Genomic DNA, 113,743 nt, shown 5'->3' with positions numbered 1-113,743 from the left:
CGCCCGCACCAAACGACAAGGAACCCAGTTCGATGAGCCGTAAGAGACCGACGATCGCAGATCTGCGCGCCATGAAGGGCAAGCGGCAGCTGACCATGCTGCGCGTGCTTACGATGGACGAGGCCGAAGCCGCCGAGCGGGCCGGCGTCGACATCGTCTCGGTGCCGCCGGAACTGGTGCTCAACCCTCAGTATCGCGATGCGGCGCCGAGCCTGTTCACCATGCCGGGCGAGAACTTCTTCGAGATCGGCACCGCAGACGATTTCGTGCGCTGGGCGTTCCGCCTCTACAAGGCCGGCGCCGACGCGGTCTATTGCAGCGCCGGCTACGCCACAATCAAGCGGATGGCGGACGACGCGATCCCCGTCATCGGCCATGTCGGCCTGATCCCGTCGCGCGCCACCTGGACTGGCGGCTTCAAGGCCGTTGGCAAGACCGCCGATACCGCCATGCAGGTATTCGAGGCGGTCAAGCAGTTGGAGGCTGCAGGCGCGATCGGCGCCGAGATCGAGGTGGTGCCGGTCGAGGTGGCCAAGGCGATCTCGGAACGCACCTCGCTGATCATGCTGTCGATGGGGGCAGGCACCGGCTGCGACGCGCAGTATCTGTTCGCCGAAGACATACTCGGCCAGAACCGCGGCCACATGCCCCGCCATTCCAAGCTCTACCGCAATTTCGCCGCCGAATACGACAGGCTGCAGGCGGAGCGCATCGCTGCCTTCTCGGAGTATGTCGCCGACGTCAACAGCGGAGCGTACCCGGAAGACAGGCACATCGTGCACATGGACCCGAGCGAACTCAGCCTGTTCATGAAGAGGGTCGATGGCGCGGCCTGAGCGCGCGGGCCTGCCTTGGTTCGGCTCACTGGCCGCAGTTACGCCTGCCAACCGCCCTTGGCGAGCGCGGCGTAGAGCGCCTCGGCCTCGACGCCGAGCGGCCTGTCTTCGGTGAGTTTCGGCACGTGCGCGCGCACCGCCGCATGGATCACGCCGGTGGCCGGCGTCAAAGTCAGCCCATCGCGCAGGTCTATCGCCTGTGCGGCGGCTATCAGTTCGAAGGCAATCAACCGCCGCCACAGCGCGATCATGTCGGCGCATTTCGAAACGGCCAGCAGAGTTTGCGTGGCATGGTCCTCGACGCCTTCCGACACAGGCAGAAAGTCCAGCATCACCGGATTGGCCTTGTGACGGATGGCGGCCAGGATCGCCGCCACCGTCTTTTGCAACGGCACGAAGCCGGCCGAGGCGCCGCCGAGCGGCGAGAGATATTTGGGCAGGCCGTTGCGGCCCGAGCCGGTAAGCTGGATGAAGCGGGCGGCGCAGGCCGCCGCACTTTGAGCGATCGCCAGGCCCAGCGTCTCGAAGGCCAATGCCAGCGACGCGGTGTGGAAATTGCCGGTCGACAGCACAAGTTCGTCTTCGCCCAGCACCAGCGGATTGTCGGCAGCCGAATTGAGCTCGATCTCGGTCGCCAGCCGCGCGTGATCGATCGCCTGGATCAACGCGCCGTGGATCGACGGCATGCAGCGGATCGACAGTGGATCCTGCAAGGTCGTCGGCGCGGGGGGCTCGTGGCGGGCAAGCAGTTCGCGCAGGCCTTTTGCCGCCAGCTGCTGGCAGGCGGCAGGCCGTGCCAGATGCAGGCGCGGATCGAGGATGGTGTGGTTGGCGCCGATGCCTTCCATGGTCAGCGCGCCGGCCTGCTGCTGTTGCGCGAAGGCGGAGAGCGCGTCGGTGAGCGCCAGCGCGCTGCTGCCGGTGGAGACGGCCGAGGCATTGATCAGCGACAGCCCGTCCTTGGGCGCCAGGCTGACGGGGGCGAGGCGCGCCATCATCAGCGCCTTGGCCGAGGGCATGCGTCGGCCCTGATAGTCGGCTTCGCCTTCGCCGATCAGCATGCGGCCGAGTGCTGCCATGAGCACCAGATCGCCAGTGCCGATCGAAGCCAGCGACGGCATGACCGGATGGACACCGGCATTGAGCGCGTCGAGCAAGGCCACGAAAACATGCGGCGACAGGCCGGAGCCGCCCGCCGCAAGCATCGCCACCCGGGCAAACATGACGGCGCGCACGGTTTCGAAGGGCAAAGGCTCGCCGACCGCACCGCTGCGGCCATCGAGGAGCTGGCGCTGGAAGGCGCTGGCGTCGCCGCTGACCGACGTGCCGAGATTGGCGCCGAGCCCGGTGTTGAGACCGTAGATCTGCTGGCCGGCGGCCGCTGCGTCATCGAGCACCTTGCGCGCCTTGACCAGCCGCTCCAGGACGGTGGGCGTGACCTCCACCTTGCATCCCTCGCGGGCGACGGATGCGACGTCCTCGATGCTGACGCCGGCGCCGGTGAGAACGAGCGGGCTCATGCGAAACGCAACCTTTGGCCGATGCCTTGCGCCTGGGCCTTGGCCAACATCGCCTTGCCGAGCGCGATGTCGGAGAGCGACAGGCCGCGATGCCAGAACAGGATCGTCTCGCCGTCGCTCTGGCGTCCGGCTTTCAGCCCGGCGGCGATCTGGCCGAGCTCGGCATGCAGCGTCTGCTCGCTCAGCCTTCCCGTCTCGACATGGGCGCGGAGCGAACCGAACTTGCCGCCCTTGCACTGACCCCAGTCGTCGACGACGATCTTCTGCATGATGTCGGTCAGCGACAGCTCCACTGCGCTCATCGTGCCGTAGGGTACGACCAGCGCGCCACGCTTGATCCATTCGGTCTTGAGCAGCGGTTGCGGTTCCGGCAGCCGCGAGGCTTCGACGACGATGTCGGCACCTTCCACGCAGGTCTTCCAGTCGGCCACCGCCGTGACCGGCTTGCCAAGGTCGGCCGCCAGTTTGGCGGCAAAGCCGTCGCGGCTTTCGGGCCTGCGCGAATGGACGCGGATCTCGTTGAAGTCGAAGAGATGATCGAGCAGGCGCACGTTCCAGTAAGCGGTGCCGCGCGCGCCGATATGGGCGAGCACCTTCGATGTCTTCTTCGCCAGATGTTTCGCGCCGATGGCGGTGATCGCGCCGGTGCGCATGTCGGTGATGACGGTGGCGTCCAGGATCGCGCGCGGCGTGCCGGTGCGCGGATCGAACAGGTTCAGGATACCGAACTCCGAGGGCAGGCCGTGCTTGTAGTTGTCGACATAGTCGCCGACGATCTTGACGCCGGCCGCGTCGAGCGGCGCGACGTAGCCGCGCAGAACATTGAAATGGCCATGGAAGGACGGGTCGGGCTCGAGATGGACACGCGGCTCGATCACCGTCTGGCCGTTGCCCTGGGCGACAAGCCCGGCCTCGACCGCGCCGATGATTTCGGCATCGGTCATGGCAAGCGCCTCGATGTCGAGGGCGTTGAGGTAGTCGATATAGATGGGCTTCATGCGTGCGTAGTCCCCGGGGAGCCCCCTTCATGCATAGCAGGCGGCGAGGCGACACGAAAGTTTGTTAGTCGATATCTGGACGCAGTCGGCCAAATGCTGTTCAAACCGGTTCGTCATGACTGCCATCCCCGAAAGTGAAGTTTCGCCAAAAGCGGCCACGAATTCGCGGCGTGTGGCGCTGATCGTCGCCATCGCCTTCTTCATGCAGCTGCTGGATTCGACGATCATCTCGACCTCGCTGCCGCAGATGGGAGCCAGCTTCGGCGTGCCGGCGGTGGCGATGAGCATCGGCATCACCGTCTACATGCTGACCATGGCGGTGTTCGTGCCGTTGTCCGGCTGGCTGGCAGACGGTTTCGGGGCGCGCAACATCTTCCTTGTGGCGATAGCGCTGTTCACGCTGGCCTCGATCGCCTGCGGCTTCTCGGAGAATTTGACCGAATTCGTCGCTGCGCGCGCGGTGCAGGGCCTCGGCAGTGCATTGATGACGCCGGTCGGCCGCATCCTGGTGCTGCGCAACGCCTCCAAATCGGAATTGCTCAACGCCACCGCGCTGATCACCTGGCCGGCGCTGTTTGCACCGGTGGTCGGGCCGGTGCTTGGCGGCTTCATCACCACTGCGCTCTCCTGGCACTGGAACTTCTTCATCAACATTCCGCTTGGGCTGGCCGGCCTGGTGCTGGTCGCCCGCTTCGTTCCGGGCGACCGCGAAGCCGACCCCAAGCCGCTCGACTGGCCGGGCTTTTTCCTGACGTCGGCGGGGCTCGCATGCCTGCTCTACGGTCTCGAACGCATCGCGCATGCGGAAGATGGCGTCTTGCCGACCGTGATGCTGCTCGCCCTTGGCATGCTGGTCGGCTGGCTGGCTGTGCGCCACCTGTTGCGTACGCCGCATCCGCTGCTCGACCTTTCGTCGTTCAAGGTGCTGACCTTCGCCCTCTCGACACTATCGGCCGGCACCATCTTCCGGGTGGCGATCAACGCCACGCCGTTCCTGCTGCCGCTGCTGTTCCAGGTCGGCTTCGGCCTCAGCCCGATCGATGCCGGCATGATGATCCTCGCCTATTTCCTCGGCAATCTCGGCATGAAGGCGGTGACGACACCGACGCTGAGACGCTTCGGTTTTCGCTCGGTGATGGTCGTCAACGGCGTGGTCGCCTCTCTGTCGATCATCGCCTGCGCGGCGATCTCGCCGCAGACGCCGCAGGCGCTGGTGGTGGCGCTGATGCTGATCGCCGGCCTGTCGCGCTCCATGCAGTTCACCGCGCTCAACACGCTGGCCTTCGCCGACATCGCGGCCGCGCAGCGCAGTTCCGCGGCGACACTGTCCAGCATGCTGCAGCAGGTGGCGATGCTGTTTGGCGTCGCGGTCGCGGCGGCGATCCTCAATTTGTCACAGATCGCCAGAGGCCGACCGGAACTCGATCTCGTCGACTTCCGGATAGCCTTCCTCGCGATCGGCATGATCGGGCTGGTGGCCGCGTTCCGTTTCCTGGCATTGCCGCGCAGTGCTGGCGCCGAAGTTTCGGGCCATGCGCTGGAGAATTGACGTCGAATTTTCGCACCGGCGCAGACATAAATCTCGGTTCCCGATTGAAGTGACTCGCCCGCCCTTCGGGCCCCACAAGGGGAGAAGGTAAGGCGTCGCGCTCACACCGGCCGATACACCCGCTCAGCCGTGTTCCAGAAGATATCCGCCTCTGCCCCCGCGCCATGTTTCGCTACTGCTGCGCGGTGCGCCTTGATCAGTTCGGCGTGGCTGGTCCAGAGTTTCTCGACCGGAAAGTTCGAGCCGAACATCAGGTGGTCCGAGCCAAGGATATCGATCGCATTGTCGACGATGTAGCCGATCAGCGCCGGGTCGTTGCGGTGGACGAAGGTGCCGAGGCCGGAGAGCTTGGCGTAGAAATTCGGCGCGGCGGACAGAGTGCGCAGGCCGGCCTTCCAGGCCTCCGTGGTTTCCGGTTCCATGCCGGTCAGCATGCCGGCATGGGTGAGAATGAAATTCGTCTCCGGGTTCTCGCCGACCAGTGTCAGCCCGTCCTTCATCTGTGCCGGGAAAAGCTGCAGGTCGAAGGACAGGCCATAGTCTTTCAGCCGCGCCACATTTGCCCGCACCTTGGGGTCGATGACCTGGTCGGCCGAAGCGGCGAAGCGGAAGGCCGGCGTTTCGTGCCAGTGCAACTGCATGCGCACGCCGCGCAGCAGCAGATATTTTTTCAACCGGTCGATCTGATGGCGGACATCGTCCACCGTCATGTCGGCGTAACCGACGATGGCATGCGGCCAGCCGGTATCGTCCGCAGTCTTCTGCAGGAAGGCGACCTCGTTTTCGAAGTCTTCCTTCGCCCAGTTGGTCTGGACATAGATGGCCTTCTCGACGCCGGCGCCTTGCTGGTCGGCCAAGAATTCCTCGATCGGGTAGTCGCGGCGGATCGGTTCATAGGGGCCGAAGATGCGCGGCACCATCGGTCCGACCAGCCAGGGCAGGTCCTTTTGGCGCCAGATGTGGAAATGCGCGTCGATCGCTTTCTGCATCACGAGACCCTCTTCCAGATTGCCGCGGCCGTCGGGGCAGGGCGGGCGAGCGACAGGATGAAATTGGTGAGGTTTTTCACCGATGAGCCATCGACCAGGTCATCGAGCACCGGCAGGATAGCGCGCAGTGCCGCCGTCGCCGGGCGGAAGCGCGCATCGCCGGCGAGTGGCGTTGCCAGCGAAAGTCGGAAGGCCCGGGCGCTCAACCGACGCATGGCGGTTTCGAGATCGGCGTGATCGCCACGCTCCAGTGCGTCCGACAGGATGACTACCGCCGCCCCGCGCGCAAAAGCGGAAAAGCGCGGCACCGAGAGGAAGGCGAGCAGCGTCGGTCCCATGCGGGTGCCTCCGTCCCAGTCGTCGACCTGCGCTGCCGCCCGGGCCAGCGCCTGGTCGCGGTCGCGGATGCGTAGCGCCCCGGTGATGCGGGTCAGCCGCGTGCCGAAGGTGAAGATCTCAGCGCGGCCCGCGCCCTGGACTGCCGCGTGCGCCAGTTTGAGATAGTCCGCCGTGTGGAGTTTCATCGAGCCGGAGACATCGATCAAAAGCAGCAGCTTGCGCGGCACGGTCTGGCGGCGGCGCAGCAGCGGCGAAGGGATGTCGCCATCGGCACTGACGATTTCACTCAGCGACCGGCGCAGGTCGAGCGTGCCGCGCGAACGGGTGCGTACGGTGCGGAAGGAACGGCGGGCGGGCAAGGCGGAGGCGAGCTTGCGGCGGAAGAGGGCGAGGCTGTCGCTGTCACGCTGGAAGTCGCGGCTGCTCAACTGTTCGATCTCCGAGGAAAGTTCGCCGCCTTTCTCCTGGAGGGCGGTCTGGTTCTCCTTCTCGCGCATGCCGCGATCATCCTTGATGCGGGTTTCTTCGTCGTTTTCGCCGTCGATCGAAGGGCGGACGTCGCCATAGAAATAGCTGCGAAAATGCGCCTCGAATTCGGCGCGGCGGTCGGGCGAGGGGGCAAGCGTGGCCAATGCTGCCTCGCGAATATCGGCCATCGAGCGCGGCCCGAGCAGCGTCACCGCCTGCATGAAGCTGGAGATCTGCTCCGGCGCGATGGCAAAGCCGCAGTGGCGCAGCAACCGGCCGAAGCCGAGCATGGGTTCCGCGGCGCGGGATAAGTTCGCGGCGGGTCTCACGCCAGCGCCTCCTCGACGATCCGGCCAAGCTCCGGTGCTATCGCAGACAGGTCCTCCTCGTCCTTGATCAGCACGCCGATGGCGCGGCGGAAGGCTTCGGGCCACGGGCTGCCGCCCTTTTCGAGGATGGTGGCGGCATTGGCCCATTCGACCGCTTCGGCGATGCCAGGGGGCTTCGCCAAGGGGCGGGCGCGGATCGACTGCACGGCGTTGGCCACGGCCTGCGCAGTCGCCTCTGCCACGTCGCCGGCGCGCAGCATGATGATCTCGGCCTCGCGCGCGGCGTCGGGATAGCCGATCCAGTGGTAGACACAGCGCCGGCGCAGCGCTTCGGCAAGCTCGCGAGTGCGGTTGGAGGTCAGGATGACGATCGGCTGCGTGGCGGCGCGGATGGTGCCGCGCTCGGGGATGCTGATCTGGAAATCGGAGAGGAATTCGAGCAGCAGGGCCTCGAATTCATGGTCGGAGCGATCGATCTCGTCGACCAGCAGCACGCGCTTGTTGGGCGCCCGCAGCACCTGCAGCAGCGGCCGGGCGATCAAAAAACGGTCGTCATAGATGTCGATCTCGTGCTCGCCGGCATGGCGGATGGCGAGCAACTGGCGCTGGTAGTTCCACTCGTAGAGCGCATGCGCGGCGTCGATGCCCTCATAGCATTGCAGCCGCACCAGTTCGCGGCCAAGCAGTTCGGCGATCGCCTTTGCCGCCTCCGTCTTGCCGACGCCGGGTGCGCCTTCGAGCAGCAGCGGCTTGCCCAGCCGGATCGCCAGGAAGATGGCGGTCGCCAGGCTGTCATCGGCCAGGTAGCGCGAGGCGGCGAGCCGCGATGCCACCGCCTCGGGCGAGGGCGCGACAGTCTCGGCGCTTGGATCAGGCATTTCGACCCTCAGCCCGCGGCCTGCGCCTTGAGCGCCCGCAGGATGCGCTCCGGCGTGATCGGCAGCGTGTCAATGCGCACGCCAACGGCGTCGAAGACGGCATTGGCCACGGCCGGGATTTGCGGATTGGCGCACATCTCGCCCGGCCCCTTGGCGCCAAACGGTCCGTCGGCCGACGGCCGTTCCAGCACGATGATCTCGGTTTCGGCAAGATCGCCCGGCCCCGGCATCAGATACTGGTTGAAGTCGGTGCCGCCATGGTCGCGGTTCGGATAATAGGGCTCGGTGGTCTCATAGAGCGCGTGGCTGATGCCCATCCACGAACCGCCGACCAATTGCTGCTCGACCATTTTCGGGTTCAGTGCGCGGCCGATCTCGAAGATGTTCTTGACTGTCAGCACGGTGACTTCGCCGGTCTCGTCGTCGACCTCGACCTCGGCCACCGTGCAGGCATGCGCGTAGCAGGTCGACGGCTTCATCGCGCCGGTCTCTTTCTCCGGATAGGAGCGCGGGATCAAAAACATGCCGCGGCCGGAGATCGAGCGGCCGCGCTTGAAATGCGCCGACAGCGCGACGTCGAAGATCGAGATCGACTTCTGCGGCGCGCCCTTGACCAGGATGTTGCCCTGGCCGTCTGTCTCGAGGTCGGTGGCGTTGACCTCAAGCTCTTCGGCCGCCACCTCCAGCATCACCTGGCGGGCTTCCTTGGCGGCCTGGATAACGGCATTGCCGGCGCGGTGGGTGCCGCGCGAGGCGAAGGTGCCCATGCAGTGCGGGCCGGTGTCGGTGTCGGCGGTGTCGACGATGACGCGGTCGGTCGGCACGCCGATGGTCTCGGCGCAGATCTGCGCCATGATCTGCTTCATGCCCTGGCCGAGATCGACTGAGGACAGCGTCACCATGAAATTGCCGGTCGGCGTCGAATGCACCAGCGCCTGGGTCGGGTCGCCGCCGAGGTTCATGCCGGTCGGATAGTTGATCGCGGCGACGCCGCGTCCGCGCCTGATCGCCATCTCAAGCTCCCTTCGTGTAGGAGGACATGGCCATGTACTTCTCCGCCACTGGCCAGTTGGCGGCGCGCGAGGCTTCCTGCATGCATTCGATCAGCGCAGCGCCCTCGGTCGGCTGGCGATGCGCCTTCATGTCGCCGTCGCGATAGGCGTTGATGAAGCGGAATTCGAGCGGATCCATGCCGATCAGCCGCGCCAGCTTGTCCATCTGCACCTCCAGCGCGAAGTCACCGATGGTGACGCCGAAGCCGCGCATGGCGGAGGAGGGGGTGCGGTTGGTGTAGACGCAATAGGTGTCGATCCAGACGTTGGGGATCGTATAAGGGCCGGGATAGTGGGCGGCGCCCTTCTGCGCGCCATAGGGTGAATGGCGCGAATAGGCGCCGGCATCGGTATAGCCGGTCACCTTGCGGGCGACGATGCGGCCATCCTTCATGACGCCGTCCTTGATGACGACCTTCTCGGCGGCGCGCGGCGAGGAGATCTGCATCTCTTCCTCGCGACTGTAGATGAAACAGACCGGGCGTCCGGTTAGTTTAGCACCGAGGATGGCGATCGGCTCGACGATGACGTCGACCTTGCCGCCGAAACCACCGCCGACCGTGCCGCCGACGAAATGCAATTTGCTGCCCGGCATCTGCAGGATGATCGAAGCGTTGTCGAGGGTGAAGAACATCGCCTGCGTGTTGGTGTAGCAGGTGAAGCGGTCGTTGCTCTCGGGCACCACCACGCAGCCCGTCGTCTCGGTCGGCGCGTGCTCGATCGGCGAAGACTGGTAGCTCTGTTCGAGGATGTGATCGGCTCCGGCGAAGCCAGCCTCGACATCGCCGAAGCGCACCTTGCGGCATTCACCGCTGTCGTAGAGGTAGTGGTTCTGGCCATGATACTCGTTGACGATCGGCGCGCCAGGTTTCAGCGCCTCCTCCATGTCGAACACGGCCGGCAGCACCTCGTAGTCGACCTTGACCTTGGCGGCTGCCTCCTGCGCGGCGCGCTCGGTCTCGGCCAGCACCGCCACCACGGCCTCGCCCTTCCAGCGCACCTTGCCGTCGGCGAGCACGGTTTCGTCCTCGGGGCCGATCTGGATCAGGATCAGGATGGTGTAGACATTGTGCGGCACATCCTTGGCGGTGAGGATCTTCACCACGCCCGGATGCTTTTCGGCTTCCGAGGTGTCGATGGAGCGGATGCGGGCGTGATGGTGCGGGCTGCGCACCATCTTTAGGTGCAGCATGCCGGGAAAGTTGCGATCGGCGAAATAGGCGGTCTTGCCGGTGACATGACCAGGGGAATCGAGCCGCGGCCGGGGCTGGCCGATCTCGTTGAGGCCGTCCTTGCGGACATCGGCGAAATAGCTCTTGCGCAGTTCCATTTTGCTTCCCTCAGGCCGCGTTCTGCGAATTGGCGCGCGCGGCGGTCAGCACCGCCTGGATAATCGGCTCGTAGCCGGTGCAGCGGCAGATGTTGCCCGACAATGCCTCGACCACTTCCTCGCGGCTGGGGTTGGGCGTGTGGTCGAGCAGCACCTTGGCGGCCATGATCATGCCCGGCGTGCAGAAGCCGCATTGCGTGGCGAAGGCATCGAGGAAGGCGCGCTGCAGCGGATGCAACACACCGCCTTCGGCGAGGCCGGACGTCGTCCGGATGTCGGCGCCATTGCAGGTTTCTGCCAGCGTCAGGCAAGAGAGCCGGAGTTCGCCGTCAATGATGACCGAGCAGGCGCCGCAGGTGCCCTGATGGCAACCGCCTTTCGGTGAGGTGTCGCCGATCTTATCTCTCAGCGCGTGGAGCAGCGTCGTGCCGCTGTCGACGAATTCGGCCTTTTCCGAGCCGTTGAGCGTGAACTGAACCGGGACCTTTGCCATTTTTTCCTCCCAGCGCGCCTGCCCGAACCATCGGGCAAGCGCGCGCCCCCCGACAGTGATTAGCCAAGCAGCAGCCGGCCGAGATGGACTGGCAGGACTTGCGTGCGATACCAGGCGCTGGCGATCGGATCGGTGATCGGCGACGTGCCTTCGGCGGCGACGGCGAGTGTCGGCGCGATCTCCTCGGCAGTCAATTTGCAGCCGAGCAGCGCCTTCTCGGCCGCCCTGGCGCGCATCGGCCGGTCGGCCATGCAGCCAAGGGCGATCCGTACGGACGTCACCGTGCCGTCGGCCGTCCGTTGCAGATGCGTGGCGATGCTCAGCACCGAAACCCCTTTCGGCTTGACCCGCGACACTTTGAGAAAGCGGAAGCTCTCCGCGCGGGGCAAAACGAAGGTGACCCCGGTGACGATGGCGCGGCTGGTGTCGCGCCCGGCCAAGAAGGTCTGGATCGGCACCTCGCTGTCTTCGGTGACAATAATGGCATCCAGCGCAAGCAGCGCGACGGTGAAGTCGCCATAAGGCGCCGGCGCGAACAGATTGCCGCCGACGGTCGCCATGTTGCGGATCGCAGGACCGCCGACGGCGCGGGCGGCAGGTGCAAGCTGTGCGAGGTCCGGATCGCGGGCAATCGCCGCCATGGTAACCGAGGCGCCGAGCCGCACCTCGCCACCGGAAGCGGTAATCGCCGACAGGGAGGGTTCCGTGACGCGGACAAGGCTGGACACGGAAACATCGCCTTCATTCGCCGCGCGCACGACCAGCGTGCCACCGCCGAGATAGCGCGTGCCGGCGGCCATCAGCGCTGCATTGGCATCCTTCACCGCCGAGAACGTCTGGAGGGTAAGCGCCATGGCACGCTCCTTGTTTCAGCCCAGTTCAATTCAGCCTTGCCCGGCGAAGTGGGTCTTCAGGGCATTGAAGCCGCCCTGGAAAACGTTGGCGCCCATGCCTTCGGCGAGCTTGTCGGCCTCTTCCAGAGCCGCGTCGAAGCTCGCCGTCCATTCGGCATAGGTGCGATCGCCGTCGGTGACGCGCCGCAACTGCAGCGTCGCCTTGTGGTTGGTGATCGGCTGCGGCGTTTCGAGGATAGAATAGCTGACGAGGAAATTCTGGTCGGAAAAATCGAGCAGCTTTTCACGGATGCGAGCGCCGCTGACGAGCTGGAAATTGCGCACGCAGCCGATCGCGCTTGCGTCCTTGCCGTCCTCAATATGGCTTTCGACCATGCGCGGGTGCCAGCTAGGCAGGCCGTTGAAGTCGCGTATCCGCGCCCAGACCTTTTCGACCGGCGCGTCGATGACGCTGGATATGGTGACCTTGGCCATAAGCTCGTTCCCTTGCGAACACATCTGCATCAAGGGTAGGGCGGTGCGCCCGGCAGTGCTTATCAATGCGTCTTGAGCGCGTATCAAATAGTCTGAAAAAGGGCCCGCCCGGTTCAGGCCGCTGCCCGCGCGGCCTCGCGGTAGAGCGTCGGCGGGACGCCGACATGGTCGCGGAAGAAGCGCGAGAAATTGCCCTGGGTGGTGAAGCCGAGATTGCAGGCGACCGAGATCAGCGGCGCCTCCGACCACTGCAATTGCCGCACCGCTTCCTCCATGCGCAGCGTGTTCCAGTAGACGTTGGGCGTCAGATTGGTCTGTTCCTTGAACAGGGCGAAGAAATGCGGCCGCGACAGGCCGACGCTGCGCGCGACGTCGTCGAAGCAGATGCGCTCGCAGACATTGGCCTTCATCAGCTGGATCGCTTTGCGGACACGGAAATCCTGCATGGTGTTGACGCGGCCGCGCGACACTAGCGGAGCTGAGGCATCGGCGGCGTCGAGCACGCTGTCGATGAAGCGCTCGATCTCGTAGTTGGCGACGTCGTCGATGCTCTCATTGTCGCTGAGGTGATCGAGCAGGCTGGCCGCCGCCTGATGCAGCCACGGCTCCAGCGTGATCGCCGCCTTTGCGAACAGCGGTGCCGACGAGTGCAGGTCGCGGCGCAGGCGGGCCCAGTCGGGATCGATGTAGAAGGCAAGGAACAGGCCTGGCCTGCCGTCGTGGGACAGAGCATGGCTGTGCGGCTGGAAGGAGTTGATGCCGGCGGCGGTGGTCGGGCCGAGCCGCACCGTCTCGCGGCCGATGGTCATCTCGCCGGCCGTGCCTTCCAGCCAGATGATGAGATGGGCCTCGACATGGGCATGGGTGACGAAGTCATTGGCGACATTCAGGACAGAAACATGTCCGAACCGGCCCCAGTAGAGCCTGATCGCTTCCGTCATGGGTATATCCTCCCGCAGGCGACTGGCCTCCCTTCGCCTGCAGGGGGATAGTGCGGCGGACGCCGTGCCTGCGTCAAGGCGCGGGCACGGCGGGTCCAGCCTGCCTTGGTTCGTGGCGGCGGATTTTCAGACTGAGCGATAGGGCCGGATGGGAATGACGGCCAGGAGCAAGAGCATGATCCCGAAAAGTGGGAACCGGTTTTCGGAAAAGATCATGCTCAAACAAAAAGATAGAGCCCCATCGGGATGGAACAGGCTCTAATCGTTGCGCCTGAAGTTGCGGATGCGGTCGAACAGCACGGCCAGCAGGATGGCGCCGCCGATGAACACGCCTTGCCAAAAGGCATTGATGCCGAGCAGGCCAAGGCTGTTGCGGATCACCTCGATCAGCGCCGCGCCGACGATGGCCCCAAAAGCGGTGCCGACACCGCCGGCAAGATTGGCGCCGCCGATGACGGTGGCGGCGATCACCTGAAGCTCCATGCCTGTGCCGAGATTGGTGGTGACGGCGCCCAGCCAGCCGGTCTGGATGATGCCGGCGATGCCCGCCGCCAGCGCCGAGATCATATAGACCGCGACCTTGATCTGGCGCACGGGAACGCCGGTCAGCGTCGCCGCGTGCTCATTGCCACCGATGGCGAAGATGTGGCGGCCAAACTTGGTCCAGCGCAAGGTGAAGCCGGTGATCAGCGCCAGCAGGATCATGTAGAGCACCGGGTTGGCGATGCCGAACACCCAGGCGCCACCGCCGAGTGCCAGAAGCTTGTCGTGGTCCGGTCCGAACTGGAAGACGACCGTGTTGTTGGAGGCGACCATGGCCAGACTGCGCGCGATCGACAGCATGCCGAGCGTCACCACAAAGGGCGGAAAGCCGAGATAGGCGATCAATATGCCGTTGAAGGCGCCGATGATCAGTGCCGTCGCGATCGAGACGGCGATGCCGACCTCGATGCCGTAGCCGGCATGCATGGTGACCGCCAGCACCATCGAGCACAGGCAAAGCACCGAGCCGACCGACAGGTCGATGCCGCCGGTGATGATGACGAAGGTCATGCCGAGCGCGATGATGGCGACGAAGGTGATGTTGCGGGTGATGTTGTAAAGGTTCTTCTGCGTGGCGAAGGCATCGGTGGCAAACGACAGGAACAGACAAGCGAGGATGACGGCGATCACCACCCAAAAGGTCTGGCTGGCAAATATCCGTGACAGCAAGGTGTGCTGTTTCTGCGCGATCGTCTGATCAAGGGTGACTGCCATTATCGACCTTTCCTGGCGGCGGCGGACCGCACCAACCCGGCGCATTCGCAACTGCGAAATTCCCAATGCACCAATTTCACAATACCTGTTCGATGGCGCCGGTGATCAGCCCGGTGACTTCCTCGGGCGAACTCGACGCGATCGTCTTGTCGGCGACCTTCCTGCCGCGCCGCATGACGATGACGCGGTCGGCAACGTCAAAGACGTCGGGCATACGGTGGCTGATCAGCACGACCGCGATGCCCTGGTCGCGCAGATGGCGGATCAGGTTCAGCACTTCGGCTACCTGGCGCACCGAAATCGCCGCCGTCGGCTCGTCCATCAGCACGATCTTGGCCTGGGACAACATGGTGCGGGCGATCGCCACCGCCTGCCGCTGGCCACCCGACATCTGCTTGACGAGGTCGCGCGGTCGGGTCTCCGACTTCAGCTCGGCGAAGATCTGACCGGCGCGCTTGTACATCGCGGCATAGTCGAGGATGCGGAACGGTCCGACACCTCGGCGCAACTCGCGACCGAGATAGACGTTGGCGGCGGCGGTCAAATTGTTGCACAGCGCCAGGTCCTGGTGGACGATCTCGATGCCGTGCTGGCGCGCCTCCACCGGCTTGTGCAGGATCAGTTCCTTGCCGTCCATCTGCATGGTGCCGTGGCTCGGTCGGAAATTGCCGGCGATCATTTTGACCAGCGTCGACTTGCCGGCGCCGTTGTCGCCCATCAGGCCGACGACCTGTCCGGGCTCGATCGACAGCGACACGTCGTTGACCGCCTGGATGGCGCCGAAATGCTTCGAGATGTTGGTGAGTTCGAGAACCGCCACCAGCCTTCATGCCTCCCATGTTTCCAGCCTGCGGCTCCGCCGCGGCCTCGCTCTCCCCAGCTCCTCCCGGGGACGGCGATTTCACGCATTTACGCGAATGCTCATGCAAGCGTCAATCATTTGTCGGACGAATTGAACGCATGTTTTTCCAAAAATCCGTTTTGTAGGACAAATAGCAATTGACGTTGGCAGCGCGCCGATATTAGCTAAGCGTCGGAGGAGATTATGCCGATCCATCGGCCGGTTCGCCCGATGGGATCAGCGGAGGTTATGGGTCCCGGGACTCGGCAATGCCCTTTTGGGGGGCGCCGTCCAGGACCGCATCTGGAAATGCTTATCGACCTGGCCTTGCGGCAAGAGTGCTCGTGAAACGACCCTTCTGTCATCGCTCGGTCCGGGTTGATCTGTGTGGCGGGCACGCCGTGCCCGTCTGTTTCAAGGGAGGACTGACATGAGGAAATCACTTTTGCTCGCCGCTGCCGCCGTCATGGCGTTGGGCGCCGGGCCGGCTTTGGCCAAGAAACAGCTCGTTATCGTCGTGAAGGGGCTCGACAATCCGTTCTTCGAAGCGATCCACCAGGGCTGCGAGAAATGGAACAAGGAAAACGCCAGCTCGGAGTATGAATGCTTCTACACCGGTCCGGCTTCGACCTCCGACGAGGCCGGCGAAGCCCAGATCGTGCAGGACCTGCTGAGCAAGCCCGATACGGTGGCGATGGCGATTTCGCCGTCCAACGCGCCGCTGATTGCGCAGACGATCAAGACCGCCAATCCGTCGGTTCCGATCATGACCATCGACGCCGACCTTGCCAAGGAAGATGCGGCGCTGCGCAAGACCTATCTCGGCACCGACAACTACCAGATGGGCTTCAAGATCGGTGAGTACATCAAGAAGGGCAAGCCGAATGGTGGCAAGATCTGCACCATCGAAGGCAATCCGGCGGCCGACAACATCCTGCGCCGTGCGCAAGGCATGCGCGACGCACTGTCGGGCAAGGAAGGCCTCGCCGCACTGGCCGGCGAAGGTGGCTGGACCGAAGTCGCCGGCTGCCCGGTGTTCACCAATGACAACGGCGCCGCGGGCGTGCAGGCGATGACCGACATCCTCGCCGCGAACCCGGATCTCGACGCTTTCGGCATCATGGGCGGCTGGCCGCTGTTCGGCGCTCCGCAGCCCTACCGCGACCTGTTCAAGCCGATGGCCGACAAGATCGCCAGCAATGCCTTCGTCATCGGCGCCGCCGACACGCTCGGCGACGAAGTGGCGATTGCCAAGGAGGGACTGGTGACTGCGCTGGTCGGCCAGCGGCCGTTCGAAATGGGCTACAAGGCGCCATCGGTGATGATCGACCTGATCGAAGGCAAGGCCGTCGCCGATCCGGTGTTCACCGGTCTCGACGAATGCACCAAGGACACGGTCGAGACCTGCATCCAGAAGTAGGCCTCGATCTTGGGGCGCCCTTCGAAGGGCGCCCCGTCACTCCTCAGGAATAAGGACAAGGCAGCATTGTCGGGGCGGCATGCTCCGGCTTTGACGCGCCCACAGGTTTTGCTTTTCGGCAACGATATAAGCGAGCGCGGACAATTCCGGACAGTTTCCCAGCGACAGACTGCCGATGCCGGAACGCCGATGCCGGACGACAAGTCAAGAAAGCGATCCGCCAGGGCAGGGGCGCCAGCCAGCCCCCCTCCAGCCAGCCCTCCCGCTGTCGCCGTTCGACGGCCAGATGTTGCATGGAACCCGGGCTCCAGCGTGCATGCCTCGCTGGCCAGCGAGATCGGTCTTCGGATCGTGCGTGGCGACTATCCGCCGGGCACCATCCTGCCCAACGAGGCCAAATGGTCGGAAACTTTCAATGTCAGCCGCTCGGCGGTGCGCGAGGCGATCAAGATGCTGATGGCGAAAAGCCTTCTGGCCTCGCGCCCCAAGATCGGCAGCTGGGTAGAGCCGAAGGAGCGCTGGAACCTGCTCGACCGCGACGTGCTCGCCTGGTACGCGACCGCTCCGGATCGCGAATTGTTCCTGCGCACCGTGCAGGAATTCCGCCACATCATCGAACCGGAAGCCAGCGCCTACGCCGCCATGCGGCGCAGCGAAGAACAGATGGCGGAGATCAGCCAGGCCTGCCGGGAGATGGGGCAGGCGACGAATTTGCAGGAGCGCACGCGCGCCGACACGCGCTTCCACCTTGCCATCCTGCGTGCTTCCGGCAACGACCTGCTGGTGCCGCTCGGCGTGCTGATCGAATCGGCGCTCGACCACCTGTTCGTGTTCGTCACCCGCGAGACCAGCGACCAGCGTCTGGCGCAGAAACTGCACGAGGCGATCGAGAAGAACATCCGGCTGCAGCGGCCTGATGCGGCGCGCAACGCCGTGCGCAGGCTGCTCGCCAACACCGACGAAGTGATCGGGCGATCGCGGCGGTGACACGCTCGCGATCTCAAGGAGAGCGCCTCAGATCGCCTGCTTCTTGCCGTCCTTGCTCGGCATCAGGTCGACGCCGTTGACCTTGGCGACATGCGTCGCCAGCATCGGCACGAACTGTTCTGCTGGCCCGGCGGCGAAGGCGCCGGCGAATGAATTCTTGGTGGCGTTGCCGAGCGGATTGGCGATGCCGGCAGCGCCCGCCATCGATTCCAGATAGGTGAGGTCCTTGAAGGCGTTGGCGATGGTGAATTTATGGGCGTCTCGATCGCCTTCCAGCGTCCAGCGCATGAAGGTCTGGTAGAAGCCGCAATCCATGCGGCCGTTGCGGATGACACTGTCGAAACGCGGCGGCGAGATGCCGACCTTTTCGGCCAATGCAAGCGCTTCGGAATAGATCGCCGCATAGCCCAGCGAAATGAAATTGTTGAGCAATTTCATGCGGTGGCCGTCGCCGGTGCCGCCGATATGGACGATGCGCCCGGCCCAAGTCTCCAACACAGGCTTGATGCGGGCGAAGAGCGCGTCGGAGGCTCCGACCATGGTGTCGAGCGTGCCTTCCCAGGCCTCCTTCGGCGTGCGGCTGAGCGGCGCGTCGACATAGTCGACGCCAAGCGCCTCGAGCTCGGCGGCAAGGGCTATCGTGGAGACCGGATCCGATGTCGAGCAATCTACGACGACAGAGCCTTTCTTCAGGCCTTCCTTCAGCCCGCCGGGGCCGCGTATGATGGCCTCGACCTCGCGCGATCCGGTGACGCAGATGAAGACGATGTCGGATGCGGCGGCGACCTCGTTCGATGTCGCCGCTTCCTTGGCACCACGGCCGAGCAGGTCCTCCGCCGGCTTGCGGTTCTTGCGGCCGAGGAATGTCAGCGCATAGCCCTTGTCGACGATGTTCTTGGCGATGCCGTGCCCCATCAGGCCAAGGCCGATGAAACCGATCTTCTCGCGGGCGGCAGTCGTGCTCATGTCGTTTCGTCCTGTCTGGAAATTATCGATAATGGCGCCGGCGTTCTTGCCGCATGCGGTTGCAGAATGCAATATTGTCTGACAATACACATAATCCCCAAGCAATGTGGAGAGCAAAATGACGAAGCGGATCATGTTCACCGGCGGCAGCGGCAAGGCTGGACGCCATGTCGTGCAATATCTTGTCGAGCATGGCTGCCAGGTGCTCAACATCGACACCAAGCCGCTCGACAATCCCAAGGTGCGCACTTTGATCACCGACATCACCGACAGCGGCCAGGTGTTCAACGCGCTGTCCAGCTATATGGGCCTGCACGAATTCGACCCGTCCCTGCGTCCGCAGCCGGTCGATGCCGTGGTGCATTTCGCCGCCATTCCGCGCATCATGATCACGACCGACAACGAGGTGTTCCGCATCAACGCGCTCGGCACCTACAATGTCATCGAAGCAGCGGTGAAGCTCGGCATCCGCAAGGTGGTGATCGCCTCCAGCGAGACGACCTATGGCGTGGTGTTCGCCAACGAGCCGCGCGACCCCAAATATTTTCCGCTCGACGAGGAGTACGACGTCGATCCGATGGACAGCTACGCGCTGTCCAAGGTCGTCAACGAGCAGACGGCGCGCGCGTTCGCGCAGCGCAACAGCACCGACATCTATGCCTTGCGCATCGGCAACGTCATCGAGCCGCATGAATATTCGCTGTTCCCGAAATGGTTTGCCGATCCGGGCCTCCGCAAGCGGATCGCCTGGAGCTATGTCGACGCGCGCGACCTTGGCCAGATCACCTTGCGCGCCGTCGAGAAGGACGGGCTCGGCTACCAGGTGTTCAACGCCGCCAATGACGACACCTCGTCCGATCTGCCGACCGCGGAGCTTTTGCAGCGCTTCTACCCCAACGTGGCGGTCAAGGCCGAACTCGGCGAATACGAGACGCTGCTCTCCAACCGCAAGGCGCGCGACATGCTCGGCTTCCGCCCCGAACATAGCTGGCGCAAATACGTCAAATAGGCCCGGCAGGGGCATGATACCGGACTGATCTGTGCACAGCCGCCCGCATTGCGCTCCGGCGCATGTCGGCGGCTTGACAGCTTTCGAAATCCAGACTTTGTGAAACACATGCGGGACGGCAAGCCGAACAGCGAAAAGACACCGGCGAAGACGGCATCCGCCGAGCGTCCGGCTGCCGTTCGCCGGGCCGATGCGGCGCGCATTCCGGGCTCCAGCGTGCATGCCTCTTTGGCCAGCGAGATCGGTCTTCGGATCGTGCGCGGCGACTATCCGCCAGGCACCATCCTGCCCAATGAAGCCAAATGGTCGGAGACCTTCGACGTCAGCCGCTCGGCGGTGCGCGAGGCGATCAAGATGCTGATGGCCAAGAGCCTTCTGGCGTCCCGCCCCAAGATCGGCAGCTGGGTCGAGCCGAAGGAGCGCTGGAACCTGCTCGACCGCGACGTGCTCGCCTGGTACGCGACCTCGCCCGACCGCGAAGTGTTCCTGAAGACGGTGCAGGAATTCCGCCACATCATCGAGCCGGAGGCGACCGCCTATGCCGCCATGCGGCGCACCGACGAGCAGATGGCCGAGATCAGCCAGGCCTGCCGGGAGATGGGCGAGGCCCCGAGCCTGCAGGAGCGCACGCGCGCCGACACCCGCTTCCACCTTGCCATATTGAGGGCTTCCGGCAACGACCTGCTGGTGCCGCTCGGCGTGCTGATCGAATCGGCGTTCGATCATCTGTTCGCCTATACGACGCGCGAGCTGGACGACCTGCAGCATGCGCAGAAGCTGCACGAGGCGATCGAGAAGAACATCCGCCTGCAGCGGCCGGATGCGGCGCGCGCCGCGGTGCGCAAGCTGCTCGCCAACACCGACGACGTCATCAAGTCGAGATAGGCGCGAGCCCGGACCGGCATCGCCCGTCGCCGCCAGCGCCAGACTAAGGTCCGAGTGGTCGCTGCGTCACTCTATTCGCCTGATCCCACAGCATCTTTCTGCACAATTCGCCTGAACTCCCGAGGAGTCATCGAATAGTGCTTCTTGAATGCGCTGCAGAAATGCGCGGTGTCGCTGAAACCTGTTTCGTAGGCGATTTCGGTCACGCTGCGCCGCCGACTGTTCAGGAGTTCGCGCGCCGCCATCAAGCGAATCTGTCGCCAGAACGCTGCAGGGGCCATCTGCAGGTCGGCATGGAAGGCGCGGTTCAATCGTGTTTTTGTGGCGTTCAGCGATAGCGCCAGATCCTCGATCGAACATGGCGAATCGATGCGGGTCTCCATCGTCTTCACGGCCTCCACCGTCAGCCGCGCGGCGCTGCCAAGGGCTTCCTCGTAGGGCTTCGCCTTGAGGACGATGCGAGATTCTTCCGGTTTGAAGAGAAGATAGTTCAGTGCTTTTCGAGCCCGGCCCGCATCACTGTATCGCGCGATCAGGAACGCCGCGATGTCGATGGCGACGATGCTGCCCGGGCATGTGATGATGTTGCCATCGATGACATAATTCTGGCTCGTCGCTGGATTGCTGTTTGGGAACCTGCTCAAGAACTCGCCCAAAGTATCGAAATGCAATGCGCATTCGCGATGCTCCAGGAGCCCTGCCTGTGCCAGGACGAAGCTGCCTGTGCATAGACCGATAAGAGGGATTCCGCGGGCGTTCACGGCACGAAGATACTCAAACGTCGCCGGATGAATGCCTGCAAGATCAGGTATCAAACCGCCACACACCGCGATGCAATCGTAGACCTCGGGATCGTCCAGGTTCCCTGCCGGCGTCATTTCCAGTCCGCAGCTGGCGCGCACGGGTGACGGCCCCGCCGCGATGAAGTCCCAGGCGAAATAGATCTGGCGGCTATGGTCCTGCTTGTCCGCGGCAAGTCGAAGAGCGTCGACAAAGCTGGCCATCGGCGTCAGCGTGAAGCTCGGACAAAGGATCAAGCCGACGCGAAGGTAAGGAAGGGCCGTTCGGTTTGGCACCCTTAGCGTAGATGTCAACGCGCGCTCCCAATCCGCCTCCCGATTCAAATGTTATGAAAAATGAGACGGAATCACAATCCTCCCGTGTCACGCGCCGCTATCATATTAGTCATACCTAACCTGTGTCCACGAGTCCGGACAGACTGAGCATGACTGCGAAGCCGGCCTTTCATAGGGTTCTCGAACCGCTCCAATTGCGCCACAAGACGCTGCGCAATCGCATAAATTTCGGTGCGCACACCGCGAACATGGCAGAGGATGGGCTGCCCGGCTCGCGCCACCTGGGTTACTACCGGGAACGCGCCCGAGGGGGCGCGGCCATGATCGTGGTCGAGCCGATGCCGGTTCATCAGACCGCCCGTCTGACACGAGGCAATTTCCGCCATGACGATGACGCCGTAATCCCCGGATTCAAGGCCATTACCGAGGCATGCAAAGCCGAGGGAGCGGTCATGGTCCATCAGCTCTATCATGTCGGACAGCATGGGGATTTCGACAATTCGTACAGCGCGAACTGGTCCCCCTCCGGGCTCCCGTCCTATCACGACGGAGACGGCAGTCACCGCATGCGAGAAGCTGAGATCGAGGAGATAATCGAGGGCTTCGTTCGCGCGGCGGTGCGGGCGAAGGCGTGTGGCTTCGATGGGGTGGAACTGTTCGGGCCCTACAACTCGCTCATCGAGCAGTTCTGGCTACCCTGGTCAAACCGCCGCGACGATCGATGGGGCGGCTCGTTCGAGAACAGGATGCGGTTCTCGACTGAGATCACCTCGCGCATCCGTGCGGCTGCTGGAGACGAATTCATTATCGGGCTCGCCTCAAGCATCGATACCTCGGTCGACGTCGGGATGGGTACTGCACTTCTCCAGGAAATCGCCGCGTACCACGATACGCGCGCTCTGATCGACTACATCACTTGCGGTACCGGCAGCTATTTCGACCACGCCTCAGTCATGCCCACGTTTCTCTTCGCCGACAAACTCGGCGCGCCTCATGCGCAGGCGCTGAAGGAGGTCTGCAAGCACATACGCGTCCAGGCAGAGAGCCACATTCGAACGCCCGAAAACGCAAATGAGGTCATATCATCGCGACAGGCGGACATGGTCAGTATCGTGCGAGGCCAGATCGCGGATCCGTACTGGGTCAAGAAAGTGGCGAGCGGCCGTGACACCGAGGTCCGGGGCTGCATCTCCTGCAATCAAATGTGCTGGGGAAGACGCTCGAGAGACTACTGGATCTCGTGCCTCGTCAATCCGTCGGCCGGCCGCGAATTCGAATGGGGAGGCGACACCTTCATCCCGGCCATAACACCGAAGCGCGTGCTGGTGGTGGGAGGCGGACCGGCAGGACTCGAAGCGGCTCGAGTCGCGGCCGAGCGCGGCCATAGCGTGACGCTCGCAGAAGCCGCCCCGCAGCTCGGCGGACAATTCAGGCTGGCCGGCATGCAGCCGCGCCGGTCGCAGATAGTGGAGTTGGTCGATTGGTACGAAAGACAGTTGACCAGGCTGGGCGTACGGGTGCTGCTCAATGCGCCGCTCGACGCTGCGGAGATCGCCGGGCACGACGTCGATGAAATCGTCATCGCGACCGGTTCGCAACCTGCCGGTACAGGCTTCCAACGCGGCTTGCCGGGGCAAGATCGTCTGTCAGGGGTGGATTTGCCGAATGTCTGGTCCGTCGAGGACGTGATGACGAGGACGGCGCGGCTGGGCGACCATGTCCTTCTCATCGACGACACGGGCGACTGGCGCGGGCTTGGCACGGCCCTCGAAATCGTAGCGCGCGGACACCGTGTGACGGTTGTCACGGCGTGGCCCTTCCTCGGCCGTTACCTGCAGCGAACGGAAAGCGACGGCGTTGCGCGAGCTCGGCTGAAGATTGCGGGCGGCGATTGGATAACAGACGCGGTGGTCAAGGAATGGCACGGCGACGGCGCGACAGTCAGGTGCCATCTCGATGGGGCCGAAACCGTGATCAAGGCCGACACCCTCGTTCTTGCGACCACCAACGTCTCGGACACATGGGTGCTGGACGAACTCGCGGAGCAGATACCCGCACTGATGCCGAAGGTAATCGGCGACGCCTTGGCGCCGCGGCTAGCTGTGGCGGCCATCTACGAGGGGAGGGTGCTCGGCCAATCCATCTAGACTGCTGCCAACTGCCAGATGGCAGACCAGATCCTCGGCCACCAGGCGCGGCTTTCGTGCAGTGACGGTCCTGAGATCCGAGACCCGGGCGGAATATCCCGGGGTTCAACGATTGGTTGGGCAATGCGTTAGACACAAACAATGGGAGATCCAAAATGAAGTTTTTCAGAAGCGGCGGAACCCGCTTACCGGAAGCAGTCACGAGCATGGCCAAGGACGTTCGCGAGGGCCTTATGGACCGGCGCGAGTTCCTCGCCATGGCCAGCACGTTCGGCGCATCGACTGCGCTGGCCTACAGCATGGTTGGCCTGGCAGTGCCGGTCCCCGCCTTTGCCGAGGAAGGCAAGAAGGGCGGAACGCTTCGCGTTGCCATGGTCGTGAAGCAACAGAAGGACCCGCGTACCTATGATTGGGTCGAGATGGCCAATATCAGTCGCACCTGGCTGGAGCCGCTGGTCAAGTACACCCGCGAATTCACTTTCGAGCCGGTCCTTCTCGAGAGCTGGGAAGTCAACGGCGACGCCACCGAATACGTGCTCCATGTCCGCAAGGGCGTAACCTGGAACAATGGCGACGCGTTCAATGCCGACGATGTCGTCTACAATTTCAACCGGTGGTGCGACAAGAAGGCGTCAGGCAATTCCATGGCGGCACGCGTCAACAGCCTGATCGACCAGAACACCGGCAAGGCGCGCGAGGGCGGCATTACCAAGGTCGATGACCACACGGTCAAGCTCTCGCTCGGCGCTTCGGATATTGCGCTCATCGCCAACCTTACCGATTATCCTGCCTTGGTCGTGCACCGCAATTTTGACGCCGATGGCGCCGACCCGGCCGTAAAACCGATTGGTACGGGTGCATTCGAGCTCGTCTCCTACGACGTTGGCCAAAAGGCAGTCGTCAAGCGGCGCGAGAACGGCAAGTGGTGGGGTGGAGAGGCGCTGCTCGATGGGGTCGAGTTCATCGACTACGGCACCGATCCAAACGCAATGGTGAACGCCTTCGAGTCGGGTGAGGTCGATCTCAACAATGAAACCGGGGCGGACTATGTCGAGATCCTGGACGGGCTTGGACTCAAGAAAACCGAAATCCAGACGGCGACTACGCTCGTTGCGCGCACCAACGTCACGCAAAAGCCCTACGACGACAAGCGCGTGCGCAACGCGCTCCAGATGGCAGTCGACAACAACGTCGTGCTTCAACTCGGCTACGCCGGGCGCGGCACAGTGGGCGAAAATCATCATGTCAGCCCAATTCATCCCGAATACTTCCCCCTGCCTCAGAAAGCTCGCGATGTGGAAGGGGCCAAGAAACTCATGGCCGAGGCCGGCCAGGCCGATTTCGAGCATGAGCTGATCACCGTGGACGATGATTGGAACAAGAGCACCGGTGATGCGATCGCCGCCCAGCTTCGCGACGCGGGCATCAAGGTCAAGCGCACGGTCCTGCCTGGCTCGACCTTCTGGAACGACTGGACGAAGTATCCTTACTCCCTGACGGTTTGGTACATGCGCCCGCTTGGAGTCCAGGTTCTGGCGTTGGCCTATCGTTCCGGCGAGGCCTGGAACGAGACAAGCTACTCCAATCCGGAGTTCGACAAGAAGCTCCAGGAGGCGCTGTCGGTGAGCGCCCCCGAAAAACGCCGTGAGGTGATGAAGGAGGTCGAGGCCATCATTCAGGACTCGGGAATCATCATCCAGCCCTATTGGCAAAAGCTCTACAATCACATGAGTGAGAAGGTGAAGAACTACTCCATCCACCCAACATTCCAGATAGATCTGCAGAAGGTCTGGCTGGAACAGGCCTGACGCTTTGCCATCCTTGACTTAGAGCAATTCCAGGAAAAGTGCATAGCGGTTTTCCGTCCGGAATTGCGGAAAAACAAAGAGCTAGAGGCCAAGTGGCGGCTGCGAAATGACCTTTCTTCGGAAGGAAGAATTCGCGGCCGCTACTTTAGTCCTGTTTTGGGCGCCCAAACGCGGCGCGCAGTTCGTCCTTTGCCTCCTCCAGCACCTTCCGGCGCTCCTGCGGCAGGTTCTTGCCGGCGCGATTGATGTAGAAATTCAGCATCGACATGGCGGACTGGAACGGCTCGGCTTTGCGGCGGTCGCTGTGCTCGGCCGATCGCTTGAGCGAGGCCGCGATCTTCTTGGCGTCATCGGATTCGAAGATGTGCTCCTCAAGGTCCATCGCATCGCTGTGCTCGGTCACTTCGGCCGACCATTTTCTTTTCGCTGTCATGACAGGAACTCCTTGCTTGTCGGGAAACGTCAGGCGGTGTGGCGGGTTCCCGCAATCGCTGAAGCCGCATTCCTGGCGTCACGGAATTGCTGGTCGTGGCGCTGCTCGCAGCAGCGAATGCGCCGATAGTGGCGCGGAACCGGTCGATCTGCAGCAGCGCGGACAGGAAACGCCTTGACCCCAATCGTCTCCAGCCAGGCAAGTAGCCCTGGTATCGACAGCGCCTATGCATGGACCCGGCTCGGCATTTCGATGCTGCTGTCGACGATCGGCGGCGTCGGCATGTGGGCGGTGGTCGTGGTGCTGCCCGCCGTGCAGGCAGAATTCGGCGTCGATCGTGCCGCTGCTTCGGTGCCCTACACCGCGACCATGGTCGGCTTCGCCGCCGGCAATGTCCTGATCGGACGCGCCATCGACCGCATGGGCTACTGGATCCCCGCGCTGATCGCGGCGATCGCGCTCGGCGCCGGTTTCCTTTTGGCGTCGCTGACCACATCGATCCTTCAGTTCACGCTTGTCCAAGGGCTGCTGATCGGCGTCGGCACGTCGGCGATCTTCGGCCCGCTGATCGCCGATATCTCGCACTGGTTCAGCCGCCGCCGTGGCGTCGCGGTGACAGCGGCGGCCTCCGGCAACTACCTCGCCGGCGCGATCTGGCCGTTCGTGATGCCGATGCTCATGAAGGAAGAAGGCTGGCGCTTCACCTATGCCGCGATCGGCGTCGTCTGCCTCGCCACCATGGTGCCGCTGGTGCTGATGCTGAGGCGCGGCGCGCCCCGCGAAGCCGCGCCTGGTTCGCCCGGCAGTCGGCCCGTCCGGCCGATCTCGCTGTCGCCTGCGGCTCTGCAGGTGCTGCTGGTGATCGCCGGTTTCGGCTGCTGCATGGCGATGTCGATGCCGCAGGTCCATATCGTCGCCTATTGCATGGATCTCGGCTACGGCGTGGTGCATGGCGCCGACATGCTGTCGATCATGCTGGCGGCCGGCGTGGTCAGCCGGCTCGCGTCCGGCTTCCTTGCCGATCGCTTCGGTGCGGTAAAGACACTGCTGATCGGCTCGGTGCTGCAATGCCTGTCGCTGCTGTTCTACATCCCCTTTGACGGGCTTGCCTCGCTCTACGTCGTGTCGCTGGTCTTCGGCCTGTCGCAGGGCGGCATCGTGCCTTGCTATGCGATCATCGTGCGCGACTACATGCCTGCCAAGGAAGCCGGCCAGCGCGTCGGCATCGTCATGATGGCGACCATCTTCGGCATGGCGGTCGGCGGCTGGATGTCGGGCTGGATCTACGACCTCACCGGCTCCTATGCCGCCGCGTTCCTCAACGGCATCGCCTGGAACCTGGTGAACCTTGCCGCCATTTTGCTCCTCATGTGGAAGGCGCAGCGCAGCGCGGTGGCGATGGCCTGAGGCTGACGCCAACCGGCTCGATATCCCAGCCGCCCAGCCGGGCCATTGGCTTGACAATGGGCAAGCGCTGCGCGACGCCAAGCTGACGTGGCGAGGGAAGCCGGAATGGACATGGCGATAAGGGTGATGCTGCCGGGAACAAGGCCGTGAGCAAACCGCGCTCGCGCCGTGGCGGCGGCCGGCCCACCATCGCCGATGTGGCGCGCAAGGCCGGCGTCGGCGCCATCACCGTATCGCGGGCGCTGCGCGAACCGGGGCGCGTCTCGGAGGACCTGCGCCGCCAGATCCAGGCTGCCGTCGACGAACTTGGCTATGTGCCCGACCCGAACGCGCGTGCGCTGGCCTCGGCACGCGCCGAGGTGTTCGGCGTGCTGGTGCCGTCGCTGACCAACAATGTCTTCGCCGAAGTCGTGCGTGGCATTTACGACAGCCTGTCGGACAGTCCGTTCCGCATCCAGCTCGGCAACACCCACTATTCCGGCCTCGAGGAGGAGCGTCTGCTACAGGTTTTCGGCCCGCAGCGACCTGCGGCGCTGATCGTGGCGGGCATCGACCAGACGCCGACATCGCGCAGATTGCTCGAGACGGCCGGCTGTCCGGTGGTGCAGGTGATGGAGACCGGGCCTGATCCGGTCGACATGCTGGTCGGCTTCTCGCATCTCGACGGCGGCCGCGCCGCAACCGAGCACATGATCGAAGCGGGTTACCGCCGGATCGGATTTATCGGCGCGCGCATGGATCCGCGCTCGCAGCGGCGGCTGGCCGGCTATCGCGCGGCGATGGAGACAGCCGGCCTGTTCGACCCTCGGCTGGTGACAACCACGCCGGTGCCCTCCAGCGTACCGCTCGGCCGCGAACTGTTCCGCGACGCGCTGGCCAAAATGCCGACGCTCGACGGGGTTTTCTGCAACAATGACGACATCGCTCTCGGTGTGCTGTTCGAGTGTCACCGTGCCGCCATCGCCGTGCCGAAGACCATCGGCATTACCGGCTTCAACGACCTCGACATGATGCAGTCGGCGTTCCCGTCGATCACCAGCATCCGCACGCCCCGCTACGAAATCGGCCGGCGCGCGGTTGCCATGGCGCTGGCGGCGATCTCGGGAAAAAGGCCGGAAGAGCGGATTGTCGATCTCGGTTTCGAACTCAGGCGCCGCGAGAGCACAGCGCGTTGAAACACGCAGAAGCGACTGTGCGAATGCCGGTTTACACACAATCGTGGTAGCGCTACCATCTTGCCCGAGCGGAAACTGACAACAAAGGCAAAGCCTGTTTATTATACATAAGCGACAGCTTAAGCTTGTTTATTATGTATAATATGATAGTTTTCGACTTCGCCTGAGGGGCGATGGAGGAGGGGAGCGGGTCGGCTTGCGGCCACCCGAAAGGCGCGGTTGGCAAGGCGGGAGGTGCCTTGGCCAAGTCAGGCGCTAGACGTCACGACACATACCAACAAGAACTGCAACTGGGAGGAATATCGATGATCAAGTCACTCGCTGGTGGCATCGTTGCCGCCACTGCATTCGTCATGTTGAGTTCGTCGGCGATCGCCGAACCTGAAATCGTCAAGGGACCGGCTGCCGAAGCGGACTGCTTCGCGCCCTGGGCGGCCGACACGCAGTTCTTCAAGTTCCCCAAGAAGGAAGGCCCCTATCGCATCGCGCTGGCCAACGGCTACATCGCCAACACCTGGCGCATCCAGATGATCCAGACGGCCAAGGCCTATGCCGCACAGAAGGACGTCGCGGCAAAATTGAAGGAATTCAAGGTCGTATCGACCGGTGAGGACGTGCCGGCGCAGATTTCCGCGATCAACAACTTCATCGATTCCGGTTTTGACGCCATCGTCGTCAACGCACAGAACCCGACGGCTTTCGGACCGGTCATCAAGCGCGCCAAGGAAGCCGGCGTCGTGCTGGTCGCCTTCGACAACATCCTCGACACCAAGGATGCCATCAACGTCAATGTCGACCAGAAGGGCCTTGGCGAGTTGTGGGCCAACTGGCTGGTCAAGCATGTGCCGAACGGCGGCAAGGTGCTCGAAGTGCGCGGCGTTGCCGGCACCTCAGTCGACACTGATCGCCACAACGGCATCCATGAAGTTCTCGACGCCTCCGGCAAGAAGTGGGAGGTAACCGAAGTCGTCGGCAAGTGGGACGACGGCGTGGCGCAGAAGGCCACGGCCGACGCCATCGCCACCAACGGCCCCTTCGACGCCATCACCGGACAGGGCGGCGACACAGGCATCGTGCAGGCGATGATCGATGCCAAGCATGCTTTCGTGCCGTTCGGCGGCGAAACTGAAAATGGCTTCCGCAAGTTCTGCGCGGCGCATGCCGCCGACGGGCTGAAATGCTCTTCGGCCGGCACCGGTCCTGCCCAGGTGGCGGTTGCCATCAAGACGGCGATCGCCGCGCTCGAGGGTCAGGTCGTGCCGCAATCGGTCAAGCTGCCTTTGGCCATCGTCGAGGATCCGAACTTCAAGGAAGGCCAGGACTACTTCCCCGACCAGTCCGACAATTTCTTCGTCGGCAATGCCTTCCCGACCTGCGGCATCAACTTCACTGCGCAGGAAATCATGGGCCAGACTAAGGCAGACCAGTAGGCTGCAGGGTCGGCGCCGCGGGTGATCCCGCGGCGCCGGTCGCTTGCCATCTCAATCGCAAAACTGCCTCGGAGGGCCGATGGACGGTGCGGTTCCGCTCTTTCGCATGGAAGGCATTTCCAAGCGCTATGGCGGCGTGCGGGCGCTGGAGAAGGCCGAGCTTTCGGTCACGCCAGGCAGCATCCACGCCATCCTTGGTGAAAATGGCGCCGGCAAATCGACGCTGATCAAGGTCATGGCCGGCGTCGTCGCGCCCGACGAGGGCCGCATGATACTGGAAGGAAGCGAGGTGACCTTCGCCTCGCCGGCGGCGGCCAACAAGGCCGGCATCGTCTGCATCTTCCAGGAACTGTCGCTGGTCCCCGAGCTCAGCGTCGCCGACAACATCGTCATTTCCGATCCGCCGACGCGTTTCGGCATGATCGACCGCAAGGCGCAGCGGCGCATCGCGGAAGAAGCGCTGGCGCGGGCGGGCGGCGCCGACATCCATCCGCTGGCGCTGGTCAAGGATCTTCCGCTTTCAAGGCGGCAGATGGTCGAGATCGCCAAGGCCCTGGCCAGGAAGCCGCGCATCCTCATCCTCGACGAGGCAACCTCGGCGCTGACCGCGACCGATGTCGCCAGGATCTTCGGCGTGCTGAAGCGGCTGCGGGAGGAGGGGCTGGCGCTGCTCTACATCTCGCACCGGATGAATGAGATCGCCGAGCTTGCCGACCAGTGCACGGTGTTCCGCAATGGCCGCAATGTTGCCTCCTATGCTGCCGGTTCGAAGAGCGACAATGAAGTCGTCGAGCTGATGATCGGCCGGGAATACAGCCATATCTTTCCGCCGAAGCCGGTGCGCGCCTCGTCCGCCGCCGCGCCGGTTCTGGAAGCGCGAAAACTGTCCTGGGCCGACCGGCTGGACAATGTCTCGCTGACGGTTGGGGCTGGCGAGGTCGTCGGCCTCGGTGGTCTCGACGGCCAGGGCCAGCGCGAGCTGCTGCTTGCCTTCTTCGGCGTGCTGCGTGGCCTTTCCGGCCAGATATTGATCGACGGCAGACCGGTGGCGATCGCCAGCCCGGCGGCGGCGCGCGACGACCGGATCGGCATGGCGCTCATCCCGGAAGACCGCAAGACCGAAGGCCTGATGCTGCCGATGACGGTGCGCGAGAACCTCTCCTTCGCCGCACTCGACCGGCTGTCCAAGGCGGGCGTCATCGATCGCGCCGCCGAACAGCGGCTGATCGACGACATGGTGGGATTGCTGGCGATCAAGACGGCAGGCCTCGACATTCCGGTCGGGGCGCTGTCCGGCGGCAACCAGCAGAAGGTCGTCATCGCCAAATGGCTGATGCGGCAGCCGCGCATCATCCTGCTCAACGATCCGACGCGCGGCATCGATGTCGGCACCAAGCAGGAGCTCTATCAACTGATGCGCAAGCTTGCAGACGCAGGTGCTGCGATCCTGTTCTATTCGACCGACTATGACGAGCTGATCGGCTGCTGCGACCGCGTGCTGGTGCTCTATGACGGCGCGGTCAAGCGTGAGCTGGTCGGCGCCGAGATCACGGAGCGGGCGCTGATTGCCAGCGCACTCAACATCCACGGCGAGAACGCCGGCCCAAGACAGGGAGCGGACGCGTGAAAGATTGGCGCTACTGGCTTGCCGAACAGCGCGGAACGCTGCTGGCTTTCGGCATCTTCATCGTCATGTTCGTCATCTACACCGCGAACCATCCGGCGGGCTTCACCGCCAATGTCGTGCAGACAGCCTCGAACAAGGGCGTGCTGCTCGCCTTCGTCGCCATGGCGCAGACGCTGGTGGTGATAACGGCCGGCATCGACCTCTCGGTCGGCATGATCTTCACGCTGACCAATTGCCTGGCGTCCTGGCTGGTCATCGGCACCGGCATCGAGACTGCTTTCGGCGTCATCGCCGTGCTCGGCACCGGGCTGCTCTGCGGGGCGATCAATGGAGCCATCGTCATCTATGGACGCCTGCAGCCGATCGTCGCCACCATCGCCACGGGTGCCGTCTATTTCGGCATCGCACTGCTGCTCAGGCCGTTTCCCGGCGGCTCGGTCAACGAGGATCTTGCCGACGCGCTGACCGGGCGCCTGTTCGGTGTCGTGCCGGCGAGCCTGGTGGTGTTGCTCGCCGTCGTGCTTGTCGTCTGGGTGCCATTCAGCCGCTCGGTGCTCGGCCGCGCGGCTTACGCTGCGGGCTCGTCGGAAACGGCCGCCTACATGTCCGGGGTGCCGATCCGCCGTGGCAAATTCGCCGCCTATGCGTTTGCCGGGCTGCTGGCGGCGATCGGCGGGCTGTTCCTGACCTTCTTCACCTATACGGGCGATGCCGCCTATGCCAGCGGCAACGCTTACACGCTGTTTTCGATCGCCGCCGTGGTGCTCGGCGGGGTCTCGTTGTTCGGCGGCAAGGGCAGCGCCATCGGCGCGATCTTCGGCGCGCTCGCCTTCCGCACCATCGGCGACCTGCTCTTCGTCTTCGATTTCGATCCGCTCTGGCAGCCGCTGTTCCAGGGCGTTATCCTTTTGATCGCCGTCAGCCTCGGCGCCTTCGCCCTTTTCAGAGTCCGCAACCGGCTGGAGTGGTTCCTGTGAGCGAGACGACGATGGGCGGCATCGCCAACCGTATGCCCAAGTTCATCCGCCGCGCCGATCCGGCCGTCGTCACAGCCTTTGCCTGCATCGTGCTTTTGCTGTTTCTCGGCAGCCTCTATTCGCGCAGTTTCCTGTCGCCGGAATATCTCTTGCAGCAGCTCAAGGTGGCGTCGTTCCTCGGCGTCATTGCCACCGGAATGATGCTGGTCATCCTGCTCGGCCAGATCGACCTGTCGGTGCCGTGGTCGGTGGCGGTCGGCGCCATGATGGCCTGCGCGGCTGCCGCTTACGGTCCCGTCGGCGTGGCGCTCGCTATCCCATTCGGCATTTTCTGCGGGGTTGCGATCGGCATCGTCAACGGCATCGGCGTCGCCTATCTGCGCATTCCCTCGATGATCATCACTTTGGCCACCAACGCCGTCGCGCAAGGATTGATGGTGGTCTACACCGGAGGCTTCTCGCCACAGGATTCGGCGACGGGAGCGATGCGCTATCTGGCGACCGGCTTCGCCATTCCGGCTGTTCCCAACGCCGTCATCATCTGGGCGCTGATCGGCGCTGCCACGGTCTTCGTACTGACCCGCACCGGCTTCGGCCGCACCGTCTACGGCATCGGCAACCGCGAGCGCGCCGCCTATCTGTCCGGCATCGACACGCGCCGCGTGGTGATGATCGCCTTTGCCGTTTCCGGTGGCCTCTCTGCCTTCGGCGGCGTGCTTCTGGCCGGCTATGCCTCCAAGGCGGCGCAATCGATGGGCGATGCCTATCTGCTGCCGTCGATCGCCGCGGTGGTGCTCGGCGGCACCTCGATCCTTGGCGGGCGCGGTTCCTATCTCGGCACGGTGGCCGGCGTGATCCTGATCACGCTGCTGCAGTCCATTCTTTCGGTCATGCAGATGCCGGAGGCGGGGCGGCAGATCATCTACGGTGTCGTCATCGTCGCCATGCTGCTGCTCTACGGCCGCGCGCCGGCAAGCCGCTGAGCCGTGGACGAGAAGGCAACACAGCCGGCACCGGCGCGGGCAGACGATGCCCGGCAGGTGTCGGCCATCGTGGTGATGGGGGTCGCCGGCTGCGGCAAGTCGGCCGTCGGCGAGGCGCTGGCCGAAGCCCTGGGAGCAGTGTTCGTCGAAGGCGACAGGTTGCATCCGCCGGAAAACGTCGCGCAGATGGCAAGCGGCAAGCCGCTCACCGATCAACTGCGCGCAGGCTGGCTCGACGCCATCGGCCAGCGCATTGCCGCCTCCGTCGCCGGCGGACAAAGCGTCGTCGCCGCCTGCTCGGCGCTGAAGCGCAGCTATCGCGACCGGCTGCGCGGTTTTTGCGCCGACATCGTTTTCGTCTATCTGGAGGTCGACCGCGAAACCGCCTGGCAGCGCGTCGGCCATCGCAAGGGGCATTTCATGCCGGCAAGCCTGGTCGACAGCCAGTTCGCCATACTGGAAGCGCCGGCGGCGGATGAACGCGCCCTGACACTCGACGGAACCGGCCGCCTCTCCGACATCGTCACCAGGACCGTCGGCCTGCTGGACGGCAAGACCTCATGAGGTGCCGGTCTCGACTTCCGTTACGTCCGAGCGCTCGGTGAGCCTCGGGGCGGCGGACCATGCCATCATCTGCTCGGGATACAGCTTCAGCGCTTCGAGGAAGCGGTCGCGCTTGAGCAAAATGTAGCCAGCCTGCAGCTCCAGGTTCTTTGCCGCCATGTCCCTCGTCGCGGGCATGGTTGATGCCGGTTTCTGCGCCGCTACGAGTTCGGGACTGATGACAGCCCGGTAGTCGCGGAAGGCGACGATCTCGAAGGTCGACATAGCAAACAGCGCCGTGGCGCCTCTGGCGGCGAAGTTCGCCGGCGCCGAGGCCAGATGAGCCCAGCCGCTTTCGCCGATGGCGGCCTCGGTGAATGTCGATCCGGCGTGGATGGTGTTGGTCATCAGGATGATGCCGTTTTCCCTGAGGATCCTTTGCATGCGCACGGTCACCTGATAGGCGTCGCCGCGCTCGAACACGACCCGGCTCTTCAGGAAGCGGTTCTCCACCGCAACCAGCGGCCGGTTCAGAAAGCGCAGGCCGAAAATCGTGTCCGAGAAGCCGTGGAAATCGACGCTCACCTGGTGGGCATCGACGCCGGCTTCATGCAAAGCGCGCTTGCCGATGATGGTCTGGGCGGTGAACTGATCGCACCAGATGATGGCGCCGCGGCCGCGCTTCAGCGCAGCAACCAGGCCGTCAAGCCCCTCCAGCCGGATCGTCGGCGACCAGCCGAAGCCAGTCAGGTGCGCGGCAAGCAGCAGCTGCCGGCGATGGGTGGCGGCAAGCAGGCCCCGGAACAGCGCCTCCGCGTCGATGCCGCTGCCAAGCACCGCGCGGACCGCCGCGGCGTAACGGGAAAAATCCTTGCGGATATGCCGCTTCAACCGGAGCTCCGAAGTCCAGCCGCAGATTGATGCCCACCAGGCGACCGGCAGCACCGCGGCGACACCGAGATAGAAGCCGAGCAGCAGGCTTTCGCGCAAATCCCGGTTCGAGAAGCGGCGCAGCTTGCCGGGCCTGACCAGCTTGCGGCTGAAGAACCGCACCGGCTCGCCGCGCTCCGGGACGAGCACGTCGGAGATGATTTCAGTGTGGTAGCTGGCGGCGGATGGTGCGCGGTTGGCCCTGCGGGATTTTCCGAACCACGGCAGCTTCATCCGATCGGTGTCTCGCCTGTTCCTGGGTTGCGTCCGAAAAGCCTCTACTGCGTCCGCAGCAGTGACGCAATTGGGCGCCAGCCGGAGTGTCGGGAGCCGAACAGATGGAAAGGCGGAACTTTGGTCAGATCTGTGACGTCAGTTCGACCGGGAAATCGTCATTGTCGGCGTCGCGCATGGCGGCGAGGCTGCGGTTGTCCAGCACCTCGGCGATCGCCTGGCGCACCTCCAGCATCATGTGCCGAACCTGGCACGTGGCTTCGTCGCAATCCTCGCAGCGCTGGTACTGCGTGCGGCTGGCGCAAGGGATCGGCGCCAGCGGTCCGTCGAGGACGCGCACGACATGGCCGATCTTGATCTCGGAGGCCGGCCGGGCGAGGCGATAGCCGCCTTCCTTGCCCTTGCGGCTCTGGACGAAGCCGGCATTGCGCAGTTCGCCCAGAATGGCGTCGAGGAATTTCTTCGGGATGTTGTTGGCGACGGCGATGTCGTTGACAAACGCAAGCTGGCCGACCGGCAGGCCAGAAAGATGCACGAGGGCCTTGAGGCCGTATTTGCCCTTTTTTGTCAGCATGCCAAGATCAACCCGTGAAGCCCCAACCACCCGCATCTGGCGGTTGTTTGTGTGTAAATCATGACGTCTTGGGTCGCGCACTGCTGTTTCGCGAGACAATCCGCCCGGCGGCACGTTAGGCACAAACGCACTGATTCTTTGTAACGTTTTTCACAGATGACGCCGGGATTTTGCCGGAGACGGATTGCCGGCGCATGAAACGAAGACAGCCGGCAAAGCCGGCTGTCTTGCTCAGTCCATGAGGCAACGGTCTAGCGGCTGCCGTAGACCTGGTCGAGCAGGCCGCCGGCGGCAAAGTGCTCGGCCTGCACCTTGGCCCAGCCGCCGAAGACCTCGTCCACCGTCAGCAGGCGGACATCGGGGAATTCGGCCTTGTACTTGGCGGCCACAGCCGCATCGCGGGCTCGCAGGCCGTTGCGGGCGGCGATGTCTTGGCCCTCCGGCGTATAGAGGAAGTCGAGATAGGACTTGGCGAGATCGCGCGTGCCGTGCTCGTCGGCGACCTTGTCGACGATGGCCACCGGGAATTCCGCCAGCAGGCTGACCGAGGGCGTGACCTGCTCGAATTTATCGTCGCCATATTCCTTGCGGATGCCGCGCGTTTCAGACTCGAAGGTGATCAGCACGTCGCCGATCTCGCGCTGCACGAAGGTCGTGGTGGCCGCGCGTCCGCCGGTGTCGAAGATCGGCACGTTGTTGAACAGCTTGGTGACGAACTCCTTCACCTTGGCATCGTCGCCCTTGAAGGCTTCCTTGGCGTAGGCGGTGGCCGCAAGATAGGTGTAGCGCGCGTTGCCCGACGTCTTCGGATTGGGAAAGATCACCTGGACGTCGTCGCGCACGAGATCGTTCCAGTCCTTGATGTGCTTGGGGTTGCCGGCGCGCACCAGGAAGGACGGCAGCGAATAGAAGGGCGAGGCGTTGTCGGGGAAATCCTTCTGCCAGTCGGCGGAGACGAGACCTTTCTTGACCAGGAAATCGACATCGATGACCTGGTTGAAAGTGACCACGTCAGCCTCCAGCCCCTCGGCGATGGCGCGTGCCTGGGCGGACGTTCCGGCATGCGACTGGTCGATGGTCACGCCGGGGTGCCCGGCGATGAAAGCCTTGTTGACTTCGACGAACAGTTCGCGGCCGACGTCGTAGGAGGCATTCAGCAGCCTGTCGGCCGACCATGTCTGGGAGGATGTGAGGACGAGGGCGGCCAGCGCTGCGGCGCCAAGCAAAAATCGCTTCATGAAAACAGGCTCCTTGAGAATGTCCCGAGACTAGAGCAATTCCGGACGGAAAACCGCTACGCACTTTTCCTGGAATTGCTCTAAGGGCGCAAGCATAGCCGGCTAGAGCCCGCCACGACGAGACATGCGATCAGGGCTCTGGTGCAGCAGCCGGAAAGAATATCGCCGAAACAGCCGCTTGATAGGATTTTCTTTCAAGCAGAGTCAAACCGGCATCCGGCCACCACGGCGGCCGGCCTTGCTGATCGGCGGAGAATTCCCGGCGTCGGCCTAAGCGGCCGGAAAGAGCTTCCAGCGCCTGGGACGGAACGCCACCCGGCTCTTCTGCGCCGCCGGATGGTCGACCGGCAGTTCGATCTCGACCCGTTGGCGCTCGCCGCCGATTTCGAGTTCCACGCGCCTGGTGCCGGCGACGCGGCGGCTGGCGGCGACGGTGCCGGCGATGCAACCGCTGCAGCCGTCGAGAAGTTCGACATCGTGCGGGCGGAAGTACAGCATCGCCTCACCGGAAGGCGCATGCGGCGCCGACAGCCCGATCGGACGGTCGGCGAGCCAGATAGCGCCGTTCTCGACCTTGACGGGAAGCGAGCTGGATTCGCCGATGAAGCCATAGACGAAGGGCGAGTTCGGCGTGTCGTAGATCTCGTCGGCGCTGCCGACCTGCTCGATGCGGCCCTGGCTCATCACCACCACGCGGTCGGCAAGCTCCAGCGCTTCCTCCTGGTCGTGGGTGACGAACACCGTGGTGTGGCCGGTGGCGTCGTGGATCTCGCGCAGCCAGCGGCGCAGTTCCCGGCGCACCTGGGCATCGAGGGCGCCGAACGGCTCGTCGAGCAACAGCACCTTGGGTTCGATCGCCATGGCGCGCGCCAGCGCCACGCGCTGGCGCTGGCCGCCCGAAAGCTGCGCCGGGTAGCGCTTTTCCAGCCCCGACAGCTGGACGAGGTCGAGAAGCTCGGATGCGCGGCGGCGGATCTCCTGCTTCGGCGGGCGCGACGGTCCGTGCCGGACCTTGAGACCGAAGCCGATATTGTCGGCGACCGTCATATGCCGGAACAGCGCGTAGTGCTGGAAGACGAAGCCGACGTTGCGCTCCTGGATCGACTTTTGCGAAGCGTCCTCGTCGCCGAAGAAGATCGCCCCCTTGGTCGGCCGCTCCAGCCCGGCGATCAGCCGGAGCAGGGTGGTCTTGCCGGAGCCGGACGGCCCGAGCAGCGCGATCAGCTCGCCGGACTTGATGTCGAGCGATACGTCGTGGAGGGCCGGAAACCGGTCAAACTCCTTGCGCACGTTGGCAACGCGAACTTCCATCAACCGTCCCTTTTCAGTGTCCGCGCGTCGCGGCGATCTCGGCGCCGTAGCGCATCTCGAGAAGTGTTTTCAAGACCAGCGTGACCAGCGCAAGGCCGGCAAGCAGCGAAGCCACGGCAAAGGCGCCGACGGCATTGTACTCGTTGTAGAGGATTTCGACGTGCAGCGGCATGGTGTTGGTCAGGCCGCGTATGTGCCCCGACACCACCGACACTGCGCCGAACTCGCCCATGGCGCGGGCATTGCAGAGCAGCACGCCGTAGAGCAATCCCCATTTGACGTTGGGCAGCGTCACATACCAGAAGGTCTGCCAGCCATTGGCGCCGAGCGAAAGCGCGGCCTCCTCATCGCCATTGCCCTGTTCCTGCATCAGCGGGATCAGCTCGCGGGCGACGAAGGGGAAGGTGACGAAGACGGTGGCGAGCACGATGCCGGGCACGGCAAACAGGATGGCGATGCCATGCGCCTTCAGCCAGGCGCCGAGCAACCCTTGAGCGCCGAACAGCAGCACATAGACCAGGCCGGAAATGACCGGCGAGACCGAAAACGGCAGGTCGATGAGCGTGGTCAGGAAGGCCTTGCCCTTGAATTCGAACTTGGCGATCGCCCAGGCCGCCGAGATGCCGAAGACGATGTTGAGCGGCACCGAGATCGCCGCCACCAGCAGTGTCAGGCGGATCGCCGAGCGCGTGTCGGGGCTGGCCAGCGCCTCCGTGTAGGCACCGACGCCCTTGGCCAGGGCTTCGTTGAAGACGACGATCAGCGGCAGGAGCAGGAAGACGCCGAGGAAGGCGAAGGCCACGGCCATCAGCACCGCCCGCACCGGCCGGCTTTCGGTGACCGCCGCCGACTGGCTTTCGTGATGCGGCTCGTAGGATTTGATCTCGGGGTCAGCCATAGCGTTTGCGGCTCCACGACTGCACCAGGTTGACGACGAGCAGCATCAGGAACGACAGCGCCAGCATGATCGCGGCGATCGCGGTCGCCGCAGGGTAGTTGTACTCCTCCAGCCGAATGACGATCAGCAGCGGCGCGATCTCCGACTTGAACGGCAGATTGCCGGCGATGAAGATGACGGAGCCGTATTCGCCGACGCCTCGCGCAAAGGCAAGCGAGAAGCCGGTAACGATCGCCGGCGCCAGGCCGGGAAACAGGATGCGGGTGATGATCTGGAAACGGTTGGCGCCGAGCGTGGCGGCTGCCTCCTCCACCTCCTTGTCGATCTCCTCCATGATCGGCTGCACCGTGCGCACGACGAAGGGCAGGCCGATGAAGACCAGTGCAATGATGATGCCGAGCGGCGTGTAGGCGACCTTGATGCCGAGCGGCATCAGCAATTTGCCGATCCAGCCGTTGGGCGCATAGAGCGTGGTGAGCGCGATGCCGGCCACGGCGGTGGGCAGCGCGAAGGGCAGGTCGACCATGGCATCGACGATGCGGCGGCCGGGAAAGCGGTAGCGCACCAGCACCCAGGCGACCAGCGTGCCGAAGGCGACGTTGATTGCAGCGGCGGCGAAGGCGGTGCCGAAGCTGATTTCGAGCGCGTTGATGGTGCGGCGGTCGGCGACGATCGCCCAGAAGTCGGTCCAGCCGAGCGCGGCCGAGCGCCAGACCAGCCCCGAGAGGGGGATGAGGATGATGAGCGTGAGGTAGGCAAGCGAGAAGCCGAGCGTCAATCCGAAACCCGGAATGACGCTCGGCTGTCTGAACCGCCACCCCGCCTGGGCGGGTGCTGTGGTCATGGAATTCTGGTTCGTCCCTTCTTATTCAGACCAGATTGCCGTCAGTGACATCGCGGCCCTGCGGCCGCCGCGCCTCACTGGGCCGGCTTGTAGATCTGGTCGAATATACCACCGTCGCCGAAATGGTAAGGCTGTGCCTTCTTCCAACCGCCAAAAAGCGGATCGTCGATGGTGACCAGCTTGATCGCGGGCAGTTTGGCGAGGTCTTCCGCCGGCACCAAATCGGGCTTTGCCGGACGATAGTGGTTCTTGGCGATCAGCGTTTGACCTTCTTTGGAGTAGAGCCAGCCCAGATAGGCCTCCGCGACCTTGCGCGTGCCCTTGGCGTCGACATTGGCGTCCACCACCGCGACCGGCGGCTCGGCCAGGATCGAGGTCGGCGGATAGACGATGTCGAAATTGTCGGCGCCGAATTCGTCAAGCGCCAGATAGGCCTCGTTCTCCCAGGCGATCAGCACGTCGCCGAGGCCCTTTTGCGCGAAGGTCACGGTCGAGCCGCGCGCGCCGGTGTCGAGCACCGGGACATTGGAATAGAGCTTGCCGACGAATTCCTTGGTCTTGGCTTCGTCGCCGCCATCATTGGCGTTGGCATAGGCCCAGGCCGCGAGGTAGTTCCAGCGCGCGCCGCCCGAGGTTTTCGGGTTCGGCGTGATAACCTGGACGCCTTCCTTGACCAGGTCGCTCCAGTCATGGATGCCCTTCGGGTTGCCCTTGCGGACCAGGAAGATGATGGTCGAGGTGTAGGGGGCGGAATTGTTCTCGAATTTCGTGCGCCAGTCGGGATTGATCTTCTGCGACTTGGAGACGATGGCGTTGATGTCGCCTTCGAGCGCCAGCGTCACCACGTCGGCATCGAGGCCGTCGATCACGGCGCGGGCCTGGGCGCCGGAGCCGCCATGCGACTGCTGGATGGTCACGGTCTCGCCGGTCTCGGCCTTCCAGTGGGCGGCGAAGGCCTCGTCATAGGCCTTGTAGAGTTCGCGTGTCGGGTCATAGGACACGTTGAGAAGGGTCGTGTCGGCAAACGCGAAACCGAGCGTGCCGAACTGGACAGATGTGGCGACCAGTGCGCCGAGCAGTTTCCTGAAATGAGGGTTGGTCATTTCCGCCTCCGTTGATGATGGCCGAACTCTACCGAATTGATAGAAATTAGATGCATTCAACGTTGCCTTTTTTGCCCTCTTGAAGCAATTTTTCGCCGGGGATCGACCTCTTGAGGAAACATTTTCCTCATATTAGCCCGTGTCGATTCCGCGTCGGTTCGACGCTATTTAGAAATCAGGTGAACCGAGGCAAGGCCGCGCGACAAGAGGTTTGCGTTGGCGGCGACCGGTTCCTATTCCGCGCTGACGGGAAAGTCGAAACGCTGTTTCGGAAACGGTTCGTTTGCCAGCGTGAAGTGCCACCATTCGCGGGCATAGTTCTTGAACCCGCCGGCGCGCATCGCCTCGAGGAGCTTTCTGCGGTTTGCCGCCGCGTCGCCGGTAAGCGGGCGGTGGGCGGTTTCGCTCGCCGGGTCGAAGCAGTCGAAACCGGTGCCGAAGTCGAGCGTGTCGGCGTCGGGTGTGCCGCAGGCGGGCTTCGGTGCGCTCCTGTGGTCGGCATGGGCAATGGCGACGTCGACGGTCGAGCCGCGCGAATGGGTGGACAGTTCGCCGATATAGCCCTTGGCGATGAGGTCATTGCGCTTGACCGCCGGATACCATTGCGGATCGGGCGGTCCACCCTTTCCTGTCCATTCGCCCATATCGGCGACGGCGCGCGCCGGGCGATAACAGTCGAAGACGACCAGCGTCAGCCCTTCGGGAGCGAGCACGTTTTGCACGCTGGATAGGGCTTCCGCCGCCTGCCGGGTGAGGATGCAGACCGGGGCGTCATAGCCCTTCGCCTTGCGGTGCAGGAAATTTTCGAGACCGGCATATCGGATGTCCTGGCGGATCGAGGGATCGACACCGGCGAGACGGACGAAGCCGGCGGGGAGGTCGGCGGCGAAGGCGGGGAGGGTGCAGGCGAGAGGCAGCAGGACGCAAAGCCCAATGCGCTGAATCGTTTGGCACATTCTATTCAACGAGCACTTTCACTCGACAAACACCTTCACGCTAGCCGCGCGACCTGCCGCATCGATCACGGTGAGCGTCGAATAGCCGGCGCCGTCGGGCAGCCAGGTCGCGGTGCGGCGGCGGTCGATGCCGGTCAGCGGCTTGCCGTTGGCCAGCCAGCGGAACGGGGCGCGGCCGCCTTGCAGCTTCAGCACCAGCGGCGAGGCGTCAGGCGAATTGGTGGCGAGATCGACGCGAGCGCCGTCAGGCGGAAAGATGATCGTCGGCGCGGGTTCGGTCGGCGCCGCCTGCGCCAGCCCCTCGGTGACAGCGCCGAAGCGCGCCAGCGTCACCGGCAGGTCCTCACGCCTGGGACTGAACACACCGGCTGGCCGTCCCGGCAGCGGCACGGTGGCGAGGCCGGAGCGGACGAAGCCTTCGAACAGGATCGGCGCTGCCGAGACATAGCCGGAGAGACCGGGCACGGCGCCAGCATCGGCGCGGCCGACCCAGACACCCAGCACGTAGCGGCCGTCGAAGCCGACCGACCAGGCATCGCGGTAACCATAGGAGGTGCCGGTCTTGTAGGCGATGCCGCGCTGGGAGGCGCCCTCGGGTGGCTTGACGCCCGACAATATGTCGGTGATCTGCCAGTTGGCCTGATCGTCGAGGATGGTGGCGGTGGAGCGTTCGGCATTGGCCGGCTCGGTGCCGTCATGCAGCGTGTGCGCCTTGCCGCCATTGGCGAGCCCCGTATAGAGCTGGACGAGGTCGCGCAGGGTCACGCCGACGCCGCCAAGGCCGATCGCCAGGCCCGGCGCCTCGTTGACCGGCAGCACCGGGCTGACGCCGGCCTGGCGGAAGCGCGCCGTCAGCCGCGCCGGGCCGACCGCGTCGAGCACGCGGATCGCCGGCACGTTGAGCGACAGTTGCAGCGCCTGCCGGATGCTGACATCGCCCTGGTAGCCCATGTCGAAATTCTTCGGCCGGTAGCCGGAGAAATCGGCCGGGCTGTCCTCGATGATGGTCTCTTGCGCCACCAGCCCCTGCTCGAAGGCGAGGCCGTAGATGAACGGCTTCAGCGTCGAACCCGGCGAGCGGATGATCCTGGTCATGTCGATCCAGCCGGAGCGGCTGGCGTCGAAGAAATCGGCCGAACCGACCTCGCCGAGGATGTCGCCGGTGCGGGAGTCTGCCATCACCATGGCCACCGACAGGCGCGGGCCGAGCTTGCTGGCGGCGTCCTTGGCCACCTGCTCCAGCCCTTCCTGGACGCTTTTGCGGATCGTCAGTTGCAGGGGCTTGCCGGGCACGGCCTTGGGCAGCATGGCATAGGCGGCGTGGGCCGCAAGCGCCGGCAATTTGCGGCGCAAGCCCGAAACATCGTCGAGCGCGGCGCGGGCGGCCTCGCGTTCGCCGAGCAGACCTGATGAAACCATGCGGGTCAGCACGCGGTCGCGGGCGGCGTGCGCAATGCCGAGGTTGCGGTCAGGCCGGCGCCTTTCCGGCAGTTGCGGGAGCGCGACGAGCAGGGCGGCTTCCGAGACGGTGAGCCGCCTGGGCTCCTTGCCGAAATAGGCGAGCGAGGCGGCGCGCACGCCTTCGAGATTGCCGCCATAGGGCGCCAGCGTCAGATAGCGCTCGAGGATCTCTTGCTTGGAGAGCCGCCGCTCGATCTGGATGGCACGCAGCATCTGCTTGATCTTGGAGCCGAAGCTGCGGCTGTCGCGCGGCTCGATCAGCCGCGCAAGCTGCATCGACAGCGTCGAGCCGCCGGAGACGATGTGGCCATTGCTGACGAACTGGCCGGCGGCGCGGGCCAGCGCCAGCACGTCGACGCCGTCATGGTCCCAGAAGCGCTTGTCCTCATAGGCGACCAGCATATCGACGAACTGCTTGTCGACCTGGTCGAGGCGGGTTTCGAGCCGCCAGTAGCCGTCAGGCGTTGCGAAGGCCCGCAGCAACTGGCCGTCGCGATCCTGCACTTCGGTCGACACTGCGAGCTTTTCGGGCAGGGGCGGCGGAAAGGCGCGGTTGAGCTGCCAGAGAGAAGCAACAGCGATTGCCGCAAAGCCTACGAGGGAAGCTGCGGCGATACCTGTTCGGCGGAGAAATTTCCTCGAGAGCACGGTGCCGCCCCTCATTGCCCTGCCGGGCATTTCTCCCCGTATAGAGACGGGGAGAAAGTGGCCTGCGCAGAGGTCTTCGCCAATTTCCAACGTTGCGGAAGAGGCGCCGACGATCGCAGCAACGCCCTTCTCCCCGTCCCGATACGGGGAGAAGGTGCCGGCAGGCGGATGAGGGGCAGCGCCATCGCCATGTTCCTGTTCGCCATCTTTGCCTTACGGTGCCTTGACCTCCATCATGGCGGTGGCGGTGCGGGCCGAGTATTGCGGCCGGTACATGTCCTCGACCGTTGCCGCCGGATGAGCGTAGGTACCCGGCGTCACCGCGCGCACGACATAGGCCAGCGCGATGCTGCGGTCGCCGTCGCCGTCATTCGGGTTGAACGCCGCGACGAAACGGTCGTCGCGGAATTCGAGATGGGCGGCATCGGTCTGTGCCAGCCAGGAGAAATTCGACAATTGGGCGCTGGAGACCAGGCCCGGATTGTCGATCTCGAAGCCAGCCGGCAACAGATCGGTGATCAGCAAGCGCGACGGCCACTTGTTCTGCTCGTAGACCTTGAGCACGACCACGTAGCGTTCGTTCTGCTTGACCTCGGTGACGTTGGCCTCGGTGCCGTCGAGTTTGTAATAGGTGCGCTCGATGGTGAAGCCATCGCCGCCGGCCGGCAGCGGTTCGACCGGCGAGGCTACCTTGGTGACCACCGCCTGCAGCGGCGTCTTGCCGGTGTTGGCGATGATGAGCGGGCTTTCGGCCACGGCGCTGCCGGTGAACCGGTCGGAATAACCGCCGGCATGCGGCGCGCCATTCACCGTCAGCGTGATCGAGTCGTTACCCTCCTTCAGCGCCCGCGCCGCCAGCAGCATCCAGGACTCGTCCTGCGTGCTCGTCCAGCGGGCGTCGGCGCGCTTCCTCGCCACCAGCTTGACAAGCGCCGGCACGATGGTCGGCACCGGCTTCGATTCCGCCGCCAGCGCCAGTATCGCCGCGCCGTCACGCAACGGCGAGCCGTAATCCGACCGGTAGTAGTCGTAGTCGGTGGCCGACTGGGCGAGCCGGAACGCCGCCTGGAAGGTCGCTTCCGAGCGCTGCGTATCGCCATAGAGGGCCAGGCTCGCCGCCAGCTGGGCGACGGCCATCGGGCTGGTGAAGGCTTCGAGCTGCGTGTCGGCATAGTAGCGCAGGTCGCCGACGGAAGCCTTCTTGTTGCGGGCCAGGACATAGAGCGCGTAGGCGATTTCGCTGCCGCGACCCTGGACGTCCTGGTCGTAGCCGAGCGAGTTCTGCAGATTGTTCAGCGCCTGGCTCATAGCCAGCGCTGGCACGTCGTATTTCTGCTCGCGCGCCCGGGTCAGGAAGTCGCTGACATAGGCGTCCAGCCAGAGATCGCCCGAGCCCGGGCCCCACAGGCCGAAGCTGCCGGCCGAGGCCTGGTAGCTCAGCACCTTGTAGATGGCTTCCTGGATGCGGTTATGCAGGTCCGGGTCGCTGGCCATGCCGACGCCTGACGCCAATTCGTTGACGTAGAGCAGCGGCAAGGCACGGCTGGTCGTCTGCTCGGCGCAGCCATAGGGGTAGCGGTCGAGCGTCATCAGCAGCGATGGCACGTCGAAGGCTGCCGTCTGCGAAACGCCAACACTGACGGACGCGCCGTCGAGCAGGCTTGCCGCCAGCAGTTCCTTGTCGACGCGCAGCGCGCCGACATTGGGTTTGAGGTCGACCACCAGGCGGGTGGTGACCGGCAATTGCGGCGGCCGCACCGGGACATAGAGCGTCTGCTCGACCTTGGTGCCGTCGGCATGGGCGAGCTTGATGGTCAGCGAAGCATTGCCGGCGGTCTTGGCGATCAGCGGCACGGTCAGCGTCTGGCGCTTGCCCTGGGCGAGCGTCAGTTTCTCAGGCAACGGCTTGTCGCCGGTCGACAGATCGCCTGTCGTGTCGATCGACAGGGCATAATCGCCGGCCGGACCGTCCGTGTCGGCAATGTCGAGCCGCATGACGACGGCATCGCCGGGCGCCAGGAAGCGCGGCAGGCCGGCGGTGATCACGATCGGATCGCGCACGATGACGTCGGACTGGGCATGGCCGACCGCTTCCTTGGTCCAGGCGACGGCCATGACGCGCACGGTGCCGTTGAACTGCGGAATGTCGAAGTCGACCCTGGTCTTGCCGTCGGCATCGAGCTGGACCGTGCCGGAGAAGAAGGCGACCAGCTTTTCGGTCGGCGGGCTGCCTTGCGCCTGCAAATTGGCGCCGTCGCCGCCGGTGCGCAACTTGCCGGTAGTGCCGAGCGAGCCGTCGATCAGGCGGCCATAGAGGTCGCGGATCTCAAGCCCGAGCATGCGCTGGCCGAAGAACCAGTTCTCCGGGTCCGGCGCCTTGTAGTTGGTGAGGTTGAGGATGCCGACATCGACGGCGGCGACCATGACATAGGCATTGCTGCCGGGCTGCATGCCAGCGACCGAGACCGGGATCGACAGCTGCTGGCGCGGCATCGTCTTGTCGGGCGGCGTCAGGGTGACGGCGAGCTTTTTCAAGCCCGGATCGACGTTCAGCCATTTCACGCCGATGGCGCGCGCCGGCATGCGCGTTTCCTGCGCATCGCCCGGCCGGAACAGCGTCGCGGTGATGTAGGCGCCGGCACCCCAGTTGTCGCCGACCGGGATGTCGACGGTGCTGCCGCCGACCGGCACCGTGGCGGTGACGGTCTTCAGCAGTTTGTCGGCGCCGATGGTGACCAGCAGTTCGCCGGCAAAGTGCGGCGAGACCTTGAGCTTGGCCACTTCGCCCGCCGCATAGGTGTCCTTGTCGAGGGCGATTTCGAGGCCATCAGGCGTTTCTGTGGTGGTGGAGGAGACATACCAGCCGCCGTCGAACTCATAGCTGGTCGCCGGTCCTTCAGGATCGGCGGTTTCGACCTGCAGCCGGTAGCGGCCCCAGTCGACCGGCAGCGACACGGTCGCCTCGCCATCGGCGGCAAGGTCGACCTGGCCGTTGGCCACCGACTTGGTGAAGGTCACCGGCTCATAGTTCCAGGAATTGTTGGAGCGGTACCACTGGTAATTGCGTTCCACCTTGACCAGCGTCCACAGCGCGCCTTTCAGCGCCTCGCGCTTGCCGTCGGGATCGACGGCAATCAGGCTGAACTTGGCGGTGCCGCCTTGCGGCACCTCGTCATTGTCGAAATCCGGCCGGATGCCGATCATGTGGCCTTGCGGGCGGATGCCGATCTCGAGCGAGCGCTCGACGGCGCGGCCGCCGGTTTCGCGCATCCTGACCGTGACCTTGGCGTCGACCAGCTTGGTGGTCGAGGGCAATTGGTAGACGGAGACCGGGAAGGTCGCCTTGCCGTCTTCGCCGATCACGGGCAGGCCGGTGAACGGGGTCACCGAGGGTTCGGCCGACTGCTCGTCGGCGAGACCGAAGGAATAGCCCTTGAAGCGGTCCCAGTCGCGGGCGGTCGACAGCGTCAACTCGCCTTCGAGTGCCAGGCCAGCCGCCGGCGCGCCATAGAGGAAGCGGCCGTCGACGGTGACGTTGGCGGTCTCGCCCTGCGCGATCTCCTTCTTGTCGGCGGAGAGGTCGAACTCGATGCGATCCGGCACGAAATCCTCGACCAGGAACATCTGGCTGGCGACCGCCGCCTGCTTGGGATCGGTGTAGATCGACACGGTCCAGGTGCCGCGCATGGCGTTGGGTTCGAGCGGCAGGTCGACGGCATGGCCGCCGGCCGATGCGCCGTCGCTGACGATACGGCGGTTCTCGACACCGTCGGGACGCGTGAAGATGAAGGTCAGCGGCAGGTTCTCGACCGCCTTGGCCGCGCCGTCGCGGGCGAGCGCCGCGACATGTACATCCTCGCCGGCGCGGTAGATGCCGCGCTCGGTCCAGGCATAGACGTCTAGCGCGCCCGGCGCCGGGCGCCCGGAGACGCCGCGGTCGGACAGGTCGAAGCCGGCCCGGCCCATATCCAGGAAAACGAAGTCGTTGTCGCCCTGCTTGGCCATCAAGACGGCCGGCACCATACCCCCGTCGCCGCGCGTCAGGCCGGGGTTGAAGACTGCACGGCCTTCGGCGTCGGTGGTGGCGGTGCCGAGGATCTCGTTGTTGCGGGCGAGCAGCGTGAGCTCGGCGCCCGATATCGGCTTGGCGGTTCCCAGCGATCGGGCAAAGACGTTGAGCCCGTCCTGCCCCGTATAGGTCGACAGGCCGATGTCGGAGACGACGAACCATTGCGTGGCCCGCGAATTATACTCGTCGCTCTTGTCGTCCACCGCCTGCGCGGTCAGCACATAGACGCCCGGCTTGCGCTGCGGCAGGGCCTCATCGACCGGGAAGGAGGTTGTGACCTCCTTGTTGAGATCGTTGGCGATGTCGAGCTGGCCTTCCCAGACCGGCTCGCCCATCTGGTCGGAGATGTTGGAAAGGTCGTAGCCGTCGAGCTGCTTCAGGAACTGATAGCCGGACAGAAGCTGCGCCAGCGAACGGTCGCCGATGCGGTAAAGCTTCATCTTGGCGGCGGCCATGTTGACAGTGACGACCGGAATGCCGCGGCGCGCGCCGGCCGGCAGCACGAAGCTGTCGCCGGTGAAGCGGGCCGACGGCGCGCGGTCCTGCACATAGATCGACAGCACCACGGGTACGGAAATCACCTCGCCGATGGCCGCTGGCAGGCCGGTGCGGAAGGTCACTTCATAGTGCTGGCCATGTTCCAGCCCTTCGACGCAGATCTGCTTGTCCTTGGCTTCGACGCCCTTCGGCGGCGCATTGTCGACGGTGACGAACTGGGCATAGTCGACGCCGGTCTTGACCAGATCCTCGGAAAACTGCGCGCAGATGCGCGGCGCGCTGGTGTCGGCGTCGACCGTGTGATCGATGACGCGGAAGCCCTTGCGCGACTTGAGGTCCGCATAGTCGGCCTGGACCGAAGGCGAAGCGACCAGCGCGAGGCTGGCTTCATAGGCCTGAAGCGCGGGACGGTAGAGGTCGCGGCGGTCAAGCCCGGAGCCGAGCAGCGCCAGCACCTCGGCGCGCGTCCTGGTGGTGCGCAGGAGCTTGTAGGCGTTGAAGCCGGCGGAGGTGGCGTTTGCCGGCAAGGTCGATGCTTCGGAGGTGTTGGAGGCCGGCTGCACCGCAAGCGTCTCGCGCGCCAGATCCAGCCAGAGGTGGCCATCATCGGGCAATACCGAAACCGCGGCCTCGTATTTCTGCATGGCGGAGCGATGGTCGCCGGTCAGCGACGACTGCTCGGCCGCCGACTTGAGTGCCGTCAGCCCTTCGGTCGGCTTGTCATAGGCCGGATCGGTCAGCTTGTTGCGGTATTGCTGCGCCTGGTCGGCCATCCAACTGGGGAAGAAGGCGAGCTCCGGCGGCGCGCCGATATCGGGATCGCCGTCGACATTGGCGACCTTACCCGCGATGGCACCGTTGAAGGTTTTCAGCTGGTTATAGTCGGATTTGAGGAAACACCATTTGGCCTTGGTGTTGTAGGTGAAGGCGCGGCAGGCCGGATCGCCCAGGCAGGTCGTCTTGCACTGGTCGAGGCTGACATTCTGGTCGGAGCGGAGATCGAAACCGAAATAGTCGGAATTGTCGGTCGTTACGATTCGCCGGGCTTCGGCCGCTTGCGCGACGCTTCCCACGGCGAAAAAGAGAAGGATAAGGAAGAAAGACAGACCACGAGCCGCGCGCATTGCCATTACACCCTCCAGACAGTGCTTACGTCCCGGCATGTTCAAGCTTCAGTCAGGCTTGTCAACACAAGGACGCGGCAGGTTCCGCCTGCCAACGGTTTCCTTTCCGGCCGAGAGCCGGTATCGGATAGAACCTCCATAGGACAGGGGATCACGCATTCTTGCGGCGACGCAGAAGGTGTGAATTCCAAGCCCTGTCTATTTCAGACAATTGGATTGTGGCCCCTTTACGAGCACTTCAGAACTTCATTCCAATTTTAGCATTGCAAGCTAGGTTAGATTTGTAATGTCGGCGCATGAAAGGCATATGTCGGGAGGAACCGCGCGGCTGCGCGGGCTTCCGCGCGTCCTGCTTTTCGCGCTGATGTGTTCCATCATACTTGTCGTCGAAACCCGGAATGCCGCTGCTTTCGAGCTTTTCGGCATCAAATTGTGGGGCTCGTCGAACGACGAGGATGCCGATATCGTCGACCCGCTGCGCTACGCCGTGACCATCGAGGCGACCGACGCCGACAAGGATCTGGTCAAGAAACTCGAAAACGCCTCGACGCTGAAAGCCGACGAAGAACGTCCGGTGTCCGGTTCGCTCGGCCTGCTGGCCAAGGCGCGCAGCGACCGGGAGCAACTGGTTGCCGCCCTTTATGCGGATGCCCGCTACGAAGGCATCGTCACCATCACCATCCAAGGCAAGCCGCTCGACGAATTGCCGCCGGACGCCGAATTCACCGGGCCGCAGCCGATCCCGGTGGTGGTCACGGTGACGCCTGGGCCGAAATTCACGTTGGGCAACATCAGGCTGGAAGGCGACGCGGCTGGGCTGGCGAGTGCCGATTTCGGGCTGATCGCCGGCGGCGATGCCGGATCCGGCGCCGTGCTCAAGGCCGAAGCTCTGATCATCCGGGCACTGAAGCAGGAAGGCAGGCCGCTGGCCAAGGTCACGGGCAGCCATATCGTTGCCGACCATGCGACCTCGACACTCGACGTCACGCTGACCGTGGCGGCCGGACCAGTGGCCGGCTATGGCGACACGACGGTGGAGGGCACCGAGAAGGTCGACCGCGATTTCACCGAATACATGACCGGCCTGAAGCACGGCCGCCAGTATTCGCCCGACGAGATCGACGACGCGCGCGACCGGCTGCTCGGGCTGGAAGTGTTCAACAGCGTGACGCTGAAGGAAGGCGACGGCCTCGACGCCGACGGCAACATCCCGATCGACGTCCAGGTCAGCGAACGCAAGCCGCGCTATTTTGGCCTCGGCGGTACCTTCTCCAACACCGAAGGCCTGGGGCTGGAAGGCTATTGGGGCCACCGCAACCTGTTCGGCCAGGCCGAAAAGCTGCGCATCGACGGCGCAATCAGCGGTATCGGCAGCAATGAATTCACCGGACTCAACTACAATGCCGGCATCATGTTCGAAAAGCCGGGCGTCATAGGGCCGGCGTCGAAATTCTTTGCCAGCTTCAGAACAATACTTGAGCATCCCGACGCGTACGACAACTTCTCTGTCAAGGGCAGCACGGGCTTGTCTTACGAACTGGACCAGAGGCAGACGGTTTCCGCGGAAGCCGCGCTCGAGTATTCGAAGATCGACGATGCATTCGGCAAGCACACCTATCTGATTGCGAGCGTCCCGCTGCAATATGTCTACGACAGTCGCGATTATCGACTGAATCCGACGAAAGGTTTCAGGGTTCTGGCTTATGCCGAACCGAGCTACGACTTTTTGAGTGGCGCGGCTTTCGTCAAGCTGAGGGGCGAGGGATCAGCCTATCAATCGCTCGACTCGGCCTCAAGGTTCATCTTCGCCGAACGTGTCGCCGTCGGCTCGATCGTCGGCACCAGCCTCGAGAACGTTCCGGCCAATCGCCGCTTCTATTCCGGCGGCGGCGGCTCGGTGCGCGGCTATGCCTATCAAGGCATCGGGCCGAAGGACATCGACGGTCAGCCGATCGGCGGCCTTTCCCTCTTCGAAACCTCGGTCGAGATGCGCATTGCCGTCACCGACACGATCGGCATCGTGCCATTCGTCGATGCCGGCACTGTCTCGACGAAGTCCTTCCCGGACTTTTCCGACATGAAGGTCGGCGCCGGCGTCGGCGTGCGCTATCTGACGCCATTCGGTCCGCTGCGGGTCGACGCGGCGATCCCGCTCAACCGCGATCCGGGCGACCCGCGTTTCGGCATCTATGCCGGCATCGGTCAGGCGTTCTGAGCCATGAAGACGTTCTGGCGCATCTTCCGCATTGTTCTTTACACGCTGCTCATCGTGGTGGCGGCGGCGGTCGGCGCGTTGGTCGTGCTGACCAAGACCGAGCGCGGCCGCGACAACCTCGCCGGCATCGTCTCGCATCTTGCGTCGAGCGATGACCGAAAGGTCACCGTCAGCGGCATAGATGGCATCTGGTCGGGGGCGCTCAGGCTCGACCATGTCGTGCTGGAAGACCGCAACGGCGCCTGGCTGGTGGCCCGCAAGGTCGCCGTCGACTGGTCGCCGCTGGCGCTTCTGTCGAAGAGTTTTGATGCCGAGCGCATCGGCGCCGAGCGCATCGAACTGGCGCGGTTGCCGGCGGCGAGCGCGCAGCCTAGCCAGAGCGGGACCACAACGCTGCCGGTTTCACTCGACATTGGGCAGATCGATCTTCCCGAGATTGCGCTCGGCCAGGAACTCGCCGGCAGCGGCATCGCCGAGCTTGCGGCGAAAGGGTCGGTCAAGGCAAATGCCTCGCCGCTGGCTGTCGAGACAGTGCTCGCCATCACGCGCCATGACGGCAAGCAGGGCAATGTCGATGCCAAGGTCCATTTCGCGCCCGCCGACAACAAGCTCGACCTCGATCTCAAGGCATCAGAGCCAGCCGGCGGCATCATTGCCAATCTGCTCAAATTGCCCGACGCGCCGCCGGTCGACATCATTGTCTCGGGGACGGGGCCGCTGGCCAACTGGAGCGGCATCGGCACCTTCGTCGTCGACGGCCAGATCGTCACCCAGCTCACCGGCCGCCACCAGCTCAGCGACCAAGGCAATCATGTCGAGGCCAAGGGCGACGGAGATTTCGGGCGTTTCCTGCCGGAGAAGCTGAAGCCGCTGTTTGTTGGCAAGACCAGCTTCGACCTTGCCGGCACCGCGACGCCGGCCGGCGGCGTCGACATCGAGCGCGCCACGATCGAAAGCGACGCCGTGCATGGCACCGCCGCGGGCAGGGTCGATCCCAAGGGCGCGAGCGACCTTTCGGTGGAGCTTGCCGCCAAGGGTGAGCCCGTGCTGCTCGACGTCGGCACCAAGGCGCAGCCGGTTACCGTGGCGGTGAAAAACGCGACCGCCCGCGCCTTTGGCGACGGCAAGGCGCCGATGGTCGATATCGCCGCGTCGCTGGTTTCGGTGGCGGCAGGCGGCACGCAGCTCAACGATCTGGCGGCGCAGATCCATTCCGACGGCTTCGACATTGAGAACCGCAGCGGACCGGTCAGCATCAAGCTCTCGGCCGGCGGCCTGAAGACCGATGTCGCGACGCTGACGCCGCTGGTGACCGGCAAGCTGGCGGCCGATCTCGCCGGCAAGGTCAGCAAGGACGAGATTTCGCTCGACCAGGGAACGTTGCGCAGCGACGCGCTCAATGCCTCGCTGACGGCCACTCTGTCGCTGACCGACCTGGCGATGAAGCTGAAAATGAACGCCGATGCGGTTTCATCGGCGCTGCCGCCTCAGATCAGCTCCGTGCTCGGCGAGCGGGTGACGTTCTCGGCGACCGCGACGCGCGACCCGCAAGGCTCGTTCGCCGCCAATTCACTCGAATTGACCTCTGGTTCGCTCAAGGCCAGCGGCACCGCCAGCGCGCAAGGCAGCGACATCCAGGCCGACATCAAGGGTACGCTCGGCGACGTTTCGGTGCTGTCGCAACTGGCCGGCGTGCCTCTCGCCGGCGGCGTCGACTTCGCGCTGACGGCAAGCGGCGCGCGCTGGGCGCCGGACTTTTCCGTTTCGGCCAACAGCGCCAGCCTGACGGCGTCGGGCCGCACGGTCAAAGACATCAAGCTGACTGCATCGGGGAAGGCTGATGTCGCCAGTCCCGCGGCGGATGTCTCGCTGACCGGGTCGGTCGACGGCCAGGCGCTCGACATCAAGGCGGCGCTGGTGACGAGCGACGGCAAGCGATCCATCAAGGGGCTCAGCCTGTCGCTTGGCGACAACAAGGTTTCGGGCGACCTTGTGCTCGATGACAAGTTGCTGCCGCTCGGCACGCTGACGCTATCTGCCCCCGATGTCGCGCCGCTGGCTTCGCTTGCCGGTCAGGCGGCGGCCGGCGATATCGGCGGAGCTATTGCCTTCGCCAAGGACGGTGAGGCTCCGACCGTCACCATCAATGCGGCCAGTACAACGATCTCGCGCGGCGAGGTGGCGGCGAAGGCGATCACCGTCAACGCGCTGATCGCCAACTATCTCAAGAGCCCGGCGATCTCCGGTACGATCAAGGCCGACAGTGTGACATCGGGAACGACTGTCATCAGCGGCATTGGCGTCGACCTGAAGCGCGATGGCGACTGGACCAATTTCACCGGTGGCGCGACGATCGCCGGCATCCCGGCTACCGCCGCCGGCCGCGCCAAGATCGCCGGTGGCACGACCAGCATTGAGATCGCTTCGGGCGAGGCGACCGTTCGCGGCATCAAGGCCGCCATCGCCAGCCCGTCAAATCTCTCCATCGCCAATGGCGTGACCAGCATCGAGCGACTGGTGGTCGATGTCGGCGGTGGCGCGGTGACGCTCTCCGGCACTGCGGGTCAGACGCTCGACCTGGCGGCAATTTTCTCCGCGATGCCGGCAGCCCTTGCCAATGATTTCTCCCCCGGTCTCGACGCTGCGGGGACACTCGATGGCACGGCGCAGGTGACGGGATCGCCGGCAAACCCCGACATCCGCTTCAATATCCAGCTCGCCGGCGCCGAGACCAGTCAGACCCGGCAGGCCGGGCTCGGACCGCTCAACCTCAATGCCGCCGGCGGCTTCACGACCGCCGGCGGGATCACCATCGATCACGCGACGCTTGCCGGCGACAAGATCTCCGGCAAGGCCGTCGGCACGATCAACCCGAATGGCGCCAGCGATTTCGCGCTCGACCTGACATCGACCGGTCCCAGCCTGCCGCTGTCGCTCGGCAGCACCGAAAGTCCGATCAAGCTCGAGTTGCAAGCGTTGTCGGTGAAGGCGGCGGGGCAAGGCATGCGGCCGAGGCTGGATATTTCCGCAGCGCTGCCCTCGGTCGCCACCAACCACGCCAAGGTCGAAGGCATCGCGCTGGCGCTGCATTCCGACGCCTTCGACGTCAAGAGCCGTACTGGACCGATCTCGGGTACGGTAACGGCGGACAAGATAGGACTGGACAACCCGACCATCGCGCCGCTGATCGCCGGCAAGATCATCGCAAAAGTCGCCGGCAGCCTTGCCGCGGATGCCATCACCATCGACAGCGGCTCGGTGCAGGGCGCAGCACTCGACAGCGCTTTCAACGGCCGGGTTTCCCTGGCCGACGGCGCCATCGACCTCAACCTCAAGGCGGACGCCCTTTCGGCGGCGTTGCCGGCGGCGCGCGGCGTGCTGGCCGATCGGACGCAACTCAGCGCGACGCTGAAGCGCGATGCGCACGGCAATGTCAGCGCAAGCCCGGTCACGCTGGCGTCTGGTGCGCTGACCGCCAATGGGCAGGCAAGCCTCGCCGACAACAAGCTCAGCGCCGACATCAAGGGCGCACTATCAGATATCTCGCTGCTGTCGAAAGACGCCAAGGGCGCCATTGCTTTCGCGCTGAATGTGCAAGGCGCGAGCCTGGCGCCGGACCTGTCGCTGACGGTCGACAGCGACCGGCTTTCGGTCGCGGAGCGCGAGATCACCGGCCTGAAGCTGACCGCCACCGGCAAGGCCGATGCCGCCAATCCGGCCGCCAATGTGCAACTGACCGGCAATGTCGCCGGGCAAGCGCTGCAAGGCAGCGCGGTGCTGGCGACGACGGACGGCAAGAGCGCCATCAACGGACTGCTGCTGTCGCTGGGCAAGAACCGGATCTCCGGCGACCTTGCGCTCGACCAGGCCTTCGTGCCCGAAGGCACGGTGGCGCTCGACCTGCCCGATATCGGGCCGCTGGCCGCACTGGCGCTGGAAAAAGCCGAAGGCGATGTGCGTGGCACGATTGTCTTCTCGAAGAGCGGCAACGCGCCACAAGTCGCTATCAAGGCGACAACCGGTTCGCTCTCGCGCGGCGATTTGGTGGCGAAAACCGTTTCCATCGACGCGCTGATCGCCAACTATCTTGCCGCGCCGATGATCTCCGGCAAGATCCGCGCCGACAGTGTCACTTCCGGCGGCACCGTCATCCGCGGCATCGATGTCGATTTGAAGCGCGACGGCGACTGGACCGGCTTTTCCGGCGGCGCCACCGTCAAGGACATTCCGGCCAGGGCCGTCGGCCGGGTGAAGGTGGCCAATGGCACGACGACCATCGAGCTCACTTCCGGGCAGGCGACGATGCAAGGGATCAAGGCGGCGATCGCACAGGCCTCGACCATCAGCATCGCCAATGGAACGACGAGCCTGGACAGGCTGGTGCTCAACCTCGGCGGCGGCACGGCGACGGTAACCGGCAAGGTCGGGCAGGCGCTCGACATCAACGCCGCACTGGCCAAGGTGCCAATCTCGCTCGCCAACAGTTTCTCACGCGGCCTCGATGCCGCCGGCTCGATCTCCGGCACGGTCAAGGTGACAGGCGCACCAGCCAATCCAAGCATTGCGTTCAAAATCGATGCAGGCGGTGTGCAGACCTCGCAGACCCGCGGCGCCGGCCTTGGCGGCATGAACATTTCCTCGTCAGGAACGTTCGCCGGCAAGAAACTTACCTTTGACGTCAACATCAGTGACGGGGCCGGTCTTGGCCTCAAGGGCGGCGGCTCGGTGACCATTGCGGGCGCGCCGGCTCTGGTGCTCGACTTTTCCGGCAAGGTGCCGTTTTCCTTCCTTGCCGCCAAGCTTGCCGCGCAAGGCCTGTCATTGAACGGCACTGCCAATGTCAATGTGCAAGTGCGCGGCACGGCGACGTCGCCGGTCATCGGCGGCACGGTCAGCACGTCAGGTGCCCGCCTGGTCGATGCGCGCTCCGGCCTTGCCGTCAACGACATCGCCGCCGACGTCTCGATCGGCGCCGGCGTCGCCCGGATCAATCGCCTGACCGGCACGCTGTCGACGCGCGGCAGCCTTTCGGCCAGCGGCACGGTCGGCATCAATCCTGCGCAAGGGTTCCCGGCCGACTTGTCGGTCAAGCTAACCGACGGCCGCTACACCGACGGCAGGGTGGTCACGGCCAATCTCGGTGGCGACTTGACCATCAAGGGACCGCTCGCCTCGGCGCCGGTGATTTCGGGAACCATCAACCTGGCCAAGACCGTCATCACCGTGCCTGAGAAGCTGCCGGGGTCGCTGTCGGCGCTCGACGTCAAGCACAAGAACGCACCCGGCGCCGTGCGGGCGCAGGACAAGGCGCTGCGCCCACCAACGACAAGCGGCGGCGGTGGCGGCAGCGGGCTTGCCCTCGACGTCACGGTCAACGCGCCGAACCAGATCTTCATCCAGGGCAGGGGCGTCGATGCCGAGCTTGGCGGTTCGCTGAAGCTCACCGGCCCGGCGTCGTCGCCGCATGCGGTCGGCACCTTCACCTTGCAGCGCGGGCGGCTGTCGATCCTCGCCAAACGGCTGACCTTCACCGAGGGCACGGTCGGCTTCTCGGGCTCGCTGGTGCCTTATCTCAACCTGACGGCAACATCGACGACGAGCAGCGCCACCGTCACCATCGTGGTGTCGGGCGAGGCGACCAATCCGAAATTCACCTTCTCGTCCGTGCCGGCCCTGCCGGAGGACGAGGTGCTGGCACAGCTGATCTTCGGCCGCTCGATGTCGAACCTGTCGCCGCTGCAGATCGCCCAGCTTGCCGAAGCCGCGGGGCAACTGGCTGGCGTCGGCGGCTCGACGTCGCTGCTCGAAAACCTGCGCAGCGCGATCGGCGTCGACGACCTCGACGTCACCACGGACGAGAAGGGCGGCACGGCCGTCTCGGCCGGCAAATACCTCAACGACCGCACCTATGTGACGATCCAGAAGGGTGACAAGCCGGGTTCGGGCAAGGCGACCATCGATCTCAATGTCGGGCGCGGCGTCAAATTGCGCGGCGAAGCCAACGATGCAGGGGAAGCCAAGGGCGGCATCTTCTACGAGCGCGAATACTGAAATCGGCGACGATCGCGGGCGTCGGGAGGTGCAACCCTGGCGCAAACTCAAGGATCGGCTGGCGCTGTCCTATCCCGTTTGAATGTCTCATTTTAATCGGGCGCCGGGATTCGAACGGAATCTTCCGGGCAGTAGCGATTTTGCGTCAAGACTGTCGCTATCACGCGAACTGCCCTCCTTCCAAAGTTGCACATTCGCTAACATGTTCCCAGTCCGTGTCGGTCTTTGACATCACGGCGCGGATGCGGAATGTTAAAAGGCAGAAAGCCAACAATGGGAGTCAGTCATGGCAATCTACAAAAGCAACGGTGACCGCGTTCCGGATCATATCCTGGCAATGGCCGAAGAAGCCAAGGCAGGCAAGATGGACCGCCGCGAATTCCTCGCCCTGGCCAGCGTCTTCGGCGCGTCCACGGCAATGGCCTACGGCATGCTCGGTCTGGCCGACCCGACGCCGGCCAAGGCGGAAGAAGTACAGGGCAAGAAGGGCGGCATCCTGAAGGTCGCGCAGTGGATCAAGGACCCGAAGGATCCACGCAAGGCCGATTGGTCGGAAATCGCCAATGCCGAGCGCCAGGCGCTCGAGCCGCTGGTCAAGTACACGACCGAATACACGTTCCGCCCCTATCTGCTCGAAGGCTGGGACATCAACGACGACGCCACCGAATACACGCTGCATGTGCGCAAGGGCGTGACCTGGTCGAACGGCGATGCATTTACCGCCGATGACGTGATCTTCAACCTCAAGCGCTGGGGCGACAAGAAAGCCGAAGGCAACTCCATGCCAGGCCGTCTCGGCTCGCTGGTCAAGGACGACAAGCTGGACGAAAGCGCCGTGACCAAAGTCGACGATCACACCATCAAGCTGAAGCTGGGCAAGGCCGATATCGCGCTCATCCCGAACATGTGCGACTATCCAGGCCTCATCGTTCACAAGACCTTCGACGAGAAGGGCGGCGACTTCAAGGCCTGGCCGATCGGCACCGGCCCGTTCGAACTCGTCTCCTACGATGTCGGCCAGAAGGTGGTCTACAAACGCCGCGAAGACAACAAGTGGTGGGATGGCGAGGTCTTCCTCGACGGCGTCGAGTTGATCGACTACGGCACCGATCCGGCGGCGATGGTCAGCGCCTTCGAAGCCGGCGAAATACACACCAACTACGAAACCTCGGCCGACTACGTGTCGATCCTCGACGGCATGGATCTGGTGAAATCCGAGGTGGTCACCGCGGCGACCATCGTCTGCCGCACCAACGTGGCCAACAAGCCTTACGATGACCAGAAGGTGCGTCAGGCGCTGCAACTCGGCGTCGACAACGCTGTCGTCCTCCAGCTCGGCTACGGCAATGCCGGGACTGTCGCCGAGAACCATCATGTCTGCGCGATTCACCCGGAATATTACGAATTGCCGAAAATCGCGCGCGACCCCGCCAAGGCCAAAGCCATGATGGCGGAAGCGGGACAGGCGGATTTCGAGCATGAGCTGATCACGGCCGACGAGGACTGGAACAAGAACACCGGCGATGCGATCGCCGCTCAGCTGCGCGACGCCGGTATCAAGGTCAAGCGCACGGTGCTGCCGGGCTCGACGTTCTGGAACGACTGGACCAAGTATCCACTGTCGATGACCACCTGGAACATGCGCCCGCTCGGCGTCCAGGTTCTGGCGATCGGCTACCGCACCGGCGAAGCTTGGAACGAGACAGCCTGGTCGAACCCCGACTGGGACGCCAAGCTCAACGCCGCGCTTTCGGTCGCCGATGCCGCCAAGCGCAAGGAGATGATGAAGGACATCGAGCAGACCCTGCAGGATTCCGGCATCATCATCCAGCCCTTCTGGCGCAAGCTCTACAGCCACTCGGTCAAGGCGGTGCAGAACTACAAGATGCACCCGACATACGAGCGCGACTACGGCAAGGTCTGGCTCGAGCAGGCATGATCGGATCGATCGGGGAGGGGGCGGTTCGCCCCTTCCCCATCACTCCTCGCATGGTTCCAGAACCGGAAGCCGGCGCAGCAGAAAGTTGCGGACTCTTCGGGAAAGATCATGCAATAAAACAGGGTTGATCGCATCCGACGGCCGGTTTGACAGCCAACTCTGCCGGCAACGGTAGAGCTGGTTTTCGAAGCTGGCTCCAACCCCAACCAGACCGGCAGGGGACCGCCATGCTTTCTTTCGTTATCAGGCGCCTGGGCACCATGGCATTGACGATGCTGTGCCTGACGATCATCGTCTTCTTCCTGATCAACCTCGATCCGAATTTGAAGAAGCTGGCGATCAGCCAAACTGAAATGCACACGTCCGCCGAGCAGCTCGAAAGCTGGCTGGTGGAACACGGCTACCGCCAGAACTTCTTCGTCCGCTATGGCCAATGGCTCGGCGTGATGCCCAAGCAGCCGGTCACCGATCCCGCGACAGGCAAGCCGACCCAGCGGTTCTCCTTTTGCAACGACCCGCTTGTGCCGACATATTCCGGTATCCTGCAGGGCGATTTCGGTTGCTCGACCAAGTTCAAGACCACGGTCGCGTCAAAACTGTTTCCGGCGCTTAGCGCCACCGGCATCCTGATGCTCTGCGTCCTGTTGGTCATGATACCGATCTCGCTGCTGACCGGCATCCTTGCCGGCATGCGCGAGGGTTCGCGAACGGACCGGACGCTATCGGTCGCCTCGATCGCCTCGACGGCGACGCCCGAATATGTGTCGGGCGTCATCTTCACCGTCATCTTCGCCTCCTGGCTAGGCTGGCTGAACGGTTCGGCGGCCTCGGCCAGCCAGGGCATCACTTTCTACAATTTCACGCTGCCGGTGATGACGCTGGCGATCTACGGCATCGGCTATATTGCGCGCATGACTCGCGCCTCGATGGTCGAGGTGATGACGCAGCAATATATCCGCACCGCGCGGTTGAAGGGCCTCTCCTTCGGCAGCGTCGTGGTCAAGCACGCGCTACGCAACGCGCTGATCGCGCCGTTCACCGTCATCATGTTGCAGTTCCCCTGGCTGCTCACCGGCGTCGTCATCGTCGAAGTGATGTTCCGCTACCAGGGTTTTGGCTACACGCTGAAAGAGGCGGCCGAAAACAACGACATCGACCTTTTGCTCGGCTGTTCGCTGGTCTCGGTGTTCATCGTGCTGATCACGCAGCTCATTTCAGACGTCGGCTACGCGTTTCTCAATCCGCGTATCAGAGTGCAGTAGGGGATCGGGCGGATGCAGGTCGAATATATCAGCGCCTTCAATGTCATCCTCGGTGTGATCGGGCGGTTCTGGCCGGTCTGGATCGCTCTTGCCATCGTCATGGGCGCGAGCTTCGCCTACAAGAAGAAGCTCGGCCTCTACGGCCAGCTGTTTGACAGCGGCGTCGGCATCGTCGGCGTCGGCATTTGCCTGTTCTGGCTGTTCACGGCGATCTTCGCGTCGACCGTAGCGCCCTTCGACCCGCTCGCTCAGGTGCCGGTCATGAAGGACGCGCTGCCGGGCGGGATCGAGCCGGTATCGAAGCTCATCTACTATTTCGGCGGCGACAAGCTGGCCCGCGACGTGTTCTCCCGCATGGTCTTTGGCAGCCAGATCGTGCTGATCATCGCGCCGGCGGCGACCGGCTTTGCGCTGATGGTCGGCATCACGCTCGGCCTGCCGGCCGGCTATTATGGCGGCAAGATCGACACCGTGCTGTCTTTCCTCGCCAATCTGGTGCTGGCCTTCCCGGTCATCCTTCTGTTCTACCTGCTGGTGACGCCGGGCATCATGGACACGCCGATCCCCTATGCGATGGCCGGGCTGTTCTTCCTGTTCCCGATCATCTTCTTCAGCGTGCTGTTCTGGACGCGCTACAAGAACCGGCCCGACCGGCTCTACATCCTTCTCGGCATCACCCTGATCGTCGGCGGCTGGCTCTATGCCGGCCTTGTCTTCGATGCCGATCCGCTGAGGATCGTCCACATCGATCCCAACCAGCTCAACATCTTCGTGGCGGTGGTGTTCGCCTCCAGCCCCGGCGTGTTCCGCATCGTGCGCGGCCTGACCATGGACATCAAGACGCGCGACTATGTGGCGGCGGCGCAGACGCGCGGTGAATCACCCTGGTACATCATGCTGTGGGAGATCCTGCCCAATGCACGCGGACCGCTGATCGTCGATGGCTGCCTGCGCATCGGCTACACCACGATCCTGCTTGGCACGCTGGGTTACTTCGGCCTCGGACTGGCGCCGGAAAGCCCTGACTGGGGCACCGCGATCAAGGACGCCAGCCGCCTGCTGCGGTCCTTCATCCACCCGGCTTTGCCGCCGACGATCGCGCTGATGTCGTTCGTGCTGGGGCTCAACCTGTTGGCCGATTCGCTGCGCGAACAATCGATGAAAGACTGATCGACGGGTCTTCGACCCGACGTGCCTGACAAAAATTTGGATTGGAGCGACCCATGAATGAGGCAGTTCGAAATCCCGGCAAGCCGACCGATGGGCCGATCATCGAGATCGAGAACCTGTCGATCTCCTTCTTCACCCGCAAGGGCGAGATACCGGCCGTCATGGATTTCTCCTGCACGGTCATGCCTGGCGAAGCCATGGGCATCGTCGGCGAATCCGGTTGCGGCAAGTCGACCGTGTCGCTCGGCATCATGCGCGACCTCTCCAACATCGGAAAGATCGTCGGCGGCAAGATCAAGTTCCAGGGCAAGGACATGGGCGAACTGTCCGACGAGGAACTGCGCGCCATCCGCGGCAACAAGATCGCGATGATCTACCAGGAGCCGATGGCGAGCCTCAATCCGGCGATGAAGGTCGGCCAGCAATTGATGGAAGTGCCGCTGATCCACGACAAGGTGTCGAAGGAAGAGGCTTACAGCCGAGCGCTCGAGATGGTGCGCTCGGTCAGGCTGCCCGATCCCGAGCGCATGATGCGGTCCTATCCGCACCAGCTTTCTGGCGGCCAGCAGCAACGCATCGTCATCGCCATGGCGCTGCTGTCGAAGCCGGCGCTGCTTCTGCTCGACGAGCCGACGACGGCGCTCGACGTGACGGTGGAAGCCGGCATCGTCGACCTGGTCAAGGGGCTCGGCGAGAAGTTCGGCACGTCGATGATCTTCGTGTCGCACAATCTCGGCCTGATCCTGGAGACTTGCGACCGCATCACGGTGATGTATTCGGGCGAGGCGGTCGAGACCGGCAAGATCAAGGACGTGTTCGACCGGATGCGCCATCCCTACACGCAAGGGCTGTTCCGCTCGATCCCGCTGCCCGGCGCCGACAAGAATTCGCGGCCGCTGATCTCGATCCCCGGGCAATTGCCGCTGCCGCACGAGCGGCCGAAGGGCTGCAATTTCGGTCCACGCTGCCACCATTTCGTCGAGGGCGTCTGCAACGCCGCCGAGATCCCGATGATCGAGGTCGAGGGTCACGAAGGGCATTTCTCGCGCTGCGTACGTTTCAACGAGATCGACTGGGAAGCGCTGCCGCCGGGCGCCAAGAAGGTCAACGAGCGCGTCGTGCCCGGCGCGCCGGTGCTCAAGATCGAGGATCTGAGGAAATACTACAAGGTCGGCGGCAGCGAGGTGTTCGGTTCGAGCGAAGGCCGCGTCGTCAAGGCCAATGAGACGATCTCGTTCATGGCGCGCGAATCCGAGACGGTGGCCATCGTCGGTGAATCCGGCTGCGGAAAGTCGACGCTGGCCAAGGTGCTGCTCGGTCTGGAAACGGCAAGTTCCGGCAGCGTGACGCTCGGCAACACGGAAATCCAGTCGACCGGCATCGAAAAGCGCAGCGTCGAGACGGTGTCGTCGATCCAGATGGTGTTCCAGAATCCGTTCGACACGCTCAATCCCAGCCACACGGTCGGCTCGCAGATCATCCGCACGCTGGAAAAATTCAATGTCGGTAACAATGTCGCCGAGCGCCGCAAGCGGATGCTCGAACTACTCGACCTGGTGAAGCTGCCGCGGGCGTTCGAGACCCGCAAGCCGCGTCAACTGTCAGGCGGGCAGAAGCAGCGCATCGGCGTGGCACGGGCCTTTGCCGGCGACGCCAAGGTGGTGGTGGCCGACGAGCCGGTCTCGGCGCTCGACGTGTCGGTGCAGGCAGCGGTGACCGAACTCTTGATGGACATCCAGCGCAAGAACAAGACGACGATGCTGTTCATCAGCCACGACCTCTCCGTCGTGCGCTACATCGCCGACCGCGTCGTCGTCATGTATCTCGGCTATATCGTCGAGCAGGGCACGACCGACCAGATCTTCGCGCCGCCCTATCACCCCTATACCGAGGCGCTGCTGTCGGCGATCCCGATCGCCGACACCAGCGTGGTCAAGAAGCACATCGTGCTGGAAGGCGACATCCCGTCGGCGATGAACCCGCCGACCGGCTGCCCGTTCCAGACGCGCTGCGGCTACAAGAAGCTTGTGCCGGACAATCTGTGCGAGACCAAGGTGCCGCCGGTGAAGAACCTCGGCGACGGCCATATGAGCCTGTGCTGGCTTGCGGACGACGTGCTGGCCAAGATGGAGCCGGTGATCAAGTTCGACAAGGAGCACGCCGCGCATGAGGGCGTGCCGGAAGACGCGCCGCAGGTGACGAAAGCGCAACCGGCCGCCGCCAAGCCCAAACGCCCGAGTGGCAAGAAGCCGAACTGACGGATCGAGGCTAAAGGCCGTTCAGTTGCCGCACTGCCGCAACTGAACGGCGTAATCCTGCGCCATCTTTTCGGTCGCCCGCGCATAGCCCTGTACGCCGGCATCGCCGCGGTTGCCGCGGCCATAGGCGGTCCAGCCGAGATAGTAGGCCAGATAGAGATTGTAGGTGTCGTTGCGTGCGACGCCGAGCGTGTCTGATGTCTTGGAATGATACCAGCCGACGAAATCGACGGCGTCGGCGAATTTTGTCCGCCGCGCCGCCCAGTTGCCGGTCTCGCTCTGATATTGCGCCCAGGTGCCGTCCAGCGCCTGCGAGAATCCGGTGGCCGAGGAGACGTGCTTCCACGGGATGAAGCCCAGGAGCTTGGTGCGCGGCGGTCTGGCGTTGCTCTTGAAGCCGGATTCCTTGCGCACAGTCGCCATCAGCACGGGAACCGGTATGCCGTATTTCTGCTCGGCGCGCTCGGCCGCCGCCTGCCAGTTGTCGAACCAGCCGTCATTCTGGTCGAAGACGGCGCAGACATCGTTGATATGGCTCGGCGGCGTCGCGCAGGCGGAAAGCGCCAGCAGCACGGTGACAGCTACAATTTTACTAAAACTCGACCTACGCATTGGCAGACGAATAGGCCGAAAACATAAAGGGATTCTTGCAGCGTTTCTTAACGGCCCGTGCCCATGTGGATCGGTATCGATATTTCGAACTGTTCTGCCGTTTTTGTTTCCATGGAATTTCGGAAATGCCGCCTTGGCTAAAATCTCGCCGGCAAACGACGGATTTCTGACATCGCTATTGCCGCGCCGGCGCTTTGATGGGGCCATGACCGAACCAAGACGCAAACGCGGCGCCGAGCGAACCAGCAACAGGGGCCCGGCCGCCATCCCGCAACTGCCGCTGAGACGGGTGACCAATCCCTATCCGCCGATGGCCATGCTCTCGGCGGACCAGATCGAGGCGATCCATGAAGCTGCGATGCACATTCTGGAGAATTTCGGTATCGAGGTGATGAGCCCGCGGGCGCTGTCGCTGTTCGAGAAGGCTGGGGCCAAGGTCGATCACGCTACGGCGAATGTCCGCATCGATCGCGGCATGGTCGAGGAAGCGCTGAAGACGACGCGTTCTACCTATACGCTGACGCCGCGCAATCCGGCCCAGGCCATCCATCTCGGCGGCAACACGATCAACTTCACGCTGGTCGCCGGGCCACCCAATGTGCACGACATGGAGCGCGGCCGCCGCGCCGGCAATCTGCGCGACTATTCCGATCTCACCCGGCTGGCACAGCATTTCAACTGCATCCACATGCTTGGCAACCAGGTCTGCGCGCCGGTCGAACTGCCGGCCAATTCCCGCCACCTCGACACCTACTTCACCAATCTGACGCTGACCGACAAAAGCTTCCATGTCTCGGCGATCGGCAGGGGCAGGGCGCTGGACGGCATCGAGATGATGGCGATTGCGCGGGGCCTGAACCTTGAGCACATGCGCGACGATCCCGGCATCACCACCATCATCTCGGTCAACTCGCCGCGCCGCTTCGACGAGATGATGGCCGAAGGGTTGATGACCATGGCCGAGTTCGGCCAGTCTGTTGCGGTGACGCCGTTCACGCTGATGGGGGCGATGAGCCCGGTGACGCTGGCCGGCGCATTGGCGCAGCAAAACGCCGAGGCGCTGTTCGGCGTGGTGCTGACGCAGCTTGTGCGACCCGGCGCGCCGGTGATGTATGGCGCCTTCACCTCCAATGTCGACATGAAGTCGGGCGCGCCGGCCTTCGGCACGCCAGAGAACACCAAAGCCAACATCGCCTCAGGGCAATTGGCGCGGCGCTACAATCTGCCCTACCGCACCACGCCGGGTTCGGCCTCCAATGCCGCCGACGCGCAAGGCGCCTATGAGACGCTGATGGCGCTGTGGGGCGCGGTGCTCGGCCACGGCAACCTCGTCTACCACGCCGCCGGCTGGCAGGAGGGTGGGCTGACGGCGTCGTTCGAAAAGCTCATCATCGATGTCGAGATGATCCAGCACATGATGGAGTTTCTGCGCCCGATCGTGGTCGATGAGGCCGAGCTTGCGGTCGAGGCGCTGGGCGCGGTGCCGACCGGCGGCCATTTCTTCGGCGAGCCGCACACGCTGGAGCGCTATGCGACTGCCTTCTACCAGCCGATGCTGTCCAACTGGCAGAATTATGAAGCCTGGCAGGAGGCCGGCGGGCTCGATACGACGGCGCGCGCGACGCGGCTGTGGAAGAAGGCACTGGAAGACTACGTCGAGCCGGTGATGGATATCGCCGTGCGCGAGGCGCTGGAAGCCTATGTGGCCAAGCGCAAGGAAGCGATCGGGCAGGGCGAGCCGTGAGACCGCAATCCTCCCATCCCGATTCACTTCATCCATCCAACTCACTGAAATAACGAGAAAAACCATGAAGTCGCATGCAAAGGTCGTGGTCATTGGCGGTGGCGTCGTCGGATGTTCCGTGCTCTTCCATCTCGCCCGCCATGGCTGGACCGATGTCGTGCTTCTCGAGCGCGACGAGCTGACTTCCGGCTCGACCTGGCATGCGGCCGGCGGCATGCACACGATCAATGGCGATCCCAACGTCGCCAAGCTGCAGAAGTACACGATCTCGCTCTATAAGGAGATCGAGGAGCTGTCGGGACAGGCGACCGGCGTGCACCTGACCGGCGGCGTGCTGCTGGCGGCGACCGAGGCGCGGCTCGACTGGCTGCGCGGCGTCGTCGCCAAGGGCCGCTATCTCGGCATCGACCTCGAGGAGATCTCGGCCCAAGAGGCGGCCGAACTGATGCCGCTGCTCGATCCGAAACAGTTCGTCGGCGCGGTGCGCAACAAGGAGGACGGTCATCTCGATCCGTCCGGAGTGACGCATGCTTACGCCAAGGCCGCGCGCAAACTCGGCGCCGAGGTCGAGCGCTTCACCAAGGTGGAGGACATTGTGCGACGGCCCGACGGGCTGTGGCGCGTCCTCACCAACAAGGGCGAGGTGGTGGCCGAGCATGTCGTGAATGCCGGCGGTCTGTGGGCGCGCGAGGTCGGCCGCATGGTGGGGCTGGAACTGCCGGTGCTGGCGATGGAGCACATGTATCTGATCACCGAGGACATGCCGGAGGTCGCCGCCTGGAACGCCAAGACCGGCACCGAGATCATCCACGCGGTCGATTTCGACGGCGAGCTCTATCTCCGCCAGGAGCGTGGCGGCATGCTGATGGGCACTTACGAGAAGGCCAACAAGCCGTGGTCCGAGTTCCAGACGCCGTGGAATTTCGGCCATGAGTTGCTGGAGCCGGACATTGACCGCATCGCGCCGTCGCTGGAGGTGGGGTTCCGGCATTTCCCAGCCTTCCAGAACACCGGCATCAAGCAGATCATCAACGGGCCTTTCACTTTCGCGCCCGACGGCAATCCGCTGGTCGGGCCGGTGCGCGGCCTGCCGGGCTTCTGGGTCGCCTGCGGCGTGATGGCGGGATTCTCGCAGGGCGGCGGCGTCGGTCTCGCGCTGTCGAACTGGATGATCGAGGGCGATCCGGGTGCCGACATCTGGGCGATGGACGTGTCGCGCTACGGCGACTGGGCGACGATGGCCTACACCAACGCCAAGGTGCGCGAGAATTATTCGCGGCGCTTCTCGATCCGCTTCCCCAATGAGGAATTGCCGGCCGGGCGGCCGCTGAAGACGACGCCGATCTACGACCTTTTGTCAGCCAAAGGCGCGCAGTGGGGTGTCTCCTATGGGCTGGAGGTGCCGCTCTGGTATGCGCCCGAAGGCGTCAAGGATGAGTTCTCATGGCGGCGTTCGAGCGATTTTTCCCACGTCGCCCGCGAGGTCGCGTCGGTTCGTGGGAGTGTCGGCCTGGCGGAGATTTCGAACTTTGCCAAATACAAGGTCACGGGCGAGGGGGCGGCAGCCTGGCTCGACCGCCTGCTTGCCTGCAAGCTGCCGAAACCCGGCCGCATGACGCTGGCGCCGATGCTGAAGGAGGACGGCAGGCTGATCGGCGATTTCACCCTGGCAAATATCGGCGAAGGTGAATGGTTCATCGCCGGGTCCGGCATCGCCGAGCAATACCATATGCGCTGGTTCGAGGCGCATCTGCCTGCCGACGGCGCGGTTCGCATTGAGGCGCTGGGGCAAAAACTCACGGGTCTCGCAATCGCCGGACCGAAGGCGCGAGAGGTGCTGGCGAAAGTCACCCGCGCGGATGTTTCCAATTCTGCGTTTCCCTTCATGGCAGTCGCAAGAATGGATATCGGCATGGCGCCGTGCCTGGTGGGCCGTGTCAGCTATACCGGCGATCTCGGCTACGAGATGTGGGTGGCGCCGGAATATCAGCGCGCCGCGTTCCAGGCAATGATGGCGGCCGGCGAGGAAATCGGCATCGGCCTGTTCGGCTCGCGTGCGCTCAATTCGCTCAGGTTGGAGAAGAACTACGGCTCATGGGCGCGCGAATACCGGCCGATCTACGGACCGCTGGAGGCCGGGCTCGATCGCTTCGTCGCCTACAGCAAGGAGGCAGATTTCATCGGAAAGCAAGCGGCGCTTGCCGAGCGCAAGCAAGGCGGCAGCCTGCGTTTGCGAACCTTCATCGTCGAGACTGATGACGCCGATGTCATCGGCGACGAGCCGATCTGGTTCGACGGCGCCGTGCGTGGTTGGGTCACCTCGGGCGGTTATGCGCACCATTCGAAAAAATCCGTCGCCATCGGCTATGTGCCGAAGGAGATTGCCGACGAGAGCGACGGTTTCGAGATCGAGCTTCTGGGCACGCGCCATGCCGCGCGCATGCAGGCGACGCCGCTGTTCGATGCGAATTTCGAGCGGATGCGCGCCTGAACAGAGACGCGCATCTTCTCGGCCTTCTCAGGCGCTGCGGCGGTTGTCGAGCGCGAAGGCGCCGGCGCCGGCAAACACCAGATAGAAGAAGATGAAGCAGAACGAGATCGCCGCATCGCCGCCATTGTTGACGGGGAAGAAGTCGCGCGGCATGTGCGCCATGAAATAGGCGATCGCCATCTCGCCGCAGAGCAGGAACGCCACCGGCCGGGTGAAAAGGCCCAGCGCCAGCAGGATGCCGCCGACGAATTCGAGGATGGCGGCGATGAGCGTCAGCCCGGTCAAGGTGCCGGCATGCTCGCCGACCGGGAAATTGAACAGTTTCTGCGAGCCGTGCTCGATGAACAGCAGCGCCGTCATGATGCGCAGCACGCCCAGAGCCTGCGGTTGAAATCTGGCGAGACCTTCAAAAAGCTTCATCTAAAACTCCATTTTTCGAACCCTTCCGGCCCGGCCATAGATTACCGCCCGGCAATGGACCATTCACTTCCCATGGCCTGCCATCAACAATCGGTGATTGAAATGTTCCCCAGGCTGATACTCCAAATTTTTCTCGCTAGGATTGTGTTTTTATCGCTATGGTTGTACTGATGTGTAGATGCTCCAAACCATGTGGGTCCCCTTTGCCATGAAAAAAATCGTCATCAGCCTATTCGCAATCCTTGCAGGCACCAGCTTCGCCATGGCGGACGATGCCGGCTGCGCCGCCTTCAAATGGCCGGTGAAACGCGAGCAGGCGCTGTTTGCGGAGGCGCAAGCGGAACAGTCCGGAACCGCGCTTGCAGTCGGCACGGCCGCGGACGTTTCTTTGGAGCCGATCGACACAGTTACCTTCGAGGTTGCGCCTGAACGGCCTCCGGCGTCTGGCACCTTTGGCGCGACCGGCAGCCTGGTTGTCCCGCCCGAAGGAACAATCCAGATAACCCTGTCCGACGAGGCCTGGATCGATGTCATTCAAGACGGCCATGCCATGAAGTCGGTGGGCTTCAGCGGCGTAAAGACCTGCCCGGGCATCCGCAAGAGTGTGCGCTTCAAGCTGTCCGCCGGTCCGGCCACAATCCAGCTCAGCGGTGCCAAGCAGGCGAACCTTAAGGTCGCGGTGCTGGCGCCGGAGTAATCTCAAAGCGCATAAGGCCGGCGGGAAGGCGCCCCTCTATCCTGCCGGACATCTCCCCCACTTGTGGTGTTTAGACCGGGGAGATCGGCAGTTGCTGCCGGTTTCGCCAATCTCGGCACGACGATGCTACCGCACCGGCGCCATCAGCGCGAAATGTGCGCCTTGCGGATCCTGGCACTGCACGATCCAGCTGCCGCCGGGAACCTCCATCGGACCCATCAGGATCTTGCCGCCATTGTCGGTGACGCGCTTGGCTGCCGCATCGATGGCCGGCACGTTGAAATAGAACTGCCAGACTGGCACCGGGATCTGTTCTGGTTTGTTCATCATGCCGCCGCCGGATTCGGGGCCGGCCGCAAACGTCTGGTAGATGCCCATCGGCCCCATATCCATGGCATCGCCCTTCTCCCAGCCGAACTGACCGGAATAGAAATCGAAGGCGACCTTCCAGTCCGACGTATAGAGCTCGTGCCAGCCTATATGGCCGGGCGTGTTGGCCGGCACCGGCGGCTGGTCGGGGCCGTTCGGCTGCAGGAGCATGAAGGTAGCACCCTGCGGGTCGGCGACGACGGCAAAGCGGCCGACGCCCGGAATGTCGTCGGGTGCGCGATGAACCTTGCCGCCGGCATCCTTCAGCGATTGCGTCGCGGCGTCGACATCCCTGGTGTGGATATAGCCGAGCCAGGCCGGTGGCATGCCCATCTTGGCCGCGTCCTCCGGCAGGGTCATCAGCCCGCCGACGCCGCGCTCGCCGACATTCATGACGATGTAGCGCGGCATGCCGGGCGCCATGTCGAAGGGCTGTGCGGTCCAGCCGACGACGGCGGTGTAGAAGGCCTCGGCGGCGTCGAGGTCAGAGGTCATCAATTCGTACCAGAAGAAGGGCATCGGGGATTGGGGCATTGTCGGTCTCCTCACCGTTTCATGCATCGATCGCGGTCGATCCATCCTAGGACGATCTCGACGACAGAAATCCGACATCTGGGCCAGAAATCGAGGACGGCAAGACGCGGCACTTCTCAATCTTGCGCGCTTGGCGGTTTTCGACTTTGCTTGCCTATCATTGAGGGGTTGTCCATGCGCCAGATGTCGCTCACGCCGGACCTTGTCGCACTGTGCCATCGGGAGGAGGTTGATCCTGGCCCCGACGGCAGTTGGACGCAGTTGAACAATGACGATTTCCAAACCCTGGCCATACGCTTGTCCGGCGAAGCCGATGAAGGCCCGCTGTGGGTGTTCGCGTACGGTTCGCTGATCTGGAAACCGGCCTTCGATTCCGTCGAGCGGCAACGCGCCACCGCCTATGGCTGGCATCGCTCCTTCTGCCTCGACATGGTCCGGTGGCGCGGCAGCGTCGCGCAGCCCGGATTGATGATGGCGCTCGAACGGGGTGGGCGTTGCGACGGCGTGATCTACCGTCTGCCCGAAGGTGAGAAGCCGGCGCAAATCGAAAGGCTGTTGCGGCGCGAGATCGACGATTACGAGAGCATCGGCTCGGTGCGATGGGTTCCAGTGCGCACGGCGCAAGGGACGTTGCGGGCGCTGGGTTTCTGGGTCGGGGTGACCGGCAGGGGCACCTCGCTCAACCAGCCGCTGGAGAAAGTGGCAAAGGTGCTGGCAAGGGCCTGCGGGCATGTCGGGTCGGGAGCGGAATATCTCTACAACACGGTCAGCCACCTCGAGGAATTCGGCATTCGCGACCGCAATCTGTGGCGGCTGCAGTCTTTGGTCGCGAACGAAATCAGGTCGATCCATGGCCACGTTGAGACCGGTGTTCAGTTCGTGTCGGGAGTTCCTATAACATGACTATAATTATCATGTTTTATTGAAGCTTTTCAGCGACTTGGCCGAAAATTGACCAATTGATAAAAAAATAAAACGTGCTAGCCTTCCCCAAAACGAAAACAAGGGGAACCGGAATGGCGACTGGTCATTTCAAGGAAGGCATTGCCGGCGGCCGGCTGTCATCCGAGCAATATGCCGACAATTTTTCCGACCTGCATCCACCGCTCGATCATCACGAGGCGCTGGTCGAATCCGATCGCTGCTATTTCTGCTACGATGCGCCGTGCATGAACGCGTGCCCGACGTCGATCGACATCCCGCTGTTCATCCGCCAGATCTCGACCGGCAATCCCATCGGCTCGGCCAAGACGATCTTCGACCAGAACATCCTGGGCGGTATGTGCGCCCGCGTCTGCCCGACCGAGACGCTGTGCGAGGAAGTCTGCGTGCGCGAGGTGGCAGAGGGCAAGCCGGTGCAGATCGGTCGCCTGCAGCGCTACGCCACCGACGTCGCGATGAGCGAGAACAAGCAGTTCTACACGCGCCCGGAGCCGACCGGAAAGACGGTCGCCGTGGTCGGCGCCGGGCCGGCGGGACTGGCAGCGGCGCACAGGCTCGCTCGCCATGGCCACGACGTGACTATCCTGGAGGCGCGGCCGAAGGCCGGTGGGCTCAATGAATATGGCATTGCCGCCTACAAGAGCGTCGACAATTTCGCCCAGGCCGAGGTCGATTATGTGACCTCGATCGGCGGCATCGACATCCAGAACGGCAAGGCGCTCGGCCGCGACTACCAGTTGTCGGACCTGATCCGCAATTACGACGCGGTGTTCCTCGGCATGGGGCTTGGCGGCGTCAACGCGCTGCGTGCCGATGGCGAGGATGCGGCAGGCGTCACCAACGCTGTCGAGTTCATTGCCGAACTTCGCCAGGCCAGCGACCTTTCCGGCCTGCCGGTCGGCCGGCGTGTCGTCGTCATCGGCGGCGGCATGACGGCGATCGATGCCGCGGTGCAGTCGAAGCTGCTTGGCGCCGAGGAGGTGACGATCTGCTACCGGCGCGGCCAGGAACATATGAATGCTTCAGGTTTCGAACAGGATCTGGCCGCCGCCAACGGCGTCACCATCCGCCACTGGCTGCAGCCGAAGCGCGTCATTGCCGAGGGCGGCAAGGTCAGCGGTATCGAGCTCGAATACACGGCGATGAACGGCGACAAGCTCGCCGGCACCGGCGAGACACTGACGCTCGTCGCCGACCAGGTGTTCAAGGCGATCGGCCAGAGTTTTGTGCCGGTCGCGCTCAACGGCAGCGGCGCGTCGATCGAACTCGAAGCCGGTCGCATCAAGGTCGATACCCAAGGCCGGACTTCCCTAGCCAAGGTCTGGGCCGGCGGCGACTGCATCTTCGGCGGCGACGACCTCACCGTCTCGGCCGTGGCGCAAGGCCGCGACGCGGCGGAATCGATCAACCGGGCACTGACCTCGAACGGGAGGGCATGAGCATGGCAGATATCAGAAACAATTTCGTCGGCATCAAATCGCCAAATCCGTTCTGGCTGGCCTCGGCGCCGCCGACCGACAAGGCCTACAACGTCATCCGCGCCTTCAAGGCGGGCTGGGGCGGGGTGGTCTGGAAGACACTTGGCGAAGAGGGGCCGCCGGTCGTCAACGTCAATGGTCCGCGCTATGGCGCGATCTGGGGTGCGGATCGCCGCCTGCTCGGCCTCAACAACATCGAGTTGATCACCGACCGTGACCTGCAGGTCAATCTGCGCGAGATCAAGCAGGTCAAGAAGGACTGGCCCGACCGCGCCATTGTCGTCTCGCTGATGGTGCCGTGCGTCGAGGATGCCTGGAAGGCGATCCTGCCGGTGGTCGAGGAGACGGAGGCCGACGGCATCGAGCTCAATTTCGGCTGCCCGCACGGCATGTCGGAGCGCGGTATGGGAGCGGCGGTCGGCCAGGTGCCGGAATACATCGAGATGGTGGTGCGCTGGTGCAAGCAAAACACCCGCATGCCGGTCATCACCAAGCTGACGCCCAACATCACCGACGTGCGCAAGCCGGCACGGGCGGCGTTCTCCGGCGGCACCGATGCGGTGTCGCTGATCAACACCATCAATTCGATCACCGGTGTCGACCTCGACAGCTTCGCGCCGCAGCCGACCATCGACGGCAAGGGCTCGCATGGCGGCTATTGCGGTCCGGCGGTGAAGCCGATCGCCATGAACATGGTGGCCGAGATCGCCCGTGATCCCGAAACGCGCGGCTTGCCGATCTCCGGCATCGGCGGCATCACCACCTGGCGCGATGCGGCCGAATTCATGGCGCTCGGGGCCGGCAATGTGCAGGTCTGCACGGCGGCGATGACCTATGGCTTCAAGATCGTGCAGGAGATGATCGCGGGCCTCGAAAACTGGATGGACGAGAAGGGCCATGCCTCGCTCGACGACATTGTCGGCCGCGCCACGCCCAATGTCACCGACTGGCAGTATCTCAACCTCAACTATGTCGCCAAGGCGCATATCGACCAGGATGCATGCATCAAGTGCGGACGCTGCCACATTGCCTGCGAGGACACCTCGCACCAGGCGATCACCAGCATGGTCGACGGCAAGCGGCATTTCGAGGTGATCGAGGCCGAATGCGTCGGCTGCAATTTGTGCGTCAATGTCTGTCCGGTGGAAAACTGCATCACCATGGAGCCGCTGGCGGCTGGCGCGATGGACCAGCGCACCGGCAAGCCGGTGTCGCCGGTCTATGCCAACTGGACCACGCATCCGAACAACCCGATGGCTAAGGTGGCGGCGGAGTAAAGTCGCCTCAACTTCATAGGGCGAGGGCAATGAGGCAGTGGCGCCTGCGGGCGCCGCTGCTTTTTTTGATTGCTATTGCGGATAAATATTATCCATGATAAAACATATCCATTAATAGGAGATTGGCACGATGAAGCTGGGTGAGGGCGTTGAGGCGGCGATCCACTGCGCCGCGATGCTTGCCGGCGTGGATGGCGCGGCGACCATGCCGGGCGCCGCCATGGCCGAGTCCTTCGGCCTTTCGCCGAGCTATCTGCTGAAGCATCTCAATCAACTCACGGCCTCCGGCATTCTGGAATCGGTGCCGGGGCCGGCGGGCGGCTACCGGCTGGCACGGCCAGCCGAGCGCATAACACTGCTCGATATCGTGCTTGCCGTTGAAGGGCGCGAACCAGCTTTCCGCTGCGGCGAGATCCGCCAGCGCGGTCCGACGACACTCGACGCTTCGGCCTATGTGAAGCCGTGCGGCATCAATGTCGCGATGCTAAAGGCGGAGCGCGCTTATCGCACGGCACTTGCCGAGGCAAAGCTGTCCGACATCGTGGCGGAATACGTGAGCGATGCCGATCCACGTTCGGTTGCCGCGGGCTGCGCCTTTGTCGCCCGCCATCAGCGGCCGCAAAAATCCAGTTCAACCAAGCAAGCGTGAAAGGGTAAAGACGATGAAACAGAGGCTGCAGTTCTTCGCCAAGGCGGCGGAGATCATGAAGGCGGTGTCGGCGCTCAACAAGGCGGTCGACGAGTGTGGGCTCGAGGAAAGCCTGCTGCACCTGATCAAGCTCAGGGCATCGCAGATCAATGGCTGTTCCTATTGCGTCGAGATGCACAGCCGCGAGGCCAGGCGCGACGGCGAGACCGAGCAGCGGCTCTATCTGGTTTCGGCCTGGAAGGAATCGCCGCTGTTTTCCGAGCGCGAACGCGCCGCCTTGGCCTGGACCGAAGCAGTGACCAAGATCGCCGACACCGGTGTCTCGGACGGCCTCTATGCAAGGACACTCGAGCATTTCTCGGAAGAGGAACTGGTCAAGCTGTCCGTTGCGATCGGCATGATCAACACCTGGAACCGGCTTTGCGTGCCGTTCCAGGCCATTCACCCGATGCCGGCGGCGAAAGCCGCCTAAGGCCGAGCCGGCGCGCGGGCCTGCAGAGGCAAGGCCCGCGCGCCTTTTTCGTTTGGGGATCAGCACCATGCTCGCAAGTTTTCAGAATGAGATTCTGGTTGCCGCCCGCCTGTTGTTTGGCAGCGCCTTCGTCTTTGCCGGTCTGCGCAACGTCGTGAACGCGGCCTTCCTGACCCAGTTGATGACAGCGCGCGGCGTGCCGCAGGCGGGGCTGGCGCTTTGGCTCGGCATTGCCCTGCAGATCGTCGCCGGCGGCCTCATTGTGGCGGGCATCTGGACCGCACTTGCTGCCGCAGGCCTGATCCTGTTCCTGATCGTCGCGACGATCATGTTCGACAATTTCTGGGATCATCAGGGACCCGAGCGAGCGGCTCGCATCAACGGCTTTATCGCCAATGTCGCCCTGACCGGCGGCTTCCTGTCGCTGATGGCGCAGCCGCTTTGACAAGTTGGCGGCGCAGACGGGTCATTCGTCGCCCGCATTAATCGCTTCGTCGCGAATGCCTGATAGGATTGGCGCAGTTTCGCTTGTCGGAGCCTTTATGGAGCAAAGCTGGAACAGCTTTTGGGGGAGCGTTTCGCAGGCCTTCCACCACGCACTGTCGCCGTTTCGGGCGATCGCCGAAGCATTCGGCTATTTCCCCACCGACATGCAGATCTGGTGCTTCCTGTGCGGCGTCTTTGTCCTCGTGCTCGTCGTCCCCCACACCTATGGCGATCTGGTGCTGCGCCACCGCCGTGCCTATGCGACAGGCAAGGTGGTGAAGATCGACATTTCGGACGACGCGCCCAACACCCCGACCATCGAGTTCACCGATCCTCAGGGGCGCATCTGGCGCTTCGACTCGAACCTGCCGGTCAATGACGCAACCGGTTCGGTCGGTGCGGCGGTCGAGGTGATGTATGATCCCCAGCGTCCGAACCGTGCGCGCGAAGCCGGGCGGCCGGTCATGAAGGCGCTTCACACGGCGCTCTGGTATACGATCGTGGCAGGCCTGATGGCGCTAGCCTTTTGGCCAGGCCTGACGTCCAACTGAGTCCCGCTCTCGGCAAAGCATCCTCGATATGCCGCTCACGCGGCATATCGCAGGCCTCCGTCGCAGGTCAGGACCTGGCCGGTGACGAAGCCGTTGGAGACGAGGAAGGCGATGGCGTCGGCGACATCCTCGGCGCGGCCGATCCGTCCGACCGGCGTCTTGCCGGCATACTCGGTGAACACGGCCTGGCGCTGATCGTCGGGCAGGAAATTCCACCAGGGCGTATCGATGACGCCGGGCGCCACGACGTTGACGCGCAGCGGCTGCAGCTCAACGGCCAGGATCGGCACCACGGTCAGCAACATGCCGTTCACCGCAGCGATGCCGGCGACGCCCGGTGCCGCCAGTTGTGCCGACACCGCCGAGATGAAGGTGACCGAGCCGTTCTTGTTCAGGGTCGGCAAGGCCGCCTGCAGGCAACAGAGCTGCGGCCGGACTTTCTCGTCGACGCCGCCGCCGATGTCAGCAAGGTCGAGCGTTTCGAACGGACCAATTCCCTTGCCGCCGCTGGCGGCCAGGACAAGATGATCGAAGGGTCCGAGGGCTTCGAAGAATTGGCGAACCTCGTCCGGTTTGCCGGCATCGAAGGCAGCCTTGTCGACAGCGCCGCCAAGGCTTTGCCAAGCGCTGTTGAGCCTTTCCCGGTTGCGCCCCGTGATGGTCACCCTCATGTTCGGGCCAAGCAGCTTCTGCGCCGTGGCGAGGCCGATGCCGGAAGAGCCGCCGATGATCGCGACACGTTCATTCTTCTCGCTCATGAATGCTTTTCCTTCGAAGTGGTGGAAGCAAGGCCGACAAGGTTGAGGCTCAGTTCCCGCAATTGCTGTCTTGCCTTGGCGTCATAGGCTTGCGCATCGGCGCGGGATTCCCGCGGACCGTCGAAATAGAGGCCGCTTCTGCCTTCGAGATCAGGCGATGTCGCCTGGTTGAGGATGGCGTCCGCGCCTTGCTTGACCGAACTCCACGGTGTGACGCCGGCCTGCTGGACCATGGTCGTGTCCATGTAGCTCGCCGGGTGTAGGGCGTTGACGGTGACGCCGGTGCCTTTCAACTCTTCGGCCAGACCGATGGTGAACAGGATCTGCGCCAGCTTGCTCTGGCAGTAGGCGCGCACGCCGTCATAGGTGCGGGTCAGCATGACATCGCTGAAATCGATCGCCTGCTGGCCGGCCGAGGCGACGTTGACGATGCGCGAAGGCGCGCTGGCTTCAAGCAGCGGCAGCAGCTCTGTGGCCAGCAGGAAGCCGGCGAGATAATTGACGGCGAAGCGCAGTTCGTAGCCATCGGCGCTGACCTGCCGCTTCGCGCCCTGGCCGGCGGTGCCGACGCCGGCATTGTTGATGAGGATGTCGAGCCGGTTGGTCCTGGCGCGCACAGCTTTTGCGAGGCGGCAGACCTCGGCCAGCGAGGCGAGGTCGGCGGCAAGAAACTCGGCCTTACCGCCGGCGGCTTCGATCGTGGCGACCACCGCCTTGCCGCGCGCCGCATCGCGGCCATGCACCAGAACTCGTGCGCCCGCAGCGCCCAGCCTCTCCGCGACGACGCGACCGACACCGTCGGTCGAACCGGTGATGAGAACGGTCTTGTCTTTCAGGTCCATATTCAGAGCCTCCATGTTTTGCTCTGAACGCAAGATGGGGCACCGGGCGCCGCGCAAACAGTTCAAACTTTATCCTGGTATCGATACTGCTATACTGGACTTATGGATGCTCCCCCACACTCTCCCGAAGACAGCCGCCGGCGCGAGCTTGGTGCCTTCCTGCGTTCGCGCCGCGAAAGGCTTTCACCGTCTGCCACCGGCATCGCGGCAGGCGCGCGACGGCGCACGCCCGGTCTGCGGCGCGAAGAGGTGGCGATGATCGCTGGCGTTGGCACGACCTGGTACACCTGGCTGGAGCAGGGCAGGGACGTGCGTCCTTCCGTCGAGGTGCTGACGGCGTTGTGCGAGGCGCTACGGCTCGATGCCGCCGAGAAGCGGCACTTGTTCATTCTTGCGGGCCGCCAGCAGCCGGAGCGTCGTGCCTTGGTGCCCGAAAGGGTGGACGACCCTTTGTTGCACATGCTGCAAAGCCTTGTCTTGCAGCCTGCCTATGTCGTCGGGCGGCGCTGGGACGTGCTGGCCTGGAACCCGGCGGCCGTCGCCGTGTTCGGCGACTATGGCTTGCTGGACGGCGATGCCCGCAACATCGTCCATATGGTCTTCACCAACCCGCACCACCGCCACCTGCTTGTCGATTGGGAGCAACTGGCGCGCTCAGTGCTCGCCTCGTTCCGGGCCGAGAGCGCGAAATATATCGGCGATCCGGATTTCGAACGGCTGATCGAGTTGATGACACGCTCAAGTCCGGAATTCCGGGCATGGTGGCCGCAGCGCGATGTGGCGCGCAGATTGTCGGGGGTGAAGCATGTCCGGCACCCGAGTGCCGGCGCGATGGCCTTCGAGCATATGAGCCTTTCGATCGATGACGGCTCGGATATGCGGCTGATCGTCTACACGCCGCTCGCCGAGCAGAACTCGATCGCCAAGCTGCAAAAGCTGCTCGACGAACTTCCCGCCGAACGGCGTAGCGCCTGATTTGAGGATCAGCCTTTCGGCTTCAGCCCTTCGATGAACAATTGCTCCAGGAACCTCGCGGCGTCCTCGAAGCGGCCGTCGCCGCCGCGGTCGGCGCCGAGCACGGCACGGACCTGGACATCGAAATCGGCATAGTGCTGCGTCGTCGCCCAGATCGAGAAGATCAGGTGCCAGGGATCGGTGCGGACAATCTTGCCGGCGCGCATCCAGCCCTTGATGATGGCCGCCTTCTCGTCGACCAGCGTCTTCAGTTCGCCTTCCAGCAGCGGCATGATGCGTGGCGCGCCTTGCAGGATCTCGTTGGCGAACAGACGGCTCTCGCGCGGGAAGTCGCGCGCCATTTCGAGCTTGCGCCGGATGTAGCTGCGCAGTTCGGTCAAGGGATCGCCGATGTCGTCGAGTTCGCGTAGCGGGGCCAACCAGGTCGCGAGCAGCCGCTCCATCAGCGTTTCGTGAATATCCTCCTTGCGGCGGAAATAGTAGAGCAGGTTCGGTTTCGACATGCCGGCGGCTTCGGCGATCTGGTCGATGGTCGAGCCACGAAACCCGTTGGTGGAGAAGACTTCGAGCGCGGCTTCCAGGATCAGCTCGCGCTTTTCCTGCTGGATGCGGGTGCGGCGAGGGGCAGAGCCTTCCATGGCGTCCGTCACCCCCGCAAACCTTCGTCGCGGGAACCATCTGGACCAATTCTCTGGACCAGTTTTTCCCCGGCCTGTGGAGCGCGCTTCCGATACCGCATTTCCGCTAGTAGTCCCTTGACCGCCGACATGGCGGTGCTAACGTTTGTCCAATCGGTCAAAATTTGCGTAGCACGAAAACGTCGCGAAGACCAAGTGTTGGGAAGACCAAGCGTTAGCCGCACCGAAACAGGTTACAAGGGGAAGTCTTGGTCATGGCCAACCGGCTGAAAGTCACGCCGAACGATCTCAGCGCATTCTGGATGCCGTTCACGGCAAACCGACAGTTCAAGCAGGCGCCACGCATGTTCGTGTCCGCCAAGGACATGCATTACACGACTAGCGATGGACGCAAGGTGCTCGACGGCACCGCCGGTCTCTGGTGCGTCAATGCCGGCCATTGCCGTCCGAAGATCACCGAGGCGATCCAGCACCAGGCGGCCGAGCTCGACTACGCGCCGGCCTTCCAGATGGGTCATCCGATCGTGTTCGAACTGGCTAACCGCCTGGTCGACATCGCGCCGAAGGGCATGGACCATGTCTTCTTCACCAATTCCGGCTCGGAATCGGTCGACACCGCGCTGAAGATGGCGATCGCCTATCATCGTGCCAAGGGCGAGGGCGCGCGCACCCGGCTGATCGGCCGCGAGCGCGGCTATCACGGCGTCAATTTCGGCGGCATTTCGGTCGGCGGCATCGTCACCAATCGCAAGATGTTCGGCACGCTGCTCGGCGGCGTCGACCACATGCCGCACACGCATCTGCCGGAGAAGAATGCGTTCTCCAAGGGCGTGCCGGAGCACGGCGCGGAACTCGCCAACGAGCTGGAGCGCATCGTCGCCCTGCATGACGCCTCGACCATCGCGGCCGTCATCGTCGAGCCGGTCGCCGGTTCCACCGGCGTCATCCTGCCGCCGAAGGGCTATCTGCAGAAGCTGCGCGAGATCTGCACCAAGCACGGCATCCTGTTGATCTTCGACGAGGTCATCACCGGTTTCGGCCGCCTCGGCGCACCGTTCGCCGCTGACTACTTCGGCGTCACGCCCGACATCATGACGACGGCCAAGGGTGTCTCCAACGGCGTCATCCCGATGGGCGCGGTGTTCGTGAAGAAGGAGATCCACGACGCCTTCATGACCGGCCCCGACCATATGATCGAGTTCTTCCACGGCTACACCTATTCGGGCAATCCGATCGCCTGTGCGGCGGCCTTGGGCACGCTCGACACCTACAAGGAAGAGGGGCTTTTGACCCGGGGCGAGGAACTGGCGCCCTATTGGGAAGACGCGCTGCATTCGCTGAAGGGTGAGCCGAACGTCATCGATATCAGAAACATCGGCCTGATCGGCGCGATCGAACTGGCGCCGATCGCCGGACAGCCGACCAAGCGGGCCTTCTCGGCCTTCGTCAAGGCGTTCGAACGCGGCGCGCTGATCCGCACTACAGGCGACATCATCGCGCTGTCGCCGCCGCTGATCATCACCAAGGGCCAGATCAACGAACTGATCGACCATGTGCGGGATGTGCTGAGGTCGATAGACTAAACTTGCTTTGTCCGGTCGGTCGGCGTCGGGAACCGCCGGCCGACCGGGTAATCAAATGAGAGGACTTTGAATGGCCGCCCCCGGCGAGAATCTGCGAATTAATTCAGATCGTTTGTGGGATTCCATCATGGAGATGGCGAAGATTGGCCCCGGCATTGCCGGCGGCAACAATCGCCAGACCGTGACCGACGAGGACGGCGAGGGCCGGCATCTGTTCAGGCGCTGGTGCGAGGCGGCCGGGCTCGAAATGGGCCTCGACGCGATGGGCACCATGTTTGCCCGCCGCGAAGGCACCGACCCCAGCCTGCCGCCGGTCTATGTCGGCAGCCATCTCGACACCCAGCCGACCGGCGGCAAATATGACGGCGTGCTCGGCGTGCTCGGTGGCCTGGAGGTCGTACGCTCGCTCAACGATCTCGGCATCAAGACCAAACACCCGATCGTCGTCACCAATTGGACCAACGAGGAGGGCGCGCGCTTCGCCCCGGCGATGATGGCGTCTGGTGTCTTCGCCGGCGTGCTCGACCAGTCCGATGTCTACGAGCATACCGACAAGGACGGCAAGAAGTTCGGCGAAGAGCTCGAGCGCATCGGCTGGAAAGGCACCGAAAAGGTCGGCGAGCGCAAGATCCACGCCTTCTTCGAACTGCATATCGAGCAGGGACCGATCCTCGAGGACGAGGGCATCGACATCGGCGTCGTCACCCATGGCCAGGGCCTGAAATGGCTGCAGGTGACGCTGACCGGCAAGGAGGCGCATACCGGCTCTACGCCGATGCCGAAGCGCCGCAACGCCGGGCTCGGCATGGCACGCGTGATCGAACTGGTGCATGAGATCGCCATGGACTACCAGCCGGACGCCGTCGGCGCGGTTGGCCACATGCAGGTCTATCCGAACTCGCGCAACATCATTGCCGGACGCACCGTCTTCACCATCGACATCCGTTCACCGGAGAAAGAGGTGCTGGATACGATGGACGCCCGCATCCGCGAGGGCATCGACACGATCTGCGATGCGCTCGACATCAAATATCAAATCGAGCAGGTCGGCCATTTCGACCCGGTCACCTTCGACAGTAACTGCGTCAAGGCGATCCGCGATGCCGCCGAGCGGCTGGGCTACACGCATCGCAACATCGTCTCCGGTGCCGGCCACGACGCCTGCTGGATCAACCGCGTCGCGCCCACCGCAATGGTGATGTGCCCCTGCGTCGACGGCCTCAGCCATAACGAGGCCGAGGAGATCTCCAAGGAATGGGCAGCGGCCGGCGCCGACGTGCTGTTCCACGCAGTTGTGGAGACGGCTGTCATCGTGGAGTGAGGTCAGAAATCTAGAATTCAACGCTGCTCACCAAGAAGCGCGAAGAGAACAGGGGAACAAGAAAATGACCAAAGTCATCCGGAACGGCACCATCGTCACCGCCGACCGCACATGGAATGCCGACGTGCTGATGCAGCACGGCAAGATCGTCGCCATCGGTTCGAATCTGCACGGGGATCACGAGTTCGACGCCACCGGCTGCTACATCATGCCGGGCGGCATCGATCCGCACACCCATCTCGAAATGCCGTTCATGGGCACCTATTCGGCCGACGATTTCGAATCCGGCACCCGCGCCGCCCTTGCCGGCGGCACGACGATGGTGGTCGATTTCTGCCTGCCGGCGCCGCAGCAATCGCTGCTCGAAGCCTTGCAGATGTGGGACAACAAGACGTCGAAGGCTGCCTGCGATTACTCCTTCCACATGGCGATAACCTGGTGGGGCAAGCAGGTGTTCGACGAGATGGCCACGGTCGTCGACAAGGGCATCACCTCGTTCAAGCATTTCATGGCCTACAAGGGCGCGCTGATGGTCGACGACGACGAGATGTATGCGTCGTTCCAGCGCTGCGCCGACCTCGGCGCGCTGCCGCTGGTCCATGCCGAGAACGGCGACGTGGTCGCGGCGCTTTCGCAGAAGCTGCTCGCCGCCGGCAACAATGGTCCCGAGGGACACGCCTATTCGCGCCCGCCGGAAGTGGAAGGCGAGGCGACCAACCGCGCCATCATGATCGCCGACATGGCCGGCGTGCCGCTCTATGTCGTGCATGTTTCCTGCGAACAGGCGCATGAGGCCATCCGCCGGGCGCGGCAGAAGGGCATGCGCGTCTTCGGCGAGCCGCTGATCCAGCACCTGACGCTCGACGAGAGCGAATATTTCAACAAGGACTGGGACCATGCGGCGCGCCGCGTGATGAGCCCGCCCTTCCGCAACAAACTGCACCAGGATTCGCTGTGGGCCGGCCTGCAGGCCGGATCGCTGCAGGTGGTGGCGACCGACCATTGCGCCTTCACCACCAAGCAGAAACGCAATGGCGTCGGCGATTTCACCAAGATCCCGAACGGTACCGGCGGCCTCGAGGATCGCTTGCCGATGCTGTGGACCACCGGCGTCAACACCGGACGGCTGACGATGAACGAGTTCGTCGCGGTGACCTCGACCAACATCGCCAAGATCCTCAACATGTATCCGAAGAAGGGCGCCATCGTCGAAGGGGCGGATGCCGACATCGTGGTCTGGGACCCGAAGCGCAAGAAGAAGATCACCTCGAAGAAGCAGCAGTCGGTGATCGACTACAACGTCTTTGAAGGTTTCGAGGTGACCGGCCTGCCGCGCTTCGTGTTCTCGCGCGGCGAGCTGTCGATCGAGGAAGCCGAGGTCAAGGCGAAGCCCGGCCATGGCGAATTCGTCGCCCGCGAGCCGAACGCGGCGGTCAACCGGGCGCTGTCGACGTGGAAGGACATCACTGCGCCCCGCAAGGTGGAACGCACGGGCATCCCGGCGACCGGGGTCTGAACTTGGCGAACCCGGCAACGCTCATCTCGTTGGTCGTGGCGACCGTTATCGCTGGTCCGGCAACAGCGGCTGGCGTGCTGGTCGGCTCCTGGGGCAATGATGCCGGTTGTGCCGGCGTAAAGGCCGGCTATCAAGACGGCGATGACTACATAGTGCTGACCGCCGAGGGCATCGAGACCTATGGCAGCGGCTGCCGGTTCGCGCAGCAATTGATCTCGGCGCCCGGCACGCAATCGCTCAGTTCGACCTGTTCCGCCGAGGGTGAGGATGGGACGACTGTCGAAATCGTCGAGGTCACCAACAAGGGAGCGGACGGGTTTTTCGTGACCTTTCCCGGCCTTGAGGAACTAGGGCCGCTGCAGTCGTGTTCGTGATGTTGGGCTGGGGGTTGAGCATGCGCGGTTTTGGTCTGGCTCTTGCCACGGCTGTCGTTCTGGCGGCCAGCCAGGCTTCGGCGGCGGGGATCGACCTGTCGAAGCCCTATGGCAACAAGTCCGGCTGCATCAATAAGAACGGCCAGGAGGTCTATGCCGAGGACATGCTGCTCCTGACCGCCAAGGAATACATCACCGCGGCCAGCGCCTGCACCTTCACAGAGAAGAAGGCACTGGCCGATGGGTCACTGGTGGTCAAATCCATGTGCGCGGCGGAGGGCGAGGAAGGTCAGTCGCCGATACAGCTCACCATCAAGCGCAGCCCAAAGAACGCCAAGAAGCTGGTGATCGCCGACGAGGACGGCAACGTCATGGGAGAAGTCTTGCGGTGCCGATGACGGCGAGATCCCTTCCGTCAGGGTCAGGCGACCAGTGCATCCAGTTCCGGCAGCAGGACGACGCTTTCCTGTTCGTTGGGGTCGGTGCGGGCTATGACCGCCGAAGCCGGGCTGCCGCTCAGATTGGCCGGCAGGTGCGGGACACCGGCCGGGATGTAGAAGAGATCGCCGGCCTTGACCAGGATCTGCTGCTCGAGCCGGTCGCCATACCAGGTGTGGACCTCGCCGGAGAGCACGTAGATCGCCGTCTCGTGGCTTTCATGCATGTGCGCCTTGGCGCGGGCGCCGGGCGGCATGGAGAGAAGATGCATGCAGATGCCGGAAGAGCCGACGGTCTCGGCGGCGATGCCGGCGAAGTAGCTCAGCCCCTGCTTGCCTTCATAAGAGCTTTCAGGGCGGATAAGATGACAAGTGGGTTTAGGCGACATCGGGGAAACTCCGGGCGTCGATCTGATGGGACAGGACGAGTGGAAAACAACGCAATCACAAAATCAACCGGATTCCAGCCAGCGCGGCAGCGATGCGGCGAGGCAGGCTGCGGCCTATGACAGGGAATTCGCCAGCCGTCGTTTCGGCAAGCAAGCTCGGCCTCACGTTCCAGACCAATGATGGTCCGGTGCAGGCGCTGTCCGATGTCGACCTCACCATCGGCAAGGGCGAATTCGTCTCTTTCATTGGGCCATCCGGCTGCGGCAAGACGACCTTGTTGCGCGTCATTGCCGATCTGGAGAAGCCGACCGCGGGAACGATCTCGATCAATGGGATGACAGCGGAAGAGGCCCGCGAAAAGCGCGCCTACGGCTATGTCTTTCAGGCGGCGGCGCTTTTCCCGTGGCGCACGATCGAGCGGAACGTGGGGCTGCCGCTTGAGATCATTGGCCTTTCCAAGGCGGAGCAGGCCGAGCGCATCGAGCGCACGCTGGAACTGGTCAACCTGTCCGGCTTCGAGAAGAAATATCCCTGGCAGCTCTCCGGCGGCATGCAGCAGCGCGCCTCGATCGCGCGTGCGCTCGCCTTCGATGCCGACCTGCTTTTGATGGACGAGCCGTTCGGGGCTCTGGACGAGATTGTGCGCGACCATCTCAACAAGCAATTGCTGGAATTGTGGGAACGGACCAACAAGACCATCTGCTTCGTCACGCACTCCATTCCCGAGGCGGTGTATCTATCGACACGTATCGTCGTCATGTCGCCGCGTCCGGGCCGCGTCAGCGACATCATCGAATCGACGCTGCCGAAAAAGCGGCCGCTCCACATACGCGAGACGCCGGAATTCTTGGCGATCGCGGCGCGCGTGCGTGATGGCCTGAGGGCCGGCCATTCCTACGAGGATTGAGGAATGGATTCCTTTCGCGACAAGATTGTTCCGGTGACCTCGATCCTCGCGGGGCTTGTGGTCGTCTGGTATGTCTTCGCCGTCATCCTCAACACGCCGTTCCAGCGTGATCTCGACCGGCGCGCCAACGAGGCGCCAGGCGCCGTCGAATTCATCGGCAAGACGCTGTCGCAGCCGAAGCCGACGCTGCCGGCTCCGCATCAGGTGGCGGTGAACTTCTTCGAGAACACCTTCCTGCGGCCTGTCACCTCGAACCGCAGCCTGGTCTATAATGCCTGGATAACGTTGTCGTCGACGCTGCTCGGCTTCGCCTTCGGCACCGCGCTCGGCATCGTGATCGCCGTCGGCATCGTGCATGTGGCGACGCTCGACCGCAGCTTGATGCCGTGGATCATCGCTTCGCAGACGATCCCGATCCTGGCGGTGGCGCCGATGATCATCGTCGTGCTGGCGGCGGTAGGCATCACGGGCCTGATCCCCAAGGCGCTGATCTCGACCTATCTGTCGTTCTTCCCCGTGGCGGTCGGCATGGTCAAGGGGCTGCGCTCGCCCGAACTCATGCATCTCGATTTGATGCACACCTACAATGCCAGCCGCGCGCAGACCTTCTGGAAATTGCGTGTGCCGGCCTCGGTGCCGTTCCTGTTCACCTCGATGAAGGTGGCGGTTGCAGCAAGCCTGGTCGGCGCCATTGTCGGCGAATTGCCGACCGGTGCGGTCGCCGGCATCGGCGCCAAGCTGCTCGCAGGCGCCTATTACAGCCAGTCCATCGACATCTGGTCGGCGCTGGTCGCGGGCTCGGTGGTGGCGGCACTCCTGGTCATGGTGGTCGGCATTGCCGGCCGCCTCGTCGACCGCGCCATGGGCGGGAGGCCGGCATGAACTTTCTGAAACCCTCCTGGCAAGCGGTGCTGGCGGTCGCGCTGTGCCTGATTGCGGTCGCGCTCGGCGCGATGACAAAGCCGGAAGCGGCGGCGTTGGCGCAGCCCGAAGCGTCTTTCGACTATCCCTATCTTGTGACGAAGGGACTGATGTTCGGCCTGCTGCTGATCGCAGCGCTTATCTCGATGACCAAGCTGCCGGCCATCGTTGAAGCTCTGGTGCTGTTCGTCGGCGCGCACCTAGCCGCCTGGCTGTTGATCACGGGAATAAACGGGTTCGAAGGCACGGCACTGGCGCCGTATTTCCTGTTGCTCGCCGCTGCGTGGCTTCTGGGATGGCGCTGCGTGGCGGTGTTGTCTTCCCTGCGCCCTGTTGCGAACTGGGCGAAGACGGCACTTCGCCTGATCATCCCCGCCATCTTCGGCGCCTGGATCCTGATCCTTTGGGAAGCGATCACGCGCGGCGCCGGCATTCCCTTCATCCTGTTGCCGCCGCCAAGCGCCATCGGCGCACGTATCGCCAGTTCGCTGCCGGTGCTGGGTGCGGACGTGCGGCAGACGATCTTCAAGGCGGTGATCTTCGGCTATGTCGTCGGCAGCGGCGCGGGCTTCATCGCGGCAATCGCTGCCGACCGCGTGCCGTTTCTGCGGCGCGGCCTGCTGCCGATCGGCAACATGGTCTCGGCGCTGCCGATCATCGGCGTCGCCCCCATCATGGTGATGTGGTTCGGCTTCGACTGGCAGTCCAAGGCGGCGGTCGTCATCATCATGACCTTCTTCCCGATGCTGGTGAACACGGTCGCCGGGCTTGCCGCCTCCGGCCATATGGAGCGCGACCTGATGCGCACCTATGCGTCGGGCTACTGGCAGACGCTGGTCAAGCTGCGGCTGCCGGCGGCCGCGCCCTTCATCTTCAACGCGCTGAAGATCAACTCGACGCTGGCGCTGATCGGCGCCATCGTCGCGGAGTTCTTCGGCACGCCTGTCGTCGGCATGGGATTCCGCATTTCGACCGAGGTCGGGCGGATGAACATCGACATGGTCTGGGCCGAAATCGCAGTTGCAGCACTTGCGGGTTCGGTCTTTTATGGCGTGGTCGCTCTTTTCGAGAGAGCCGTCACGTTTTGGCATCCCTCTGTCCGTGGTGGATAGGGGCGGTGGGTTTAAGGGCACTAACTTCAGAGGGTAAAAACATGAAAAGACTGATTATTCCTGTTCTGGCCGGCGCGATGTCGCTGGCCGCTTTCCAGGCGATGGCCGCCGACAAGGTGACGCTGCAACTGAAATGGGTCACGCAGGCCCAGTTCGCCGGCTACTACGTCGCCAAGGCCAAGGGCTTCTATGAGGCCGAAGGCCTCGACGTCGACATCAAGCCGGGCGGCCCCGATATTGCGCCCGAGCAGGTGATCGCCGGCGGCGGCGCCGACGTCATCGTCGACTGGATGGGCGGCGCACTGGCCGCGCGCGAAAAGGGCGTGCCGCTGGTCAACATCGCCCAGCCGTTCAAGAAGGCCGGCATGGAGCTGGTCTGCCCGAAGGACGGCCCGATCAAGACCGAAGCCGACTTCAAGGGCCACACGCTCGGCGTCTGGTTCTTCGGCAACGAGTATCCGTTCTACGCCTGGATGAACAAGCTCGGACTGAAGACAGAAGGCGGCCCGGACGGCGTCACCGTGCTCAAGCAGAGCTTTGACGTGCAGCCGCTGATCCAGAAGCAGGCCGACTGCATTTCGGTCATGACATACAACGAGTACTGGCAGCTGATCGATGCCGGCTACAAGCCGGACCAATTGATCGTGTTCAACTACTCGGCCATGGGCAACGACCTCCTCGAGGACGGGCTCTATGCCTCCGAGGACAAGCTCAAGGATCCGGCCTTCGAGGACAAGATGGTGCGGTTCGTGCGCGCCTCGATGAAGGGCTGGAAATACGCCGTCGACAATTCTGACGAGGCGGCCGGCATCGTCATGGACAATGGCGGCCAGGACGAAAACCACCAGAAGCGGATGATGGGTGAAGTCGCCAAGCTGATCGACAATGCCGACGGCAAGCTCGATCCGGCGACCTATGAGCGCACCGCCAAGGCACTGCTCGACCAGAAGATCATCACCAAGGAGCCTAGCGGCGCCTACACGACCGCGATCACCGACAAGGCGATCAAGTAGGCCTGCCTAAGCAAGGATACTGATCTTTAAAGCGGCGCCTCTGGCCAAGTGTCAGAGGCGCCGTTCCTTTATGGTGTTCATGACGAAGCTGGTCTCGATCGAGGCGACGCATTTCAGCCGCGCGATCTTTTCCTTGATGAAACGCTCGTACTGCTCGAGGCCACCTGTCACCACCTTCAGCACATAGTCGCGCGAACCGGTCACGAGGTGGCACTCCAGCACCTCTTCCCAGCCACGGATGGCGTCCTCGAACATGACGATTTCGTCCTCGTTCTGACGGCTGAGCCGGACAGTGGCGATGGCGACCATGGTCCAGCCGAAAGCGGCCGGATCGACCAGCGTGGTGTAGCCTCTGATGACGCCGGCTTCCTCCAACCGCCGCACGCGCCTCAGGCAGGGTGACGGCGACAGGCCGATCCGCTCGGCAAGCTCGTTGTTGGTGATGCGGGCATCGGCTTGCAGTTCACGCAGAATCTTGCGGTCGAAATCGTCGGCTATTTTCTGCTGCACTCTGCGTCTCCTGAGGCAATTTCTTGCGAGACTGCAGCCATACCAGCCCAAAAATAGCAAGGACTGCACGATCGAGATGGCATAAATTGCCGTGCGATACTTCTCGAAAAGCAGGAAAAGTTATGACCGCGCCACGCCCTTCGAAAACCCATATCGGCAACCACAAGCTCCACCCGGAGACGCTGATGCTGAGCTATGGTTTCGATCCGCAGCTTTCGGAGGGCGCCGTCAAGCCGCCGGTGTTCCTCACCTCGACCTTCGTGTTCAAGTCGGCGGAAGAGGGGCGGGATTTCTTCGACTACACCTCCGGCCGCAAGGAGCCGCCGAGCGGCACGACTTCCGGTCTGGTCTATTCGCGCTTCAACCATCCCAACAGCGAAATCGTCGAGGACCGACTGGCGGTCTATGAGGGGACGGACGCCTGCATCCTGTTCTCGTCCGGCATGTCGGCGATCGCGACGACACTGCTGGCCTATGCTCGTCCGGGCGACGTCATCCTGCATTCGCAGCCGCTCTATGGCGGCACCGAGACGCTGCTGACGCGCACGCTTGCCGGCTTCGGCATCGGCGCTGTCGGTTTCGCGGACGGCGTCGACGAGGCGGCGGTGCGCGCGGCTGCCGACGCTGCAATCGCGAAGGGCCGCGTCTCGGTGATCCTGATCGAGACGCCGTCAAACCCGACCAACAGCCTGGTCGATATCGCGCTGATGCGAACGATCGCCGACGAGCTCGGCGCCAGGCAAGGGTCGACGCCGATCATCGTCTGCGACAACACGCTGCTCGGCCCGGTGTTCCAGAGGCCTATCGAACATGGCGCCGATGTTTCCGTCTATTCGCTGACCAAATATGTCGGCGGCCATTCCGACCTGATCGCAGGGGCTGCCATGGGCGGCAAGGCGGTCACCAAGCCGATCAAGGCGCTGCGCGGCGCGATCGGCACGCAGCTCGACCCGCATTCCTGTTGGATGCTCGGCCGCTCGCTGGAGACACTGTCGATACGTATGGAGCGGGCGAACGACAATGCGCGCCTGGTCGCCGAATTCCTGCGCGATCATGCCAAGGTCGAGAAGGTGCATTATCTGCCGTTCCTGGGCGAGGATACGCCTGCAGGCCGCGCCTATCGGTTACAGTGCAGCGGCGCCGGCTCGACATTCTCCTTCGATATTCGCGGCGGCCAGAAGGCGGCCTTCGCTTTTCTGAACGGCCTGCAGATCTTCAAGCTGGCGGTAAGCCTCGGCGGAACCGAATCGCTGGCTAGCCACCCGGCGGCCATGACCCATTCGGGCATTCCCTTCGACGTGCGCCAGCGCATCGGCGTGCTTGAGACCACGGTCAGGCTGTCCATTGGTGTCGAGCACCCCGACGACCTGATCGCCGACCTGACGCAGGCGCTGGCGGCCGTCTGAGCACTGCCTTCGCGGAAATCCGGAAAGGGGCAGGCGATTGCCCTTTCTGCGATGTCAAATCGGCGTTACCCCGGGAAACATCCGCTCGCCAAGCCGTTGTGCCGGTGCATCCATTTCAAGGATGATACGCCCCAACGGAGGTTTTTCATGCGCATCCAGTCCCTCGCGCCGACATTGTCGGTGCTCGCTGTTTCGACCGCTTTCCTGTTCGCATCGCCGGCCATGGCCGAGACGGTGAAGATGAAAGCGACGCTCGACGGCGGTCAGCAGAACCCGGCGGTGACCACGAAGGGCAAGGGCACTGCGACGCTGACGTTCGACACCACCAGCAAGAAGCTCAGCTGGAACGTGAAATATTCCGGTGTTAGCGGCGCGGCGACGGCGGCGCACATCCATGGTCCGGCCGCAATGGGCGAGAACGCAGGCGTGGCGATCCCCTTCAAGGGCAAGCTGAAGAGCCCGATCAAGGGGTCGGCAGTTCTGACCGACGCCCAGGCTGCTGATCTGATGGCCGGCAAGGACTATGTCAACATCCATACCGCCGCCAACAAGGACGGCGAGATCCGCGGGCAGATCGAGAAAGCGGCAGCAGCGATGTAGCTCTGTCGGCAGAATGGGGCGGGCGACCGCCCCTTTTTGCACTTACGCCTTGTCTCGGATCTGCGTCATCGTGCGGGTCGGCGTGATCGCCTCGGGGTCGAGCCTGATCTCGACGATCGCCGGTTTGCCGCTGGCGCGGGCACGTTCGAAGGCCGGGGCGAAATCGGCGGTCTTCTCGACCGTCTCGCCATGGCCACCATAGGCGCGGGCGAGCGCCGCGAAGTCGGGATTCTTGAGGTCCGTTGCGACGACGCGGCCCGGATATTCGCGTTCCTGGTGCATCCGGATGGTGCCGTAGATGCCGTTGTTGACGACCACGACGACGATCGGCAGGTCATACTGCACGGCGGTGGCGAATTCCTGCCCGTTCATCAGGAAGCAGCCGTCGCCGGCAAAGGCGACCACGGTGCGGTCCGGATAAAGATCCTTGGCGGCGACCGCCGCCGGGGTACCGTAGCCCATCGAACCGGAGGTGGGTGCGGCCTGGGTGGCAAAGCGGCGGAAGCGGTGGAAGCGATGCACCCAGGTTGCGTAGTTGCCGGCGCCATTGGCGAGGATGGCGTCGTCGGGCAGCATTTTTTCCAGGTAGTTCATGATCGGTCCCATCTGGACGGAACCGGGACCGCTCTCCGGCGGCGTCGACCAGTCGAGATAGGCCGCGTGCAGCTTCGGCGTCTCGTCTGCCCAGGTTGGCGTCGCGGACGGCTTGCGTTTGGCGAAGGCTTCAACGAAGGCGGACGGCGAGGCGTTGATCGCCAGCGCCGGCCGGTAGACGCGGCCAAGCTCGCCGGCGTCGGCATGAACATGGACCAGCGTCTGGTCGGGATAGGGGCTTTTCAGTAGCGTGTAATCGGAGGAGGGCATTTCGCCCATGCGCCCGCCGATGAGCAGCACGAGGTCGGCCTGCTTGATCGCTGTCGCCAGCTTCGGATTGATGCCGATACCGACATCGCCGGCATAGTTCGGGTGCAGATGATCGAACAGCATCTGGCGGCGGAAGGAACAGCCGACCGGGAGCGACCATGACTCGGCGATCGTGCGCATCTGCGCCACTGAGTTAGCATCCCAGCGCGTGCCGCCAAGGATGACGAAGGGGCGCCTAGCCTTGGTCAGGAGCGTTTGTAGCGCCTCGAGTTCTGCCTCGCCCGGTCGCGTTTCGACGGGGGTATGGGCGATGGCGGCAGGCGCCTCGACCAGACTGGTCAGCATGTCTTCGGGCAGCGAAATGACCACCGGGCCGGGACGGCCGGACGTTGCCACGGCAAAGGCGCGGGTGACGAATTCGGGGATGCGTGCGGCATCGTCGATCTCGACCACCCATTTGGCGATGTCGCCGAAGAAGCGCTTGTAATCCACCTCCTGGAAGGCCTCGCGCTCCTTGGCGTGGCTGGCCACCTGGCCGATGAACAGGATGACGGGAACCGAATCCTGCATGGCGATGTGGATGCCGGCAGACGCATTGGTGGCGCCGGGGCCGCGGGTGACGAAGCAGATGCCGGGTCTGCCAGTCAGGCGGCCATGGCAGTCGGCCATCATCGCGGCACCGCCCTCCTGACGGCAGACGATGGTGCGGATCGCTGAATCGTGCAGCGCGTCGAGCACCGCCAGGTAGGATTCACCCGGCACGCAATAGATGCGGTCGGTGCCGTTGGCTTCCAGCGCGTCGACGATCAGTTGTCCGCCTGTCTTCATTGTCGCGACGTCTCCAGTTCGGCAAGGATCTCTTCGGTGTGTTCGCCAAGGCGCGGCGAGGGGCGCTCATAGACCAGCGGCGTACCGGACATCACCATCGGCGCGCGCACCGAGGGCAAGACATTGCCATGACCATCTTCCAGGTCGAGGCGCATGCCGCGCGTGATCGTCTGCGGATCGGCAAACATCTGGCCGATGGTGTTGATCGGGCTTGCCGGCACGCCTGCGGCCTCCAGCTTCGCCAGCAGCGGATCGCGATCGATATTCTTCAGCGTCTCGATCATGCGCTCGCGCAGTTTCGCACGGTTGGCGACACGGGCGGGATTGGTGGCGAAATCGGGATTGGCAGGCAAATCGTCGAGGCCGACGGCAGCGCAGAACTTGGCGAACTGGCCGTCATTGCCGACTGCCAGGATGATATGGCCATCCCTGACCGGCACCACTTCGTAGGGCGCGATGTTCATATGCGCATTGCCCATCTGCACCGGCGATTTGCCGGACACCAGATAGTTGAGGTTCTGGTTGCCGAGCGCCGAGATCTGGCTGTCAAAGAGCGCCATGTCGATATGCTGGCCTTCGCCGGTTTTTTCGGCATGGCGAAGCGCTGCCTGGATTGCGATGACCGAATAAAGTCCGGTGAAGAGATCCGAGATGGCGACGCCGGCCTTCTGTGGCTCGCGGCCGGCCTCGCCGGTGATCGACATCATGCCGGCCATGGCCTGGATGATGAAGTCGTAGCCGGCGCGCGGCGCGTAAGGTCCGTCCTGGCCGAAGCCGGTGATCGAGCAATAGACCAGGCGGGGGTTGATCTTGCGCAGGCTGTCATAGTCGAGCCCATACTTCCTGAGGCCGCCAAGCTTGAAGTTCTCGATCATCACGTCTGCCGTCGCGACCAGCCGGCGCACCGTCTCGGCGCCTTCGGGCGTCGAGAAATCGACGGCGATGGAGCGCTTGCCGCGATTGCAGGAATGGTAGTAGGCGGCCGACAGGTTCTCGCCGTCATGGCTCATGACGAAGGGCGGTCCCCATTTGCGGGTGTCGTCGCCGCCATCGGGGCTTTCGACCTTGATGACGTCGGCGCCGAGATCGGCCAGCAACTGCCCGGCCCACGGCCCGGCAAGGATGCGGGCAAGTTCGATTACGCGGATGCCTTTCAGGGGAGGCTCAGTCATGGATCACCAAATTGGTCGGAACCGCAGCCTCTACCAACCCCTGTCGCCGCTGTCACGAGCCTTGCGCTGGGCCAAGCCCTCATCGCTTCAGGACAGTTTCGGCCCATGCCGCGAAGTCATTCATGACGACGTCCCGATTGACCTCGTTCAGGCTTTCGTGGCGGGTCTCGGCGTAAACCTTTGAAACCAGATTCGAAAAACCCATCCCGCGCATGCGTTTCGCGAGGTGGCCGACCGCCTTGCCGTAGTCGGATGCAGGATCTTTCTCGCCGCCGACCAGGTTTACAAAGAGGTCGCGGCGCACGCTGGCAAAGCTTGAGTCCTTGCCGCCGTGCTGTGCCATGTTGACCACGTCGCGCCACATCGACACCGAGGCATCCCAGCCGCACAGCGGGTCGGCGATGTATTTCGCCACTTCGGCCTCGTCGCGCGACAGCCAGTCGAACTGCGTCTTGTGGTTGGGTACCGCCTTGCCCCAGGCCTGGAAGGTCAGCCTCGGCAATATGCGCGACGGCACGTCGGAACCGAGCCGGAATCGTTCCCAGGCCAGGATGGCGAGTGCCAACTGGCCGAGCAGGCCTTGCGAGAAATTGCCGTTCCAGATCGCGGCGGCATGGATGCGCGCTGAGTGCGCCAAGACAAAATTGAGCGCGACGGACGCGCCCATCGAATGGCCGAAGACGATGACCGGCAGGCCGGGTTGCTCCGTGGCGATGAAGTCGTGGATGGCGTTGACATCGGCGACGACCTTGGCAACGCCATCCTTGTCTGCGAACCGGCCCAGCGGGGCATCGGGCGCCCTGGTTTCGCCGTGGCCGCGATGGTCGTGGGCGTAGACGTGAAAACCGCACTCGCCGAGGAAATCGGCGAAGCGCGCGTAGCGCGCGGCATGCTCGGCCAGGCCATGGTTGATCTGAACGACCGCGCGCGCACGGCCGTCGGCGTGCTTCACATAGAGGTTTAGATCAGCGCCGGTCGGCGATTTGACCAGGCGCTGTTGGCTGAATGGCATTGTCGCTTGGTCCCCCTCGCGCCTTTCGCGCTCACAAGAGTTTTGTTTGCGCCGACGTTGGTTTTGCGTCAATCCGGCACGGCGATTCCGAGTTGTGAATGTTTCTTGATCTTGTGGCGCGCTATCGCAATTCTGACACGGAGACAAAGGCAGTGTGTGGCGCAGTATCTTCCAGCCGGGGCAAGGGTATGCGGACAGTTTTTGCTTTCGTTTTGGCGCTTTTGGTCGCCTCAGTGGCCGGTGCGGCGCGAGCGGACGTGAAGATGAGCGGCTCCTTCGTGGCCGACACCGCCTGTCCGGCGACGCAGGCGATCAAGAGCGGCAAGAACCCCGGCAATGTCTCGACAGAGACCGGACAGAGCTACCAGCTGCTCGCCGGCAACAAGGACACTCCGACGCACTATCTCATCCTGGTGCCGGGCGCCGATCCGGAACGCCGCTGGGTGAAGATCAGCTGCGGCCACGTCACCGGCGGCAGTGCCGCCGCCACGCCGGCGCCGGCCGATCAGACCAAGCCGTCGGCTCCGGCCCCTGGAAGGCCCGAATATGTCTTCGCGCTGAGCTGGCAGCCGGCCTTCTGCGAAACCAAGTCCAACAAGACCGAATGCCAGGCGCAGGCCCCGGCCGGGTTCGAGGCGACGCATTTCACCTTGCATGGGTTGTGGCCGCAGCCGAATGGCAATTTCTATTGCCAGGTGGCGGCAAGTGACAAGGCCAATGACAACCCGGCCCATTGGCGGGACCTGCCGCCGGTCAACCTCGATGCGGATACGCGAGCGGAGCTTGATCAGGTGATGCCGGGCACCAAGTCCGATCTCGAAAGACATGAATGGATCAAGCATGGCACCTGCTACGGCAAGGGCCAGCAGGAGTATTTTGCCGACGCGCTGAACCTGATGCGCGCGGTGAATGCGTCGCCTGTGCGCGAGCTTTTCACCAAGAATATCGGCAAGCAAGTGACGTCGGACCAGATCCGCAAAGCCTTCGACAGCGCCTTCGGCGCCGGAGCAGGCGACAGGGTCCGGGTGTCCTGCCTGGTCGACCCGTCGAGCGGCAGGCGCCTGATCGGCGAACTGACGCTCGGCCTGGCCGGCCCGATCGGCCCGAACAGCTCGCTTGGCGAGCTGATGCAGGCTTCGGCGCCGACGACCAAGGCTGGCTGCCCAAAGGGCACGGTCGACCCGATCGGCTTCCAATAGGCAGGTTGGGCTGTCGTTGCACCCAGTGCTGGCGTCAGCCGCCGATGCCGCGCACCTGGCGAAAGCTTCGGGAATGACCGGAGGCCTGCGAAAGCGATTGCCGTTCGGCCCGGCATCGCCTACATAGCGCGCAACCTCCATTCAATCCGACATTTTCGGTCAACTATCAGGGAAAGCGCGCGTGGCACGCCAGTTCATCTATCACATGGCCGGCCTCAACAAGGCCTACGGCACCAAGAAGGTGCTCGAGAATATCCATCTGTCCTTCTACCCCGACGCCAAGATCGGCATCCTCGGCCCCAACGGCGCCGGCAAGTCGACGATCCTAAAGATCATGGCCGGCATCGACAAGGACTGGAACGGCGAGGCGTGGCTGGCCGAGGGGGCGACCGTCGGCTATCTGGCGCAGGAGCCGGCGCTCGATGCGAAGAAGACCGTGTTCGAGAACGTCATGGAAGGCGTTGCCGCCAAGACCGCCATCATCGAGCGCTACAACGAACTGATGATGAACTACTCCGACGAGACGGCGGACGAGTCGGCCAAGCTCCAGGACGAGATGGACCGGCTGAATCTCTGGGATCTCGAACAGCAGGTCGAGATGGCGATGGAAGCGCTGGGCTGCCCGCCCAAGGATTCTGAAGTCACCAAGCTGTCAGGCGGCGAGCGCCGCCGCGTCGCGCTCTGCCAGCTGCTGCTGCGTCAACCTGACCTTTTGCTGCTCGACGAACCGACCAACCATCTCGACGCCGAAACCACGGCGTGGCTGGAAAAGCATCTGCGCGCCTATCCAGGCGCGGTGATGATCATCACCCACGACCGCTACTTCCTTGACAATGTCACCGGCTGGATCCTTGAACTCGACCGCGGCCGCGGCATTCCCTATGAGGGCAACTACACCAAATATCTCGAAGCCAAGGCCAAGCGGCTCAAGCAGGAAGGCCGCGAGGACGACGCCCGCCAGCGCGCCATCGGCCGCGAGCGCGAGTGGATCCAGTCCAGCCCGAAGGCCCGCCAGACCAAGTCCAAGGCGCGTATCAAGGCGTTCGAGGATCTGCTGGTCGCCGCCGACAGCCGCCGCCCGACCGACACGCAGATCGTCATTCCGCATGGCGAGCGCCTCGGCAATGTGGTGATCGAGGTCGCCGACCTGTCGAAGGGCTTTGGCGACACGCTGCTGATCGAGGGCCTGGAATTCAAGCTGCCGCCGGGCGGCATCGTCGGCGTCATCGGCCCGAACGGCGCCGGCAAGACGACGCTGTTCAAGATGATCACCGCTCAGGAAAAGCCGGACGCCGGCACGATCCGCGTCGGCGAGACGGTCAAGCTCGGCTATGTCGACCAGAGCCGCGACGCACTCGACCCGTCGAAGACCGTGTGGGAAGAGATCTCGGGCGGCGCCGAAGTGGTCAAGCTCGGCAAATACGAGGCCAACACACGCGCCTATTGCTCGTCATTCAACTTCCGCGGCCAGGACCAGCAGCAGAAGGTCGGCAACCTGTCGGGCGGTCAGCGCAACCGCGTGCATCTGGCCAAGATGCTGAAGACCGGCGGCAATGTGCTGCTGCTAGACGAACCGACCAACGACCTCGATACGGAAACGCTGGCGGCGCTCGAAGACGCGCTGGAAAGCTTCGCCGGCTGCGCCGTCATCATCTCGCACGACCGTATGTTCCTCGACCGTCTGGCGACGCACATCCTCGCCTTCGAGGGCGACAGCCATGTCGAGTGGTTCGAGGGCAATTTCGAGGACTACGAGCAGGACAAGATCCGCCGGCTCGGGCCGGACGCAGTCAATCCGCACCGGATGACGTATAAGAGGCTGACGCGATAGGATATTTGTCGGGGCGGCGAATTCTCAAGATGATCTGAGGAGCTGACATGGCTGACTGGTCCGCCGCCCAATATCTGAAGTTCGAGGATGAGCGCACGCGCCCGGCGCGCGATCTGGTCGCGCAAGTGCCAGTGGATTTCCCGCGACGGGTCGTCGACATCGGCTGCGGCCCGGGCAATTCGACCGAGCTTCTGGTCAAGCGGTGGCCGGATGCCCAGGTCAGCGGCTTCGACACCTCGCCCGACATGATCGAGAAGGCGAGGGCTCGCCTGCCCGATGTCACCTTCGAACTGTCGGACGCGGCAACATGGCAGCCGGCACAGCCAGTCGACGTGATCTTCGCCAATGCCGTCTTCCAGTGGTTGCCGGAGCATCCGGCCGTGTTCCAGCGGCTGGTGGGGTTGTTGGCGCCAGGCGGCGCACTCGCCGTCCAGATGCCCGACAATATGGACGAGGACTCGCACCGCCTGATGCGCGAGACGGCGGTCGAGATGCCGTTTGCCGCAAAGATCAAAGGGGCGGCGCGCGCGCCACTGCCGCCGGTTTCATTCTATTACGACCTTCTGTCGCCGCTCGCGGACCGGCTCGATATCTGGCACACGATCTACAACCATCCGCTGGCCGATGCTGAAGCGATCGTCGAATGGGTCAAGTCGACAGGCTTGAAGCCGTTCCTCGATCCGCTCGCAGCGGACGAGAGGACCATGTTCCTCGACCATTACACGGCCAAGATCGCAGAGGCCTATCCGAGGACGGCGGATGGCAAGGTCCTGCTGCGCTTCCCCCGCATCTTCATCGTCGCCAAGCGGGCCTGACCGCGCGTCGGTCAACTCACCGCGATAGCAACGGGAAATGGCGGTTTAAGCTGGCATAAACCGGCCAAATGCGACAAGGGTTGCACCGGGCCGTCTATGCGCCCACATCAAGCCCGCAACGCCCGCGCATGGGACGGATTGGAAATGCATCGCGTCATCATCAGCGGCATCGGCGTCGAAATCCCTGAACCCAAGATCACCAATGAAGAACTGGTCGCCAGCTTCAACGCCTGGGTCGACATGGAGAATGCGCGCCGGACTGTCTCGGGCGAGACGCTGCTGCAGAAGTCGGACAGCGACTTCATCGTCCATGCCTCCGGTGTCCAGACCCGCCATGTGATCGAGCGGGAAGGCATTCTCGACCCGACGCGGATGGCGCCGCGCATACCGGCGCGGCCCGACGATGCGCTGTCGCTGCAGGCCGAGTTCGGCGTCGCTTCGGCCAGGAAGGCGCTCGACCATGCCGGCCTGAAGCCGTCCGATATCGACCTGGTGATCTGCTCGGCCTCGCACCACCAGCGGCCCTATCCGGCGATCGCCATCGAGATGCAGCAAGCCCTGGGCACCAAAGGCGCCGGCTTCGATATGGGGCTTGGCTGCTCGTCGGCCGCGGCGGCGTTGCACATCGCCGTCAATCTGGTGCGGGCCGCCGCGCACAAGCGCGTGCTGGTCACCACGCCCGAGATCATCACCGGCCATCTCAATTTCCGCGACCGGCAGACGCATTTCATCTTCGGCGATGCTTCGGTGTCGATGGTCGTCGAGGGGCTCGACCAGGGCGAGAAGCGGCCGGGGCGTTTCCAGGTGCTCGACACCCGCACCTGGACGCAGATGTCGAACAACATCCGCACCAATCTCGGCTACCACACGCGCACCGCGCAGGACGATCCCTACATGATCAACCTCGAGGGCAATCTGATCAAGCAGGTCGGCAACAAGGTGTTCAAGGAAGTCACCGTTGCCGGCCACAAATTCATCGTCGAATTCCTGGCCGAGCACGGGCTGACGCCGCAAGGCATCCGCCGCTTCTGGCTGCATCAGGCCAATGCGCGCATGAACGCCATGATCCTGAAACTCGCCTTCGGCCATGAGGTCGATCATGATCGCGCGCCGATGGTGCTGGAGCGCCTCGGCAACACCGCCGGCGCCGGGGCCATCATCGCTCTATCCGAGAACCACGCCGATATGAAGCCCGGCGACTACGGCCTGCTCTGCGCCTTCGGCGCGGGATATTCGATCGGCGGCGCGCTGCTGCGCATGCTTTAGTTCGGCGCGAACGGCACCAGCATTGGCACCCGCCGGGCGTAATCGTCATAGGCGCTGCCCAGTTCGCCGCGCAGGAACTGTTCCTCCAGCCTTGCCTTCACAACGGCACCGATGGTGAGCAGGGCGGCACCGGCAATGCCCCATACCGTCCCCTTGGCCGCCATGGTGGCAAGGACCGCCAGCAGCAGGCCGGTGTAGATCGGGTGCCGGACCAGGCCATAGGGGCCGGTGGCGACCACGTGGTGATCCGCCTTGGCGGTGATGTTACCCGACCACAGCCGGCCGAGATGCAGCCTGGCCCACCAGGAGAAGACGAGGCCGGTCGCGATCAGCGCAACGCAGATCCAGGCCTCGGTGAGGTTGGGCGTCCAGAGCCGCAGCAGGCCGACATAGCCGTGCGCCGGAACGAACAGCAGGATCGTACCGAACAGCCACAGGATGCGATAGCGAAGTTCCGCCTGCAAGCCGGCGCGCTTCTTAACGGGGTCGGACCATAAGGCGGCCACGAGCCAGGACACGACCCAGATCAGCCAAAGTGCTGCGATCGCAGGTGCTGGATGCATGATGAACGACTCCTCCGAGCGCGCCAGTATCAAGTCGACGCAGCACGGCGGCAATACGGCGCCCGGCCAGAGGATGCGCGGTTGGCGGTAAGAAGATCGTGATCGGTGAAGCATCCCATCAGCCGGCTCGATCGGATCATCAGCGCTTTGGACTGGACCCGGTCCATGGCCGCGGGCTAATTGCGGTTCGTGTTGCAGAAGGAATGAAGCCATGGCGGATCTCTTTGCCGAGACCGAAAATCCGGTCGAAATCCTGCCGGCGCGAAAGCTCGCGGCGAAAGTGGCGGCGCTCTACGTGGCGCCGTTCGATCACTTCGAAACGCGACCGGTGGAAGAATTGAGGCTCGGCTTCGACGGCATCGACGGTGATTTCCACGCCGGCGCCACGCGGCGCTCCGGCGGGCGTGAGCCCTGGTATCCGCGCGGCACCGAGATGCGCAACGAGCGGCAATTGTCGATCGTGGCGGCGGATGAGCTGGCTGTTGTCGCCGAGCGGATGGGGCTCAAGGAGATCAAGCCGGAATGGATCGGCGCCAACCTGCTGATCGGGGGCGTGCCGCAGCTTTCCATGCTGCCGTCGGGTACGCTGCTGTTTTTCAGGGGTGGCGTGACGATCAAGGTCGATGCGCAGAACGGACCCTGCCGCATTGCCGGGCGCTCGGTCGCGGAGAATGCCGGGATGGCCGACCACGAGGCCGGCGCGCTGGCCTTTCCAAAGGCGGCGAAACGGCTGCGCGGCCTTGTCGCCTGGGTGGAAAAGCCGGGCACGATTGTTGCCGGCGAGGAGATCTCGGTGCGCGTGCCCGAGCAGTGGATCTACCGGGCCTAGTTTCCACAAAAGGGAGAGGCTGCGCCGCGAGGCGACGCAGCCGGATCTAGAGCATGATCCCGAAAAGTGGAATCCGGTTTTCGGAAAAGATCATGCTCAAAAAGAAAGATAGGCGTCAGGCCGCCTTGCGGTTCTTGTTTTCGCCTTGCGCCATGATGGAAACGTGATCCCACTTTTCCCAGGTGGCGATGCGGTTGGCGTATTCTTGGCGGATCATCGGCAGGCCGCCGTCACCGAAGAACACCCTGAGCGGCGGCTCGGCCGCATCGACGATCTCAAGCATCGCCGGCCCGGTGGCCTCAGGATCGCCAGGGACAGCGTGGCTGCGGCGCTCGGCCATGGCCGCGCGGGCGGGCGCGTAGGCCTCGATGGCTTTGGAAACCTTGGCCGACGGCCCGGCCCAGTCGGTGGAGAAACCGCCCGGCTCGACCAGCGTGACATGGATGCCGAATTCCGCGACCTCGAGGCTGAGCGTCTGGCTAAACGCCTCCAGCGCCCATTTCGAGGCGTGGTAGAGGCCGAGCGAGGCGAAGGCGTTGACGCCGCCGATCGACGAGATCTGGATGATGTGGCCGGAACGCTGCGCCCGCATGATCGGCAAAGCGGCCTGGGTGGCCCAAAGCGCGCCGAACACATTGGTCTCGATCTGGTCGCGGGCTTCCTGTTCGCTGACTTCCTCGATGGCGCCGAAATGACCATAGCCGGCATTGTTGATGACGACGTCGAGCCGCCCAAAGCGCTTGTGCGCCTCCGCAATCGCGGCATCGACGGCCTTCTTGTCGGTGACGTCGAGCTTGATCGCGGCGATGTTGTCGCCATATTTGGCGACGAGATCGGCGAGCGTGCCGGCGTCACGGGCCGTCGCCGCGACTCGGTCGCCGCGTGCGAGCGCCGCCTCGACCCAAACGCGGCCAAAGCCCTTCGACGATCCGGTGATGAACCAAACCTTGCTTGTCATGATCTGAGATCCTTGCCCATGCGAGCCGTGAATTTTGGATGGAAACGGAGGCTTCTCCGTTTTTGCCATATACGGTGCATCCCGTGATTTTCCAGAGGCGGAGGAGAATCTTTTTGGCCTGGACGTCCTGTTGAACAGGACGCCTGTTGATCAGGGATAGCGTACCGGGCTCGACCAGGCCGGGTCTTCGTGCCGTTGCCAATAGAGCGCCATCAGCCGGCTGGTGATCGGGCCGACCTTGCCGTCGGCGACCGGCGCGCCATCGATCACGGTTACCGGCATGATGCCGCCGGCGGTCGAGGTGATGAAGACTTCATCGGCTGCCTTCAACGCGGCGACGCTGACGTCGGCCGCTGTCGCAGGCAGCCCCGCCTCGGCGCAGAGGTCGAAGACGGTGCGGCGGGTGATGCCGGGCAGGACTCCGATGGCCGGCGTCGACAGTTTGCCGTCCTTGACGCAGAACACATTGAAGCCAGGGCCCTCGGCGACATTGCCGTTGAAGTCGAGGATCAACGCCGTCTCGGCGCCGCGATCGTAGGCGTCGTAGAGGCCGCGCACGAGGTCGAGCCAGTGGTAGTTCTTGATCGACGGGTCGATCGAGGCCGGCGGGATGCGCACCTTGTCGCTGATCGCCACATTGAGCCCACGCTGCAACTGCTCGGCATTGGCGACCGAGCCGAGGGGCACGGCGAAGGCCATGAAGCGATTGATTGCCTGGCGCGGGTCGCGGCTGAAGGTCGGCGACGCGCCGCGCGTGCACAGCATCTCGACATAGGCGGCGCGGTGGCCTGACAGCGCGACGCAATTGTGCAGGATCTCGGCGACGCCGTCGTGGTCGAACGGGATCGCCATGCGCAGCTTCTCCAAGCCGCCGAAGAAGCGGTCGAGATGCAGGTCGAGACGGAAGAAGCTGCCGTTCCAGACATGCACCGTGTCGTAGGTGGCGTCGGAGTGCAGAAAACCCCAATCCAGCACCGAGATCTTGGCCTGCGACATCGGCAGATACTGGCCATCGAGGAAGGCGACGCCGTCCGGGTAGGAATGCGGGTCGATGTGGCGCTCGGAAAGAGGCGGCAGCGGCATGGCTCGCTCCGTTGCAACGTTTCGGCTCATCGCAAACTCTCCTTGTCCATGGCTCGATCCATGGTCAGGCTAGCGCCGCTCAGCGGGTTACATAGAGCCACTTATGCGGTGCTCTTTGTTCTAGGTGGAATATTGGTTTTCCCTTACGGTTGCCGGCGAGACTGTCAGGCCGGGGGGGACATGGACAGGCATACGGGGCTTGGTGCAATCATCTTTGCGATGATCGTTTTCGTCAGCAGCGGCGAAGCCTTCGCCCAGTGCACGCGCGAAGGCGAGGAGCTATGTCAAAGCGGCCAGACATATCGCTGCGAGAAGACGGGCAGCGAGTTGACGCCGATCTTCCAGAACGTCCCTTGCGAGGTGAATGTGCCATCCTTGACCGGCACCTGGGTCGGCAATGGCCATCAAAGCCCGGCCGGGGCTGCCGGCGCTGACTGGTCGATTGCCATGACCATCAACGACAGTGGCGCGTCGATCGACTATCCGTCGCTCAGTTGCGGTGGATCTCTGACCCAGCTTTCCAGGGACGACAGCTCGGCGGAGTTCCGTGAGAGCATCACCTATGGCCAGGACAAGTGCGTCGATGGCGGCACGATCACCGTCAGGTTCTTCAAGGGAAACCTGTCCTGGGTCTGGGTCGGCCAAGCGGATGGCCAGCCCTATAACGCCGTCGCCGTGCTGACCCGGCAGTAGCGGCTCCTAGAGCCCGTTCCTGGAGCCGGGATGGGGCTCTATCTCTTTGTTTGAGCATGATCTTTTCCGAAAACCGGATCCTACTTTTTGCTACGCTGACCTCCGGTTCGGGATCATGCTCTAGCGCTATTCCTCCTCGTCTTCGGAATCGAGCAGGCGCGTGGCGCGCCAGCGGGTCAGCACGATGTTGGTCTGTTCGATGACGAAGAAGCGCGCCGAGTCGCGGTCATAGCCTTCCGCCAGCAGCTTTTCGTAGTCGGTGTGGACGTGACGGATATGGGCGATGGTCGCCAGCCAGACGGAGATCGACGGCGGCAGATTGTGCAAATGCGCCCTGCCGGCGTCGGCACGGATCTTTTCGATGTCGGCATAGGGTGCCAGCGGCAAAAGCGTGGTCAGCGCCTTGGCGATGGCGCGGCGGCGGTTGGTCGGCGCTTTCATGGCTCGTCCCGCCCGGCAATGGTCGCATCGGCAAACGAGTCGGTCGAGGCGAAGTACGGCTTGATGTCGATGACGGGCGTGCCGTCGAGCACGTCGATGGCGTCGAGTTCGATTCGGCCGCTGCCGATGTCGAGCCCGACGAGTTTCGCCACATGCAAGCCGACAGGGTTCGGCCGGGCCGGCGAGCGCAGCGAGAAAACGCCTTTCGGTTCAGTGGCATGGCGGGGTTTCTGCACAATCAGAGTCCGCGGCGCATGATGGAGCCAGGACAGGATGATGATGTGGCTGGCGCGTTCCAATCCCGCCAGGCCGTCGCGATAAGGTGGGTCGACCAGCAGTGTGGCACCGCGGCCTGCCTCCCGCGCCGCCTTCATGTTCTTGGGGCAGGTCTGCCGACTCGTCCATGGCGAGGCGATGCGGCCGATGAAGACGACATGGCCATCCCCCGGCATATCGGCCGGATCGGTTTCCAGAAGCCTTTCGCCGCTGCGCGTCTCGAACATGGTTTTCGCCTCGTTCATCCGAAGACCGCTTTCCGTCTGCGGGTCATGCATGCGTCATTTTCTTGTCCGGAAGCGACATGGGCCTTGCATGGTTGTCAAATTCGACATAAACATATGTTTATATCTTTTTTCAAAAGAGAAGCGCTCATGCATGTCTCGCTCGACACAATGGTGGATACTCTGAAGGCGGCGGCCGAATCGAGCCGGCTCCGCATTCTGGCACTCTTGTCGCGCGGCGACCTTACCGTTTCGGATCTTACCGAAATCCTCGGCCAGTCGCAGCCGCGCGTGTCGCGCCACCTCAAGCTGCTTTTGGAGGCCGGGCTGATTGGTCGTTACCAGGAGGGCTCCTGGGCCTTCTTCCGGCTTTCGGATACGGATTCGGCCCGTGATTTCGTGATCAGGCTGATCTCAGGTATCCGCGGCGCCGATCCGCAGGTCGAGCGCGACCTCGAGCGGCTGGCGTCGGTCAAGCGCAAGCGCCAGGACCGCGCCGCCGAATACTTTTCCGAGAATGCCGCGAGTTGGGATCATATCCGCTCGCTGCATGTGCCGGATCGCGCCGTGGAAGCGGCGCTGCTGAAGCTAGTGGGCAAGCGGCCGTTCCAGTCGATGCTTGACCTTGGCACCGGCACCGGGCGGCTACTTGAAATCTTTTCGCCGCTTTACCGGCGCGGCGTCGGCATCGACATGTCGCGCGAGATGCTGACCGTGGCGCGCGCCAATCTCGACAAGGCCGGCGTTTCGAATGCGCAGGTGCGGCAGGGCGATATTTTCGCGCCGCCGGTCGAGCGCGATGCCTTCGATCTCGTCACCATCCATCAGGTGCTGCACTATCTCGATGATCCGGCCCGCGCCATCCGCGAGGCGGCAAGGCTGCTGCGCCCGGCGGGCCGGCTGGTGATCGTCGATTTCGCGCCGCATACGCTGGAGTTCCTGCGCGACCAGCACGCGCATGCCAGGCTCGGCTTTTCCGACCGGCAGATCGCCGAGTGGTTCGCCGAGGCAGGGCTCGCGCTCGAAGACAGCCAGGAGTTCGAGCCGCGCGGCGGCAACGAGGCCAGGCTCACGGTCAAGCTGTGGCTCGGCCGCGACCGCCGCATGCTGATCGCCGACCCGTCCAATGACAGCCAACCCAGCCAAGCGTACCCGATGGGGGAAATAGCCTGATGAACCAGTTCCGCTTTTCCCGCCGCCCCGACATCGGCGACAAAGTCCGGGTTTCGTTCGAATTCTTCCCGCCGAAGACCGACGAGATGGAGGCGAGGCTGTGGGACACCGTCACCCGGCTGGAGCCGCTCAAGCCGAAATTCGTCTCGGTTACCTATGGCGCCGGCGGCTCGACCCGTGAGCGCACGGCCCGCACGGTCAAGCGCATCCTCAACGAGACGACGCTGACGCCGGCGGCGCACATGACCTGCGTCGATGCGGCCCGCGATCAGGTCGACGCCGTCGTCCGGGAATTCGCCGACATGGGCGTCACCCGCTTCGTCGCCTTGCGCGGCGATCCGGCCGCAGGCGTCGGCACCGCCTACAGGCCGCATCCCGACGGCTATGCCAACGGCGCCGAACTGGTCGGGGCGCTGAAGGGCGCCGGTGATTTCGATATCTCGGTTTCAGCCTATCCGGAGAAGCATCCGGAAAGCCCGGACTTTGCCACCGACTTCGACATGCTGAAGCGCAAGGCCGACAACGGGGCGACGCGGGCAATCACCCAGTTCTTCTTCGACAACGATCTCTACGAGCGCTATGTCGAGCGGGCGCGGCGCGCCGGCATCTACATCCCGATCGTGCCGGGCATTCTGCCGGTGCATAATTTCACCCAGGTCGCCAATTTCTCGGCGCGCTGCGGCGCGCTGGTGCCGGCATGGCTGGCCGAGCGCTTCGAAGGGCTGCAGAACGATCCGCAGACGCATGCGCTGGTCGCCTCAGCCGTGGCGGCCGAGCAGGTGCTCGACCTGGTCGAACGCGGCGTCAGCGACTTCCACTTCTACACCATGAACCGGGCCGACCTGGTGTTTGCCATCTGCCACATGATCGGCATCCGCTCGCATGAGGCCGAGGTGGCGGGATCAGCGGCGGCCTGAACTTTGTCGCGGCATGAAATGCAAAAGGCCGGGTAAAAACCCGGCCTCTCGAAATCGGTTGACTATCAGCTGCTGTTTTCTTCCGCTCTGGCGGTTACGGAAGAACACCTATGATAAGGGCGCCGATGAATGCAAACGCTGCACAAATCATCAATGCGTTGATTGGCCTCGTCAGTCCCATGTCATAGCCTCCTCTTAAAGAGCTATGTCCGGAGTCTAGGGTCATTTTTGCCACAGGCAAGCGGAAAACGTGCTGCAATGCGACATGATTGTGGGTTTTGCGACCTGGCTTTCGGCGTTAGGCATTGAAACTCTTCGGCAAAAGCCGGCTCAGGGGTTGTGAATAAATTGTGGCGCGCCCGCGGCGGAAGCGAGGCATGGCTGCGCTACCGCGTCCGCCCGAAGATGGAATTCGACCTTTGCAGCGCTGATTTCGGTTCGGAAAGCACGATGCGAGAGTCAATCAAAGTGTTTAGATCGTCCCCTTCCGCGTCCAATTGAGGACAGCATCAACGTCGGCCGAACAGGCGTCCATCTATCGTCACCAGCCCGAACGCGATCAGCGCCATGCCGCCCATTTCGAACGGTTCAAGCCGTTCGCCGAGGAACAGGAAGCCGAGCAGCATGGCGCTTGCCGGCACGATCAGGGTGACCAGCGAAGCATTGGTGGCGCCGGCCGAGGCGACGAGGTTGAAATAGAGGATGTAGGCGAAGGCGGTGGAAAGCAGCGCCAGCGCCAGCACTGCCGCCCAGACCGGCGGCGAAGCCGAGAACAGGCCGGCGGGACCATAGGCGATGAGCACGACCGGGATCATGATGACGGTCGAGGCGGTCAATTGTCCCGTGGCGACGATCGGCGAGGGCACGCCCTTGAAGCGGCGGGCGATCATCAGCGCGACGGCATAGGACAACGAGGCGCCGATCAGCGCGAACTTCGCCCAGACCGGACCGCCGAGCCCGGCAAGCAGGCCCGGACCGATCATCACCGCCGTGCCGGTGATGCCGAGCGCTATGCCGGCAAGCTTGTTCCAGGACAGCTTTTCGTCGCTGGTCAGGGCGTTGGCGAGGATCAGCGTCCAGAACGGCGTCGTTGAGTTGAGCACCGACGCGAGGCCGGCGCCAAGCTCGGTCTGGCCAGCGAAGATCAGCGAGAAAGGAACGACATTGTTGGCGAGCGCCAGCAGGAAGAACAGGCCGGCATGCGGGAAGGCGAGACGAAAGGACGGGCCGCGCCAGCCGAGATAGAGCTGGAGGGCGAGCGCCGCGATGGCGACGCGAAACAGCACCAGCACCAGTGGAGGCAATTCCGACACGGCGATGCGGGCAAAGAAGAACGAACCGCCCCAGATGGCGCCCAGCAGCAGAAGCTGCCCCCAGTCCTTGAGCACCATCGGTCCGCGCGCCGTGGCGGTTGCGGCTGTCGCCATGTGAATGTCCTCCCAGTCGCCGAATGCCAAGCCTGTCAGGCGTGTGATCAAGCCATATCCGGTCCGGCGACAAGGGCCACCCGAAACCGATCGATGGCGTAGCATCGCTCGGAATCCCCGTAGCGCCGTACCCCCCAGGGGTGCGAGACACAGAATTGTTTTCTTTAGCCGCTAGCTTGGATTAATTGTGCGCAGCCAAGGTTCAGGGGATTCGTCCATGCAGCGATTCGAAAATGCCCGTGAGGCAGCGCTGGCGCTCCGTCCGGACGATCCGGTCTACTGCTTCCGGCCGGAGGTTTTGAAGACCGACGCCAGACAGTTCATGGGCATGTTCCCCGGCAAGACCGCCTATGCGGTCAAGACCAATGGCGAGCAGATCGTGCTGAAGGCGCTGGTCGAAGCCGGCGTCACCGCTTTCGATGTCGCTTCGCCCGGCGAGTTTGCCGCCGTGCGCGCCGTCTCGCCCGATGCCGAGATGCTCTACATGCATCCGATCAAGGCGCAGTCGGACATCAAGCTGGCGCTGGAAAAATACGGCATTCGCGTCATCTCGCTCGATCATGAGGACGAGATCACCAAGCTGACACGGGTGGTGCGGGCGCTCGACATCGACCCCGGCGCCATGACCGTGTTCGTCCGCATGCAGACGAAGGGATCGGCGGCCTACGAATTGTCGAAGAAGTTCGGCGCCGGGCCGGCCTATGCGGTGGAACTCGCCGAGCGGCTGAACCGCACCGGCTACAAGGTCGGCCTCTGCTTCCATGTCGGCAGCCAGATCGAGGATCCCGACACCTATGAGCGTGCGCTGGCCTCGGCCGACTGGGTGCGCAACCGCGTCTCCTTCGACATTGCCGGCCTCGATGTCGGCGGCGGTTTTCCGGCCGAATACGGCCACGATCCCAACCGCAAGCAGATCGAGATGCCGTCGCTCGGCCAGATCATGTCGCGGCTTTCGGGCGACCTGAAGGAATATCAGTTCGACCAGATTCCGCTGGTGGCGGAGCCTGGCCGGGTGATCGTGGCGCGCTGCCTGTCGCTGATCGTGCGCGTGCTGTTGCGCAAGGGCAAACGGCTCTACATCAATGACGGCATCTGGGCGTCGCTGTCGGATTCATGGACCGGCAAGATCACGCTGCCGGCGCGTTTCATTCCCGACCCGGCGATCCGCTCGCGAAATGGCGAGGAAAAGAACATCGTGCCGTTCAAGGTGTGCGGCGCGACCTGCGATTCCGTCGACATCCTGTCGCGGCCGTTCTGGCTGCCGGAAACGGTCGACACGGGCGACTGGATCGAAATCGGCCATATCGGCGCTTATTCGCTGTCGCTCAGGACGCGCTTCAACGGCTTCTACCCCGACACTTTCGTCGAGGTGACGACGCCGTTCGACGAAGGCGATGCGCCGGAGGGATTTGCGAGCCTGGAGACGATGGCTGATTAGTGAGTAGTGAGTAGTGAGTAGTAAGTAGGCGAGTGCACTCACTACTCACTACTCACTGCTATTACAGCCTCGCCAGCAGATCCGGCGTCGGCCAGCCATCCACGGGCAACCCAAGGCGCATCTGTTCCTTGCGGATGGCTTCGCGGGTGTTCGTGCCTAGGATGCCGTCGACCGTGCCGACGTCGTAGCCTCTGGCCTCGAGCTTGGTCTGGAGTGCTTTCATCTGGTCGCCGCTGAGACCGGATTCAGGGGTGCGCGGGTCGAATTGCGGCGCGCCGGCGAGCCGCGCGGCGAGGCTTGCCGCGGTCAGCGCATAGGTGAAGGACTGGTTCCACTCGAGATAGACGTCGAAATTGTCGTAGGCGAGGAAGGCCGGCCCCTTGCGGCCCATCGGCAGCGCCAGACCCGCCTTCAGGCCGTTGTCGATAAGCGGCGTGCCGTTCGGGTTGGTGACACCCCACTGAGCCCATTGCGACAGCGGCAGCTTGTTGGTGCGGCCGGTCTGGTCCCACGGCATATCGTCGGGCACGCGCACTTCCTCGATCCAGGGCTGGTCGCGTTTCCAGCCGCGCGACAGGATCTTGTTGGCCGTGGTCATGATCACGTCCGGTACGCTGCCGCGCAGGTCGACCACGCCGTCACCGTCGCCGTCGACGCCACGCGTGAGATAGTCGGACGGCAGGATCTGCGTCTGGCCGATCTCGCCGGCCCAGGCGCCGGTGACGTCGGCCGGCACGACACCGCGGTCGATCAGCGTCAGCAGCGGCACCAGCTGGGGCCGGAAAAGCTGCGGCCGGCGACAGTCATGCGCGAGTGTGACCAGCGCGCTCAGCGTATGGAAATCGCCCTGCACGGCGCCGAAATCGGTCTCCAGCGCCCAGAAAGCTGCGATGACCGGCGCCTGGACGCCGAACTGCTGGTCGGCGCGGGCAAACACGTCGGCGTATTTCTTCAGATTGGCCGCGCCCTGCTTCAGCCGATAGGCCGAGATCATGCGGTTCGAGAACTGGATGAAGGTCTGGGAAAACACACCCTGGGCACGATCGCGCGCCAGCACCTTGTCGTCGATGCTGGCAGCTTCCAGCGCATCGAGGCCGTGAGCGCCGACGCCAGCCGACTTGGCTTCGGTCGCCACGCCCTGCTTCCATGCCTCGAACTCGCCGCCGCATTCCTGCGCCGCCGCCGGCAACGCCGTGGCGCACAGGATGAGCGCCGCGAGGGCTTTGGAACGCAGTCGCATCAGCTTCCTTCCGAAACCAGGTGCTCGAGCATCCTTTGCGCGTCCATTTCGAACGCGCGGCGCTCTGGATTATCAGCGGGTGCAGACAATCGCCGCCGGCTGTGTCGAAAAGCAGGCGCGGGCCCCGGTGTCAACGGGTGTTCTGCCGCAGCCACTTGTTCCAGGCGGCTTCGGAGCCGTTGAAGACGTTGATGTCGGATTTACCGGTCATGCCGGGAACGATACCGGTGCCGGTGTACTGCCAGAAGGTGAAGGGGTGGCTGCCGTATTTCTGACGCGGATGGCCGGCGACCGAGCGCAGCCAATAGGGATAGCCGCGGAAGGACGACAGGCCGTTGTCGTCGAAGAAGTCGACCGAGGTGTAGATGATCGGCTTCTTGCCGTAGTGCCGCTCGACGATTTCAAGGAAGGTGCCCATCTCCGCGCGCACCGTCGCGGCGTCCGGGCGCAGCCTGCAGGTCGGCGATTTCGGGTTCCATTCCATATCGAGCACCGGCGGCATGGCCGAACGGTCGACGGGCACGTTTGCGATGAACCAGCGCGCCTGCGTGGCGGCGGGCGTGCAGAAATAGAAGAAATGATAGGCCGCGCGGGGTATGCCCGCAGCCCTGGTGCGTGCCCAGTGCTCGTTGAAATACTCGTCGAAGCGGTCGCCGCCCTCGGTC

Annotated in this window: 97 protein-coding genes (1 of these 97 running past the window's edge); 52 read left to right on the top strand and 45 right to left on the bottom strand. The window is 63.8% G+C overall.

Going from position 1 to position 113,743, the window contains the following annotated elements; all coding sequences use genetic code 11:
* Window positions 1–32 precede the first annotated feature (32 nt).
* Window positions 33–836, top strand: a complete 804-nt coding sequence (locus tag ACSQ3Z_RS17640; RefSeq protein ID WP_436172592.1) for a 3-methyl-2-oxobutanoate hydroxymethyltransferase — start codon at window positions 33–35, stop codon at window positions 834–836.
* A gap of 38 nt (window positions 837–874) precedes the next feature.
* Here ACSQ3Z_RS17640 and ACSQ3Z_RS17635 read toward each other — a convergent pair whose 3' ends face one another.
* Window positions 875–2,356, bottom strand: coding sequence for an HAL/PAL/TAL family ammonia-lyase (locus ACSQ3Z_RS17635; protein ID WP_436172591.1), 1,482 nt, complete (start codon window positions 2,354–2,356; stop codon window positions 875–877).
* Window positions 2,353–3,354, bottom strand: coding sequence for an ornithine cyclodeaminase family protein (locus ACSQ3Z_RS17630; RefSeq protein WP_436172590.1), 1,002 nt, complete (start codon window positions 3,352–3,354; stop codon window positions 2,353–2,355). The genes ACSQ3Z_RS17635 and ACSQ3Z_RS17630 overlap by 4 nt, the downstream gene beginning before the upstream one ends.
* A gap of 115 nt (window positions 3,355–3,469) precedes the next feature.
* Here ACSQ3Z_RS17630 and ACSQ3Z_RS17625 point away from each other — a divergent pair, with 115 nt between their 5' ends.
* Window positions 3,470–4,903, top strand: coding sequence for a DHA2 family efflux MFS transporter permease subunit (locus tag ACSQ3Z_RS17625; protein ID WP_436172589.1), 1,434 nt, complete (start codon window positions 3,470–3,472; stop codon window positions 4,901–4,903).
* Window positions 4,904–5,004: 101 nt separating this feature from the next.
* Here ACSQ3Z_RS17625 and ACSQ3Z_RS17620 read toward each other — a convergent pair whose 3' ends face one another.
* The 11 genes from ACSQ3Z_RS17620 to ACSQ3Z_RS17570 all read right to left on the bottom strand — a co-directional run bounded on the left by ACSQ3Z_RS17620 (window position 5,005) and on the right by ACSQ3Z_RS17570 (window position 15,127).
* Window positions 5,005–5,892 carry an amidohydrolase family protein gene (locus ACSQ3Z_RS17620; protein ID WP_436172588.1) on the bottom strand — a complete coding sequence of 296 codons (888 nt, stop codon included), beginning with the start codon at window positions 5,890–5,892 and terminating at the stop codon, window positions 5,005–5,007.
* Window positions 5,892–6,989: a vWA domain-containing protein gene (locus tag ACSQ3Z_RS17615; RefSeq protein WP_436173926.1), complete on the bottom strand. Its 1,098-nt coding sequence runs from the start codon at window positions 6,987–6,989 to the stop codon at window positions 5,892–5,894. Before ACSQ3Z_RS17615 ends, ACSQ3Z_RS17620 begins: the two co-directional genes overlap by 1 nt.
* Window positions 6,990–7,024: 35 nt before the next feature.
* Window positions 7,025–7,906, bottom strand: coding sequence for an AAA family ATPase (locus tag ACSQ3Z_RS17610; protein ID WP_436172587.1), 882 nt, complete (start codon window positions 7,904–7,906; stop codon window positions 7,025–7,027).
* Between the two features lie 8 nt (window positions 7,907–7,914).
* Complete coding sequence (locus ACSQ3Z_RS17605) at window positions 7,915–8,919, bottom strand: xanthine dehydrogenase family protein molybdopterin-binding subunit (protein WP_436172586.1); 1,005 nt, start codon at window positions 8,917–8,919, stop codon at window positions 7,915–7,917.
* Window position 8,920: 1 nt separating this feature from the next.
* Window positions 8,921–10,288: a xanthine dehydrogenase family protein molybdopterin-binding subunit gene (locus tag ACSQ3Z_RS17600; protein WP_436172585.1), complete on the bottom strand. Its 1,368-nt coding sequence runs from the start codon at window positions 10,286–10,288 to the stop codon at window positions 8,921–8,923.
* Window positions 10,289–10,298: 10 nt separating this feature from the next.
* Entirely contained in the window at window positions 10,299–10,781 is a 483-nt protein-coding gene (locus ACSQ3Z_RS17595) for a (2Fe-2S)-binding protein (protein ID WP_436172584.1), read from the bottom strand.
* 59 nt (window positions 10,782–10,840) lie between these two features.
* Window positions 10,841–11,635 carry an FAD binding domain-containing protein gene (locus ACSQ3Z_RS17590; protein ID WP_436172583.1) on the bottom strand — a complete coding sequence of 265 codons (795 nt, stop codon included), beginning with the start codon at window positions 11,633–11,635 and terminating at the stop codon, window positions 10,841–10,843.
* A 30-nt stretch (window positions 11,636–11,665) separates the two neighbouring features.
* Complete coding sequence (locus ACSQ3Z_RS17585; RefSeq protein WP_436172582.1) at window positions 11,666–12,109, bottom strand: SRPBCC family protein; 444 nt, start codon at window positions 12,107–12,109, stop codon at window positions 11,666–11,668.
* 113 nt (window positions 12,110–12,222) lie between these two features.
* Complete coding sequence (locus ACSQ3Z_RS17580) at window positions 12,223–13,050, bottom strand: helix-turn-helix domain-containing protein (protein ID WP_436172581.1); 828 nt, start codon at window positions 13,048–13,050, stop codon at window positions 12,223–12,225.
* 258 nt (window positions 13,051–13,308) lie between these two features.
* A complete protein-coding gene (locus ACSQ3Z_RS17575; protein ID WP_436172580.1) occupies window positions 13,309–14,307 on the bottom strand; it encodes an ABC transporter permease in 999 nt (332 codons plus the stop codon).
* Between the two features lie 76 nt (window positions 14,308–14,383).
* Complete coding sequence (locus ACSQ3Z_RS17570; protein WP_006202797.1) at window positions 14,384–15,127, bottom strand: ATP-binding cassette domain-containing protein; 744 nt, start codon at window positions 15,125–15,127, stop codon at window positions 14,384–14,386.
* A 451-nt stretch (window positions 15,128–15,578) separates the two neighbouring features.
* Between ACSQ3Z_RS17570 and ACSQ3Z_RS17565 the strand changes: the two genes are divergently transcribed.
* On the top strand, window positions 15,579–16,568 hold the full coding sequence (locus tag ACSQ3Z_RS17565) for a sugar-binding protein (protein WP_436172579.1): 990 nt from the start codon (window positions 15,579–15,581) through the stop codon (window positions 16,566–16,568).
* Between the two features lie 189 nt (window positions 16,569–16,757).
* A complete protein-coding gene (locus ACSQ3Z_RS17560) occupies window positions 16,758–17,555 on the top strand; it encodes a FadR/GntR family transcriptional regulator (RefSeq protein ID WP_436172578.1) in 798 nt (265 codons plus the stop codon).
* Between the two features lie 27 nt (window positions 17,556–17,582).
* On the opposite strand, the gene ACSQ3Z_RS17555 is transcribed toward ACSQ3Z_RS17560, so the two are convergent.
* Window positions 17,583–18,656 (bottom strand): NAD(P)-dependent oxidoreductase, encoded by a 1,074-nt coding sequence (locus ACSQ3Z_RS17555; RefSeq protein WP_436173925.1) that lies wholly within the window; start codon window positions 18,654–18,656, stop codon window positions 17,583–17,585.
* On the opposite strand from ACSQ3Z_RS17555, the gene ACSQ3Z_RS17550 reads away from it, so the two are divergent.
* Window positions 18,640–19,530 (top strand): NAD-dependent epimerase/dehydratase family protein, encoded by an 891-nt coding sequence (locus tag ACSQ3Z_RS17550; RefSeq protein WP_436172577.1) that lies wholly within the window; start codon window positions 18,640–18,642, stop codon window positions 19,528–19,530. The two genes, ACSQ3Z_RS17555 and ACSQ3Z_RS17550, sit on opposite strands and share 17 nt — an antisense overlap.
* 108 nt (window positions 19,531–19,638) lie before the next feature.
* Window positions 19,639–20,415, top strand: a complete 777-nt coding sequence (locus tag ACSQ3Z_RS17545) for a FadR/GntR family transcriptional regulator (RefSeq protein ID WP_436173924.1) — start codon at window positions 19,639–19,641, stop codon at window positions 20,413–20,415.
* 71 nt (window positions 20,416–20,486) lie between these two features.
* On the opposite strand, the gene ACSQ3Z_RS17540 is transcribed toward ACSQ3Z_RS17545, so the two are convergent.
* Window positions 20,487–21,419, bottom strand: a complete 933-nt coding sequence (locus ACSQ3Z_RS17540; protein ID WP_436172576.1) for a GlxA family transcriptional regulator — start codon at window positions 21,417–21,419, stop codon at window positions 20,487–20,489.
* Between the two features lie 221 nt (window positions 21,420–21,640).
* Here ACSQ3Z_RS17540 and ACSQ3Z_RS17535 point away from each other — a divergent pair, with 221 nt between their 5' ends.
* Window positions 21,641–23,638, top strand: coding sequence for an FAD-dependent oxidoreductase (locus tag ACSQ3Z_RS17535; RefSeq protein ID WP_436172575.1), 1,998 nt, complete (start codon window positions 21,641–21,643; stop codon window positions 23,636–23,638).
* Window positions 23,639–23,793: 155 nt separating this feature from the next.
* The gene (locus ACSQ3Z_RS17530) at window positions 23,794–25,446 is read left to right on the top strand and encodes an ABC transporter substrate-binding protein (RefSeq protein ID WP_436172574.1); all 1,653 of its coding nucleotides are present in this window, start codon (window positions 23,794–23,796) and stop codon (window positions 25,444–25,446) included.
* A gap of 145 nt (window positions 25,447–25,591) precedes the next feature.
* Here the strand turns inward: ACSQ3Z_RS17530 and ACSQ3Z_RS17525 are convergent, their stop codons facing one another.
* Window positions 25,592–25,879 carry a DUF3175 domain-containing protein gene (locus ACSQ3Z_RS17525; protein WP_436172573.1) on the bottom strand — a complete coding sequence of 96 codons (288 nt, stop codon included), beginning with the start codon at window positions 25,877–25,879 and terminating at the stop codon, window positions 25,592–25,594.
* A gap of 174 nt (window positions 25,880–26,053) precedes the next feature.
* Here ACSQ3Z_RS17525 and ACSQ3Z_RS17520 point away from each other — a divergent pair, with 174 nt between their 5' ends.
* The 7 genes from ACSQ3Z_RS17520 to ACSQ3Z_RS17490 all read left to right on the top strand — a co-directional run bounded on the left by ACSQ3Z_RS17520 (window position 26,054) and on the right by ACSQ3Z_RS17490 (window position 34,042).
* On the top strand, window positions 26,054–27,286 hold the full coding sequence (locus tag ACSQ3Z_RS17520) for an MFS transporter (protein WP_436172572.1): 1,233 nt from the start codon (window positions 26,054–26,056) through the stop codon (window positions 27,284–27,286).
* A gap of 146 nt (window positions 27,287–27,432) precedes the next feature.
* Window positions 27,433–28,461 (top strand): LacI family DNA-binding transcriptional regulator, encoded by a 1,029-nt coding sequence (locus tag ACSQ3Z_RS17515; protein ID WP_436172571.1) that lies wholly within the window; start codon window positions 27,433–27,435, stop codon window positions 28,459–28,461.
* A 305-nt stretch (window positions 28,462–28,766) separates the two neighbouring features.
* Window positions 28,767–29,891 (top strand): sugar ABC transporter substrate-binding protein, encoded by a 1,125-nt coding sequence (locus ACSQ3Z_RS17510; RefSeq protein WP_436172570.1) that lies wholly within the window; start codon window positions 28,767–28,769, stop codon window positions 29,889–29,891.
* A 79-nt stretch (window positions 29,892–29,970) separates the two neighbouring features.
* Complete coding sequence (locus tag ACSQ3Z_RS17505; protein WP_436172569.1) at window positions 29,971–31,518, top strand: sugar ABC transporter ATP-binding protein; 1,548 nt, start codon at window positions 29,971–29,973, stop codon at window positions 31,516–31,518.
* Entirely contained in the window at window positions 31,515–32,495 is a 981-nt protein-coding gene (locus ACSQ3Z_RS17500; protein WP_436172568.1) for an ABC transporter permease, read from the top strand. Before ACSQ3Z_RS17505 ends, ACSQ3Z_RS17500 begins: the two co-directional genes overlap by 4 nt.
* Window positions 32,492–33,478, top strand: coding sequence for an ABC transporter permease (locus ACSQ3Z_RS17495; protein WP_436172567.1), 987 nt, complete (start codon window positions 32,492–32,494; stop codon window positions 33,476–33,478). The genes ACSQ3Z_RS17500 and ACSQ3Z_RS17495 overlap by 4 nt, the downstream gene beginning before the upstream one ends.
* Before the next feature lie 3 nt (window positions 33,479–33,481).
* Window positions 33,482–34,042 carry a gluconokinase gene (locus tag ACSQ3Z_RS17490; RefSeq protein ID WP_436172566.1) on the top strand — a complete coding sequence of 187 codons (561 nt, stop codon included), beginning with the start codon at window positions 33,482–33,484 and terminating at the stop codon, window positions 34,040–34,042.
* Here ACSQ3Z_RS17490 and ACSQ3Z_RS17485 read toward each other — a convergent pair.
* From ACSQ3Z_RS17485 to ACSQ3Z_RS17440, 10 genes are all read right to left on the bottom strand, one after another.
* Window positions 34,037–35,185, bottom strand: a complete 1,149-nt coding sequence (locus tag ACSQ3Z_RS17485; RefSeq protein ID WP_436172565.1) for a hypothetical protein — start codon at window positions 35,183–35,185, stop codon at window positions 34,037–34,039. The genes ACSQ3Z_RS17490 and ACSQ3Z_RS17485 overlap by 6 nt on opposite strands.
* A 124-nt stretch (window positions 35,186–35,309) precedes the next feature.
* Complete coding sequence (locus ACSQ3Z_RS17480) at window positions 35,310–35,759, bottom strand: RrF2 family transcriptional regulator (RefSeq protein ID WP_006202816.1); 450 nt, start codon at window positions 35,757–35,759, stop codon at window positions 35,310–35,312.
* Window positions 35,760–36,010: 251 nt separating this feature from the next.
* A complete protein-coding gene (locus ACSQ3Z_RS17475) occupies window positions 36,011–36,997 on the bottom strand; it encodes a sulfate ABC transporter substrate-binding protein (RefSeq protein WP_436172564.1) in 987 nt (328 codons plus the stop codon).
* 270 nt (window positions 36,998–37,267) lie between these two features.
* Window positions 37,268–38,308: a sulfate/molybdate ABC transporter ATP-binding protein gene (locus ACSQ3Z_RS17470; RefSeq protein WP_436172563.1), complete on the bottom strand. Its 1,041-nt coding sequence runs from the start codon at window positions 38,306–38,308 to the stop codon at window positions 37,268–37,270.
* Between the two features lie 13 nt (window positions 38,309–38,321).
* Window positions 38,322–39,206, bottom strand: a complete 885-nt coding sequence (gene cysW, locus ACSQ3Z_RS17465) for a sulfate ABC transporter permease subunit CysW (protein ID WP_436172562.1) — start codon at window positions 39,204–39,206, stop codon at window positions 38,322–38,324.
* Window positions 39,199–40,050, bottom strand: a complete 852-nt coding sequence (gene cysT / locus ACSQ3Z_RS17460; protein ID WP_436172561.1) for a sulfate ABC transporter permease subunit CysT — start codon at window positions 40,048–40,050, stop codon at window positions 39,199–39,201. Before cysT ends, cysW begins: the two co-directional genes overlap by 8 nt.
* Window positions 40,051–40,124: 74 nt before the next feature.
* Window positions 40,125–41,153 (bottom strand): sulfate ABC transporter substrate-binding protein, encoded by a 1,029-nt coding sequence (locus tag ACSQ3Z_RS17455; protein ID WP_436172560.1) that lies wholly within the window; start codon window positions 41,151–41,153, stop codon window positions 40,125–40,127.
* A 233-nt stretch (window positions 41,154–41,386) separates the two neighbouring features.
* Entirely contained in the window at window positions 41,387–42,109 is a 723-nt protein-coding gene (locus ACSQ3Z_RS17450; protein WP_436172559.1) for a M15 family metallopeptidase, read from the bottom strand.
* A gap of 18 nt (window positions 42,110–42,127) precedes the next feature.
* A complete protein-coding gene (gene pbpC / locus ACSQ3Z_RS17445; protein WP_436173923.1) occupies window positions 42,128–44,233 on the bottom strand; it encodes a penicillin-binding protein 1C in 2,106 nt (701 codons plus the stop codon).
* Window positions 44,234–44,431: 198 nt separating this feature from the next.
* Entirely contained in the window at window positions 44,432–49,915 is a 5,484-nt protein-coding gene (locus tag ACSQ3Z_RS17440; RefSeq protein WP_436172558.1) for an alpha-2-macroglobulin family protein, read from the bottom strand.
* Between the two features lie 280 nt (window positions 49,916–50,195).
* On the opposite strand from ACSQ3Z_RS17440, the gene ACSQ3Z_RS17435 reads away from it, so the two are divergent.
* The 6 genes from ACSQ3Z_RS17435 (at window position 50,196) to ACSQ3Z_RS17410 (ending at window position 64,804) form a co-directional block, all read left to right on the top strand.
* On the top strand, window positions 50,196–52,124 hold the full coding sequence (locus tag ACSQ3Z_RS17435) for an autotransporter assembly complex protein TamA (RefSeq protein WP_436172557.1): 1,929 nt from the start codon (window positions 50,196–50,198) through the stop codon (window positions 52,122–52,124).
* Window positions 52,125–52,127: 3 nt separating this feature from the next.
* Complete coding sequence (locus ACSQ3Z_RS17430) at window positions 52,128–58,175, top strand: translocation/assembly module TamB domain-containing protein (RefSeq protein ID WP_436172556.1); 6,048 nt, start codon at window positions 52,128–52,130, stop codon at window positions 58,173–58,175.
* 286 nt (window positions 58,176–58,461) lie between these two features.
* On the top strand, window positions 58,462–60,114 hold the full coding sequence (locus tag ACSQ3Z_RS17425) for an ABC transporter substrate-binding protein (protein WP_436172555.1): 1,653 nt from the start codon (window positions 58,462–58,464) through the stop codon (window positions 60,112–60,114).
* A 227-nt stretch (window positions 60,115–60,341) separates the two neighbouring features.
* Entirely contained in the window at window positions 60,342–61,376 is a 1,035-nt protein-coding gene (locus ACSQ3Z_RS17420; RefSeq protein WP_436172554.1) for an ABC transporter permease, read from the top strand.
* Between the two features lie 12 nt (window positions 61,377–61,388).
* On the top strand, window positions 61,389–62,546 hold the full coding sequence (locus tag ACSQ3Z_RS17415) for an ABC transporter permease (protein WP_436172553.1): 1,158 nt from the start codon (window positions 61,389–61,391) through the stop codon (window positions 62,544–62,546).
* Between the two features lie 53 nt (window positions 62,547–62,599).
* Window positions 62,600–64,804: a dipeptide ABC transporter ATP-binding protein gene (locus ACSQ3Z_RS17410; protein ID WP_436172552.1), complete on the top strand. Its 2,205-nt coding sequence runs from the start codon at window positions 62,600–62,602 to the stop codon at window positions 64,802–64,804.
* 21 nt (window positions 64,805–64,825) lie between these two features.
* On the opposite strand, the gene ACSQ3Z_RS17405 is transcribed toward ACSQ3Z_RS17410, so the two are convergent.
* On the bottom strand, window positions 64,826–65,416 hold the full coding sequence (locus ACSQ3Z_RS17405; RefSeq protein ID WP_436172551.1) for a transglycosylase SLT domain-containing protein: 591 nt from the start codon (window positions 65,414–65,416) through the stop codon (window positions 64,826–64,828).
* A 205-nt stretch (window positions 65,417–65,621) separates the two neighbouring features.
* Between ACSQ3Z_RS17405 and ACSQ3Z_RS17400 the strand changes: the two genes are divergently transcribed.
* Window positions 65,622–67,160: a trimethylamine methyltransferase family protein gene (locus tag ACSQ3Z_RS17400; protein WP_436172550.1), complete on the top strand. Its 1,539-nt coding sequence runs from the start codon at window positions 65,622–65,624 to the stop codon at window positions 67,158–67,160.
* 64 nt (window positions 67,161–67,224) lie between these two features.
* A complete protein-coding gene (locus ACSQ3Z_RS17395; protein WP_436172549.1) occupies window positions 67,225–69,651 on the top strand; it encodes a GcvT family protein in 2,427 nt (808 codons plus the stop codon).
* Window positions 69,652–69,678: 27 nt separating this feature from the next.
* On the opposite strand, the gene ACSQ3Z_RS17390 is transcribed toward ACSQ3Z_RS17395, so the two are convergent.
* On the bottom strand, window positions 69,679–70,071 hold the full coding sequence (locus ACSQ3Z_RS17390) for a DoxX family protein (protein WP_436172548.1): 393 nt from the start codon (window positions 70,069–70,071) through the stop codon (window positions 69,679–69,681).
* A gap of 208 nt (window positions 70,072–70,279) precedes the next feature.
* On the opposite strand from ACSQ3Z_RS17390, the gene ACSQ3Z_RS17385 reads away from it, so the two are divergent.
* Window positions 70,280–70,768: a hypothetical protein gene (locus tag ACSQ3Z_RS17385; RefSeq protein WP_436172547.1), complete on the top strand. Its 489-nt coding sequence runs from the start codon at window positions 70,280–70,282 to the stop codon at window positions 70,766–70,768.
* 126 nt (window positions 70,769–70,894) lie between these two features.
* On the opposite strand, the gene ACSQ3Z_RS17380 is transcribed toward ACSQ3Z_RS17385, so the two are convergent.
* Window positions 70,895–71,671, bottom strand: a complete 777-nt coding sequence (locus tag ACSQ3Z_RS17380) for a VOC family protein (protein ID WP_436172546.1) — start codon at window positions 71,669–71,671, stop codon at window positions 70,895–70,897.
* 174 nt (window positions 71,672–71,845) lie between these two features.
* Between ACSQ3Z_RS17380 and ACSQ3Z_RS17375 the strand changes: the two genes are divergently transcribed.
* The 7 genes from ACSQ3Z_RS17375 (at window position 71,846) to ACSQ3Z_RS17345 (ending at window position 77,526) form a co-directional block, all read left to right on the top strand.
* Entirely contained in the window at window positions 71,846–72,574 is a 729-nt protein-coding gene (locus ACSQ3Z_RS17375) for a gamma-glutamylcyclotransferase (protein WP_436172545.1), read from the top strand.
* Window positions 72,575–72,687: 113 nt separating this feature from the next.
* Window positions 72,688–74,052 (top strand): NAD(P)-dependent oxidoreductase, encoded by a 1,365-nt coding sequence (locus ACSQ3Z_RS17370; RefSeq protein ID WP_436172544.1) that lies wholly within the window; start codon window positions 72,688–72,690, stop codon window positions 74,050–74,052.
* 2 nt (window positions 74,053–74,054) lie between these two features.
* Window positions 74,055–75,368, top strand: coding sequence for an NAD-dependent dihydropyrimidine dehydrogenase subunit PreA (gene preA, locus ACSQ3Z_RS17365; protein ID WP_436172543.1), 1,314 nt, complete (start codon window positions 74,055–74,057; stop codon window positions 75,366–75,368).
* A 130-nt stretch (window positions 75,369–75,498) separates the two neighbouring features.
* Window positions 75,499–76,017 carry an RrF2 family transcriptional regulator gene (locus ACSQ3Z_RS17360; protein ID WP_436172542.1) on the top strand — a complete coding sequence of 173 codons (519 nt, stop codon included), beginning with the start codon at window positions 75,499–75,501 and terminating at the stop codon, window positions 76,015–76,017.
* Window positions 76,018–76,030: 13 nt separating this feature from the next.
* Window positions 76,031–76,489 carry a carboxymuconolactone decarboxylase family protein gene (locus ACSQ3Z_RS17355; RefSeq protein ID WP_436172541.1) on the top strand — a complete coding sequence of 153 codons (459 nt, stop codon included), beginning with the start codon at window positions 76,031–76,033 and terminating at the stop codon, window positions 76,487–76,489.
* Window positions 76,490–76,556: 67 nt separating this feature from the next.
* The gene (locus ACSQ3Z_RS17350) at window positions 76,557–76,934 is read left to right on the top strand and encodes a DoxX family protein (RefSeq protein ID WP_436172540.1); all 378 of its coding nucleotides are present in this window, start codon (window positions 76,557–76,559) and stop codon (window positions 76,932–76,934) included.
* Window positions 76,935–77,031: 97 nt separating this feature from the next.
* The gene (locus ACSQ3Z_RS17345) at window positions 77,032–77,526 is read left to right on the top strand and encodes a hypothetical protein (protein WP_436172539.1); all 495 of its coding nucleotides are present in this window, start codon (window positions 77,032–77,034) and stop codon (window positions 77,524–77,526) included.
* A 35-nt stretch (window positions 77,527–77,561) separates the two neighbouring features.
* Here ACSQ3Z_RS17345 and ACSQ3Z_RS17340 read toward each other — a convergent pair whose 3' ends face one another.
* Window positions 77,562–78,284 carry an SDR family oxidoreductase gene (locus ACSQ3Z_RS17340; RefSeq protein ID WP_436172538.1) on the bottom strand — a complete coding sequence of 241 codons (723 nt, stop codon included), beginning with the start codon at window positions 78,282–78,284 and terminating at the stop codon, window positions 77,562–77,564.
* Window positions 78,281–79,126: an SDR family NAD(P)-dependent oxidoreductase gene (locus ACSQ3Z_RS17335; protein ID WP_436172537.1), complete on the bottom strand. Its 846-nt coding sequence runs from the start codon at window positions 79,124–79,126 to the stop codon at window positions 78,281–78,283. Before ACSQ3Z_RS17335 ends, ACSQ3Z_RS17340 begins: the two co-directional genes overlap by 4 nt.
* A gap of 102 nt (window positions 79,127–79,228) precedes the next feature.
* Here ACSQ3Z_RS17335 and ACSQ3Z_RS17330 point away from each other — a divergent pair, with 102 nt between their 5' ends.
* Window positions 79,229–80,101 carry a helix-turn-helix transcriptional regulator gene (locus ACSQ3Z_RS17330; RefSeq protein ID WP_436172536.1) on the top strand — a complete coding sequence of 291 codons (873 nt, stop codon included), beginning with the start codon at window positions 79,229–79,231 and terminating at the stop codon, window positions 80,099–80,101.
* Window positions 80,102–80,109: 8 nt separating this feature from the next.
* Here the strand turns inward: ACSQ3Z_RS17330 and ACSQ3Z_RS17325 are convergent, their stop codons facing one another.
* The gene (locus tag ACSQ3Z_RS17325) at window positions 80,110–80,739 is read right to left on the bottom strand and encodes a TetR family transcriptional regulator C-terminal domain-containing protein (protein WP_404275405.1); all 630 of its coding nucleotides are present in this window, start codon (window positions 80,737–80,739) and stop codon (window positions 80,110–80,112) included.
* Window positions 80,740–80,993: 254 nt separating this feature from the next.
* Between ACSQ3Z_RS17325 and ACSQ3Z_RS17320 the strand changes: the two genes are divergently transcribed.
* The 5 genes from ACSQ3Z_RS17320 (at window position 80,994) to ACSQ3Z_RS17300 (ending at window position 85,931) form a co-directional block, all read left to right on the top strand.
* Complete coding sequence (locus ACSQ3Z_RS17320) at window positions 80,994–82,322, top strand: aspartate aminotransferase family protein (protein ID WP_436172535.1); 1,329 nt, start codon at window positions 80,994–80,996, stop codon at window positions 82,320–82,322.
* A 70-nt stretch (window positions 82,323–82,392) separates the two neighbouring features.
* Window positions 82,393–83,643, top strand: coding sequence for a Zn-dependent hydrolase (locus ACSQ3Z_RS17315; RefSeq protein ID WP_436172534.1), 1,251 nt, complete (start codon window positions 82,393–82,395; stop codon window positions 83,641–83,643).
* Between the two features lie 64 nt (window positions 83,644–83,707).
* Window positions 83,708–85,159, top strand: coding sequence for a dihydropyrimidinase (gene hydA / locus ACSQ3Z_RS17310; RefSeq protein ID WP_436172533.1), 1,452 nt, complete (start codon window positions 83,708–83,710; stop codon window positions 85,157–85,159).
* Between the two features lie 2 nt (window positions 85,160–85,161).
* A complete protein-coding gene (locus ACSQ3Z_RS17305) occupies window positions 85,162–85,533 on the top strand; it encodes a hypothetical protein (protein WP_436172532.1) in 372 nt (123 codons plus the stop codon).
* A 20-nt stretch (window positions 85,534–85,553) separates the two neighbouring features.
* Window positions 85,554–85,931 (top strand): hypothetical protein, encoded by a 378-nt coding sequence (locus ACSQ3Z_RS17300; protein ID WP_436172531.1) that lies wholly within the window; start codon window positions 85,554–85,556, stop codon window positions 85,929–85,931.
* A gap of 23 nt (window positions 85,932–85,954) precedes the next feature.
* Here the strand turns inward: ACSQ3Z_RS17300 and ACSQ3Z_RS17295 are convergent, their stop codons facing one another.
* Entirely contained in the window at window positions 85,955–86,359 is a 405-nt protein-coding gene (locus tag ACSQ3Z_RS17295) for a cupin domain-containing protein (protein WP_436172530.1), read from the bottom strand.
* Between the two features lie 116 nt (window positions 86,360–86,475).
* On the opposite strand from ACSQ3Z_RS17295, the gene ACSQ3Z_RS17290 reads away from it, so the two are divergent.
* Genes ACSQ3Z_RS17290 through ACSQ3Z_RS17275 form a run of 4 tightly spaced genes read left to right on the top strand, consistent with a single transcriptional unit; the run spans window position 86,476 to window position 90,313 of the window.
* The gene (locus ACSQ3Z_RS17290; protein WP_436172529.1) at window positions 86,476–87,267 is read left to right on the top strand and encodes an ABC transporter ATP-binding protein; all 792 of its coding nucleotides are present in this window, start codon (window positions 86,476–86,478) and stop codon (window positions 87,265–87,267) included.
* A 3-nt stretch (window positions 87,268–87,270) separates the two neighbouring features.
* Window positions 87,271–88,149: an ABC transporter permease gene (locus ACSQ3Z_RS17285; protein WP_436172528.1), complete on the top strand. Its 879-nt coding sequence runs from the start codon at window positions 87,271–87,273 to the stop codon at window positions 88,147–88,149.
* Window positions 88,146–89,300 carry an ABC transporter permease gene (locus tag ACSQ3Z_RS17280; protein ID WP_436172527.1) on the top strand — a complete coding sequence of 385 codons (1,155 nt, stop codon included), beginning with the start codon at window positions 88,146–88,148 and terminating at the stop codon, window positions 89,298–89,300. Before ACSQ3Z_RS17285 ends, ACSQ3Z_RS17280 begins: the two co-directional genes overlap by 4 nt.
* 41 nt (window positions 89,301–89,341) lie before the next feature.
* The gene (locus ACSQ3Z_RS17275) at window positions 89,342–90,313 is read left to right on the top strand and encodes an ABC transporter substrate-binding protein (RefSeq protein ID WP_192180808.1); all 972 of its coding nucleotides are present in this window, start codon (window positions 89,342–89,344) and stop codon (window positions 90,311–90,313) included.
* Between the two features lie 51 nt (window positions 90,314–90,364).
* Here the strand turns inward: ACSQ3Z_RS17275 and ACSQ3Z_RS17270 are convergent, their stop codons facing one another.
* Window positions 90,365–90,823 carry an Lrp/AsnC family transcriptional regulator gene (locus ACSQ3Z_RS17270; protein WP_436172526.1) on the bottom strand — a complete coding sequence of 153 codons (459 nt, stop codon included), beginning with the start codon at window positions 90,821–90,823 and terminating at the stop codon, window positions 90,365–90,367.
* Window positions 90,824–90,945: 122 nt separating this feature from the next.
* On the opposite strand from ACSQ3Z_RS17270, the gene ACSQ3Z_RS17265 reads away from it, so the two are divergent.
* Both ACSQ3Z_RS17265 and ACSQ3Z_RS17260 read left to right on the top strand, forming a co-directional pair.
* Window positions 90,946–92,229 carry a cystathionine gamma-synthase family protein gene (locus tag ACSQ3Z_RS17265; protein WP_436172525.1) on the top strand — a complete coding sequence of 428 codons (1,284 nt, stop codon included), beginning with the start codon at window positions 90,946–90,948 and terminating at the stop codon, window positions 92,227–92,229.
* Between the two features lie 147 nt (window positions 92,230–92,376).
* Window positions 92,377–92,829 (top strand): CHRD domain-containing protein, encoded by a 453-nt coding sequence (locus ACSQ3Z_RS17260; protein ID WP_436172524.1) that lies wholly within the window; start codon window positions 92,377–92,379, stop codon window positions 92,827–92,829.
* A gap of 42 nt (window positions 92,830–92,871) precedes the next feature.
* Here ACSQ3Z_RS17260 and ACSQ3Z_RS17255 read toward each other — a convergent pair whose 3' ends face one another.
* From ACSQ3Z_RS17255 to ACSQ3Z_RS17245, 3 genes are all read right to left on the bottom strand, one after another.
* A complete protein-coding gene (locus tag ACSQ3Z_RS17255; RefSeq protein ID WP_436172523.1) occupies window positions 92,872–94,521 on the bottom strand; it encodes a thiamine pyrophosphate-binding protein in 1,650 nt (549 codons plus the stop codon).
* Window positions 94,518–95,693, bottom strand: a complete 1,176-nt coding sequence (locus ACSQ3Z_RS17250) for a CaiB/BaiF CoA transferase family protein (RefSeq protein WP_436172522.1) — start codon at window positions 95,691–95,693, stop codon at window positions 94,518–94,520. The genes ACSQ3Z_RS17255 and ACSQ3Z_RS17250 overlap by 4 nt, the downstream gene beginning before the upstream one ends.
* Window positions 95,694–95,772: 79 nt before the next feature.
* Complete coding sequence (locus ACSQ3Z_RS17245; protein WP_436172521.1) at window positions 95,773–96,705, bottom strand: alpha/beta fold hydrolase; 933 nt, start codon at window positions 96,703–96,705, stop codon at window positions 95,773–95,775.
* Window positions 96,706–96,968: 263 nt separating this feature from the next.
* Here ACSQ3Z_RS17245 and ACSQ3Z_RS17240 point away from each other — a divergent pair, with 263 nt between their 5' ends.
* The 4 genes from ACSQ3Z_RS17240 (at window position 96,969) to ACSQ3Z_RS17225 (ending at window position 101,816) form a co-directional block, all read left to right on the top strand.
* Entirely contained in the window at window positions 96,969–97,904 is a 936-nt protein-coding gene (locus ACSQ3Z_RS17240; RefSeq protein ID WP_436172520.1) for a ribonuclease T2 family protein, read from the top strand.
* 181 nt (window positions 97,905–98,085) lie between these two features.
* The gene (gene ettA, locus ACSQ3Z_RS17235; protein ID WP_436172519.1) at window positions 98,086–99,735 is read left to right on the top strand and encodes an energy-dependent translational throttle protein EttA; all 1,650 of its coding nucleotides are present in this window, start codon (window positions 98,086–98,088) and stop codon (window positions 99,733–99,735) included.
* A 47-nt stretch (window positions 99,736–99,782) separates the two neighbouring features.
* A complete protein-coding gene (gene tam / locus ACSQ3Z_RS17230) occupies window positions 99,783–100,550 on the top strand; it encodes a trans-aconitate 2-methyltransferase (RefSeq protein ID WP_436172518.1) in 768 nt (255 codons plus the stop codon).
* Window positions 100,551–100,694: 144 nt separating this feature from the next.
* Window positions 100,695–101,816 carry a beta-ketoacyl-ACP synthase III gene (locus ACSQ3Z_RS17225; protein ID WP_436172517.1) on the top strand — a complete coding sequence of 374 codons (1,122 nt, stop codon included), beginning with the start codon at window positions 100,695–100,697 and terminating at the stop codon, window positions 101,814–101,816.
* Here the strand turns inward: ACSQ3Z_RS17225 and ACSQ3Z_RS17220 are convergent.
* Window positions 101,813–102,379 (bottom strand): methyltransferase family protein, encoded by a 567-nt coding sequence (locus ACSQ3Z_RS17220; RefSeq protein WP_436172516.1) that lies wholly within the window; start codon window positions 102,377–102,379, stop codon window positions 101,813–101,815. The genes ACSQ3Z_RS17225 and ACSQ3Z_RS17220 overlap by 4 nt on opposite strands.
* Window positions 102,380–102,590: 211 nt before the next feature.
* Here ACSQ3Z_RS17220 and ACSQ3Z_RS17215 point away from each other — a divergent pair, with 211 nt between their 5' ends.
* Complete coding sequence (locus ACSQ3Z_RS17215) at window positions 102,591–103,208, top strand: MOSC domain-containing protein (RefSeq protein WP_436172515.1); 618 nt, start codon at window positions 102,591–102,593, stop codon at window positions 103,206–103,208.
* A gap of 115 nt (window positions 103,209–103,323) precedes the next feature.
* On the opposite strand, the gene ACSQ3Z_RS17210 is transcribed toward ACSQ3Z_RS17215, so the two are convergent.
* Together ACSQ3Z_RS17210 and ACSQ3Z_RS17205 are read right to left on the bottom strand one after the other, a co-directional pair.
* Window positions 103,324–104,166 carry an SDR family oxidoreductase gene (locus ACSQ3Z_RS17210; RefSeq protein ID WP_436172514.1) on the bottom strand — a complete coding sequence of 281 codons (843 nt, stop codon included), beginning with the start codon at window positions 104,164–104,166 and terminating at the stop codon, window positions 103,324–103,326.
* A gap of 150 nt (window positions 104,167–104,316) precedes the next feature.
* Entirely contained in the window at window positions 104,317–105,279 is a 963-nt protein-coding gene (locus ACSQ3Z_RS17205) for a D-amino acid aminotransferase (protein ID WP_436172513.1), read from the bottom strand.
* Between the two features lie 150 nt (window positions 105,280–105,429).
* On the opposite strand from ACSQ3Z_RS17205, the gene ACSQ3Z_RS17200 reads away from it, so the two are divergent.
* Window positions 105,430–105,942 carry a hypothetical protein gene (locus tag ACSQ3Z_RS17200; RefSeq protein WP_436172512.1) on the top strand — a complete coding sequence of 171 codons (513 nt, stop codon included), beginning with the start codon at window positions 105,430–105,432 and terminating at the stop codon, window positions 105,940–105,942.
* A gap of 126 nt (window positions 105,943–106,068) precedes the next feature.
* Here the strand turns inward: ACSQ3Z_RS17200 and ACSQ3Z_RS17195 are convergent, their stop codons facing one another.
* Both ACSQ3Z_RS17195 and tsaA read right to left on the bottom strand, forming a co-directional pair.
* Window positions 106,069–106,383 carry a DUF2293 domain-containing protein gene (locus ACSQ3Z_RS17195; RefSeq protein WP_436172511.1) on the bottom strand — a complete coding sequence of 105 codons (315 nt, stop codon included), beginning with the start codon at window positions 106,381–106,383 and terminating at the stop codon, window positions 106,069–106,071.
* A complete protein-coding gene (gene tsaA / locus ACSQ3Z_RS17190; protein WP_436173922.1) occupies window positions 106,380–106,886 on the bottom strand; it encodes a tRNA (N6-threonylcarbamoyladenosine(37)-N6)-methyltransferase TrmO in 507 nt (168 codons plus the stop codon). Before tsaA ends, ACSQ3Z_RS17195 begins: the two co-directional genes overlap by 4 nt.
* 147 nt (window positions 106,887–107,033) lie before the next feature.
* Between tsaA and ACSQ3Z_RS17185 the strand changes: the two genes are divergently transcribed.
* The gene (locus tag ACSQ3Z_RS17185) at window positions 107,034–108,056 is read left to right on the top strand and encodes an ArsR/SmtB family transcription factor (RefSeq protein WP_436172510.1); all 1,023 of its coding nucleotides are present in this window, start codon (window positions 107,034–107,036) and stop codon (window positions 108,054–108,056) included.
* Entirely contained in the window at window positions 108,056–108,973 is a 918-nt protein-coding gene (metF, locus tag ACSQ3Z_RS17180) for a methylenetetrahydrofolate reductase [NAD(P)H] (protein ID WP_436172509.1), read from the top strand. Before ACSQ3Z_RS17185 ends, metF begins: the two co-directional genes overlap by 1 nt.
* A 509-nt stretch (window positions 108,974–109,482) precedes the next feature.
* Here the strand turns inward: metF and ACSQ3Z_RS17175 are convergent.
* On the bottom strand, window positions 109,483–110,400 hold the full coding sequence (locus tag ACSQ3Z_RS17175) for a DMT family transporter (protein WP_436172508.1): 918 nt from the start codon (window positions 110,398–110,400) through the stop codon (window positions 109,483–109,485).
* A gap of 217 nt (window positions 110,401–110,617) precedes the next feature.
* Here ACSQ3Z_RS17175 and ACSQ3Z_RS17170 point away from each other — a divergent pair, with 217 nt between their 5' ends.
* Complete coding sequence (locus tag ACSQ3Z_RS17170) at window positions 110,618–111,838, top strand: alanine racemase (protein WP_436172507.1); 1,221 nt, start codon at window positions 110,618–110,620, stop codon at window positions 111,836–111,838.
* 61 nt (window positions 111,839–111,899) lie between these two features.
* Here the strand turns inward: ACSQ3Z_RS17170 and ACSQ3Z_RS17165 are convergent, their stop codons facing one another.
* Window positions 111,900–113,078 carry a lytic murein transglycosylase gene (locus ACSQ3Z_RS17165; protein WP_436172506.1) on the bottom strand — a complete coding sequence of 393 codons (1,179 nt, stop codon included), beginning with the start codon at window positions 113,076–113,078 and terminating at the stop codon, window positions 111,900–111,902.
* A gap of 130 nt (window positions 113,079–113,208) precedes the next feature.
* On the bottom strand, window positions 113,209–113,743 hold the 3' portion of the coding sequence (locus ACSQ3Z_RS17160) for a glycoside hydrolase family 25 protein (protein ID WP_436172505.1). It continues 266 nt past the right edge of the window; only the last 535 of its 801 coding nucleotides appear in the window; its start codon lies beyond the right edge, outside the window; its stop codon occupies window positions 113,209–113,211.

The organism is Mesorhizobium sp. LjNodule214, from assembly GCF_964252735.1.
Classification (GTDB): domain Bacteria; phylum Pseudomonadota; class Alphaproteobacteria; order Rhizobiales; family Rhizobiaceae; genus Mesorhizobium.
This window is presented reverse-complemented; position numbering and strand designations above follow the sequence as displayed.

Bases quoted from the DNA above. Each gene is read 5' to 3' on its own strand.
- ACSQ3Z_RS17560 (WP_436172578.1), top strand. From the start codon at position 16,758: ATGCCGGACGACAAGTCAAGAAAGCGATCCGCCAGGGCAGGGGCGCCA.
- ACSQ3Z_RS17390 (WP_436172548.1), bottom strand. From the start codon at position 70,071: ATGAAGCTTTTTGAAGGTCTCGCCAGATTTCAACCGCAGGCTCTGGGC.
- tam (WP_436172518.1), top strand. From the start codon at position 99,783: ATGGCTGACTGGTCCGCCGCCCAATATCTGAAGTTCGAGGATGAGCGC.
- ACSQ3Z_RS17260 (WP_436172524.1), top strand. From the start codon at position 92,377: ATGCGCATCCAGTCCCTCGCGCCGACATTGTCGGTGCTCGCTGTTTCG.
- ACSQ3Z_RS17265 (WP_436172525.1), top strand. From the start codon at position 90,946: ATGACCGCGCCACGCCCTTCGAAAACCCATATCGGCAACCACAAGCTC.
- ACSQ3Z_RS17195 (WP_436172511.1), bottom strand. From the start codon at position 106,383: ATGAAAGCGCCGACCAACCGCCGCCGCGCCATCGCCAAGGCGCTGACC.
- ACSQ3Z_RS17290 (WP_436172529.1), top strand. From the start codon at position 86,476: ATGACAGGGAATTCGCCAGCCGTCGTTTCGGCAAGCAAGCTCGGCCTC.
- ACSQ3Z_RS17580 (WP_436172581.1), bottom strand. From the start codon at position 13,050: ATGACGGAAGCGATCAGGCTCTACTGGGGCCGGTTCGGACATGTTTCT.
- ACSQ3Z_RS17585 (WP_436172582.1), bottom strand. From the start codon at position 12,109: ATGGCCAAGGTCACCATATCCAGCGTCATCGACGCGCCGGTCGAAAAG.
- ACSQ3Z_RS17475 (WP_436172564.1), bottom strand. From the start codon at position 36,997: ATGAAGCGATTTTTGCTTGGCGCCGCAGCGCTGGCCGCCCTCGTCCTC.
- ACSQ3Z_RS17555 (WP_436173925.1), bottom strand. From the start codon at position 18,656: ATGATCCGCTTCGTCATTTTGCTCTCCACATTGCTTGGGGATTATGTG.
- ACSQ3Z_RS17565 (WP_436172579.1), top strand. From the start codon at position 15,579: ATGAGGAAATCACTTTTGCTCGCCGCTGCCGCCGTCATGGCGTTGGGC.
- ACSQ3Z_RS17385 (WP_436172547.1), top strand. From the start codon at position 70,280: ATGAAAAAAATCGTCATCAGCCTATTCGCAATCCTTGCAGGCACCAGC.
- ACSQ3Z_RS17315 (WP_436172534.1), top strand. From the start codon at position 82,393: ATGGCCGCCCCCGGCGAGAATCTGCGAATTAATTCAGATCGTTTGTGG.
- ACSQ3Z_RS17185 (WP_436172510.1), top strand. From the start codon at position 107,034: ATGCATGTCTCGCTCGACACAATGGTGGATACTCTGAAGGCGGCGGCC.
- ACSQ3Z_RS17280 (WP_436172527.1), top strand. From the start codon at position 88,146: ATGAACTTTCTGAAACCCTCCTGGCAAGCGGTGCTGGCGGTCGCGCTG.
- ACSQ3Z_RS17575 (WP_436172580.1), bottom strand. From the start codon at position 14,307: ATGGCAGTCACCCTTGATCAGACGATCGCGCAGAAACAGCACACCTTG.
- ACSQ3Z_RS17470 (WP_436172563.1), bottom strand. From the start codon at position 38,308: ATGGAAGTTCGCGTTGCCAACGTGCGCAAGGAGTTTGACCGGTTTCCG.
- cysW (WP_436172562.1), bottom strand. From the start codon at position 39,206: ATGGCTGACCCCGAGATCAAATCCTACGAGCCGCATCACGAAAGCCAG.
- ACSQ3Z_RS17380 (WP_436172546.1), bottom strand. From the start codon at position 71,671: ATGCCCCAATCCCCGATGCCCTTCTTCTGGTACGAATTGATGACCTCT.
- ACSQ3Z_RS17275 (WP_192180808.1), top strand. From the start codon at position 89,342: ATGAAAAGACTGATTATTCCTGTTCTGGCCGGCGCGATGTCGCTGGCC.
- ACSQ3Z_RS17285 (WP_436172528.1), top strand. From the start codon at position 87,271: ATGGATTCCTTTCGCGACAAGATTGTTCCGGTGACCTCGATCCTCGCG.
- ACSQ3Z_RS17535 (WP_436172575.1), top strand. From the start codon at position 21,641: ATGACTGCGAAGCCGGCCTTTCATAGGGTTCTCGAACCGCTCCAATTG.
- ACSQ3Z_RS17335 (WP_436172537.1), bottom strand. From the start codon at position 79,126: ATGGACCTGAAAGACAAGACCGTTCTCATCACCGGTTCGACCGACGGT.
- ACSQ3Z_RS17255 (WP_436172523.1), bottom strand. From the start codon at position 94,521: ATGAAGACAGGCGGACAACTGATCGTCGACGCGCTGGAAGCCAACGGC.
- ACSQ3Z_RS17395 (WP_436172549.1), top strand. From the start codon at position 67,225: ATGAAGTCGCATGCAAAGGTCGTGGTCATTGGCGGTGGCGTCGTCGGA.
- ACSQ3Z_RS17340 (WP_436172538.1), bottom strand. From the start codon at position 78,284: ATGAGCGAGAAGAATGAACGTGTCGCGATCATCGGCGGCTCTTCCGGC.
- metF (WP_436172509.1), top strand. From the start codon at position 108,056: ATGAACCAGTTCCGCTTTTCCCGCCGCCCCGACATCGGCGACAAAGTC.
- ACSQ3Z_RS17455 (WP_436172560.1), bottom strand. From the start codon at position 41,153: ATGACCAACCCTCATTTCAGGAAACTGCTCGGCGCACTGGTCGCCACA.
- ACSQ3Z_RS17170 (WP_436172507.1), top strand. From the start codon at position 110,618: ATGCAGCGATTCGAAAATGCCCGTGAGGCAGCGCTGGCGCTCCGTCCG.
- ACSQ3Z_RS17215 (WP_436172515.1), top strand. From the start codon at position 102,591: ATGGCGGATCTCTTTGCCGAGACCGAAAATCCGGTCGAAATCCTGCCG.
- ACSQ3Z_RS17295 (WP_436172530.1), bottom strand. From the start codon at position 86,359: ATGTCGCCTAAACCCACTTGTCATCTTATCCGCCCTGAAAGCTCTTAT.
- preA (WP_436172543.1), top strand. From the start codon at position 74,055: ATGGCAGATATCAGAAACAATTTCGTCGGCATCAAATCGCCAAATCCG.
- ACSQ3Z_RS17625 (WP_436172589.1), top strand. From the start codon at position 3,470: ATGACTGCCATCCCCGAAAGTGAAGTTTCGCCAAAAGCGGCCACGAAT.
- ACSQ3Z_RS17600 (WP_436172585.1), bottom strand. From the start codon at position 10,288: ATGGAACTGCGCAAGAGCTATTTCGCCGATGTCCGCAAGGACGGCCTC.
- ACSQ3Z_RS17405 (WP_436172551.1), bottom strand. From the start codon at position 65,416: ATGCGTAGGTCGAGTTTTAGTAAAATTGTAGCTGTCACCGTGCTGCTG.
- ACSQ3Z_RS17610 (WP_436172587.1), bottom strand. From the start codon at position 7,906: ATGCCTGATCCAAGCGCCGAGACTGTCGCGCCCTCGCCCGAGGCGGTG.
- ACSQ3Z_RS17355 (WP_436172541.1), top strand. From the start codon at position 76,031: ATGAAACAGAGGCTGCAGTTCTTCGCCAAGGCGGCGGAGATCATGAAG.
- ACSQ3Z_RS17615 (WP_436173926.1), bottom strand. From the start codon at position 6,989: ATGCTCGGCTTCGGCCGGTTGCTGCGCCACTGCGGCTTTGCCATCGCG.
- ACSQ3Z_RS17640 (WP_436172592.1), top strand. From the start codon at position 33: ATGAGCCGTAAGAGACCGACGATCGCAGATCTGCGCGCCATGAAGGGC.
- ACSQ3Z_RS17540 (WP_436172576.1), bottom strand. From the start codon at position 21,419: ATGGCCAGCTTTGTCGACGCTCTTCGACTTGCCGCGGACAAGCAGGAC.
- ACSQ3Z_RS17205 (WP_436172513.1), bottom strand. From the start codon at position 105,279: ATGAGCCGAAACGTTGCAACGGAGCGAGCCATGCCGCTGCCGCCTCTT.
- ACSQ3Z_RS17165 (WP_436172506.1), bottom strand. From the start codon at position 113,078: ATGCGACTGCGTTCCAAAGCCCTCGCGGCGCTCATCCTGTGCGCCACG.
- ACSQ3Z_RS17530 (WP_436172574.1), top strand. From the start codon at position 23,794: ATGAAGTTTTTCAGAAGCGGCGGAACCCGCTTACCGGAAGCAGTCACG.
- ACSQ3Z_RS17430 (WP_436172556.1), top strand. From the start codon at position 52,128: ATGAAGACGTTCTGGCGCATCTTCCGCATTGTTCTTTACACGCTGCTC.
- ACSQ3Z_RS17175 (WP_436172508.1), bottom strand. From the start codon at position 110,400: ATGGCGACAGCCGCAACCGCCACGGCGCGCGGACCGATGGTGCTCAAG.
- ACSQ3Z_RS17210 (WP_436172514.1), bottom strand. From the start codon at position 104,166: ATGACAAGCAAGGTTTGGTTCATCACCGGATCGTCGAAGGGCTTTGGC.
- ACSQ3Z_RS17240 (WP_436172520.1), top strand. From the start codon at position 96,969: ATGAGCGGCTCCTTCGTGGCCGACACCGCCTGTCCGGCGACGCAGGCG.
- ACSQ3Z_RS17550 (WP_436172577.1), top strand. From the start codon at position 18,640: ATGACGAAGCGGATCATGTTCACCGGCGGCAGCGGCAAGGCTGGACGC.
- ACSQ3Z_RS17590 (WP_436172583.1), bottom strand. From the start codon at position 11,635: ATGGCGCTTACCCTCCAGACGTTCTCGGCGGTGAAGGATGCCAATGCA.
- ACSQ3Z_RS17420 (WP_436172554.1), top strand. From the start codon at position 60,342: ATGCTTTCTTTCGTTATCAGGCGCCTGGGCACCATGGCATTGACGATG.
- ACSQ3Z_RS17350 (WP_436172540.1), top strand. From the start codon at position 76,557: ATGCTCGCAAGTTTTCAGAATGAGATTCTGGTTGCCGCCCGCCTGTTG.
- ACSQ3Z_RS17225 (WP_436172517.1), top strand. From the start codon at position 100,695: ATGCATCGCGTCATCATCAGCGGCATCGGCGTCGAAATCCCTGAACCC.
- ACSQ3Z_RS17595 (WP_436172584.1), bottom strand. From the start codon at position 10,781: ATGGCAAAGGTCCCGGTTCAGTTCACGCTCAACGGCTCGGAAAAGGCC.
- ACSQ3Z_RS17370 (WP_436172544.1), top strand. From the start codon at position 72,688: ATGGCGACTGGTCATTTCAAGGAAGGCATTGCCGGCGGCCGGCTGTCA.
- hydA (WP_436172533.1), top strand. From the start codon at position 83,708: ATGACCAAAGTCATCCGGAACGGCACCATCGTCACCGCCGACCGCACA.
- ACSQ3Z_RS17400 (WP_436172550.1), top strand. From the start codon at position 65,622: ATGACCGAACCAAGACGCAAACGCGGCGCCGAGCGAACCAGCAACAGG.
- ACSQ3Z_RS17620 (WP_436172588.1), bottom strand. From the start codon at position 5,892: ATGCAGAAAGCGATCGACGCGCATTTCCACATCTGGCGCCAAAAGGAC.
- ACSQ3Z_RS17435 (WP_436172557.1), top strand. From the start codon at position 50,196: ATGTCGGCGCATGAAAGGCATATGTCGGGAGGAACCGCGCGGCTGCGC.
- ACSQ3Z_RS17485 (WP_436172565.1), bottom strand. From the start codon at position 35,185: ATGAAGCTGCCGTGGTTCGGAAAATCCCGCAGGGCCAACCGCGCACCA.
- ACSQ3Z_RS17330 (WP_436172536.1), top strand. From the start codon at position 79,229: ATGGATGCTCCCCCACACTCTCCCGAAGACAGCCGCCGGCGCGAGCTT.
- ACSQ3Z_RS17415 (WP_436172553.1), top strand. From the start codon at position 61,389: ATGCAGGTCGAATATATCAGCGCCTTCAATGTCATCCTCGGTGTGATC.
- ACSQ3Z_RS17360 (WP_436172542.1), top strand. From the start codon at position 75,499: ATGAAGCTGGGTGAGGGCGTTGAGGCGGCGATCCACTGCGCCGCGATG.
- ACSQ3Z_RS17245 (WP_436172521.1), bottom strand. From the start codon at position 96,705: ATGCCATTCAGCCAACAGCGCCTGGTCAAATCGCCGACCGGCGCTGAT.
- ACSQ3Z_RS17510 (WP_436172570.1), top strand. From the start codon at position 28,767: ATGATCAAGTCACTCGCTGGTGGCATCGTTGCCGCCACTGCATTCGTC.
- ACSQ3Z_RS17300 (WP_436172531.1), top strand. From the start codon at position 85,554: ATGCGCGGTTTTGGTCTGGCTCTTGCCACGGCTGTCGTTCTGGCGGCC.
- pbpC (WP_436173923.1), bottom strand. From the start codon at position 44,233: ATGAGGGGCGGCACCGTGCTCTCGAGGAAATTTCTCCGCCGAACAGGT.
- tsaA (WP_436173922.1), bottom strand. From the start codon at position 106,886: ATGTTCGAGACGCGCAGCGGCGAAAGGCTTCTGGAAACCGATCCGGCC.
- ACSQ3Z_RS17425 (WP_436172555.1), top strand. From the start codon at position 58,462: ATGGCAATCTACAAAAGCAACGGTGACCGCGTTCCGGATCATATCCTG.
- ACSQ3Z_RS17410 (WP_436172552.1), top strand. From the start codon at position 62,600: ATGAATGAGGCAGTTCGAAATCCCGGCAAGCCGACCGATGGGCCGATC.
- ACSQ3Z_RS17220 (WP_436172516.1), bottom strand. From the start codon at position 102,379: ATGCATCCAGCACCTGCGATCGCAGCACTTTGGCTGATCTGGGTCGTG.
- ACSQ3Z_RS17375 (WP_436172545.1), top strand. From the start codon at position 71,846: ATGCGCCAGATGTCGCTCACGCCGGACCTTGTCGCACTGTGCCATCGG.
- ACSQ3Z_RS17635 (WP_436172591.1), bottom strand. From the start codon at position 2,356: ATGAGCCCGCTCGTTCTCACCGGCGCCGGCGTCAGCATCGAGGACGTC.
- ACSQ3Z_RS17630 (WP_436172590.1), bottom strand. From the start codon at position 3,354: ATGAAGCCCATCTATATCGACTACCTCAACGCCCTCGACATCGAGGCG.
- ACSQ3Z_RS17525 (WP_436172573.1), bottom strand. From the start codon at position 25,879: ATGACAGCGAAAAGAAAATGGTCGGCCGAAGTGACCGAGCACAGCGAT.
- ACSQ3Z_RS17440 (WP_436172558.1), bottom strand. From the start codon at position 49,915: ATGGCAATGCGCGCGGCTCGTGGTCTGTCTTTCTTCCTTATCCTTCTC.
- ACSQ3Z_RS17320 (WP_436172535.1), top strand. From the start codon at position 80,994: ATGGCCAACCGGCTGAAAGTCACGCCGAACGATCTCAGCGCATTCTGG.
- ACSQ3Z_RS17250 (WP_436172522.1), bottom strand. From the start codon at position 95,693: ATGACTGAGCCTCCCCTGAAAGGCATCCGCGTAATCGAACTTGCCCGC.
- ACSQ3Z_RS17345 (WP_436172539.1), top strand. From the start codon at position 77,032: ATGGAGCAAAGCTGGAACAGCTTTTGGGGGAGCGTTTCGCAGGCCTTC.
- ACSQ3Z_RS17605 (WP_436172586.1), bottom strand. From the start codon at position 8,919: ATGGCGATCAGGCGCGGACGCGGCGTCGCCGCGATCAACTATCCGACC.
- ACSQ3Z_RS17325 (WP_404275405.1), bottom strand. From the start codon at position 80,739: ATGGAAGGCTCTGCCCCTCGCCGCACCCGCATCCAGCAGGAAAAGCGC.
- cysT (WP_436172561.1), bottom strand. From the start codon at position 40,050: ATGACCACAGCACCCGCCCAGGCGGGGTGGCGGTTCAGACAGCCGAGC.
- ACSQ3Z_RS17200 (WP_436172512.1), top strand. From the start codon at position 105,430: ATGGACAGGCATACGGGGCTTGGTGCAATCATCTTTGCGATGATCGTT.
- ACSQ3Z_RS17450 (WP_436172559.1), bottom strand. From the start codon at position 42,109: ATGTGCCAAACGATTCAGCGCATTGGGCTTTGCGTCCTGCTGCCTCTC.
- ACSQ3Z_RS17480 (WP_006202816.1), bottom strand. From the start codon at position 35,759: ATGCTGACAAAAAAGGGCAAATACGGCCTCAAGGCCCTCGTGCATCTT.
- ACSQ3Z_RS17505 (WP_436172569.1), top strand. From the start codon at position 29,971: ATGGACGGTGCGGTTCCGCTCTTTCGCATGGAAGGCATTTCCAAGCGC.
- ACSQ3Z_RS17545 (WP_436173924.1), top strand. From the start codon at position 19,639: ATGCGGGACGGCAAGCCGAACAGCGAAAAGACACCGGCGAAGACGGCA.